General features: G+C 59.7%; 99 protein-coding genes, 2 tRNA genes and 2 rRNA genes (1 of these 103 running past the window's edge). 33 read left to right on the top strand and 70 right to left on the bottom strand.

Translation table 11 applies throughout. From position 1 onward, the window contains the following. From HQL98_12290 to HQL98_12280, 3 genes are all read right to left on the bottom strand, one after another. Window positions 1-274, bottom strand: partial view of a hypothetical protein gene (locus HQL98_12290; GenBank protein MBF0272828.1) — the start only. The gene continues 290 nt to the left of window position 1, outside the view; 274 of the gene's 564 nt are visible here — the first part of the coding sequence; its start codon is at window positions 272-274; its stop codon lies off the left edge, out of view. A 426-nt stretch (window positions 275-700) separates the two neighbouring features. Continuing rightward, window positions 701-1849, bottom strand: coding sequence for a response regulator (locus HQL98_12285; GenBank protein MBF0272827.1), 1149 nt, complete (start codon window positions 1847-1849; stop codon window positions 701-703). After that, the gene (locus HQL98_12280; GenBank protein MBF0272826.1) at window positions 1846-5070 is read right to left on the bottom strand and encodes a response regulator; all 3225 of its coding nucleotides are present in this window, start codon (window positions 5068-5070) and stop codon (window positions 1846-1848) included. The genes HQL98_12285 and HQL98_12280 overlap by 4 nt, the downstream gene beginning before the upstream one ends. Before the next feature lie 232 nt (window positions 5071-5302). Here HQL98_12280 and HQL98_12275 point away from each other — a divergent pair, with 232 nt between their 5' ends. After that, window positions 5303-6070: a uroporphyrinogen-III synthase gene (locus HQL98_12275; protein ID MBF0272825.1), complete on the top strand. Its 768-nt coding sequence runs from the start codon at window positions 5303-5305 to the stop codon at window positions 6068-6070. On the opposite strand, the gene HQL98_12270 is transcribed toward HQL98_12275, so the two are convergent. The 5 genes from HQL98_12270 to HQL98_12250 form a co-directional block, all read right to left on the bottom strand. Then, the gene (locus tag HQL98_12270; GenBank protein MBF0272824.1) at window positions 6034-7521 is read right to left on the bottom strand and encodes a DUF3369 domain-containing protein; all 1488 of its coding nucleotides are present in this window, start codon (window positions 7519-7521) and stop codon (window positions 6034-6036) included. The two genes, HQL98_12275 and HQL98_12270, sit on opposite strands and share 37 nt — an antisense overlap. Window positions 7522-7703: 182 nt before the next feature. Then, window positions 7704-10157, bottom strand: a complete 2454-nt coding sequence (locus HQL98_12265) for a GAF domain-containing protein (protein MBF0272823.1) — start codon at window positions 10155-10157, stop codon at window positions 7704-7706. A 39-nt stretch (window positions 10158-10196) separates the two neighbouring features. Continuing rightward, window positions 10197-11666, bottom strand: a complete 1470-nt coding sequence (locus HQL98_12260) for a L,D-transpeptidase family protein (protein ID MBF0272822.1) — start codon at window positions 11664-11666, stop codon at window positions 10197-10199. After that, on the bottom strand, window positions 11666-12223 hold the full coding sequence (locus tag HQL98_12255) for a CinA family protein (GenBank protein MBF0272821.1): 558 nt from the start codon (window positions 12221-12223) through the stop codon (window positions 11666-11668). The genes HQL98_12260 and HQL98_12255 overlap by 1 nt, the downstream gene beginning before the upstream one ends. A gap of 590 nt (window positions 12224-12813) precedes the next feature. Further along, on the bottom strand, window positions 12814-13269 hold the full coding sequence (locus HQL98_12250) for a phosphatidylglycerophosphatase A (protein ID MBF0272820.1): 456 nt from the start codon (window positions 13267-13269) through the stop codon (window positions 12814-12816). A gap of 252 nt (window positions 13270-13521) precedes the next feature. Here HQL98_12250 and HQL98_12245 point away from each other — a divergent pair, with 252 nt between their 5' ends. Then, complete coding sequence (locus HQL98_12245; protein MBF0272819.1) at window positions 13522-13827, top strand: BrnA antitoxin family protein; 306 nt, start codon at window positions 13522-13524, stop codon at window positions 13825-13827. Here the strand turns inward: HQL98_12245 and HQL98_12240 are convergent. The 6 genes from HQL98_12240 to HQL98_12215 all read right to left on the bottom strand — a co-directional run bounded on the left by HQL98_12240 (window position 13809) and on the right by HQL98_12215 (window position 19440). After that, window positions 13809-14507, bottom strand: a complete 699-nt coding sequence (locus HQL98_12240) for an ABC transporter ATP-binding protein (GenBank protein ID MBF0272818.1) — start codon at window positions 14505-14507, stop codon at window positions 13809-13811. The genes HQL98_12245 and HQL98_12240 overlap by 19 nt on opposite strands. Window positions 14508-14518: 11 nt before the next feature. Beyond that, complete coding sequence (locus tag HQL98_12235) at window positions 14519-15391, bottom strand: ATP-binding cassette domain-containing protein (GenBank protein ID MBF0272817.1); 873 nt, start codon at window positions 15389-15391, stop codon at window positions 14519-14521. A 1-nt stretch (window position 15392) separates the two neighbouring features. Next, window positions 15393-16631, bottom strand: a complete 1239-nt coding sequence (livM, locus tag HQL98_12230; GenBank protein MBF0272816.1) for a high-affinity branched-chain amino acid ABC transporter permease LivM — start codon at window positions 16629-16631, stop codon at window positions 15393-15395. Window positions 16632-16660: 29 nt separating this feature from the next. Beyond that, the gene (locus tag HQL98_12225; protein ID MBF0272815.1) at window positions 16661-17584 is read right to left on the bottom strand and encodes a branched-chain amino acid ABC transporter permease LivH; all 924 of its coding nucleotides are present in this window, start codon (window positions 17582-17584) and stop codon (window positions 16661-16663) included. A 12-nt stretch (window positions 17585-17596) separates the two neighbouring features. Beyond that, on the bottom strand, window positions 17597-18733 hold the full coding sequence (locus HQL98_12220; protein ID MBF0272814.1) for a branched-chain amino acid ABC transporter substrate-binding protein: 1137 nt from the start codon (window positions 18731-18733) through the stop codon (window positions 17597-17599). A gap of 194 nt (window positions 18734-18927) precedes the next feature. Next, window positions 18928-19440 (bottom strand): YbjN domain-containing protein, encoded by a 513-nt coding sequence (locus HQL98_12215; protein MBF0272813.1) that lies wholly within the window; start codon window positions 19438-19440, stop codon window positions 18928-18930. Between the two features lie 171 nt (window positions 19441-19611). Here HQL98_12215 and HQL98_12210 point away from each other — a divergent pair, with 171 nt between their 5' ends. The 11 genes from HQL98_12210 (at window position 19612) to HQL98_12160 (ending at window position 29321) form a co-directional block, all read left to right on the top strand. Then, window positions 19612-20637, top strand: a complete 1026-nt coding sequence (locus tag HQL98_12210) for a hypothetical protein (GenBank protein ID MBF0272812.1) — start codon at window positions 19612-19614, stop codon at window positions 20635-20637. Window positions 20638-20654: 17 nt separating this feature from the next. Next, the gene (locus HQL98_12205; protein MBF0272811.1) at window positions 20655-21074 is read left to right on the top strand and encodes a DUF2190 family protein; all 420 of its coding nucleotides are present in this window, start codon (window positions 20655-20657) and stop codon (window positions 21072-21074) included. 58 nt (window positions 21075-21132) lie between these two features. Next, complete coding sequence (locus HQL98_12200) at window positions 21133-22059, top strand: major capsid protein (GenBank protein ID MBF0272810.1); 927 nt, start codon at window positions 21133-21135, stop codon at window positions 22057-22059. 5 nt (window positions 22060-22064) lie between these two features. Next, window positions 22065-22313 (top strand): hypothetical protein, encoded by a 249-nt coding sequence (locus tag HQL98_12195; protein MBF0272809.1) that lies wholly within the window; start codon window positions 22065-22067, stop codon window positions 22311-22313. After that, window positions 22310-22810: a DUF1320 family protein gene (locus HQL98_12190; protein MBF0272808.1), complete on the top strand. Its 501-nt coding sequence runs from the start codon at window positions 22310-22312 to the stop codon at window positions 22808-22810. Before HQL98_12195 ends, HQL98_12190 begins: the two co-directional genes overlap by 4 nt. Window position 22811: 1 nt before the next feature. Next, window positions 22812-23243, top strand: coding sequence for a hypothetical protein (locus tag HQL98_12185; GenBank protein ID MBF0272807.1), 432 nt, complete (start codon window positions 22812-22814; stop codon window positions 23241-23243). Between the two features lie 26 nt (window positions 23244-23269). Beyond that, on the top strand, window positions 23270-23635 hold the full coding sequence (locus HQL98_12180) for a hypothetical protein (protein ID MBF0272806.1): 366 nt from the start codon (window positions 23270-23272) through the stop codon (window positions 23633-23635). Window positions 23636-23735: 100 nt separating this feature from the next. Beyond that, window positions 23736-24764, top strand: a complete 1029-nt coding sequence (locus HQL98_12175) for a hypothetical protein (GenBank protein MBF0272805.1) — start codon at window positions 23736-23738, stop codon at window positions 24762-24764. After that, window positions 24761-25861 carry a hypothetical protein gene (locus tag HQL98_12170; protein MBF0272804.1) on the top strand — a complete coding sequence of 367 codons (1101 nt, stop codon included), beginning with the start codon at window positions 24761-24763 and terminating at the stop codon, window positions 25859-25861. The genes HQL98_12175 and HQL98_12170 overlap by 4 nt, the downstream gene beginning before the upstream one ends. Before the next feature lie 37 nt (window positions 25862-25898). Further along, complete coding sequence (locus HQL98_12165) at window positions 25899-26993, top strand: hypothetical protein (GenBank protein MBF0272803.1); 1095 nt, start codon at window positions 25899-25901, stop codon at window positions 26991-26993. Window positions 26994-26999: 6 nt separating this feature from the next. Continuing rightward, a complete protein-coding gene (locus tag HQL98_12160; GenBank protein MBF0272802.1) occupies window positions 27000-29321 on the top strand; it encodes a discoidin domain-containing protein in 2322 nt (773 codons plus the stop codon). A 69-nt stretch (window positions 29322-29390) separates the two neighbouring features. Here the strand turns inward: HQL98_12160 and HQL98_12155 are convergent, their stop codons facing one another. Both HQL98_12155 and HQL98_12150 read right to left on the bottom strand, forming a co-directional pair. Next, a complete protein-coding gene (locus tag HQL98_12155; protein ID MBF0272801.1) occupies window positions 29391-29846 on the bottom strand; it encodes a hypothetical protein in 456 nt (151 codons plus the stop codon). 55 nt (window positions 29847-29901) lie between these two features. Then, window positions 29902-30390 (bottom strand): hypothetical protein, encoded by a 489-nt coding sequence (locus HQL98_12150; protein ID MBF0272800.1) that lies wholly within the window; start codon window positions 30388-30390, stop codon window positions 29902-29904. A 255-nt stretch (window positions 30391-30645) separates the two neighbouring features. Between HQL98_12150 and HQL98_12145 the strand changes: the two genes are divergently transcribed. Next, window positions 30646-31512 carry a LysR family transcriptional regulator gene (locus HQL98_12145; GenBank protein MBF0272799.1) on the top strand — a complete coding sequence of 289 codons (867 nt, stop codon included), beginning with the start codon at window positions 30646-30648 and terminating at the stop codon, window positions 31510-31512. A 4-nt stretch (window positions 31513-31516) separates the two neighbouring features. Here the strand turns inward: HQL98_12145 and HQL98_12140 are convergent, their stop codons facing one another. Continuing rightward, on the bottom strand, window positions 31517-32056 hold the full coding sequence (locus HQL98_12140) for a shikimate kinase (protein ID MBF0272798.1): 540 nt from the start codon (window positions 32054-32056) through the stop codon (window positions 31517-31519). A gap of 5 nt (window positions 32057-32061) precedes the next feature. After that, a complete protein-coding gene (locus HQL98_12135) occupies window positions 32062-32259 on the bottom strand; it encodes a hypothetical protein (GenBank protein MBF0272797.1) in 198 nt (65 codons plus the stop codon). 218 nt (window positions 32260-32477) lie between these two features. Between HQL98_12135 and HQL98_12130 the strand changes: the two genes are divergently transcribed. The 4 genes from HQL98_12130 to HQL98_12115 all read left to right on the top strand — a co-directional run bounded on the left by HQL98_12130 (window position 32478) and on the right by HQL98_12115 (window position 36111). Beyond that, window positions 32478-32551: transfer RNA gene (locus HQL98_12130), tRNA-Gly, on the top strand. Window positions 32552-32609: 58 nt separating this feature from the next. Further along, window positions 32610-33692 (top strand): radical SAM protein, encoded by a 1083-nt coding sequence (locus HQL98_12125; protein ID MBF0272796.1) that lies wholly within the window; start codon window positions 32610-32612, stop codon window positions 33690-33692. After that, complete coding sequence (locus HQL98_12120) at window positions 33689-34384, top strand: glycosyltransferase (GenBank protein MBF0272795.1); 696 nt, start codon at window positions 33689-33691, stop codon at window positions 34382-34384. The genes HQL98_12125 and HQL98_12120 overlap by 4 nt, the downstream gene beginning before the upstream one ends. Then, a complete protein-coding gene (locus HQL98_12115; protein MBF0272794.1) occupies window positions 34381-36111 on the top strand; it encodes a hypothetical protein in 1731 nt (576 codons plus the stop codon). The genes HQL98_12120 and HQL98_12115 overlap by 4 nt, the downstream gene beginning before the upstream one ends. Before the next feature lie 88 nt (window positions 36112-36199). Here the strand turns inward: HQL98_12115 and HQL98_12110 are convergent, their stop codons facing one another. Continuing rightward, complete coding sequence (locus tag HQL98_12110) at window positions 36200-38683, bottom strand: AMP-binding protein (GenBank protein ID MBF0272793.1); 2484 nt, start codon at window positions 38681-38683, stop codon at window positions 36200-36202. Between the two features lie 111 nt (window positions 38684-38794). Here HQL98_12110 and HQL98_12105 point away from each other — a divergent pair, with 111 nt between their 5' ends. Both HQL98_12105 and HQL98_12100 read left to right on the top strand, forming a co-directional pair. Further along, entirely contained in the window at window positions 38795-39256 is a 462-nt protein-coding gene (locus HQL98_12105; protein ID MBF0272792.1) for an FHA domain-containing protein, read from the top strand. Between the two features lies 1 nt (window position 39257). Next, a complete protein-coding gene (locus HQL98_12100; GenBank protein ID MBF0272791.1) occupies window positions 39258-39614 on the top strand; it encodes an FHA domain-containing protein in 357 nt (118 codons plus the stop codon). A gap of 105 nt (window positions 39615-39719) precedes the next feature. Here HQL98_12100 and aroC read toward each other — a convergent pair whose 3' ends face one another. The 19 genes from aroC to HQL98_12005 form a co-directional block, all read right to left on the bottom strand. Further along, on the bottom strand, window positions 39720-40805 hold the full coding sequence (gene aroC, locus HQL98_12095; GenBank protein ID MBF0272790.1) for a chorismate synthase: 1086 nt from the start codon (window positions 40803-40805) through the stop codon (window positions 39720-39722). 10 nt (window positions 40806-40815) lie between these two features. Then, entirely contained in the window at window positions 40816-41607 is a 792-nt protein-coding gene (locus tag HQL98_12090) for an SDR family oxidoreductase (GenBank protein ID MBF0272789.1), read from the bottom strand. A 67-nt stretch (window positions 41608-41674) separates the two neighbouring features. Continuing rightward, complete coding sequence (locus HQL98_12085) at window positions 41675-42784, bottom strand: SAM-dependent methyltransferase (protein ID MBF0272788.1); 1110 nt, start codon at window positions 42782-42784, stop codon at window positions 41675-41677. Window positions 42785-42913: 129 nt separating this feature from the next. Then, window positions 42914-44353: an NADH-quinone oxidoreductase subunit NuoN gene (nuoN, locus tag HQL98_12080; protein ID MBF0272787.1), complete on the bottom strand. Its 1440-nt coding sequence runs from the start codon at window positions 44351-44353 to the stop codon at window positions 42914-42916. 43 nt (window positions 44354-44396) lie between these two features. Beyond that, window positions 44397-45878, bottom strand: a complete 1482-nt coding sequence (locus tag HQL98_12075; protein ID MBF0272786.1) for an NADH-quinone oxidoreductase subunit M — start codon at window positions 45876-45878, stop codon at window positions 44397-44399. 19 nt (window positions 45879-45897) lie between these two features. Next, window positions 45898-47829, bottom strand: coding sequence for an NADH-quinone oxidoreductase subunit L (gene nuoL / locus HQL98_12070; protein MBF0272785.1), 1932 nt, complete (start codon window positions 47827-47829; stop codon window positions 45898-45900). Between the two features lie 39 nt (window positions 47830-47868). Then, window positions 47869-48171, bottom strand: coding sequence for an NADH-quinone oxidoreductase subunit NuoK (nuoK, locus tag HQL98_12065; GenBank protein ID MBF0272784.1), 303 nt, complete (start codon window positions 48169-48171; stop codon window positions 47869-47871). After that, window positions 48168-48764: an NADH-quinone oxidoreductase subunit J gene (locus tag HQL98_12060; GenBank protein ID MBF0272783.1), complete on the bottom strand. Its 597-nt coding sequence runs from the start codon at window positions 48762-48764 to the stop codon at window positions 48168-48170. Before HQL98_12060 ends, nuoK begins: the two co-directional genes overlap by 4 nt. 16 nt (window positions 48765-48780) lie before the next feature. Beyond that, window positions 48781-49275: an NADH-quinone oxidoreductase subunit NuoI gene (nuoI, locus tag HQL98_12055; protein ID MBF0272782.1), complete on the bottom strand. Its 495-nt coding sequence runs from the start codon at window positions 49273-49275 to the stop codon at window positions 48781-48783. A 12-nt stretch (window positions 49276-49287) separates the two neighbouring features. Continuing rightward, window positions 49288-50331 carry an NADH-quinone oxidoreductase subunit NuoH gene (gene nuoH / locus HQL98_12050; GenBank protein ID MBF0272781.1) on the bottom strand — a complete coding sequence of 348 codons (1044 nt, stop codon included), beginning with the start codon at window positions 50329-50331 and terminating at the stop codon, window positions 49288-49290. A 63-nt stretch (window positions 50332-50394) separates the two neighbouring features. Beyond that, on the bottom strand, window positions 50395-52791 hold the full coding sequence (gene nuoG, locus HQL98_12045; protein MBF0272780.1) for an NADH-quinone oxidoreductase subunit NuoG: 2397 nt from the start codon (window positions 52789-52791) through the stop codon (window positions 50395-50397). A gap of 16 nt (window positions 52792-52807) precedes the next feature. Beyond that, the gene (gene nuoF, locus HQL98_12040; protein MBF0272779.1) at window positions 52808-54070 is read right to left on the bottom strand and encodes an NADH-quinone oxidoreductase subunit NuoF; all 1263 of its coding nucleotides are present in this window, start codon (window positions 54068-54070) and stop codon (window positions 52808-52810) included. A gap of 47 nt (window positions 54071-54117) precedes the next feature. Then, the gene (gene nuoE, locus HQL98_12035; GenBank protein ID MBF0272778.1) at window positions 54118-54630 is read right to left on the bottom strand and encodes an NADH-quinone oxidoreductase subunit NuoE; all 513 of its coding nucleotides are present in this window, start codon (window positions 54628-54630) and stop codon (window positions 54118-54120) included. A 76-nt stretch (window positions 54631-54706) separates the two neighbouring features. Then, complete coding sequence (locus HQL98_12030) at window positions 54707-55891, bottom strand: NADH-quinone oxidoreductase subunit D (protein MBF0272777.1); 1185 nt, start codon at window positions 55889-55891, stop codon at window positions 54707-54709. A gap of 17 nt (window positions 55892-55908) precedes the next feature. Continuing rightward, a complete protein-coding gene (locus tag HQL98_12025) occupies window positions 55909-56460 on the bottom strand; it encodes an NADH-quinone oxidoreductase subunit C (GenBank protein ID MBF0272776.1) in 552 nt (183 codons plus the stop codon). Between the two features lie 4 nt (window positions 56461-56464). Further along, window positions 56465-57013, bottom strand: a complete 549-nt coding sequence (locus HQL98_12020; protein ID MBF0272775.1) for an NADH-quinone oxidoreductase subunit B — start codon at window positions 57011-57013, stop codon at window positions 56465-56467. Then, the gene (locus HQL98_12015) at window positions 57004-57360 is read right to left on the bottom strand and encodes an NADH-quinone oxidoreductase subunit A (GenBank protein ID MBF0272774.1); all 357 of its coding nucleotides are present in this window, start codon (window positions 57358-57360) and stop codon (window positions 57004-57006) included. Before HQL98_12015 ends, HQL98_12020 begins: the two co-directional genes overlap by 10 nt. 192 nt (window positions 57361-57552) lie before the next feature. After that, window positions 57553-58626, bottom strand: coding sequence for a polysaccharide deacetylase family protein (locus HQL98_12010; protein MBF0272773.1), 1074 nt, complete (start codon window positions 58624-58626; stop codon window positions 57553-57555). Between the two features lie 17 nt (window positions 58627-58643). Then, window positions 58644-59696: a hypothetical protein gene (locus HQL98_12005; protein MBF0272772.1), complete on the bottom strand. Its 1053-nt coding sequence runs from the start codon at window positions 59694-59696 to the stop codon at window positions 58644-58646. Window positions 59697-59857: 161 nt separating this feature from the next. On the opposite strand from HQL98_12005, the gene HQL98_12000 reads away from it, so the two are divergent. Together HQL98_12000 and HQL98_11995 are read left to right on the top strand one after the other, a co-directional pair. Then, window positions 59858-60811 (top strand): radical SAM protein, encoded by a 954-nt coding sequence (locus tag HQL98_12000; protein MBF0272771.1) that lies wholly within the window; start codon window positions 59858-59860, stop codon window positions 60809-60811. Window positions 60812-60896: 85 nt separating this feature from the next. Further along, a tRNA-Phe gene (locus HQL98_11995) sits at window positions 60897-60972 on the top strand. A gap of 114 nt (window positions 60973-61086) precedes the next feature. Here HQL98_11995 and HQL98_11990 read toward each other — a convergent pair. From HQL98_11990 to dusB, 11 genes are all read right to left on the bottom strand, one after another. Next, window positions 61087-62541, bottom strand: coding sequence for an HD domain-containing protein (locus HQL98_11990; GenBank protein MBF0272770.1), 1455 nt, complete (start codon window positions 62539-62541; stop codon window positions 61087-61089). A gap of 112 nt (window positions 62542-62653) precedes the next feature. Further along, window positions 62654-66394 carry a nitrate- and nitrite sensing domain-containing protein gene (locus HQL98_11985; GenBank protein ID MBF0272769.1) on the bottom strand — a complete coding sequence of 1247 codons (3741 nt, stop codon included), beginning with the start codon at window positions 66392-66394 and terminating at the stop codon, window positions 62654-62656. 719 nt (window positions 66395-67113) lie between these two features. Continuing rightward, a complete protein-coding gene (locus HQL98_11980) occupies window positions 67114-78579 on the bottom strand; it encodes a tandem-95 repeat protein (GenBank protein ID MBF0272768.1) in 11466 nt (3821 codons plus the stop codon). Between the two features lie 284 nt (window positions 78580-78863). Then, a complete protein-coding gene (mshL, locus tag HQL98_11975) occupies window positions 78864-81479 on the bottom strand; it encodes a pilus (MSHA type) biogenesis protein MshL (GenBank protein ID MBF0272767.1) in 2616 nt (871 codons plus the stop codon). 409 nt (window positions 81480-81888) lie between these two features. Continuing rightward, window positions 81889-82455, bottom strand: a complete 567-nt coding sequence (gene atpF, locus HQL98_11970) for a F0F1 ATP synthase subunit B (protein ID MBF0272766.1) — start codon at window positions 82453-82455, stop codon at window positions 81889-81891. Then, on the bottom strand, window positions 82455-82682 hold the full coding sequence (atpE, locus tag HQL98_11965; protein MBF0272765.1) for an ATP synthase F0 subunit C: 228 nt from the start codon (window positions 82680-82682) through the stop codon (window positions 82455-82457). Before atpE ends, atpF begins: the two co-directional genes overlap by 1 nt. 71 nt (window positions 82683-82753) lie before the next feature. After that, complete coding sequence (locus HQL98_11960; GenBank protein ID MBF0272764.1) at window positions 82754-83545, bottom strand: F0F1 ATP synthase subunit A; 792 nt, start codon at window positions 83543-83545, stop codon at window positions 82754-82756. 30 nt (window positions 83546-83575) lie between these two features. Then, entirely contained in the window at window positions 83576-83809 is a 234-nt protein-coding gene (locus HQL98_11955) for an AtpZ/AtpI family protein (GenBank protein ID MBF0272763.1), read from the bottom strand. 108 nt (window positions 83810-83917) lie between these two features. Beyond that, window positions 83918-85432: a nitrogen regulation protein NR(I) gene (gene ntrC, locus HQL98_11950; protein MBF0272762.1), complete on the bottom strand. Its 1515-nt coding sequence runs from the start codon at window positions 85430-85432 to the stop codon at window positions 83918-83920. After that, window positions 85429-86505: a PAS domain-containing protein gene (locus HQL98_11945; GenBank protein MBF0272761.1), complete on the bottom strand. Its 1077-nt coding sequence runs from the start codon at window positions 86503-86505 to the stop codon at window positions 85429-85431. The genes ntrC and HQL98_11945 overlap by 4 nt, the downstream gene beginning before the upstream one ends. After that, on the bottom strand, window positions 86502-87509 hold the full coding sequence (gene dusB / locus HQL98_11940) for a tRNA dihydrouridine synthase DusB (GenBank protein ID MBF0272760.1): 1008 nt from the start codon (window positions 87507-87509) through the stop codon (window positions 86502-86504). The genes HQL98_11945 and dusB overlap by 4 nt, the downstream gene beginning before the upstream one ends. 81 nt (window positions 87510-87590) lie before the next feature. Here dusB and HQL98_11935 point away from each other — a divergent pair, with 81 nt between their 5' ends. Next, window positions 87591-88211: a YihA family ribosome biogenesis GTP-binding protein gene (locus HQL98_11935; protein MBF0272759.1), complete on the top strand. Its 621-nt coding sequence runs from the start codon at window positions 87591-87593 to the stop codon at window positions 88209-88211. Between the two features lie 97 nt (window positions 88212-88308). Here the strand turns inward: HQL98_11935 and wecB are convergent, their stop codons facing one another. The 3 genes from wecB to HQL98_11920 form a co-directional block, all read right to left on the bottom strand. After that, window positions 88309-89421 (bottom strand): UDP-N-acetylglucosamine 2-epimerase (non-hydrolyzing), encoded by a 1113-nt coding sequence (wecB, locus tag HQL98_11930; protein ID MBF0272758.1) that lies wholly within the window; start codon window positions 89419-89421, stop codon window positions 88309-88311. 64 nt (window positions 89422-89485) lie between these two features. Continuing rightward, on the bottom strand, window positions 89486-91780 hold the full coding sequence (locus tag HQL98_11925; protein ID MBF0272757.1) for an AsmA family protein: 2295 nt from the start codon (window positions 91778-91780) through the stop codon (window positions 89486-89488). Between the two features lie 196 nt (window positions 91781-91976). After that, window positions 91977-92285, bottom strand: a complete 309-nt coding sequence (locus HQL98_11920) for a (2Fe-2S) ferredoxin domain-containing protein (protein MBF0272756.1) — start codon at window positions 92283-92285, stop codon at window positions 91977-91979. A 370-nt stretch (window positions 92286-92655) separates the two neighbouring features. Here HQL98_11920 and HQL98_11915 point away from each other — a divergent pair, with 370 nt between their 5' ends. From HQL98_11915 to hemW, 5 genes are all read left to right on the top strand, one after another. After that, window positions 92656-92991, top strand: a complete 336-nt coding sequence (locus HQL98_11915) for a TusE/DsrC/DsvC family sulfur relay protein (protein MBF0272755.1) — start codon at window positions 92656-92658, stop codon at window positions 92989-92991. A 145-nt stretch (window positions 92992-93136) separates the two neighbouring features. Further along, window positions 93137-93856 (top strand): respiratory nitrate reductase subunit gamma, encoded by a 720-nt coding sequence (locus tag HQL98_11910; protein MBF0272754.1) that lies wholly within the window; start codon window positions 93137-93139, stop codon window positions 93854-93856. Window positions 93857-93998: 142 nt separating this feature from the next. Beyond that, a complete protein-coding gene (locus tag HQL98_11905; GenBank protein MBF0272753.1) occupies window positions 93999-95432 on the top strand; it encodes a (Fe-S)-binding protein in 1434 nt (477 codons plus the stop codon). A gap of 196 nt (window positions 95433-95628) precedes the next feature. Continuing rightward, window positions 95629-96363, top strand: coding sequence for a ribonuclease PH (gene rph / locus HQL98_11900; GenBank protein MBF0272752.1), 735 nt, complete (start codon window positions 95629-95631; stop codon window positions 96361-96363). Next, window positions 96360-97520 (top strand): radical SAM family heme chaperone HemW, encoded by a 1161-nt coding sequence (hemW, locus tag HQL98_11895; GenBank protein MBF0272751.1) that lies wholly within the window; start codon window positions 96360-96362, stop codon window positions 97518-97520. Before rph ends, hemW begins: the two co-directional genes overlap by 4 nt. On the opposite strand, the gene HQL98_11890 is transcribed toward hemW, so the two are convergent. From HQL98_11890 to hslV, 4 genes are all read right to left on the bottom strand, one after another. After that, on the bottom strand, window positions 97462-97896 hold the full coding sequence (locus HQL98_11890) for a hypothetical protein (GenBank protein MBF0272750.1): 435 nt from the start codon (window positions 97894-97896) through the stop codon (window positions 97462-97464). The two genes, hemW and HQL98_11890, sit on opposite strands and share 59 nt — an antisense overlap. Before the next feature lie 231 nt (window positions 97897-98127). Beyond that, a complete protein-coding gene (gene dapF / locus HQL98_11885; protein ID MBF0272749.1) occupies window positions 98128-99108 on the bottom strand; it encodes a diaminopimelate epimerase in 981 nt (326 codons plus the stop codon). A 16-nt stretch (window positions 99109-99124) separates the two neighbouring features. After that, the gene (gene hslU / locus HQL98_11880; protein MBF0272748.1) at window positions 99125-100477 is read right to left on the bottom strand and encodes an ATP-dependent protease ATPase subunit HslU; all 1353 of its coding nucleotides are present in this window, start codon (window positions 100475-100477) and stop codon (window positions 99125-99127) included. Further along, the gene (gene hslV / locus HQL98_11875) at window positions 100478-101005 is read right to left on the bottom strand and encodes an ATP-dependent protease subunit HslV (GenBank protein ID MBF0272747.1); all 528 of its coding nucleotides are present in this window, start codon (window positions 101003-101005) and stop codon (window positions 100478-100480) included. A 69-nt stretch (window positions 101006-101074) separates the two neighbouring features. Here hslV and HQL98_11870 point away from each other — a divergent pair, with 69 nt between their 5' ends. Next, window positions 101075-101815, top strand: coding sequence for an arginyltransferase (locus HQL98_11870; GenBank protein ID MBF0272746.1), 741 nt, complete (start codon window positions 101075-101077; stop codon window positions 101813-101815). A 77-nt stretch (window positions 101816-101892) separates the two neighbouring features. Next, window positions 101893-102987: an 8-amino-7-oxononanoate synthase gene (locus HQL98_11865; protein MBF0272745.1), complete on the top strand. Its 1095-nt coding sequence runs from the start codon at window positions 101893-101895 to the stop codon at window positions 102985-102987. Here HQL98_11865 and HQL98_11860 read toward each other — a convergent pair. Further along, the gene (locus HQL98_11860; protein ID MBF0272744.1) at window positions 102984-103553 is read right to left on the bottom strand and encodes a hypothetical protein; all 570 of its coding nucleotides are present in this window, start codon (window positions 103551-103553) and stop codon (window positions 102984-102986) included. The two genes, HQL98_11865 and HQL98_11860, sit on opposite strands and share 4 nt — an antisense overlap. Before the next feature lie 175 nt (window positions 103554-103728). Between HQL98_11860 and HQL98_11855 the strand changes: the two genes are divergently transcribed. The 3 genes from HQL98_11855 (at window position 103729) to HQL98_11845 (ending at window position 106654) form a co-directional block, all read left to right on the top strand. Continuing rightward, entirely contained in the window at window positions 103729-104085 is a 357-nt protein-coding gene (locus HQL98_11855; GenBank protein ID MBF0272743.1) for a phasin family protein, read from the top strand. Between the two features lie 230 nt (window positions 104086-104315). Then, complete coding sequence (locus HQL98_11850) at window positions 104316-104753, top strand: Hsp20/alpha crystallin family protein (protein MBF0272742.1); 438 nt, start codon at window positions 104316-104318, stop codon at window positions 104751-104753. Between the two features lie 167 nt (window positions 104754-104920). Next, window positions 104921-106654 carry a hypothetical protein gene (locus HQL98_11845; GenBank protein ID MBF0272741.1) on the top strand — a complete coding sequence of 578 codons (1734 nt, stop codon included), beginning with the start codon at window positions 104921-104923 and terminating at the stop codon, window positions 106652-106654. Between the two features lie 130 nt (window positions 106655-106784). Here HQL98_11845 and HQL98_11840 read toward each other — a convergent pair whose 3' ends face one another. The 13 genes from HQL98_11840 to HQL98_11780 form a co-directional block, all read right to left on the bottom strand. Then, window positions 106785-107153: a hypothetical protein gene (locus tag HQL98_11840; protein MBF0272740.1), complete on the bottom strand. Its 369-nt coding sequence runs from the start codon at window positions 107151-107153 to the stop codon at window positions 106785-106787. Next, window positions 107153-107629, bottom strand: a complete 477-nt coding sequence (locus HQL98_11835; GenBank protein ID MBF0272739.1) for a hypothetical protein — start codon at window positions 107627-107629, stop codon at window positions 107153-107155. Before HQL98_11835 ends, HQL98_11840 begins: the two co-directional genes overlap by 1 nt. Beyond that, window positions 107626-108030: a hypothetical protein gene (locus HQL98_11830; GenBank protein ID MBF0272738.1), complete on the bottom strand. Its 405-nt coding sequence runs from the start codon at window positions 108028-108030 to the stop codon at window positions 107626-107628. The genes HQL98_11835 and HQL98_11830 overlap by 4 nt, the downstream gene beginning before the upstream one ends. Window positions 108031-108034: 4 nt before the next feature. Then, window positions 108035-110197 (bottom strand): bifunctional (p)ppGpp synthetase/guanosine-3',5'-bis(diphosphate) 3'-pyrophosphohydrolase, encoded by a 2163-nt coding sequence (locus tag HQL98_11825; GenBank protein MBF0272737.1) that lies wholly within the window; start codon window positions 110195-110197, stop codon window positions 108035-108037. Window positions 110198-110262: 65 nt separating this feature from the next. Beyond that, window positions 110263-110790, bottom strand: coding sequence for a DNA-directed RNA polymerase subunit omega (gene rpoZ, locus HQL98_11820; GenBank protein ID MBF0272736.1), 528 nt, complete (start codon window positions 110788-110790; stop codon window positions 110263-110265). A 36-nt stretch (window positions 110791-110826) separates the two neighbouring features. Then, window positions 110827-111462 carry a guanylate kinase gene (gene gmk / locus HQL98_11815; GenBank protein ID MBF0272735.1) on the bottom strand — a complete coding sequence of 212 codons (636 nt, stop codon included), beginning with the start codon at window positions 111460-111462 and terminating at the stop codon, window positions 110827-110829. Continuing rightward, window positions 111462-112352: a YicC family protein gene (locus tag HQL98_11810; protein MBF0272734.1), complete on the bottom strand. Its 891-nt coding sequence runs from the start codon at window positions 112350-112352 to the stop codon at window positions 111462-111464. Before HQL98_11810 ends, gmk begins: the two co-directional genes overlap by 1 nt. Before the next feature lie 149 nt (window positions 112353-112501). Then, window positions 112502-112762 (bottom strand): YfhL family 4Fe-4S dicluster ferredoxin, encoded by a 261-nt coding sequence (locus HQL98_11805; GenBank protein MBF0272733.1) that lies wholly within the window; start codon window positions 112760-112762, stop codon window positions 112502-112504. A gap of 124 nt (window positions 112763-112886) precedes the next feature. Next, window positions 112887-113933 (bottom strand): N-acetyl-gamma-glutamyl-phosphate reductase, encoded by a 1047-nt coding sequence (locus HQL98_11800; protein ID MBF0272732.1) that lies wholly within the window; start codon window positions 113931-113933, stop codon window positions 112887-112889. Between the two features lie 102 nt (window positions 113934-114035). Continuing rightward, on the bottom strand, window positions 114036-114431 hold the full coding sequence (gene rpsI, locus HQL98_11795; protein MBF0272731.1) for a 30S ribosomal protein S9: 396 nt from the start codon (window positions 114429-114431) through the stop codon (window positions 114036-114038). A gap of 40 nt (window positions 114432-114471) precedes the next feature. After that, window positions 114472-114906, bottom strand: a complete 435-nt coding sequence (rplM, locus tag HQL98_11790) for a 50S ribosomal protein L13 (GenBank protein MBF0272730.1) — start codon at window positions 114904-114906, stop codon at window positions 114472-114474. Between the two features lie 98 nt (window positions 114907-115004). Then, window positions 115005-115119 (bottom strand): 5S ribosomal RNA (gene rrf / locus HQL98_11785). Window positions 115120-115212: 93 nt separating this feature from the next. Further along, a 23S ribosomal RNA gene (locus HQL98_11780) occupies window positions 115213-115343 on the bottom strand; the annotation flags it as partial.

Genomic DNA, 115343 nt, shown 5'->3' with positions numbered 1-115343 from the left:
ACTTTCTTGAATCCACAGGGAAAAAATGTGAAAAAAAATGTACCCGCACACAATCACGACCACGATCCGGAATTTTCTTGGAAAAATGGCTATAATAGGTACTCCGGTAATCCTTGTCGGAGTACGGTCTCTCCACAATCACCCCCCGCACATGCTTCGACAGTCCAATCCTCAACTTCTCCTTGGCATTTTTGCTCAAAAAAGCAGGCCCCACCCCGTTCTCCAACTCATCCAGCCAACCAGCACCAGACACATCAATACTAAAAATAATCATCAACAAATCCTTTCATTAATCCCCAAACACTCACACTCTCAAATCGTCAATTCCCGGATCTCGTACAACAATCATGATAGAGGGACACCCCCTGAAACCATTCCATGCAATATACACCACCAGACAATAGTTCTTCAAGAAGTTATTTGAAATGACACAACAAAATACAAAAAAGTAATTTAAAATCAAAAAATTACATCAGAAACACACCAAAAAACAACAACCAATTTGTTATAAAATAAAAAGAATACAAAACCCAAAGAGATAAAAATAAAAAGAATCAAGATACAGTATGTTACAAGAAACAAACAACTATAAATTATAATAGTTGTCACATCCCCCCCAAAAAAAAACACAACCCAAAGAAACAAGAAGCCTTGCGATGGGGTACACCTGAAAATTTCCAAAGAATCCGCCCGGTTCGGGCTATCCCGCGACGGCGGAAGCGGCGGCTTCCTGGGAGCCTTCGGGCAAGGTGACGATCACCGAGGTTTCCCCGGATTGGCTGGCATCCAGTGCTATGCCTCCCCCCTGGGTCTTGGCGGCCAGCCAAGCGGAATAGGTGCCCAGGCCGCTCCCGTGAAGCTTGCCGGTGACGTATTTGTCGAAGAACTGGGGTCTGATCGCAACCGGCACCTCACCGGGATTGGTGATGCGGATCCGACCAAAACCGTCGGCAAACGACAACCGAATCCGGATCTCCCCGTGATAATTGGCCGCTTCGATGGCGTTCAAAAAAAGGTTATAGAAGACCGAATAACACAGCATCTTCTCGCCCAGCACAAAAAACGATTCCGGAGGACCGGCCTGCCCCGGCATCTCGAAACGGATCTTGATCCGCTTGGACTGGATGTGTTTCTCCAAACCGCCCACGATATGTTTCAAGGTTTCCAGCAGATCGAAATGTTCCGCCTGCAACTTGTAGGTATTGTTCTCCATCTTGTACATATCAAGGGACTTGTTGATCATGTCCAACATGATATAGCCGCTTCTTTCGATCAGTTTGAGCAAGTTGCGTTGCGCTTCGGTGTAGTTGTTGTCCAGAAGCATGATTTCCGGCAGGCCGAGAATACCCGACAAAGGCCCTTTCATGTCATGACGGGAGATGCGCTCCATGTCCTCGCGGACCTTCAAGGCCTGCTCCAACTCCTCATTCTTGCGGCGCAAATCCTCTTTGGCCCGTTGATGGGCGATGGTGTTGCGGCACCGGACCAGCACCACCGACGCGCTGCTGGGTTTGCGGATGAAATCCACCGCCCCCAGTTGCAATCCCACGGTCTCGTCATCCTGGGTATCTTTGCAGGTCAAAAAAATCACCGGAATTCCGGCCGTATCCGGATTGGCCTTCAACCGACGGCAGACCTCGTAACCATCCATCTCCGGCATCAACACATCCAGCAGAATCAGATCCACCCCACCGGCCGCCGCAATCTGACAAGCCACATCCCCCCGAATGGCCACCTTGACCGCAAACAGTTGATCCAGGGCCGACTTGATCACCTTGATCTGGTCCGGCTGATCATCCACCAGCAAGATGGTCCCTTCCTTGGTATTGGGGGCCTGCGACACGCTCATGGTCTCTCCTCCGTCTCCAAATCCACAGCCAAACCCACGGTTTCGGCCCATGCCAGCAGGGTCCGCAAAGCGGCCTGATAGTCATAGCCATCCAAAAGATCTTTCAGGGTCTGCAAGGCTTCGCGATCCGCGCCACTTTTCACCAGGGGCCGCATCTGTCCGATGACCGCTTCCGCATCCGAATCAAAAGCCCGCAACAACCCTTCGGCCCGCCTGAACAAAGGCAACAATGCCCCCGTGTCGGTGATGCCCTCCTCCCCCGTGACCTCCGCCTCCACCGGTTTTTCACCGATGGCCCCCCCGATGGTGGCCAGCACCCCATCCAGCCTGCGGGCGACCGCGGCCAGCAAAGCAGGCATGGACTCCCCGTTGTTTTCCTCGTATGCGACGTGCTCCACAGCCTGAGCCGCCACGCTCAACTCCATCGCGCCGATGGTGGCGGCAATCCCCTTGAGGGTATGGGCCGTACGCTCCAGCTTCGCCCGATCCCCCTGCTCCCAAAGCGATGCCATCAGGCGGCACGCGTCCTTTTGATTGTGGACAAAACGGGCCAGAATGTCCAAGTACAATGCCGTATTGCCCCCCATAATCTTCAAAGCGGCCTCGGTATCCAGACCCGGCAACTCCGGTAAATCCGATGGGTCCGCGCCAACAGACACAATCAACGCGGCATCGACCGCTCCTGCGGCCCGCCGGGCCGGATCGGGATGGATCCAGCGGGCCACCTGGGCATACAGGATTCTGGGCTCCACCGGTTTGGCGATATAGTCGTTCATGCCCGCCGCCAGACAGGCATCCCGATCCTGCACCATGGCATTGGCGGTCATGGCGATGATGGGAATTTCCTCCCCCCACCCCCCCTGACGACGAATCGCCCGGGTGGCGTCCAGACCATCCATCACCGGCATGTGCAAATCCATCAGAATGCCGTCGAAATGGGCCTGGGCCACCCGTTCCACCGCCTGTTGACCATTCTCCACCACGGTCAGAGTCACCCCCACCTGGGCCAACAGTTCCCGGGCCACCTGCTGGTTGATCTCGTTGTCCTCGGCCAACAGCAGATGCGCGCCGACCACCTGTTGCATCACCTGATGATCCGCCTGATTCAACAGATCCCGCCCCGAATCCGGAGCATGGCCAAACGCACGCAAAATGGAATCGATCAACGCAGACCGGTTGACCGGCTTGACCAAAAAACCATCCAGGGTCACATTCTCCTCGGTGCGCAGAAAATGTTGCTCACACCCGTGGGAGGTGACCAGGATCACCCGTGGCACCACCTGAATTTGATCCTCCTGCCGAATCCGTCGGGCCACCTCCATGCCATCCGGCTCCGGCAGGGTCATATCCATCATGACCAGCCCGAAAGGCTCTCCGGCCTGCTCCGCCCGGATCAGGATTTCCAAGGCCAAAGCGCCACTGTCCACCCCGGTGACCCGGAACGCCAAGGATTCCAGACAGGCGCACATGATCTCAAGAGCGCCCGCGTTGTCATCCACCACCAGCACCCGCAATCCCGCCAACTCTCCGATCAATGGCAAGACCGGTTCCGCGACCCGTTCCGACTTGCCGAACGGTACCGTACACACAAACCGACTGCCCACGCCCAGGGTGCTTTCCACCCGGATTTCACCCTGCATCATCTCCACCAGACGCCGGGAAATGGCCAATCCCAACCCGGTGCCCCCATGCTTGCGGGTGGTGGAGGTATCCGCCTGACTGAACTCCTTGAACAGCTTTTCCATCTGTTCCGGAGTCATGCCGATGCCCGTATCCCGTACCGAAAACGCGATGGTCACCTCGGTTGCGGTCTCTGCGACCACCCGGGTGGCAATGGCCACCTCCCCGGTTTCGGTGAACTTGACCGCATTGTTGGCCAGATTGGTCAGAATCTGCCCCAGCCGTAACGGATCCCCCATCACATGGGAGGGAGCCTTCAGATCCCCATCCAGCAACAATTCCAGATCACTTTCCATGGTTTTCACCGTGATCATGGCCACCACCCCGTTGAGCACATCCTCCAGGGCGAACTCCACCCGCTCCATCTCCAGCTTGCCCGCCTCGATCTTGGAAAAATCGAGAATGTCATTGATCAAGCGCAACAGGGAGTTGGCGGCATTGTGAACCTTGAACAGATAATCTTGTTGCTTGCCGGTCAATTCGGTCTGAAGACACAAATGGCTCAAACCGATGATGGCATTCATGGGGGTACGGATTTCATGGCTCATGTTGGCCAGAAAGGCGCTTTTGGCCTGGGTGGCCAGTTCGGCGTTCTTTTTGGCCTGGGCCAGTTCCTCTTCCTGCTGACAGCGGATGATCAGTCCCGCCAGAGTGTTGACGATGGGTTGCAACAGCAGCTTGTCATCGTCGGTAAAATGATATCCGGCGTCCACCCGCAGATTGAGCACGCCGATCAGCCGCTCCCCCCCCAGAATCGGCAAACAATAATCCCCATGATCGGTAATGCCATAATAGGTGATCTCGTGTCCCGCATCCAGATGGGGAGAGTAGACCGGCATGCGGGTCTGGGCCGCCTTGCCGCACAGACAATACCCCAAAGGAACCCGGGCACAACGCTCCAGAAGCGGTTCCGGCTGACCGCGTTGAGCCGCCAGATACAGCTCCTGCCGCCCTTCATCCCACAAAAAAATCGCCCCCCGGATCTGACATCCCAGCCAGGGAATGGAGGTGATGAGAAAAATGGCCTCGTCGAGATGTTCCTTCAGCGACAAGGAGTCCAGGGAATCCATCAACAACCGGTTGATGATGGCGCGAATCTTCCCCTGCTGCTCCAGATAGGCGTTGTGCTGGGAGAGCTGTTTGGTCTGATCCAGCAATTGTTTGAGCAGGGAGTACTGTTTCCGGTTGTTGGCCTTGACCACATCCTTTTCCGCAACCACGGTCTCGTAACGCTCCTGCGTGGCCTTTTGGGCTTTGTCGCGCCGCCCCTTGAACAGGTACAGCACACCGACACCCACCATCCAGACCAGAAGATGCACCACTCCGGTCTTGAATTCCCACGCCGCCACCGCCGCAACCCCGCCCCCCCCAGAAGACGCGGAACCGTTCGGACTCCCCAGAGGGTAAGAGACCATGCCGTTGATGGTGTGAAGATTCCATACCCAAAGACCAAAAAGCAGCAGCGTCCACAAAAAGAAAGGCAGTATTCCATGGGTCTGGATTGCCAACCAGTATCTCTTCAAAGGGCGTTTTCCACTCATGCCAATGACATTCAAGTTGAGCCGAAACCGGAAAAAATCCCGGGATGCCACTCCCCAATCCCCGCCATGCAAAAGATACGGCGGCACCCATCACCATGAAACGCCGCACGCCCTAGGTCAAGTGTAAAACGCCGCAACATCAACGAACAAACGCTCATCATCTTGAAAAAATCACCCCAATCCGCCAAGATGCAATTCTCCCTCATCCACCCGACTCTCCAAGGCTTCCGCCATGAATCTGGCCAATCGCGTCATCCTCGTCACCCGTCCGGAACCGGGGGCCAGCGAAAGCGCCCATTTGATCCTCCGTCACGGTGGCGTGCCACTGCTGGCGCCGGTGATGACCATCCAACCGACAGAAGATCCCGTCCCTTTTCAGCAGGCCATGGCCGCGTTGAACCGATTCGACGCCGTGCTGCTCACCAGCGCCAACGGAGCCAGGACCTTTGCCGCCGCGGTGCCGGAAGGCGTCAGGCCACCGCCCCTGTTTGCCGTGGGCAACAAAACCGCGCGCCTGCTGGAAGATCAGGGGTGGACAGTGCAGGTGCCGGATCGGCCCATGGGGGGGGAGACGCTGGGAAAAACCGTGCTGGAACGGTTTCCCGACGCCCGGTCATTTTTGTTTCCCCGGGCCGAGGATGGACGGGAAGAACTCATCCGGGTGCTGATACAAGCCGGCAGACAGGTCGAGACCATCACAGTCTACCGCAGCGTGCCGGTAACGCGACTCCCGGAAGGAATCCTTCAGCGTCTGCCGGAGGTGGATGCCCTGCCTTTTTTCAGTCCCCGCACGGTGGATCTGTTTCTGGATCTGCTGCCGGAAGGTCCAGCGAGTCTGCCGGAAAAGGCGCTGATCGCCGCCTTGAGTCCCCTCACCGCCCAGGCGTTGTCGAGCCGGGGGGTACGGGTGGATCTGACCGCCACCGGCAACGATGGAGAGGGTATGATTCGGGCCTTGACCGACTATTGGGCCAAATGGTCAAACATCCCGGCTTCGTAAAGCCGACCAAAGGCTTCCACCACCGTCGGATCAAAGCTGGTGCCCGACAAACGACGGATCTCCGCCACCGCATCCGCCACACTCCAGGAACGCTTGTAGGGGCGACAATGGACCAAAGCATCGAACACATCCACCACCGAGACAATCCGGGCCGCCAGGGGAATCGCCTCGCCACGCAACCCTTCGGGATAGCCGTTGCCATCCCATTTCTCGTGGTGATACATGGCGATCTGACGGGCCAGACGAAAATTCTTTTCATCCTTGATGATCATGCCGCCGATGGTGGGATGGGCGGCGATCTCGGTGAACTCGACTTTGTCCAGGGGACCGGGTTTGTTGAGAATCCGGTCCGGAATGCCGATCTTGCCGATGTCGTGCAGTTGACTGGCCTCGGCGTATAACTCCGCGATTTCGGATGACAGCCCCATGGCCAAGGAGAGCTGGCGGGTCAGAGTGACGATGCGTTGGATGTGTTCCCCGGTATGGATATCCTTGGCTTCCGCCGCCTCGGAGAGCATCTGGATGGCCGAGGCGTGGGCCGCACGCAACTCCAGTTGCACCCGCAACGACTGCAACGCCACACACACCTGACCGGTAAAAATCCGCAACAGATGCACCGCCAAAGGATCCAGAGCCTGACCATGTTCCAGATAGAGCATGCCGATATCCTCATCCCGAATCCGCAACGGGATGAGCGTCTCTTCGGCGGAGATGTTTTCTTGCACCGGGGGGGTGGTTTTTTCCAGACGGGCGTGGCCCACCGCGGCCTTGATGGTGAGTTCGTTTTTGTTGAACATGGCCAAAAAGCCGTTGGCAATGCGCACCGAACTGTGGGCCCCCAGATGACACAGGCCCAGAATCTGGGTAAACACCCCGGAATAAAACGCCTCGAAGGAGTCCAACGGATGAAGATACATCTGCGGAGCGGCCCCCAGAATGGTCTCCAATCCATGACGGGCCAGATCGATGGTGGTCAAATCCCGATAGGACTTCAGGGCGGAGCGCACGGTGGTATAAAGCTTCTGGGCAGATAGTTCGCTTTTTTCTTTATAATCATCGATATCAAAGTGATCGATCACGTAGCGTTCCGGCGCCAGTCCCGGCTGACCGGTCCGGATCACCAAACGGATCCGCTGGTCTCCCAGGGTTTCGCGGATGAAACGCACCAGTTGCAAGCCCGCGTCATCTTGCTCCATCACCACATCGATCAGTCCCAGGGCAAATCCCGGGGTGGTCTGGAGAATCTCCTGGGCCTGGATGGCGGAAGAGGCGGAGATCAGAGAAAGAGGACGACCACCAAAAGAAAAATTTCGCAAATTCAATCGGGTGATCGCGATCACATCCGGATCGTCATCCACCACCAGCACCAGCCAGGGGGGCGGACCCGACCCCTCCGTGGGGACGGTTGTGGTCTTGCCCTTGAGTTGCAGGATTCGCTTTTCGGCGTTCATGGCGTCACCGATGGACAGAGAAAAAGTCACATTCTGTAACGGAAAGCCTAACAAATAGCGCCAATGCCGTCAATTTCAATTTTCAATCGACAATAGAATAAAATGCATGCCGCATGACGCCGACATAAAAATTGACTCATATCAAGATCAAACACCCCATACCCTTCCGCCGATGCCTCTTCTCATCCCCGGATCTCGATGGGCCAGCGACACTCGAAACGCACCCCCTCCCCCGACTCGCTCACCAACCCAATGGTGCCCCGGAGCTTGGTGGTGATCAGATTATAACAAATATACAAACCCAGACCGCTCCCCCCCGCTCCCCGATTGGTGGTGAAAAACGGCTCGAACGCCCGACTCCTGGCCTCTTCCGACATGCCCACACCGGTATCGGTATAGGTGAATTCCAACGTGCGCCCCTGCACCACAAAACGCAGATCGATCCGCCCGGCACGTTCTCCCGCCTCGAAACCGTGGGTCAGGCTGTTGAGCAGCAGATTGGTCAGGATCTGGTTGAGATAACCGGGAATGCCCATCACCCGCAACGTTTCCGGGCACTCCAGACCGATATCGATCTGGGTCTTCTTGAAGGCGTTGCGCAGACTGATCAACACATCCCGGGCCACATCGCCCACCCGGTACTCCCGCACCGCCTCCGAGGATTGATCGATGGAAGCGCGCTTGAAGCTCTGGATCAACTCGGCGGCCCGCTGAAGATTGCGGGATACCAACACCGACGCCTCCTCCACGATGCCGATGCCGGTCATCAAGGCATCCACATCCACCGCGTCTTGCGCCATCATCGCCGCGATGGAACGGGACTCCTCCAGCAACTGGGTGGCGGCGGAATAGGCCACACCGATGGGAGTATTCACCTCGTGGGCGATTCCCGCCACCAGACGCCCCAACGAGGCCAGTTTCTCCTGGGCGATCAACTCATGGCGGGTATTTTCCAACTCCCGGATCTTTTCGTTGAGCCGTTGGGTGCGTTCCAGCACCTTGGCATCCAGCGTGGCCAACAGACGGGTGAGTTCCTGTTCCGCCCGCCGCCGGGAAATCAGACCCGCCAGGGTGTTGGCGATGTTGCGCAAAAAGACGATCTCGTCATCGTCATAAACGTGTCCGGTGGCCAGATAGACATTCAACACCCCCAACAGATGCTGATCCGACAGAATCGGCACGCAGTAGTGACCATGGGACGTCATGCCCTCGAAACGGATGTCATGCCTGCCATCCAGGTTGTGACTCATCACCACCTCCCGCTCCGCCCCGGCCCGACCGCACAGACAGTATCCCAAGGGAATCGAACGACACAAATCCAACAACTCTGAAGAAAGGGCACGGTGTACCGTCAGGTCCAATCGTCCGGTGACATCGTTGAACAGAAAAATCGCCCCCCGTTTCTCCACACCCAGCCAGGGGATCTCCAAAACCACCTGCAACGCCTTGTCCAGAATCTCCTCCAGGGTCAGCGACAACAACGACTGTTGCAAAATGGTGGAAATGGCGGAACGCCGATCCAAGGCCCGGGCATTTTCCTGTTCACTTTCCTTGAGTTCCTTGACCGTCTCTTCCAGGTCGCGATGACGGGAGGTCAAACTCTCCTGCATGATCTGGAGGGAACGGGCCAACTCCCCCACCTCGTCCCGACGCCACACATCAATCCGATAATCCCCCCCCTCGGCCACCCGACGGGCCGTGGCGCTCAAGGCGTTGACCGCGTGCAACAGGTCATACTGAAACCAGACCAGCAACAGACCGATGCCCAACAGAATCAAGAAAAATGTGATCTGCGAACGCAAAAACTGGTCAAACAGCAAAGCGCTTTGCGCCACATCGTGCATTTTATAGACCTGCTCCAGCGCGGCCAACAGATCCTGCATCCCCCGTTCGGTCTCTTGCACCTGAAGCCGGTATTGCTCGATCCACTGACTGACCACCAGGGATTCGCTGGCAATGGTGTAAAATCCATGCTTATAGGGAAGAAACGACTCTTGAATCTCCTTGCGCTCCGCCGGTTGCAGCCGGCAGCGGTACAGCAGTTCCCCGAACCGCGCCACCTCAGCATTGAACCTTTCCAGATAGACAATCTGCTTGCGTTCCATGAAATCCTTTTCATGACGCCGCAGTTGCAACATGGAAGCAAGCAGCTCAAAAGCATTTTCGTCTTGCAAAAGCTCTTCGATCCGATGGATCCGGGCGCGGATGCGACCGTGTTCCCCGGACTCCTCATTCAAACCGATTTCAAGCAGCTTGGCCTGAATGCGCCGAAACAGTTCCAACTGCACCCGAATCCGTTCCTGCACAGACTCCGAACTGTGATCGTCCGGCATGACGCGCAACCCATCCAGCTCCTGCAAGCGGGGAAACATCTCCTGCAACAAGGTCACCACCCGTTCCCCGGACTTGGGATCCTTGGTGCGCAGAAAATATTCCACCTCCCGATGGACATAATCGGCGTTCTGTGTGATTTCGTGGATCAGGATACTGGTTTGACGGGTCAGATGATCCCGTTTCCAAGAGGAGGTGTTGGTCTGGTAGTGCAAAACGGCCTGGACGGCATTCACCACGAATGCCGCCAGGATCAGCAGAAAAAAGAAAGTGATCTTGCTCTTAAAACGCAGATGCCTGACCATCCGGCCTCCCTGGGCAGCCGGGATGGAGCCAACGCTCCATCAGAGCGTGCCATCGCCCGGCAGGCGCGGCTCCACCCCCGGAGGCAATTCCGGCGGCAGTTCCGGGGGCCACGACGTGGGCGGCGGCTCCGGCATGGGGGCGGGTTCCGGTTCGCTCATCGGCAACGGATCCGGTTCGTTGTCCATGGTCGGTTCCGGAGACAACGGCGGCATCGGCTCGCCACCACCGGCACCAGCGCCACCGCCCCCGACTTCCGGATCCGGCTCCGGCGGAAACGGCGGAGAGGAACCGGGAGCCGCGGGAGCGGGTATCGGAGCACCGAATGAAGGCTTGGCCGGAGACAACGTTTTCGGTTCTGCGGACTGGGGAACCGGGGACCGATACGGCACCGCTGGCACGGGCTGATCGATGCGAATGGCGGCGGGATTGCCATCTTCCCGGTCCAGTTGCTCCAGATTGGGCAGACGCAATCCCCCTGGCGGAATGGTCTGCTCCTCGGGAATTTCGGGAACCGTCATATAGGCCTCCCGCGCCTCGGCGCTGACAGGGGCATTGGTCGCCACCCCCACCCGGCGGGACTGACCATCCGCGTTGTCGGCCATACGTTCGGCCAGACGCCAATCCACCGTTACCTGCAAATCGGGCCGCCGGGCCAAAGCCTGTTTGATGGCCTTGGTGACCCACTCCCGTTCGTTGCCTTCGTGCTTGAGGTCCGCGAGAATCGGATAGACCTCCAGATACAACTCCCCGTCACGCCAGCCCGCCTTGGCGGGTTCGTTGACGATGGCCACGGTGTCACCCGTGTTGACATTGGGGAAAAAGGCCACAATATCTTCCGGATACAAACGAATGCACCCGTGACTCACCCGGCGACCGACCCCCAGGGGACGGTTGGTGCCATGCATCAGGTAGGCGGGCAAACTCAAATAGATGGCATGGGTGCCCAGGGGATTGCGGGGGCCGGGATAGATGGCCTCGGGCAGATTGGGATCCTCCTTGCGGATCGACGCCGGGGGACGCCAGATGGGATCGGCCATCTTGCCCGTGACCGCCGTGCGCACCCGCGGGGTCATCATCCCCTCCTGTCCCACACCGATGGGATAGGTTTCGACCCGGTCGCCACGAAAATGATACACCCGCATCTCCGGCAGATTGACCACGATCCGGGCCGGATTGTTGAGTCCAGGCAATACCTTGCGAAAATCCAGACGAATCTTGCTGCCCACCCGTGGACTCCAGGGATCCTGATCCGGATTGGCCAGCATGATCTCGTTGAAACCCAGATGGTTGTCTCTGGCCAAGATGATCATGGTATCGTTGGGGGTGACCCGATGGCGATAATAGTTGCCACCGATCACCTCTTCCTTGCGGTTTTTGAGCACATAGCGCCGCCGATCCACGTCATCCGGATGAAAGGCCCAGACGGTTTCCACCCCGGACACCCAGACTGCCAGCGACACGATCGCCCCACCCAGCCATGCCCGGGCCACACGCTTCCGATGATCCATCACGGTTTCTCCTGTCCTTGAGCCGTCACCATCCGCCGCAGCAGGTGCAAGGCGGTTTGACTCGCCTGCCAACGCACCCGATCCCGGTTGCCGACGTAAAATCCACGGTGTTCCAACGTTTGCCCCTGACGATCACGCACCGCCAGATGAACCGTGCCCACGGGTTTGCCGGGGGTTCCTCCATCCGGTCCGGCGATGCCGGTCACCGCCACAGACAAGTCCGCGCCACTGGCCTGAATGGCCCCCACCGCCATGGCCATGGCCACTTCGCGACTGACCACTCCGTGGGTTTCCAGCAGCGCCGTATCCACGCCCAGCCACTGCTGTTTGACGGCATTGGCATAACTGACCAGTCCCATATCCAGATAAGACGACGCCCCCGGAATCGCCGACAACCGGGCAGCGATCAAGCCGCCGGTACATGATTCCGCCGTGGTCACCTTCAGGCCGGACTTGATCAACCGCTCTCCCAGCAACTCTTCCACAGGACGGGGGGTGTACGACTGAATGCGATTGCCCAGTCCGGCCCGGACCCGGGCCTTGAACTCCTCCCCCATGATGGCGGGAATCAACAATCCGGCATCACCATTGGGCAGATTGCGCACCTTGCACAAAGAAAAGGCATCCCCCACCAGATACGCCCCCAGATCCAGGGGTTCACCCGCGCCTTCCACCATCCAGCAAACCGTTTCCCGATTGCGCCGGGCCAGGGAACCTTCCCCGCCGAGAAAACCCCGCAGCGCCTTGACCAGCGCGTTGCGGGCCGTCCAGATGGAATGGCTGAAATACGCCACCATGCGTCCCCGACGTTGCAGGGCGAAACCGGCGGCCTGACCCTGTTTATCGTTCAAGGTGTGGGCGCCAAAGACCTTCAGACGATCCGACTCCTCCCCTTCCAGCCCCAGGGAAAGCCCCAGATTCGACAACAACGAACGCCGCAACCGGTTGCCCCGGCCATGGTCTTGCACCAAAATGAGAGGATATTCTTCCGGCACCTCCGCCGGATCGAAAGGTTCATCCTCATCCAGTTCCATCACCGATACCGCGCCGACTCCCAAACACTCCAGCAACAGGTCCAGATAGGGCCGTCCCGAAGGCGGAAGCAGAGAGCCTTGTTCGCTCCAGCGTGGCATGACCAGCAAACACTTCATGGCAACCCAATCCTGGCGATCCAAAAGAGGCACAATCCGGCATACGCCCCGGCGGCCAGATCATCCGCCATGATGCCCCAGCCTCCCGGCAGACGTTCGAGGGCATCCACAGGCCACGGTTTGAAGATGTCGAAAAGACGAAAAAACACAAATCCCCCCAACATCCAACCCCAACCCAGGGGCGCGACGATCATGGCAAGCAAAAAACCGGCCACTTCATCGATCACCACCTCGGGCGGATCCTCCCGCTGCACCACCCGACTGGCCACCCCGGCGCTCCACACCCCCAGCACACACACGCTCCCCAGGATGATCCAGGACCAGGTGGTTCCCAGGGACTGGGAAACCATGGCCAGCGGCACGGCGGCCACCGTACCCCAGGTTCCGGGAGCCTTGGGCAGATAGCCGGAACCAAAAAAGGTGGCCAACCAGAGTGCCAATCGCCGGGTCATCGTACTCTCCTTGCGATCCAATAGGATGAAAGCTTGACTCTCACCATTTAATGTGGATACAATAAAACCAAGCCAAACCACGCCATTCATCCACCGGCGCCATGCACATCACCGATGATCCAGCCAAAAACGCACGCAACATGGCCGAGCGCGGACTCTCCTTTCGAACGAACACGGGAAATGGCCTGGGATTCAGCTTTGATCGTGGAATCATCAGCCTGCGCAAAGCCAACCGCCGGGAGGTGCGACGCCATGCACAACACACCCGATCCTGAAAAAATCGATGCCGAAAACCCCGAATGGTCCGATGCACCCTTTCACCAAGCCCGGCCCGCTCAAGAGGTACTCACCACACTGTTCCCCCAAAGCGTGATCGATGACCTGCTGCCTCCCAAACGGGGCAGACCGTGCAAAGACCATCCCAAGCAATCCCTCAACATCCGTCTCTCCCCGGATGTGATCACCTCATTCCGCGACACCGGCAAAGGTTGGCAAACCCGCATCGACAACGCCTTGCGGGAGTGGCTCGCCACCCATGGTCAATGCCCCCCCAAATAGGCCCGCCGCACCTCGGGATCCGCCAGCAACGCCATACCGCTCCCCTCCAACACAATCCGCCCGTTGACCAGCACATACCCCCGGTCCGCCAGCCGCAACGCCTGGTTGGCGTTCTGCTCCACCAGAAACAAGGTGGTTCCCTCCGCCACGATCTCCCGCAACGCCTGAAAGATCCGCCGGATCATCAATGGCGCCAAACCCAGACTGGGTTCATCCAGCAACAGAATGCGCGGACGGCTCATCAACGCCCGTCCGATGGCCAGCATCTGTTGTTCGCCCCCGGAAAGGGTTCCGGCCCGCTGGCCACCGCGCTCCCGCAAAATGGGAAACAAGGCGTAAATCCGCGCCAGGGCCGCCTCGTCCTTTTCCCCGACCATGGACCCCATGACCAGATTCTCCAGCACGGTCATGCCCGGAAAGATCCGTCGGCCCTCCGGCACCTGGGCCAGGCCCAACCGGGCGATGCGATGGGTGGGCAGTCGGGTGATCTCCTGACCATCGAACAACACCTCCCCCCGGGATGCGGATGGAAGACCGAAAATCGCCATCAGCAACGTCGATTTCCCCGCGCCGTTGGCCCCGATCAGGGTCACGATCTCCCCTCTTCCCACGGTCAACGACACCCCGTGCAACACCGCACTGCGTCCATGGGCCACATCCACGCCACGCAACTCCAAAATCGCCGGACGGTTCACGACCCCTCCTCCTCGGGCACCCCCAGGTAGGCCTCCAGCACCACCGGGTTGTCCCGCACCTTTTCCGGCCGACCCGAGGCGATCACCTGACCATGATCCAACACCACCACCTGATCGGAAATCTCCATCACCAACCCCATGTCGTGTTCGATCAGACAGACCGTCACCCCATGACCGCGCCGCAAGGAAAGAATCCATTCGGACAACTCCCGGGTTTCGTTGGGATTGAGTCCGGCTGCCGGTTCATCCAGACACAACAAACGCGGTCCCACGCACATGGCCCGGGCAATCTCCAAACGCCGCTGCCGCCCATAGGCCAACTCCCCGGCCAAACGATTGCCCTCATCGGCCAGACGAAAAAAGTCCAACCAATACCAAGCCCGTTCCACCGCCTCGGCCTCCGCGTCCCGATAGGCGCGGGTGGAAAGCAGTCCGGCGACCAGATTGTTGTTCACCCGGGCGCGCTGGGCCACCAGAAGATTTTCAAAAGCGGTCATCTCCTTGAAGAGACGAATGTTCTGAAAGGTCCGCACCACCCCGGCCCGCGCCGCCAGCGCCGCGCCGCCAAACATCTTGTAATACAGTCGCCGCCCGAAAGCCCTTGGAGAGACCAAATCCTGGCGCCGGAACGGTCCCCCCAGAATTTCGATCAAATCCACCGCCACCCCATCCGCGTCCGTCAAACGGATCGCACCGGAGCTGGGACGATAAAATCCGGTCAGGCAATTGAACACCGTGGTCTTGCCCGCCCCATTGGGTCCGATGAGCGCGGTGACGCTGCCACGCCGCACATCGAAGCCGACACCGTTCAAGGCCAGCACCCCCCCAAACCGCATGGTCAGATCGTGGACCGTCAGCAAGGAGGCCATGTCAGGCCACCCCGGAACGATCAAACCGGGCGCGCCGGGCGCCCATCAAACCGCGGGGACGCCAGACCATCATCAAGACCATGGCGCAGCCGAACAACAACCCCCTATATTCGGCGAAATCCCGCAACGCCTCGGGCAGGACCGTCAGGATCACCGCCGCGACAATCACCCCGGCGGTGGAACCCATGCCCCCGAGAATGACGATGGCCAGAATGTGGGCCGACTCCATGAAGGTGAAGGAGGTGGGATTGACAAACCCCTGGGAGGCGGCGAAGAACACCCCGCCCACCCCACCGGTCATGGCTCCCAGGCCGAAGGCCGACAGTTTGACCATCACCGGTTGCAAGCCCAGAGAGCGACAGGCGATTTCATCCTCCCGCAACGCCTCCCAGTTGCGCCCCAGGGGCATGCGCCGCAGACGCCGGATGACGAACACCAACCCCCCCACCACGATCATCAACAGCAGATACAAAAAGATGTCCCGGTATTCGTTGGAAAAAGGCACATTGAAGTATTCATGCACCGTGACATGTCCCGGCTGGGCCTTGCGGCCAAACTCGATGCCGAAAAATGACGGAAACGGCACCCGTACCCCATTGGGACCACCGGTGAACTCCATCCAGTTGTTGAGCACCAGCCGGATGATCTCCCCGAACCCCAAGGTGACGATGGCCAGATAATCCCCGTGCATGCGCAACACCGGAAAGCCCAACATCACCCCGAAACAAGCCGCCAGCAGCGCGCCAAAGGGCAACGCGGTCCAGAAGCTCAAATCCAGATACTTGAAACCCAAGGCATAACCATAGGCTCCCACCGCGTAAAAGGCCACAAACCCCAGATCCAGCAAGCCCGCCAGCCCCACCACGATATTCAGCCCCAAAGCCAGCAATACATAGATCCAGGCGAGGATGGCCACGTTGAGCCAATATTTGCCGATGAACCAGGGCAGGATCAGGGCCACGACGAACATCGCCAGCAGCAAAAAAGTCCGATGGGCCTCGATCCAGGAGGCCAGAAGGGAAGGCCTCCTGTGCGGTCTGGCGTGAGCCACCACGTGGCGCCTGCGGGAAAGCAACCACCCCAGCGCAAACCGACCCAGAACCACCCAGCCCGCCAGCCACAAGGGGCGCTGCCAGTGGCCTTCCAGGGTATATCCGGAGAGGGAAACCCCGGTCAGAGGCGCGAACAGCAGCAAGGCGATCAATCCGGTGAGCAACGCCTCCCGGAGTACAGACCCCATGCTCTGTCCACCACCGGAGATGCGTTCCATCACACCTTCTCCACTTCAGGATGGCCCAACAAACCGCTGGGTCGAAAGATCAACACCAAGACCAGCAGCGAAAAGGCGAACACATCCTTGTAGTCGGTATTGACGAAACCCGAAAAGATCGACTCGGCCAATCCCAGCACCAGTCCCCCGAGCATGGCGCCGGGCAGGGAGCCGATTCCCCCCAGAACCGCCGCGGTGAAGGCCTTGATGCCGATGACGAACCCGATGAAAAAATCAAAGGAGCCATAATTGAAGGTGACCAACGTGCCCGCCACGGCGGCCATGGAAGCCCCCAGCACAAAGACCACGGAGATGACCCGATCCGTATCCACGCCCAGCAAGGCCGCCATGATCCGATCCTGTTGCACCGCCCGACAGGCCCGTCCCATGGCGGTGGCCTGGATCCAATACCACAGCAGAGCCATGCCGATCACGGCGGTGACCACGATCAGGATCTGGGCATAGGTGATCTGGACGAATTGATCGGGACCGTTTTCAAACAGACGCAGGCTGCCATGGATCAGCGTGGGGGTACCCTGACTGCGCGCCCCCTGGGATAACCGGACATAATTTTGTAGAATCAATGACATGCCGATGGCGGAAATCAGCGGGGCCAGACGGGTGGAGTGGCGCAGGGGCTTGTAGGCGATGCGTTCCACGCTCCAGCCATACAGCGCGGTGCAAGCGATGGTCAGCAACAAGACCAGCAGGATGATCAACGGCGGCGACTGAATCCCCAGCAGGGTCAGCGCCGCCAGAAAGATGGCGGTCAGGTAGGCGGCGATCATGTAGACATCGCCATGGGCGAAATTGATCATGCCGATGATGCCGTAGACCATGGTATAGCCCACGGCGATCAGGCCATAGACCGATCCCAAGACCAGCCCGTTGACCGCCTGCTGGACGAGAATGTGAAAACTCACGAACGGCCCCGTTTATTGAACCTCTTCGTACTTGCCCGCCGGGGTCCAGCGGTACATGACGTAGTCCGAAATCTTCAAATCCCCCTTGGCGTTCCAGGACTTGGTGCCCATGACGGTCTCCACGGGATTGGCTTTCAGCCAGGCGGCCAGTTTGACCCCTTCCCGGGACTGGGTGGCGCGCATGGCCTGGGCGATGGCCTGCATGGTGGCGTAGGAGTAGAGGGTATAGCCTTCCGGCTCGTAGCCTCCTTTGCGGAACTGTTCCACCAGGGTCTTGCCGGAGGGAATCTTGCGGGGATCGGCGCCGAAGGTCATGAAGACCCCCTCGACGAACTTGGGTCCACCCGCGGAGGTGACGAAAGTTTCCGACATGATGCCGTCACCGGAAATCAGGGGCACGTTGAGTCCTTGTTCCCGCATCTGACGCACCAGCGGTCCGGCCTCGCTGTGGAGACCGCCGAAGTAGACCGCGTCGGCCTTGACCGAGCGCAGTTTGGTGACCAGGGCGTTGAAATCCTTCTCGCCCCGGGTCAGGCCTTCGTACAGCACCTCTTTGAGTCCCAGGGTGGCCAGATGGGCCTTCATGGAGTCGGCCAGACCCTGGCCATAGGTATCCTTGTCGTGGAGCACCGCCACCCGCTGGGCCTTGAGCTGTTTGACCACGAACTCCGCCCCCACCACCCCCTGCTGGTCATCCCGGCCACAGGTGCGAAACACCGTGGACAATCCCCGTTCCGTGACCATGGGATTGGTGGAGGCCGGGGTCATGGAGAGAATGCCCGCCTCGGCGTAGACCTCGAAGGCCGGAATGGTGGAAGAGGAACAAAAATGTCCCACCACCGCCGTCACGTGATCGAAGTCCACCAAACGGTTGGCCACGGCCACGGCCTGTTTGGGTTCGCAGGCGTCATCCCCCTTGACCAGTTCGATGGTATCGCCGTTGATGCCCCCCTGGGCGTTGATATCCTTGGCGGCCTGTTCGGCGCCGCGCCAGAACTGTTCACCGAAGGCGGCCTGGGCGCCCGACAGGGGACCGGCCACACCGATCTTGACCGTTCCCGCCTGCGCCGAAGCGACACAACCGAACACCAAGGCGAAAACCAAGCGGGCCAAGCCCTTTCCGCGCGCGTATTTTTCCAATCGTTTCATGCCGACACTCCCCCCAAGAGATTGAATGGTACGTTGCAGCCAGTCTGCGGATTCCCCACCTGAGCGGGATGACCCATCCAAACCGGACGAAAAAGGACCGCTTGCGACCCGGGCGAAACAACCGACCCGCACCGGGCAGAATGACAACCTTCCGCCCCGGTCAGGAGGTCAACCCTGGACCGGAATGAAGCGTTTCAGGCTTCGCCTTCGGTATCCACCATGGCGGCGGCGATGGCCTCTTCCGGGCTTTTGCCGCCCCAGACCACCCATTGCAAGGCCGGATGAAACCGTTCGGTCTCTTCTTCGATGGCGGCAATGATGTCTTCGAGTTGTTCGGGACGCAGTTCCGCACCCCGCAACGGCAGAACCACGCGAAACACGGGAGTCCGTTCCTCGTTCCAGATTTCAAAGTGGCCCAGCCACACCCGTTCGTTCATGAGGGTGATGGTCTGGGCGGCCACGGCCATGAAACGCTGGGGGATTTTCAAGTTCATGTAGGCATTGAATTGCAGATAACCGGTCTCTTCGTGGAAAGCGACCCAAAGGCGTTGATGCCCCCATTGTCCGGGCATTTCCGCCCACAGTTCGTATTCGTTGGTCCGTTCGGCGTTCCAATCCTGGCTGATGGTGAACTCTTCCACTGCACCCATCGGGTTGTCCAATTCGATTTCCTGCTCCGAGAGAACCTGATCGTGAGATTGACCCATAAAGCCCTCGCACATTTTTTGGAGAATGATCCCTGGCGGCCTCCCTTCCCCCCGAAAGAGTCGCGCCACCGGAACAATTCTATCACACAGGCACGGAAAAACGATTGGAAAAAAAAATGCCGAACCGCTGCGCATGATCTTTTCCCCGGGGTCCGCCCATACTGCCGGTCCATGAACGCACCTCATATCATTGCCATTTTCAAGTCTGGTCGTCACGCCGACATGAGCGGAACGACCCTGATCATCACCGATGCCGACCTGGAACGCACGGTCGCAGCCTATGACCCGGCCTTGTGGAAAGCGCCGCTGGTCATCGGACACCCGCGTCACGACACCCCGGCCTGGGGATGGGTGACTGCCCTGTCGCTGGAGGCAGGCACCCTCATGGCCACCCTGACCGATCTGGATCCCGCGGTGATCACCCTGGTGAACGAAGGGCGATATCGCAATGTGTCGGTCAGTTTCTACACCCCGGACGGACCCGGCAATCCCTTACCCGGCGTTTACTATCCGCGCCATGTGGGACTGCTCGGCGCCCAGCCTCCGGCGATCAAGGGATTGCCCCCGGTTTCGTTCCACGAGCCCAACGGCCCGACGGCTGTGGCCGTGGGCGAAGGATTGGCCCCTCCCACGGCGTGGATCACTTCCGCCACGCCTCAACCTCTCATGGAGTCTGGCATGCACAACACCCCCGAAGAACAACAAAACTGGCAACACCGCCAGGAACAACTGACCCGTCAGGAACAGGAACTGGCGGCCCGGGAAGCCCGTTTCGCCGAACAGACCGATCTGCTCGCCCTGCGCGAAGAAACGCTGCGCAAGGCCGAACAGGAACAAAAACAAAACAACGCCGCCACGTTCGTGGACGCCCTGATCGCCGAAGGACGCATTCTGCCCCGTTATCGCGACGGTCTGATCGCCTTTTTGGTGTTCTTGTCGGACTCCGGCGTGGTCGCCTTCGCCGAAGACCAGGGACACCGCGGCTTTCTCGAAGGATTTCTCAAGGAACTGCCCCCCCAGGTGCTCTTCGCCGAACACGCCCCGGCCACCCGTCCCGGCGCAACCGAGGTTCGTTTTCAGGTTCCGGACGGCTACGCCGCCGACTCCGACGGGCTGAAACACCATGCCCGGATTCTCGCCTATGCCCATTCCCATCAAACCGACTACCTCACCGCCGCCCTGGCCGTGAGCGCGTAACCCAAGGAGCCTTCGACATGAGCCAACAAAGCATTTCCGTTCTCACCCTGACCGTCATGGCCAGCAGTGCCGTTTCCGCCTGTCGCGCCGTAGGTTTCAACGGGGCGGTGATCGCCGTCCAGGGCGGCAAACCCATGGGGGTCGCCATGACCGCCGCCACCCAGAACAGCGCCCTGGCCGTGGTCACCCATGGCACCGCCGTGGCCGAATCCGGCGCGCCCATCACCCTGGGCGCCCCCCTGATCGCCGATACCCAGGGACGGGTCATCCCCGCCACCAGCACCCTGCGTCTGGCGGCGGGGGCTACGGCGGTCACCAGTTCGGCGGCCAACGGCCCCATCCTGGAAGGCGGCGATCCCCCGGAATTCGTCCTCGGCGACGCCCTGCAACCGGCCTCCGGAGCCGGGGAGTTCATCGAAATCCTGTTGCGCCGCTAAATCCGGCCACCATTTCCCATACTTTAACTTTTATCCTTCACTCAGGAGTGCTGTTTCCATGCTTATGTCCCCCAATCAGGTACGGGTCATCGACCCGGTCTTGACCGAAATCGCCCAGGGCTATCGCCACGCCGAACATGTGGGTCAGGTACTTTTTCCCAAGGTGCCCGTTCAGGTCTCCGGCGGTCAGGTGCTGGAGTTCGGTCGGGAGAGTTTCAAGCTGTATCAGGTGCGACGCGCTCCGGGCGCCGCCACCCGACGCATCCAGTTCGGCTTTCTGGGCAAGAGTTTCGCGTTGGTGCAAGACTCCCTGGAGGCCCAGGTGCCCCGGGAATACCAGCGGGACGCCAGCCGCGCTCCCGGTGTCGATCTGGCGCAACGCTCCATCGCCGGCGCCCTGCGGGCCCTCTCCCTGACCCTGGAATACGACCAGGCCAACCTGGCCACCAATCCGGACCACTACGACAACAACCACAAGGTGACCCTCTCCGGCACGGACCAGTGGAGCGATGGCGCCTCCAATCCCTCCGGCGATATCGACAACGCCCGGGAGGCGGTGCGCTCCTCGGTGGGGATCTATCCCAATACCCTGCTGTTGTCGGCCCAGGCCTTTTCGGCCCTCAAGAGCCATCCCCAGGTGGTGGACCGTTTCAAATACACCAGCCGGGACTCCGTGACCCCGGACATGCTCGCCGCGTTGTGGGATCTGCAAACCGTGGTGGTGGGCAAGGCGGTGGCCTTCAACGACACCGGCGAGGATATCGACATCTGGGGCAATCACGCCATTCTGGCCTACACCCCGGCCAAATCCTCGGGCATGGAGGATCCCTCCTTCGGCTACACCTACACCATGCAGGGTCACCCCCTGGTGGAACGGCCCTACTACGAAAACAACGCCAAAAGCTGGATCTATCCCGTGACCTACGAGCGGGTGCCGGTACTCACCGGCATTCTCTCCGGCTTTCTGATCCGTAATCCGGCGTGACCCCCATGGCCAGCTTCCGGGTATTGACCCCCTTGCATCACGACGGCGTGAGCTACGCCCCTGGCGCCATCGTACCCATGGCCGCGGCTGCCGCCGACAGGGCCGTGGCCATCCAGGCCGTCTCCCCGCTGGAACCGATTCCTGGTGAACCGGAACGGCGCGAACCGGCACCAGGACAGGGACAGACCGCCTCCTCCCTGCCCACCGGCAAGAGCAGGGCCTCCTCCAGAAACACCGGGAGGAAAACCCCATGAACCACGCCACAGCCATGGAGTTGCTGCTTTGGTTCGGGGCCCGGGAGCTGGCTCAGGTGGCGGTGCCGGAGGATCATCCTCCGGTCACGCCGGAACTGATGCGCCGAACCATTGCCCAGGAAAACCGCGACGACTGCACTCCGGAAGAGATCGCCGCCGCCGATGCGGGAATGACGGCGATCCAACGGGCCTTGTCCGACGCCACCCGGCTGGTGGAGTCCCATCTGGCCTTGCGCCACGCCCTGCCGCTATCCGCCGGGCAGGTCGCCCAAAGCCCCCTGCCCCGGATCTGCGGGGCCATCGCCCGCCGACTGTTGCATCACGACCGGGCTCCAGACGCGGTGAACGCCGGATACACCCAGGCCATGACCTGGCTTCAGGATCTGGCCCAAGGCCGAACGGGCATCGTGGGAGGTGCGGTGATCGGAGCCGGAGCACCGGCTTGCGACGCGGCCTTGCGGGTTTTCGACCATCAGACGCTGCGGGGGTTTGCCTGACATGGAGGATCTGTTCGCAGCCGAACACCCCATTCTGGAACGGTTGCGCGTCTGCATTCCGACCTTTCGGCAGGTGTGCGGAGCGCGCAACCTGGAGGAAATCCCGGTAGTAACCGGCACCACCCCGGCGCTTTATGTGCTGTTCGACGGTCATGAACCCCTGGTCAACGCAGGACCGGAACAGGCCCTGGAACAACGTTGGCTGGTGGTGGTGGCGGTGCGCAATAGCCGGGAGGCGGACCGGGGCGCAGGGGAACGGCGGGAAGCCGGACCTTTGTTGTGGCAGGTCTGTCACGCTCTGGTGGGATGGCGACCCGGACCGGATCACGGCCCGTTTCGGGTCACCACCACCCCCGGGACACTCGTGACCGGGGGGGTGGCCCTGTTTCCCTTGCGTTTTGCCACACGGGTGGTCGTGGCAAGCGGCCCCTGACGCCTCGCATTCAAGGAGAATGAAATATGAAACAGCTCGGGGAGGTGGTGTTGCCCGACGGTCTGGTGTGGAGCGACCGCCACGATGCCGCGCCCGTCGAACAGACGGTGGTCCGCACTCTGGGCGGAAAACCGGTGATCTGGGCCAGAAACCTGACCGGTGGCATTCCCGTCACCCTGGTGGCCCAGAGCGACGCGGCCTGGCTGGATCGTCCCACCGTGGAGGCCCTGGCCCTGCTGGCAGCCCAGGCCGGGGCCTCCTTCATCCTGACCTGGGAGGAGTGGAGTGGTCACGTGATGTTCCGCCACGACACCCCTCCCGCCCTGGCGGTGACCCCTTTGTGGCCGGGGCACGACCGTTTCACCGCCACCATCCGGCTGCTGCGGGTGTGAATCCGATCCGCAACCCATCCACATTCATCCAAAAGACAAGGGGGGGTCCATTTCCATTCCCCCCTTGTCTTTCCATCGTTCAGGAACGGGAGCAAGGCCCATGGCCATCCAGACCAATGAAATCAAGTGGTACAAATCGCAAACCGTCAACGACGGCAACAGCAACGGCGGTCCCATGTCGGCCAACGAGATCCCGGACGGGGTCAAAAACAACGTCTGGCCCGACGTGCCCCAGGCGGAACGCACCGCCGGCTCGGTCAAATACCGCAAAACCTTCATCAAGATCGCCAACGACGACGATCTGGCCCTGCTGTCACCCCGGGTCTTCATCGAAACCCACACCCCCGGTGACGACAACGTGGTACTCATGGCCGGAACCCAGACCGATACCCAGGCCCAGGCGAGCGGCTACACCCGTTGCTACGGGGCCGGGGATCTGGACGCCAATGCCCTGAGCGGCGACACGACCATCACGGTGGCCGTGGAAGCGGGCAACCAGGGAAGCGGACAGGCCATTTTCCAAAACGGCGACCTGATCCGCATTGCCGACAAAACCAGCGTGGACGCGGTGAGCGGCAACGCGGAGCTGTTGCGTCTGGCCACGGTCAACGGGGTCAGTTGGAACGGCACCCTCGCCACCTTGACCCTGGCCGCAGGAACCACCTTGGGATTCAATTATGCCGCCTCGGCCACCCGGGTCGCCTCGGTGCTGGAGGGCGCCGACATCGCCGCCGCGGTCAGCGGCTGGCAGAAGTCCACCAGCGCCGGTACCTACAACGACGGTCAATACCCGGTCCGGTGCGACCACATCGGCACCGTGGAAGAGACCTGGACCCTCACCTTCTCCAACGCCACTCAGTTCTCCTGCGCGGGCAGCAGCCTGGGGACCGTGGGCAGCGGCTCCATCGGCAGCGCCTTCGCCCCCAACAATCCGAATTTCAACCGTCCCTACTTCACCCTGACCGGCGGATCTCCCCCCTGGGGCGGCACCTGGGCCAGCGGAGATTCCATCACCTGGACCACCCATCCGGCGGCCATCGCCATCTGGGAAAAACGCACGGTTCCGGCGGGTGCCAACAGCCGCTCCGGCAACAAGGTGATCGTGGCCATCAGCGGAGAGAGCGCATGACCACCCTGAACGCCGAATTGCGTCTGGATTTTTCGCCCCACGCCCAAAGCGGCCATGAACCCTTCGAGCTGCGTCTGAGCGCAGACCTGGGATCGGTGCCGGTACAGGTCCGACCCGCCACGGTCCCCTCCTGGACCCGCACCCACGCCCTCGAAGAGTATGCCGACTGGCTCGACGAGGCCTTGATCCAGGAGAGTCCCGGACTCAAACGGATACGGCTCTACTGCTCCGACGCCGCAGCCGCCCGGACCCGGCTCATGGTCCACGGCGGCACCCCCACCCCTCTGGGACGCCGCCATGATCCTCTGGTGGAAACCCTGGTCTGGGTGCAAAGCCACTCCCGTCGGCTGCGCTATTTTCACGACCGTCCCCAGGCCCGGATCCTCGACCACACCCACTTTTACGACCCGCAGGGACAGGAGTGCCCCCTGCCGGATTTCGATCCGGAGTCCGGCACATTCCACCATCCCCAGGCGGTGACCGGAGCCTTGGTGGTGGAGTACGCGCCGGGTTTTTCCCTGTATGAGATCGCCTACGACACCGGAGCCTCCCAACTGCCCCCCGAATGGTTCCGGGAAATGAAGCTCGCCTGGCTGGCGGGCAATATCCACGACGCCGTCACTCCCATGGTCCGGGTGATCGCCATGGGACCCGACGCCGCCGATCAGTTGTCGTTCAATCGGGATTTCTGGCCCGCCCAGGCCGGATCCCAATCCGGTTTCCGCACCCGTTCCATCGAGCCGTTCACCCCGGAAGGCAGCGGCTATCGCTATGTGCCCATGCCGGGAAAAACCTGTTGGGACCGGTGCAAAAATCTCATCCAGCCCCACAACGCGCTGCTCACCCAACAGGAGATGATCGCGGTACGCAACTGCGTCGAAACCCAAAACGCCCCCAAATTCCACTACGTGGAGGAGTCCCGGGTGGTGCGCACGGAGCGCATCTTCGCCCCGGACAATCCCGAACTCTTCATCGACGTGGCCAGACCCGTGGAACTGGTCATGAAACTCAAACGGGCCGATGGCGGCATCTGCGACAACAACACCCCCAGCGGTTGCTGTCCGGAATTGACCCTGCGCTTTTCCAGTTCCCCCTAGCCGACCCCCTCAAACACCACAGGAACCACCCATCCCCATGTCCGACGCCGCCCTGCCCCTCATCGACCCCGGCCCGTTCGAACGAATCATCGCCTTTTCGTTTCCGGCCACCACCTTTCATCTGCGCGTCCTGCGGGACGATGGCCTGGAATTCACCCCTGATTCCGAAGAGGGCATGGGGATGATCCTCTACGACGAAAACTGGGAATTCCTGTTCCACGGCAACTCCTGGGCCGACCCGAAACTGGGCTTCACCGAAGCCGCCACCGGTCTGATCACCCGCTTCAGCCATGCCGCACCCTATTATACCATCACCTTCAACCTGCCGGTGTTGCAAAAATTTCTGGACCGGCCCATCCACAACTTCAAAGTGTATCTGGTCACCGAGGGCGAACGCTCCTTGGAAACCATCCATCCCCGTCGCTACGCCGACAGCCCGGATCCCCTGTTGATGCCTCCGGGACACCATCTGATCCGGATTCCCTTCTGGGAGACCCTCACCACTGTGATTCATCCGGACCTCTACACCACCATCCATCATACCACGGTCCACTCCAGCGTGCCTTATACCGCAAGCTACGCCATCGGCAACGGCAATGCCCTGGCACGGTTTCGTTTTCCCCTCCTGGCGGTCACCTGGTCTCCCAACCACGCCTTGACCGGCTGGACCTATGCCCTTGAATTCAATATCCAATGCCCCGACATCGAGTTCTACATGCCCCGGCAAACCATCGCAAACATGACCCCACCCCTCCACCCTCCCGGCTCTCCCAACGATCGGATCCAAACCGTCTATGCCAATCTGGTCCTGATCCTGGGAATGGGCGCCTGCTCCAACCTCTGGTACGCCACCCGGATACAGGTCACCACCAGCTTTGGCTATGGGGCCACCATACCGTTTTCCACCTCTCCCGGCAGTTTTTTCAGCGACGCGATCACCCTGGCGGGCATCCGGCCCGGGAATCTGTTCGGGGATCCGTATATCCGCACCCATCGGCTGCTCTGGAACAGCGACCGGTTCACCTACAACACCGGACACTGGCCCGACATCCACGTCAACCAGATCGCCACCCTGGAACAAAGTCCCGCCACCGGTTTCGACGTTCTCCATTTCCAGCCCCAACCGGAGTGATCCCCCATGGCTCACCGCTACTGGCGTGTTTACATCACCCAATCCACCTCGGGCAGCAACATGCTCATCTCCTTGTACGAGGTGGAAATGCGCGTTGCCGGGGGAAGCGTGGATCTGTGTTCCGGCGGCACGGCCTCCGCCAGCCACGCGGATCAGGATGCCATCAAACTGTTCGACAACAACACCAGCAACTACTGGAACAATGGCAGTCCCGGCGTGGCTTCCTGGTTCCGCTATGATTTCGGGGCCGGCAATCCGGTATCGGTGGGGGAATTGTGGATGCTGCCCCGCTATTCGACTCAGGCCCCCCAGGCATTCCAGTGTCAATGGTCGGACGATGGCACCACCTGGCACGAACAAGGTTCCTGGAGCAACATCACCTCCTGGAACGGTGGAATCTGGAAAAGCTTCACCCTGCCCCCTCCGGCCCAGCCTACGGTGATCCGCCAGCACCCCCACGCCTATGGCCTGATCCTGATGGCCCACCGCCTCTCCTGCCACGATCTGGGTCTATTCACCCATGGTCGGGGGACACACGGCTTTGGCATCGGCATCGAAACCGAACAGGGCCATCCCTTTGTCCATCTGCTCTCCCACGCCCATGCCCAATGCCACGGCTTCGTGCTGGAAGGCTCCTTGACGCAGCCCCACAGCCTGAACGTGGCAACCCATGGCATCCAAACCTGGATGATCCAGTTGGAATCCCGCCTGCAACACCCCCGATACGATACCCTCGACGCTGAACATGCCGCCTGTTGGTCCCTGCGTCACCGGCTCGACCAGGGCCACATCCAGCCCCGGGCCGACACCACCAGCGCCCCTCCGGCGCAACGGATCCGGCTGTTCGACCTGCTGGCACACAATCCCGTCTGCGCCCGCCTCACCACCTGCCGGGATCTGCTCTCCTCCATCCCGCGGTTGACCCCAGCCTTGCCCGCCGTGGCCTGGAACGACATCACGCTGGCGCTGGTCCGAGGCACCCTCTCCTGGTCTCCGGATCGGGTAGCCTGGGTGGCCCATCTGGTGGTGGCCGACGATGCCGTGTTCGGCGCGGCGCAAGCGGATCAACCCCTGGATCTGACCTGGGGGGAGACCCGCTTTCGCCTGTTCGTGGCCCACAAGGGCTTGATCCGCACCGGTCCCGGCCACACGGAACGGATCATTACCGCCCTGGGTCTGCCGGCCCGTCACGAATCGCCCCACGCCCTGCCCCTCACCCGCAGTTGGGATCAACCGGTGTGGGCGCGAGACGCGGTGGAGCAGGCCTTGAACGCCGCCGTGATCTGGAAGCTGCCCTCCTGGCGTCTGCCGGCGGGTCGCCTGCAAGTACGCGAGAGCCCTCCCATGGAGGTGGCCCGCCGCGTCGCCCAGGCGGTGGGAGGGGTGGTGCGCTCCCGACCGGACGGCACGGTGGTGCTGGAACCCCTCTATCCCCGTCCGGTGCCGGAGTGGGAACAGGATCCCCCGGACCACATCCTGACCGATGCCACGGACCTGTTGGAAAGTCGCCACGAGGGGAGCTTCGGCACCGGCATCAACCGCATCACCGTGCGGGAGCAGACCCCGGAACTTCAGTCTCCGGGCCTGTGGCTGGAGATCGATCCGGCAATCGACACCCGCAACCGTTTCGCGCCGGACCAGACCGTGCGACTGGTGACCCTGGCCTCACCGGGGGTGGCCTTGCGGGAGGTGACGGGTTCGACGGGCCGTTGGATGCCCGACGAACCCATCTGGCGCACCCGCAGCGAGACGTTGCATTTTTCGGGATCCAATCGGGCAGTGTTGCCCCGTCCGGTGACACGGATCGATCAGGTGGAGTGGCTGGGCAACGATCTGGGGGAGCTGACGCTGGAACGGGACGCACGCACGGTCACCGCCACCCGCGCCGGTGTGGCCCTGGCCCGACTGCGGGTCACCCTGGCTCTCACGGGTTGCCATCCTTTCAAGGCGCCCGAGACGCTGGCGGGAACGGAATCGTTTCCGGCTCTGTTCTCGGCCCGTGGAGAGGTGGTGCAATCCCAGGGACTGGAGCGGAGGATGGAACGGGGTGACGGTCCCCCCTGGCACGCCGGAGAGGTGGCATCACCGCTGCTGTCGGCGATGGTGGCGTTGCAGGCCCGGGGCGCCGCGGAACTGGACGCCGGAGAAAGGCTGCAAAAGGTGGGGCTGACCCTGCTCCATCGGCCAGAAATTCTACCCGGAGCAGGGATCGAAGCCCATGACGGCTGGTTCGGCACCGCCTATCGGGGGGTGGTGATGCGCGTCACCCATGAGTTGTCAGCCGCCCAGGCGATCACACGCCTGGAGGTGGTCAGACGCCTCGGATGAGCGCCCACGGTCCGACCCGATCCCGACCGAAAGCGCTCTGCAAACAACCCAAAAACTCCCGTCACACCCTCAACGGGCCGGTGGTGTCGCCGCAGCCGGAGCGGCCGGGGCGGAAGCCTTGTTGGCCGGGGCTGCCGAAGCCGGGGCCTTGGCCGGAGCCGTCGCCGCGCCAGCCGGGGCCGCAGCCGGGGTCGACGCCGCACCAGCAGCGGGAGCCGCTGCGGGGGTCGGAGCCGTACCAGTCGGGGCCGCGGGAGATTTGGTCAGATCCTTGGGATCGATGGGGGGTGAAAAGATCGGATTGTCCGTCCCGCCAATGGGCAGATACTGTTCCTTGAGGTCCAGAACGCACTGGGTCACATAGGCGTCCACCTCCTTGGCCGGCACCTGATCCTCGACGGCGAACTGCTTGCACTGCGCGACCAACTCCTCATCGGAGGGGATCGCCTCAGCCGCGCCGACCGCAGAGGCACCCAACAGGAAACAACCGGCCAACAGCGCGGACAGTTTGAATTTCTCGCTCATGATGAACCATTCCTTTTGACACTGATGTCGCGATATGAAAAACAACTCGAAAAAATCAAGGCCACTTCGGTTGAGCCGGCACCGCGGACTGGGCCGGGGCGGAGGACTGGGCCGAAGCGGCGGGTTTGGCCGATGACTTGGCCGGAGCGGCGGACTGGGCCGAGGGCGGAGCCTTGACCGGGGCCGGAGCCGTGGTTTTGGCGCCGGCTGACCCCTTGGCCGAGGTGGCGGACTGACCCGCCGCTTTGGCCGGCGCAGCAGGTTTGCCCGCAGCCGGCTTGATGGTTGGATCCAACAGTTCATCGATGGATTCCTGGCTTGAATCCTCTTCTTCATAGGCCCGATCCATGGCCAGATCACGCAGACACTGGGTCAGATAGGCCTCCTTGCGATTCGGCAGCACCCCGTCCTCTTGGGCATAACGTTCACAAGTCTGCCTGGGATCAGGAGCGGCTCCGGTGGCATTGGCCGCCAGCAACGAACCCGGCGCCATCCACATCAAACCCAGCGCGCCGGTGATGCCAAGGAGTCTGAAGATGCACATTCCCGATGCTCCGCGATCGATGAAAGAACCACAATGATCGGCCACGCCCTGGCGTGGTCAAACAGCAAAAAATAGAAACGAACCTTAAGAATGTAAAAGAAAAAATTGACCCGGAGGCCATAATTTTCGTCAATCAGGTTCCACAGATCGTCACGATCTGAATTTTCCATTCACAGAAGCCGGATGCATGATATCATGCTCCAGGATCTTCGACCATCCCTCTTCAACGCACCCTCGCCCAAGAACCCGATACCCATGGACATCGACCAGTTGCGCACCTTTTTGGAAGTGCATCGTACCCGTCATTTCGGTCGCGCCTCCCGCAGTCTGTTCATCACCCAATCGGCGATCAGCACCCGGATCAAGCAGTTGGAAGAGACCCTGGGGGTCACGCTGTTCATCCGCAAACGCAACGACATCCAGTTGACCCCGGCGGGGCAACGTTTTCTGCCTTCTGCCGAGGCGATGCTCGCCTTGTGGGAAGAGGCCCGCAGCATGGCTCAGGGGGAGAAACGTCCGGATCCGCACCTGATCATCGGAGCCGGGGCCACCCTGTGGGATCACCCGCTGCCCGAGTGGTTGACCGGTTGGCGTCGGGCCGGCAACCCGGTGACGATACAGGGGGAACATCTGGACGAAGAGGCTCTGGCGCGGGGGGTCTCCAACGGCACCGTGGATCTGGGCATTCTCCTGGATCCTCCCAAAAGCCGGGATTTCCGCATTCAGGAGCTGGCCCCTCTGGAGCTGCAACTGGTGGCCTCACGGCCCGGACTGAACACCCATGCCGCCTTGACCGGTGGCCATATCCAGCTCAACTGGGGCCGAAGGTTCCAACAAGAGACCCACCGGGCCGAAACCGGTGGCATCCGCCCGGTTCTGACCACCAGCCACACCCGCATCGCCTACGAATGGCTGCTGACCTTTGGGGGTTCGGCCCATCTGCCACGCCAACGGGTGGAGGCGGATTTGCAGGCGGGCCGACTGTTTGCGGTGGAAGGGGCACCGGCAAGCCGACATCGGATCTACGCCATTCATGCAAGCCAGGGAGAAAAACAGCACCTCATCGCATCGTTTCTGGCCCACCGGGGCATCCCCGACACGCCGGATCACACCACGACCTGACACCTCACGCCGGCTGGACCGAGGCCGGCAGATGATTGAGGATATATTGGGCCAATTCCAGACGACGGGCATGGGTGGTATCGATGGTCACATCGGCCCCCCGGCGATACAACGGTTCACGTCGCCGCATGATCGCCTCTTCGGAATGCACGACGCTCAAGGGGGGCCGGTTGGAATCCCAGGCCGTGCGGGCGGCCAGACGGGCCGGATCGCCGGTCAGATGGACCACATAACCGTGATGCTTCAAGGCGTTCATTTTGCGTTCGCTGTAGATTTCGTCTCCCGCCGCGTCCAGATCCACCACCACACCGCCACCGGCGTCGATGATCACCTCGTCCAAAAAGGAGACCTTCTCCACCACGGCAAACTCCAGATCGCGAAAATACCGCCAGTCCCCCTGGTTGGCCCGCAGGATCTCCGGAATGGAACGGCCCTGATTTTCGTAGGAGATGAGCAGATCGGTGGACAGCACCGGACGTTGAGACAATCGGGACAGGGCGCGGCATACGCTTGACTTGCCCACACCCCGCGGTCCGATCAGCACGATGTTCATTCCTGATGGCGGCCCTGAAACTGACGGTAAGCCTTGAGCGCCACCAAAACCACAGGGGTGGCGTGCAGAAATAGATCAAAAATATCGATGGGACGGGACAGCGTACCGGAAAACAGCATCCGGATCTTTTCGATCAGATGGGGTTCCGGAACCACCGGCGCCACGGCCAGCCACGCCGCCAACAGCAGCAGCATGGGCCAGGAGAGCCGGTCGAGCCAATTGGCGGAGTGCGGAGGGGTGATTTTCGTATCCATGCGTCATTTTTACCCGGATCCGACACGAATGAAAACCCCTTTTGGCCACCGGCGACACTTTTTTCCCGGACCGGACCCCCACGAATTTGCCGGTTGACCCGCTGCGGAAAATCGCCTAGAATCACTTCGTTCGTCCAGACTCCATAGTGTTGACCCAAGCGGGTGTCGTCTAATGGTAGGGCCTAAGCTTCCCAAGCTTAAGGCGGGAGTTCGATTCTCCTCACCCGCTCCAAATTTTTCTTGATCCATGCGCTCCCCATCCCTTGTCCTCACCGGGTCCGGATCCTGACTTGAGCCTTTTGCGATCCCTGCATCTTGCCCACGCCATCGCCCGCTCCAACCTGGACCGACCCCGCACCCCCTACAAACTGACCTTCGTGGTCACCCGACGCTGCAACTCCCGCTGTCTGCATTGCGACATCTGGAACCAGTCCGAGCCCCCGGATCCCCTCGGTCTGGCGGAAATCGAAACCTTCTTCAAAAAATATCCCGGTTTTCACTGGATCGATCTGACCGGCGGCGAACCGTTCCTGCGGCCCGACCTGCCCGCCCTGACGGCCATGGCGTTGCGGCACTCTCCCCGGCTTTATCACCTGCATCTGCCCACCAACGCCGTCTCCCCCGCGTTGACCATCCAGCGCATCCAAGACATCCTGGCCCTGGATCCGCCACTGCTGACCATCACCTTGAGCCTCGACGGCCCCCCGGAACAGCACGACACCCTGCGGGGCGTACCGGGCAACTGGCGTCACTGCCTGGAGGTGTATCACCATTTCCAGCGCCATCCGCATCCTAAGCTGCAACTGTTTTTCGGTTTCACCCTCTCCGACGACACGGTGGGTACCCTGACCCGCACCATGCAAGCGGTCCGGGAACGATTTCCGGAGGCGGATCCCAAAATCTGGCATCTCAACCTCGCCCACCACTCGGCCCACTACTACGGCAACCTGCACCGACCGGTGCTGTCGGAGACAAACCGGCAGGCGTTCCGGGACGAAATCAACGGATTTCTCACCCTGAAACGTCGCCTGTGGCCGGATCCCGTCGCTTTTCTGGAGAGCCGCTATCTGACATCCGCCCTGGATTTCATCCAGGGAATACGCCATCCCATGCCCTGTCGCGCCCTGACCTCTTCGGTGTTCGTCGCGCCGGACGGCACCTGTTTTCCATGCAGCATCTGGGATCGACCCATCGGCCACCTGCGGGATCACGCCTGCGACTTGAACGCCCTGCTGGCCAGCGCTCCGGCCCGCCACACCCTGGAGACCATCGCCCAGAACGGCTGTCCAGGCTGCTGGACCCCCTGCGACGCCCTGCCCACCATTCTGGGCAATCTTGTGCACCCTTTGTTCCGTGGACGCCCCCCGCCATGAATGCGCCAATTCCCTTCACCATCGTCATCCCTACCCGCGACGAGGCGGAAACCATCGCGGAAATGGTCCACTGCTGCCGCAAACTCACGCCTCACGTGCTGGTAGCCGACTCCCTGTCCAACGACGGCACCCCCACCCTGGCCGCCCAGGCCGGAGCGCGGGTCATCTCCATTCCCAAAGCGGGCAAAGGCTACGCCATCCGCGCCATCATCCCGTTCATCGCAACCGAACTGGTGGTCTTCATCGACGCCGACGGCTCCCACGACGTGGCGGACATTCCCAAACTCCTGCGACCCCTGCTCGAAAACCAAGCCGACCATGTGCAGGCCTCCCGGCTCACCGGAGGATCCAGCGAATTGCACGGGTCGTTCCAGGAGTTTTTCCGGCTGGCGGGCAGCGCCTTCATCACCGCATGCATCAACTGGCGCTTCGGGGTGAGCCTCAGCGACAGCCAGAACGGCTTTCGCGCCCTGCGCCTCCCGGTGTTGCGGTCACTCGATCTGCACGAGGACATCACCACCATCGAACAGGAAATGGTGATGAAAACCTTGCAAAAAAACTATCGCCTCGCCGAAGTGCCCAGCCACGAGCACGCCCGCATCTTCGGAACCTCCAAAATCCGGCTCTCCCGGGTCTGGATCCGCTATGGTTACGTGCTGATCCGGGATCTTTTTTTCAGCGGACGCCCATGAACGACTCCGGAAAAAACATTCTCGGCATCTGGGATGGACACGATTCCGGAGCCGCCTTGATGCAAGATGGCCGTCTGGTCTGCGCGGTCAACGAGGAACGGCTGACCCGGCGCAAACTGGAAATCGCCTTTCCCCGCCAATCCATCCTCGCCTGCCTGCGACAAGGCCAGATCGAACCGGATCAGGTCCACCGGGTGGTGGGCTGCACCACGGATCCGGCCAAAACCATCGCCCGGCTGTGGCCCGCCAGCAAAGAGCGTTACTACCGACTGCGCCGCCGTCTGGCCGCCCCCTCCCCCCTGGATCCGTTGACCCGCTGGGCCAAATACCACCTCACGGAATGGCCCGGCAACCCGGCAACCCGCTGGCTTTCCACCCTCGCCTTGAAAAGGGATTTGAAACCTCTGGGACTGGCCCACCGCCCCCTGACGCTGTTCGACCACCACCGCTGTCACGCCGCCGCCGCCGCCCACGGACTGGGGCTGGATGAAACCCTGGTCATCACCCTGGACGGTGTGGGCGATGGCCGTTCCGGCAGTATGCATCGGTTTCATCAGGGGCAACTCACCCCCATCGCCTCCATCGCGGCCCGGAATTCGGCGGGAATCTTTTTCGAGCAGGTCACCAATCTGCTCCACCTGCGGGAACTCGAAGACGAAGGCAAAGTCATGGCCCTGGCGGACTACGCCCCCCTGATCCAACCGGAAAACAACCCCCTGCGGGATTGGATCCAGGTCTCGGGAGTCGATTTCCAGGCCCGTCACCACGCCAGCGGACAGCTGCGGCAACTGCGTCGGCTGTTCTGGCATCAAGCCTGCGAACCCTTCGCGGCCATGGCCCAACAGGCCCTGGAACACTGGGTGGTCACCCTGGTCACCAACGCCCTGCAGGCAACCGGAGCCAAACGACTGGCCCTCGCCGGAGGGGTATTCGCCAATGTGCGGCTGAATGGACGCATCCGCGCTCTGCCCGGGGTGGAGGTGTGTCATGTCTTTCCCCACATGGGAGACGGGGGACTGGCGGTGGGGGCGGTGTGTCTGGCAGGCTCTCCCCGAACGGATTGGCTGACGGATCTGCACCTGGGACCGGAACAGACTCCGGAGACCATCGCCCGTGCGGTGAAAAACAGCGGCCTGCCCCATCGCCATCTGACCGATCCCGTGGCCGAAGCCGCCCGCCTGCTCACCGCGGGTCGCATCGTGGGATGGTTCCAGGGCCGCATGGAGTATGGCCCCCGCGCCCTGGGAGGACGCAGCGTGCTGGCCCGTCCCGACCTGCCGGGCATTCGGGATACCCTCAACCTGCGTCTCAAGAAACGGGCCTGGTATCAACCCTTCTGCCCTGCCATGCGCGACAGCGAGGCGGCGCGACTGCTGGCGGATCACCACGGTCCGCCAAACCGCTGCATGACCAGTCTCTACCACGTCCGCCCCGAATTCCAAAACGCGCTGGCGGGCGTGATCGGACCCAACGGCACCTGCCGCCCCCAGATGGTCGCCGACGACGCCCCCGGTCCCTTTGCCGCCCTGCTGGCGGCCATGCAGGAGAGCACCGGATTCGGCGTGCTGCTCAACACCAGCTTCAACCCCCACGGCGCCCCCCTGGTCAACACCCCCCAAGAGGCCTTGTCCGCCTTTCAGACCATGGGTCTGGATCACCTCGTGATGGGGGAGTGGGTCGTGGATGGCGCCGTGATATGGCAAAATTCCACAATTCTTCTGGGATGAAAAGGGGCAACGATGGTTTCAACCATCCCCAGAATCGTGGCCGATGAAATGCCACCATCTCCCGATAAAAAATCGCCATCGTGTTCACTCATGGCCCAAACCGCTCCCAGATCCTGTCTATGGATTCAAAATCCTCGCGCCGCAAAGTGGCCGGATCGAGTTGAAAACGAAACGTCCGATTCAACATGGCGATCAACGCCACCAGACTCAATGAGTCCAACACCCCGCCGGAGATCAACTTCGACCAGTCCGACTCTTCGATCATGGGGTAAAAGGACCGCACTTTCAGACGCATCAACGCGACATAGTGATCATAACTGCCGTCCCAAAGGCGATCTTCCGGGGCCGGATCGTTGGCCGAAAGATCCAGATGTCCAAAACGCTCCTGTATGGCCTTGAGAATCACCCCCTCGTGGACCGGATCCAGATGGGCCTTGTCACACAACAGGGATGGATCCATGCGCCCGTCGGCACCCAGCAGCGGAGTGCAGACATCGATGAAATGGATGACCAGTTCGGTGCAAAGCGCCCGCATGCGCCGATAGAATAAAGCCTGCCAATGATAACGCACCTCGGGAGTACCCCGGATGGGCCATTGGGCATCGCCGTTGTCGATGTTCAACGGATGGGTGGGAATCCCGGTCATGAAGGCCATCCGCCCCGACCAAAGGCGACGCAACACCGTCAGACACTCCCGGTACGCCCCCACCGACCGCAGAATGCGCGCTTCCGGATCCGGATCCTGCGGAAAGATCGAGCGGCACTCCGGCTCGCCACAGGCCAAAATCAACACATCCGTCGGCCCCATGCGCCCCACCAGATTGGAAAAAAATGGCAAGGTCTGCTGCCAGTTTTCCGACCAGATCAATCCCAGCCAATGGGCATGAATGCGCCGATACCGGTTGTGATGGCTGGTGGGACCACTCCAGAAAATCCGCACATGGCTGTCTCCGATCAACTGGATTTCGGTATTCAGCGCGCTTTCGTAACGGCGCAGATTCTCCAGACGGGCCAGCTTGCCGCTGGAGGTCTTTTTCAGCCAATGGCGCGGCACGCAATCCACCTCGGAACGGATGTCGAACCAGGAATCGAGAGCCTGCTGCAAACGGATCCGCAACTGCCGTTGCGCCTCCGGGGTCAAATCCTGCGCCGGCTCGCACAACACCACAATCCGCTCGGAATCCACCTCCGCGTCCATGCGCCCCAAAGCCACCACCCGCCCCGGTTGCACCTCCGGAAAACGTCCCAAAGCCTCTTCCAGATCCGCCGGATGGATATTCTTGCCATTCTGGATGATCAGATCCTTGATCCGTCCGGTGACATACAGCTCCCCGTCTCGCACAAACCCCAGATCCCCGGTGGGAAACCAGCCATCCTCCCGCAACGGGGGCTGACCGTGATAGCCCCCCACCGCCCCCCCACCGGCCAACAAAATCTCCCCTACCTGCTCCTCTTCCGAACGGCAGACGATGCGAATCGACACCCCCGGCAAGGACGCCCCGCAGCCAAATACCACCGTGTGCGTTTCCGGTTGATCGTTGGCGACACCACCACCCGCCACTCCCCGGCCCCGCACCTGCACCTGTCGCCGCGCCAAAGCGGCCCGGTCCAACACCAGCACACCGGGAGGAGCGCCCAACGGGGTCAACGTGGCCGCGAAGACATTTTCCGCCAAAGCGTAACAGACCGCCAACTGCTCCCCTTTCACCCCGAACGCCGCGACAAAACGGTCAAACGCCCCCGACGAAACCGGCTCCGAACAGTTGATGAAGGCGCGCATCGCACCCAGATCGAAGCACCCACCCACCCGCGCCAGCCACGAAAAGGCAAAATTGGGCAACCAGCACAAGGTACCCCGTTGCCGTTCGATCACCGCCAACAGCCAGGCCGGATTGGCCGACCATTCAAAGGTATCCAGCAGATGCAAGGGAGTGCCGGTGAGCAGCGCGGGCAGAAACACCCCGGCCAGTCCCATGTCGTGATACAAAGGCAGCCAACTGACCATCCGGTCGTGCCGCGGATCGAGTTTCAAGGCCTGGGCATGGGCTTGCACCTGGGCGGTCAACATGGCCGAAGTGATGGCCACCGCCTTTTGCAGCCCCGTAGTCCCGGAACTGCACTGCAAAAAAAGCGGTCGATCCGGCGTCCATGACGGCCAAGGCACGACTTCAGGCACCGGATCCAACCGCAGATCCGCATCCGAGAGCAATTCCGGACAGACCCCCCGATCCACCGCCTCCCCCACCATCACGCATCCGCCGAACCGTTCCCGATAGTTGGCCAGTTTGCGGGCGTACTCTTCCGGGGTGATCTTGCGGCTCGGATGGGACAAAAAAACCGGCAAGCGCCCCGCCAGAATCGCCCCGAACCAGGCCGCCGTCATCGAAAAAGTCATGCGCCCCAAAATGCCCACCACCGGCTCGGGGGATTGACGCAATCGCCAAGCCCAACGACGCGCCTCGTGCAGAAAACGGCTCGAATCCACCGCCTCCACCGGCCCATCCACCGTGCCATGCAGCCAGAACAAAGGCCGCTTTGGCCCTTCCAGACTCTTGAAAAAGGCCTCGATCATCGGGCATCACCGGGTTCGATGGGAAAAATGTCGCACATCTTGCCAATGGTACATCTTTTGCTAGTTACGCCAAACAAAGGAGCACTCTCCATCACACAGGAAACCATGACCATGAATCGGTTATCAGGCCGCTCGCGCCATTCGGGGACAGCCACCGTCCCGCAGATTCTGTTCCACATTCAGGAGCCGGATTGCAGCGGGTATGACTTCCACTATCACCTCCAGGAGCGGCCCGAATATGTCATCGGACGCGCCGGATTGGATCATCCCCTGCCCCCCAACTGCGTACGCATCGCGTTGCAGGACAATCGGGTCTCCCGCAACCATTGCCGGATCTTTCTGCATCCCAAGGGATTCTGGATGATCGAAGATCTGGGCAGCACCAACGGCACCCATCTCCATGCCCCGGAAGCGGATCACACCCCATGGCTCAAGGTGGTGATGGCCATGCCCCTGCCGGATCGAAGCCTCATCCGGGTGGGTCAAACCCTGCTGGCCGTGCGCCCCCTGACCACCGATCCCCTGGTCCGGCCCCGCTGGACCTGGAAACGGCTTTTAAGGCAGGCGGCCTGATATGTCAAACGACGGACATCCCAGGATCGTCCTGCTGGAAAATGGTGTGCTGGTCCGGGATTATCACCTGGACAAGGAGATTGTCACCATCGGTCGCGCCTCGGTCAACGACATTTCCTTGCACTACATTCCCGTCTCCCGCACTCATGCCCAGATCCTGCGGGTCGCCGAAGACCGCTATCTTTTGAAGGATCTGGGCAGCAAAAACGGCATTTCGGTGAATGGCACCAAAATCCAGGAACATGGACTCAAGCATGGCGATCGGATCGGTCTCGGGAAATACACACTGGTTTTCTGGTATGCCCAAGAGATGCAACCGGATGAAACGAAGCCAGAAAATGAAAACAAGGAGGGATGAAATTGTGTCTTGCGGTTTGGATTGTTTTTGAAAAAGATTTTTTTTAAGATGAACGGTCAAAGTCCTGGGGGAGGAATCCCCCAGACCCCTTCTTTTTTTCAATAGTTACAAACGCCACCCTTCCCGGCTGCGCCAACGCAACCAGTGATCCGCCAGGGTCAAGGCCACCATCGCCTCCACCACCGGTACCGCCCGGATCCCCACACACGGATCGTGCCGCCCCTCGGTGATCACTTCCCGCGCCTGCCCGCTCACATCCACAGTCCGCCGCGGAATGCGGATCGAAGAGGTGGGCTTGAGGGCCACACGGGCCACGATTTCCTGTCCGGTACTCATGCCCCCCAGAATGCCACCCGCATGATTGCTCCCGAAGGTCACCCCCCCCTGCCCATCCGGAAACATCTCGTCGGCCAATTGCGAGCCTCGACCCGCCCCCATTTCCATGCCACTGCCGATTTCCACCCCCTTGACCGCGTTGACACCCATCAGCGCCTTGGCCAAGTCCGCGTCCAAACGGTCGAACACCGGTTCCCCCCAACCCACACCCACACCGCTGGCCACCACCTCCAACACTGCCCCCACCGAATCCCCCGCGTTGCGCACCCCGTCCAGCAAGACGGCGAAACGCTCCACAGCCCCGGCATCCGGCGAAAAAAACGGATTGCGCCCCACCTCATCCCAATCCCAAGCGGAACGGTCGATCTGTTCCTCCCCCATGGCGATCAAGGCGCCGCGTATCCGCACCCCCACCGTCGCCAACAGCTTGCGGGCCACCGCTCCCCCCGCCACCCGCATCGCCGTCTCCCGGGCCGAGGCCCGTCCCCCCCCCCGATAATCCCGCACCCCGTGCTTGCGCCAATAGACGTAATCCGCATGCCCGGGACGAAACAGATCCTGAATGGCCGAATAATCCCGGGAACGCTGATCGGTATTTTCGATCATCAGACCGATGGGGGTACCGGTGGTCACCCCCTCGAACACCCCGGACAAAATCCGCACCTGATCCGGCTCCCGCCGCCCGGTGGTAAATCGATTCTGCCCCGGACGCCGACGGTCCAGATCCCCCTGCAAATCCGCCTCGCACAAAGGCAGGCCCGCCGGACACCCCTCCACCACTCCACCCAAGGCCGGCCCATGGCTTTCGCCAAAGGTGGTCAGCCGAAACAGCATCCCGATCCCATTGCCCGACATCAGACCATCCTCATGGCGCGTCGTGATCCACGGCTTTCATGCCCACCACGTGATATCCCGCATCCACATGCAACACCTCGCCGGTCACACCGCTGCTCATGTCGGACAGCAGATACAATCCCGACTCCCCCACCTCCTCGATGGTGACATTACGCCGCATCGGCGCGTTTTCCCGGTTCCAGTTGAGGATGTGCTTGAAATCCCCGATGCCTGCCGCAGCCAGGGTGCGGATCGGTCCTGCGGAAATGGCGTTCACCCGGATGTTCTTGGGTCCGAAATCCACCGCCAGATAACGCACGCTCGCCTCCAGCGCCGCCTTGGCCACCCCCATGACGTTGTAATGGGGCATGACCCGCTCGGCTCCCAGATAGGTCAAGGTAATGATCGATCCCCCGTTTTGCATCAGCGGCGCGGCCCGGCCACACAACGCGGTCAAGGAGTAAACCGAGGTCTCCATGGCAATGCGGAATCCCTCGCGGGAGGTGTCGTAATAGTAGCCGTCCAGCTCCTCCTTCTTGGCGAAGGCCACGGAGTGAACCAGGAAATCCACCCCACCCCAACGGGATTCGACCTCCTTGAAGACCGTATCGATCTCCTCGTCGTTATTGAGATTGCAGGGCATCACAAAATCGGATCCCAACTCCTGCGCCAAAGGACGCACCCGCTTTTCCAGCGCATCTCCCAAATAGTTGAAACCCAACACCGCCCCCTCCCGATGGCAGGCGCGCGCAATTCCCCAGGCGATGCTGCGCTCGTTGGCCAGACCAAAAATCAAACCACGCTTTCCCTTCAGGATACCCATGACTTGTCCCTTATCACCCTCTTGACCAGACTCCGATTCGATGACACCCCATTCTCAACGAAACATTCTATAATCGTTGCCGCTGATCATTCAACCGAAATCCCGACAAAACCCCGGCATCACACCCCCGACCCATGGCCAGCACCTTGAAACGCTCCCCCATCTCGTCCGGCAGCAACAAGCGCATGGCCACCTTGCGCAAGGCATCGACCGCTTCTGGTGTCATTGTTCTGGAGGCCATCTCCAACCGCTCCAGAATGCCCAACCCCATCAAAAACCACCCCTGGGTGGTAAAACCCAACCCTTCCAAACCGCCCCTGGCCCCGGCGCGGGCCATGGCGGAAAAATCCACATGGGCGGTCAGATCCATCTCCCCCACATGCCGCAACGGATCATCCACCCGTTCCCCATCCCGATGCCCCACCAGGGTGCCTTCCGGACGCCTGCCGGAAAAGTGATCCCGCCCCGCCTCGCCGTAATCGATCATCAACACCACGCCGCGCCGCAACACCCGCCCCACCCGTTCCATCCATGCCTCGGCCTGCAACCCCACCTCCGCCTTGAAGCCCACCGGCAGATCGATGCCCAAACGCTCGAAACAATCCGCCTCCAGCGGAGCGATCGGGGTCATCAGACGGGTTTGCCACGCCCCATCCCCATCGACACCCACCCCGATCTCCCGCAAACCGTCCGGCGTCCTCTCCACCCAGTGGACCGGCAAGGCGTCGAGAAACTCGTTGCCCAGAATCACCCCCTGTTCCACCACCTCCGGCAGGTCAATCAGCCATATCACCCGTTCCGGCCCGAAGCCGGCTTCTTGCAACAAATGTTGCTGCCGGGCGGTGAAATCCGGACTGGTTTCCACCATGCACAGGGTCAAAGCGGCAAAAAAGGCGGGAAACCGACGGGCGGTATTCAACAGATCCAAAGCCAGTCGCCCGCTGCCTCCCCCCATCTCCACCACCTGAAAACGTGACGGAGACCCCAGGTATTGCCAAATCTCGATGCATTGCAGGGTCAGCAATTCGCCGAACACAGAGGTCAACTCCGGGGCCGTGACAAAATCCCCTCCCCGACCAACACGGGTGCGCCCCGACATGTAATAGCCATGCTCGGGATGATAAAGCGCGAGCGCCATGAAACGATGAAACGGGATCACCCCACCGTTTGCCATCATCTCCTGCCGTATGAGGGACGCCAGAATGGAGTGTGCAGCCATACCCGAAATCACGACACCGGAAAATGAAAAAGAGGTCTGGAAAGTGCTTCTCCAGACCTCTTCAGATCGTGGACGCCCTGTCCTGGCTTACAAGAACACCTTGATGCTCGCCGCGCTCCAGGCCAGCAACGCACCCGGAAAGAGTCCCCAGAAGAGCATGATCACACCCGTCACGGTCAGAATTGCCCGTGCGGGAAAATCGAGAGTCATGACAAAGGCGCCATCCGCCGGTTGATCGAAATACATGAACTTGACGATGCGCAGATAATAAAAGGCACCAATGGCCGAAAACAGCACGCCGGCGATGGCCAAAGCCATCATGTCGGACTGAATCGCCGCCATGAACACATACAGCTTGCCCATGAAACCGGCCAGGGGCGGAATGCCCGCCATGGAGAACATGAACAGCGCCATCAGGAAGGCCACCATGGGCCGTTTGTGGGCCAGTCCCTTGTAATCCTCGATGCCATCTCCCACCCCGGCCCGATTGAGCAGCAGGATCACGGCAAAGGCACCCACATTGGTGAAGATGTAGATGGCCAGATAGGCCACCACACTCTGATAGCCCAATCCGCTATGGGCGGTCAGCCCCAGCAGGATGAAGCCCACATGGCCGATGGAAGAGTAAGCCAGCATGCGCTTGATATTGGTCTGGGCGATGGCGGCAATGGCGCCCACCGCCAAAGAGAGCAGGGCCACCAACTGCAACAGGGGATTCCAATGGCTGTGAAGCGACGGGAAGGCGATCAGCAGCACCCGGAAGATGGCGGCAAAGGCGGCCACTTTCGGCAGCACAGCCATGAAGGCGGTGACCGAAGTGGGGGCGCCTTCGTAGACATCCGGAGCCCACATGTGGAACGGGGCGGCAGCCACCTTGAAGCTCATGCCGGCCAGCACCAGCACCACACCCAGCACCGTGGCCGAGGTGATATGGCCGTGACCCAGGGCCGTGGCCACACCGGTGAACAAGGTGGTGCCGGTGGTGCCGTAGATCAGGGTGATGCCATACAGCAAAAATCCGGAGGCCATGGAGCCCAGGACAAAATATTTCAGACCCGCCTCGTTGGAACGCACATCATCCCGATTCCAAGCCGCCAGCACATAGATGGAAAGGGACATCAACTCCAGGCCGAGATACAAAACGATGAAATCCCCGGCAGAGGCCATGATCATGCCACCAAGCAGGGCCATGAGGGTGAGCACCTGATACTCCCCGCCATCGTACTTGTGACGCTTCATGAACTCCATGGACATGAACAACACCAATCCCGTGGCCAGAAACATCAAAAGCTTCATGGCGCGGGCAAAGGGATCATTGATGAAAAAGCCACCAAAAGAGGAGCCATTGCCCGATCCCAAGGTGATAGCGGCAGCGGCGGCCACTCCGGCGATGGCCATCATGACCAGTTTGCCACCCCGATTTTCATCCCCCCAGGCACTTTTAAGCAACACCACCAGACCCAGGATCCCGATCAGGATCTCCGGCAGCATCGTAACCAGGTTGATATCCGGCATTTGGACTGGCATTTTCTTGCATGCTCCCCGTATGGATGAAACCGTGCAGATCGATTTAGAATGAAGCCACCGCCACCGCACCGGTCTTGACCACGGCGGCTTGCGTCAGCAGATGTTCCACCGAGGCGTGGAACAGGTTCAGGAAGGGTCCGGGATAAAATCCGATCCAGAAGACCAGGACCAGCAAGGGCAGAAAGAGCGCCACCTCCCGGGCCGAAAGATCCTTCATGGCACGCACCTCGTCGTTGCCCACCGGGCCAAAGACCACCCGTTTGAACATCCACAGCATATAGGCCGCGCCGAAGACCAGACCGGTAGCCGCCACCATGGCCACCGCCTTGTTGGCCATGAACGCTCCCAGCAGGATGAGAATTTCGCCCACGAAGCTGTTGGTGCCCGGCAGACCCGCCGACGCCATGGTGAAGATCATGAAAATGACCGCATACACCGGCATCACGTGGGCCACACCACCGAAGTGGGCGATTTCACGGGTATGCATCCGGTCATAGATCACCCCAACGGCCAAAAAGAGGGCGCCGGAGACGATACCGTGGTTGACCATCTGGAGGATGCTCCCCTCCAGGCCCTGTTGATTCAGAGCGAAGATGCCGATGGTGACAAAGCCCATGTGCGAAACCGAAGAGTAGGCCACCAATTTCTTCAGATCCTTTTGCATCAGGGCCACCAGCGCGGTATAGACCACCGCCACCAGGGACAGACCGAAGATCAACGGAATGAAGAAGCGGGAAGCATCCGGCAAAATGGGCAGGGAGAAGCGCAGGAAACCGTAAGCACCCATTTTCAGGAGGATACCGGCCAGGATCACCGATCCGGCGGTGGGAGCTTCCACATGGGCGTCGGGCAACCAAGTGTGGACCGGCCACATGGGCACCTTCACCGCGAAGGAGGCGAACAGCCCCAGGAACAGCCAGACCTGGAAGCCAAACGACAAGGGCAATTCCATGAGAGCGGGAACGGAGAAGGTGTGACCCGCATACCCCAAGGAGAGGATGGCGACCAGCATCAGCACCGAACCGGCCAGGGTGTACAGGAAAAACTTGAGGGCCGCGTAAACCCGGTTGGGTCCACCCCAGACGCCGATGATCAGGAACATCGGGATCAGCATGGCTTCCCACAGCACATAGAACAGGATGAAGTCCAGGGCGCAAAAAACGCCCACCACAAAGCTTTCCAGAGCCAGGAAGGCCATGAGGTACTCCCGCACCCGTTTCTGCACCGACTCCCAGGATGCCAACAGGCAGATGGGGGTCAGGAAGGTGGTGAGCAGCACAAAGGGCAGGCTGATGCCATCCACACCCATGCGATAGGCAATGCCATACTCGGGCAGCCAGCTCACCTCTTCGAGGAACTGGAACTTGGCCGAACTGGTATCGAAGCCTTTCAAAAGTCCCAGGCTGATCACAAAGGTGAGCAGCGAGACCCCGAGAGCGGTCTTGCGGGCCGCGCCGTCATCACGGATCGCGAGCAGGATGACCAGGGCTCCGACAAGCGGAAGGAATGTTACAAGACTCAGCATCGCCAAATTCTCCCGCCGTTCAAGCATACACCGTGATCAGGACCAACAGCCCGATCACCATGGCAAAGGCATAATGATAGACATAGCCGGTCTGAAGCCGCTTGAGCCCCTGTGCCAAGCGTCCAACCGTGGCGGCCACGCCGTTGACACCGAAGCCATCGATGATGGTCACATCACCCGTCTGCCACAGACCTTGTCCGATCTGACGTGCGGGACGCACGAACAGACGATCGTAGAGCCGGTCGAAATACCAGGCATTGAGCAGGAACTGATAGATGTTGCGCCAATGTCCAGCCATGATGGCAGGCAGGGTGGGGGTTTTGACATACAGCAACCACGCCAAGGCCAGACCGATGATGAACATGCCGAAAGGAGACCATTTGACCCAGGCGGCCACATGATGGGCGTGGGCCAGGGCATCGTGTCCTTTGGCGATGAAGATCGCCTCCTTGAACCACCCTTCATGGACCATGGTCTGTCCCAGCACACCGCAGATCAAGGAGCCGATGGCCAACACCAGCAACGGAAAGCGCATGGACCAGGGGGCCTCGTGGGCGTGGTCATAGGCATGCTTGGCGTGATGATCCTTCGGGGGGGCGCCGTGGAAGGTCATGAAGACCAGCCGGAACGAATAAAAGGTGGTCAGAATGGCGGCGAGCATGCCCATGATCCAGGCCAGTGTGCCCACCGTGGTATGGGCGGCATAGGCGGATTCCAAAATGGCGTCCTTGGAGTAAAAACCCGCCAGATACGGAAAGCCGGTCAAGGCCAAAGTGCCGATCATCATGACCGCATAGGTGATGGGGATCTTCTTGAACAGTCCCCCCATATGGCGCATATCCTGCTCGTGGTGCATGGCATGAATCACCGCGCCAGCCCCCAGGAACAGCAGCGCCTTGAAGAAGGCATGGGTGAACAGATGAAACATGGCGGCGGGATAAGCGGAAACACCGGCGGCAAAAAACATGTAACCCAACTGGGAACAGGTGGAATAGGCGATCACCCGCTTGATGTCGTTTTGCACCAGACCCACGGTGGCGGCGAACAGGGCGGTGGAAGCCCCCACCACCGTCACCACGTTGAGAGCGGTCTGGGAGAGTTCAAACAGCGGCGAGGCGCGGCAGACCATGAAGACACCGGCGGTGACCATGGTGGCGGCATGGATCAAGGCGGAAACCGGGGTCGGACCTTCCATGGCGTCCGGCAACCAGGTGTGCAGGCCCAACTGGGCGGATTTGCCCATGGCACCAATGAACAGCAGCAGACAGATCAAGGTGATGGTGGGCACGGCTCCCCACAGGGGGAAATCCATGGTAGGCTGGAATTGCCCGCTTCCGGCCATGCGGAACACCTCGGCATAGTCCAGAGTGCCGAACACCATATAGATGGTGAAGATGCCCAAGGCAAAACCGAAATCGCCGACACGGTTGACCAAAAAGGCCTTGATGGCCGCATTGCAGGCGGATTCCTTGGTGAACCAGAAGCCGATGAGCAGATAAGAAGCCAGCCCCACCCCTTCCCAACCGAAGAAGAGTTGGAGGAAATTGTCACCCGTCACCAGCATGAGCATGGAAAAGGTGAAAAAGGAGAGATACGAAAAAAAGCGGGCGTGGTCCGGATCCTCTTCCATGTAGCCCACAGAGTAGATGTGGACCAGGGTGGAGACCCCATTGACCACCACCAGCATGATCACGGTCAGCCGGTCGAGAAGAATGGCGAAGGAGACCTTGAACTTCCCGGAGACGATCCAGGAGAAGATCTGCTCATGGACCGTGGGGGCATCCCCCACCGCAATGGCCAGGAAGGCCTGGATCGACAAGGCCAGGGCACCCACCATGCAGGCGATGGTGACCAGACGGCTCATCGCATTGCCCAGGTAACGCCGTCCGAAAAGCCCGGCGATCATGGAGCCGACGAGAGGCAGTAGGATAATCAGGAGGTTCTTGCTCATAGTCGTCTTAAATCCCGCTTCAGGTGGGTATCTTAACTTCTAGCCCTTCAGGGAGTCGATCTCTTCCACGTCAATGGTGGATCGGTTACGGAAAAAGGCGACCAGAATGGCCAGACCAATGGCGGCTTCGGCGGCGGCCACGGTCATGACGAAGAAGGTGAAGATCTGACCCGACACATCCCCGAGATAGTGGGAGAAGGCCACAAAGTTGATATTCACCGCCAACAGGATCAGCTCGATGCTCATCAAAATGATGATCATGTTGCGCCGGTTCAGAAAGATCCCGACGATGCCGATGGTGAACAGAATGGCACTCAGGATCAGAAAATGATGCAGACTCATGGCTTGGCTCCCTCACCCGAGGCGACCTGGACCAGTTTGACAGCCTCTTCCCGTGTACGGGCGACCTGATTGGAGATATCCTGACGCTTGACCCCCTTGCGCTTCCGCAAGGTCAGCACCACCGCGCCAATCAAGGCCACCAGCAGAATCAACGAGGCGATCTCGAAGGGCAACAGAAAGCGGGTATACAGCAGTTGACCAATGGCCACGGTATTCGTGACCGGGACTCCAGCGGCCTGGGCCGGTCCGTCCACATGGACCCCATTGAGAATGAAGGCAAACTCAACTGCGAGCACCGCACCCACAGCGATTCCCATGGGTAGATGCTGCAAGGCGCCCCGACGCAACTCCTCGAAATCCACGTCGAGCATCATCACCACAAACAAGAACAACACGGCCACAGCGCCCATGTAGACGATGACCAACAGAGCGGCCAGAAACTCCGCCTGGAGCAGGACAAAAAGTCCGGCGGTGTTGAAAAAGGCCAGAATCAGAAACAGGACCGAATGGACCTGATTCCGACTGATAATCACCCCCAGGGCTGCCCCCACGGTGATGGCCGAAAAAAAATAAAACACGAGATCCGCTGCCATGATCTATGCACTCCACCTAACGGTACTTGGCATCTGCGGCCAGGTTGGCGTCGATTTCCTTTTTCCAACGCTCGCCGTTGGCCAGGAGTTTGGCCTTGTCATAAAAGAGATCCTCGCGCTTGTATCCATGAAACTCGAAATTCGGCCCCAGCACGATGGCATCCACCGGACAGGCCTCCTGACAAAAACCACAGAAGATGCACTTGGTTTCGTCGATGCTGTAAACCTTGGTCAACCGCTGTTCGGCCACACTGGTGGGGTCGATCTCGATATAGATCGCCTGGGCCGGACAGACGGCCTCGCACAGTTTGCAGGCCACACAGCGCTCCTTGCCCGCCTCGTCCCGTCGCAGGGCGTGTTCGCCCCGGAACCGGGGAGAAAGCGGCGTGCGCTCCTCGGGGTATTGAATGGTGATGTGGGGCTTGAACATGTGCCGCAAGGTGACGGCCATGCCCGCAGCCAACTCCCTTAAGGCGAACGTATCCGCCAACGCCTTGAAATTCAAACCCATCTTAGCGTCTCCTTACGCCTTGCCGAAAAGAAGCACACCCAGTCCGGTGACAAAGATCCACAACAGCGAGATGGGGAGGAACACTTTCCAGCCCAGACGCATGAGTTGATCATAACGGTAGCGGGGAAAGGTAGCCCGGATCCACAAAAAGACGAACAGCAACAATCCCGCCTTGATGCCCAGCCAGATGATCCCCGGAATGAAGGAGAGGAACTGGGCCGGGGGCAGCCAACCGCCCAGAAAGAGAATCGATCCCATGAACGACACCAGGATCATGTTGGCGTATTCACCCATGAAGAACAGTCCGGAACTCATGGCGGAATATTCGGTGATGAACCCGGCCACCAGTTCGGCTTCGGCCTCGGGCAGATCGAAGGGGGCACGGTTGGTCTCGGCCACCACGGAGATGAAATAGATCACGAACATGGGCAACAACGGCACCACGAACCAGACACTCTTTTGGGCATTGACCACGTCGGTGAGGTTGAGACTTCCCGAAAGCAGCACCACCGGAATGAGCGTGAAGCCCATGGAGACTTCATAAGAGACCATCTGGGCCGCCGAACGCAATCCGCCCAGAAAGCTGAAGCGGTTGTTGGAGCCCCATCCTGCCATGATGATGCCGTACACCCCCAACGAGGAGATGGCCAGGATGTAGAGAATGCCGATGTTGATATCCGCCAGCACCAGACCCGGCGCAAAGGGAATCACCGCCCAGGCGATCAAGGCCGGAACCAGGGTCAGGGCCGGGGCCAGCAGAAAGATGACCTTGTCCGCCTTTTCCGGCAGCAGCAACTCTTTGAACAGCAGTTTCGCCGCATCCGCCAGGGGTTGCAGAATCCCCCAGAAGCCCACCCGGTTGGGTCCATAACGCACCTGCATGAACCCGATGATCTTGCGTTCCGCCAGGGTGATGTAGGTGACCATGAACAGTACCGGAGCCAGAAGGATCACGATCTTGATCACGGTCCAAACCACCGTCCACAAGGTGGCTCCCAGGAGTCCTACCCCGTAGCCATGGATGGTTCCCAAGATTGGATTCAGAAATTCAGGCATTTTGTCCCCGGTCCACGCTTGAAACGCCACAATACCGCATCCTGTCCGACCCCCACGGCCCGATCATCCGGGCAAGGCGACCAGGCTCACTTTCGGGAAACCGCTGGTGTAATCGCACAACCCGCGCAAGGAGCTTTCACCCGGTCCAAAGTCGCCAAAAACCACCCCATGGGGTACATTCTTGTCCAACTCGGCCCGAATTTCGACCCGCTTTTCCCCGTGCAGCACCCGAACCAAACCATTCTGAACAATCGCCATGCCAGCGGCGTCGTCCGGATGAATCCGCAACCGTCCATCCCGGGCCAGCTTGGCCATGACCTTGGAGCGCCACGCCACCGGATCATCCCGGTAGAAGGAGGAGTCCAGCACCAGTCGAATGCCGCCGACCCCATCTGCGCCGTTCACGGTCACGGGCAAACCTTTGGTCACCGGGCTGTGATCACAGGCCCGGGGCGACTCGCCCGGCCCCAGTTTGGAAAGATCATACCGATGATCGCTGGCTGCCATCTTTTTGCGCAGGGCTTCCAGATCGTTGTAACCCAGGGGAGCGGAAAAACGATCGCTTAAGCCCCGCAGAATACGCCAATCCTCTTTGGCCTCCAAAGGACCATTCCCCGCACGGGCACTGCGTTGCACACGGCCTTCGCCGTTGGTCAAGGTCATGGGCTTTTCTCCCGGCGCCAATCCGGGCAGCACCACCTCGGCCATTTGCGCCGCCGTGCCGTCGAACGCCCCCAGATGGATCACCCGGGCCTTCTCCATGGCCCGCCTGGCCAGATCCTGATCCAACGCCTCTGCGATGGGATCCACACCCAACAAGAACAGCACCTTCACCCGGCCAGCTGCAGCCGCTTCCAGGATGCCCGCGGCATTCAGGCCGACCCCATCCAGACGGGTGTATCCAGGCCCACGATGGGGCACCACACCCAGATCCTGGGCCGCCGCGCTGTTGCCCCGGCCAGATACCCGATTGAATCCATTCCAGTGGGCACCGATTGCACCCACCTTGTCGAGCAGCGCCACACTCAGACGGCGCAAAGCCTCGGCTTCCGGATGGTGAATGGCATGCTCCCCCAGGATCATCACCGGCTTTTTGGCCGACTTCAGCAAAACCGCCACCGGATCCTGCTCATCGTTGGCTTCCAGGGCCAGCAGCGCCTGATTGAGACGCGCCACCTCTCCCCCCGGCGCCACGACAAGCTGGGTCAGATTCAGCAGATTGCTGTTCAAACGCTTGGGATGAATCGCGATCACACGGGCTCCACCCTGAGTGGCGCGACGCAGACGCAGATTCAAGATCGGCGTTTCAAAACGGGGATCGCACCCCACCAGCACAATGGCATCCGCGCCGTTGAGATCGGACAGAGGGGTATTCATCAACAGATCGGCCCGGGTCAAGGCCAACTCATCTCCGCTGAAATCCCGCTGACGCAACCGGTGATCCAGATGGGGGGTACCCACCACCTGACGCATGAACTCCTGGAAGGCATACAACTCCTCTCCACCCTGGATGGCGTCGGAAGCCAACCCCGCCACCTCCTCGGGTTTGACCGACTTCAAGATGGCGGCCGCCTGATCCAGCGCCTCGGGCCAACTGACCTTCTTCGGCTGGCTTGCCTTGTCCGCACGGATCGTCGGGGCCAACAGACGCTCGACGCCCAGACCATCGCTGGCGAAACGGCCCTTGTCGCACAGCCAAGTTTCGTTGCCTTCGTTCCAGGTGCGGGACATGACCCGCAGAATGCGACCATCCAGATGATCCACCCGGGTATGACAGCCCACGGAACAGTGGGGACACACCCCATCGGCATGCTTGAGTTCCCAGCCTCTGGCCTGAAAATGGAACGGCTTGAGATTCAAGGCGCCCACCGGACAGATTTCGGCCAGATTGCCGGTCAATTCCGAATCCAGGATGGCGTCCACAAACGGTCCGACCCGCATGTGATCGCCCCGATAGACCGCCCCCATCTGCTCGACGCCGGAGACATCCTCGGAAAAACGGATGCAGCGGGTGCAATGGATGCAGCGGTTCATCTCGGTTTCGATGATGGGGCCCAGATCGTAATTGGGCACCTCACGTTTGTGATCGTGGAAGCGGGAGCGGTCCGGACCATATTTCATGGCCAGATCCTGGAGGGTACACTCCCCGCCCTGATCGCACACCGGACAATCCAGCGGATGGTTGATCAGCAAAAATTCCAGAACGCCCTGGCGCGCCTTGCGCACCATGTCGGATTCGGTCTTCACCACCATGCCTTCGCTCACCGGCATGGCGCAAGAGATCACCGGCTTGGGCATTTTCTCCACTTCCACCAGGCACATGCGACAGTTGCCCGCGATGGGAAGTTTGGGATGATAGCAAAAATGGGGAATAAAGATGCCCAGGAGCTTGGCGGCCTCCATGATGGAGGTCCCAGGCTTGACATCAATTTCCTTCCCGTCGATGATCAGAGTAGGCATTTTGCAAGCTTGCTCCTCATCCCGCCATGCAGCGGCCGTGCTCCACGTGGTAGATGAACTCTTCCTTGAACGCCCGGATTGCACCCATCACCGGTCCTGCCGCCGCGTCCCCCAGGGCGCAGATGGTCTTGCCCCCGATGTTGGCGCAGATGTCTTGCAACAGGTCGATGTCTTCGAGGGTGCCTTGACCCGCTTCCATGCGGGTCATGATTTGCGCCAGCCAGCCGGTCCCTTCGCGGCACGGTGTGCATTGGCCACAGGACTCATGCCGGTAAAAACGCGACAGCCGGGCAACCGCCCGCACGATGCAGACCGACTTGTCGAGCACAATGACCGCCCCGGAGCCGAGCATGGTGCCCGCCTTGCCCAGGGAGTCGTAATCCATGGTAATGGTGGCGCACACTTCCGCAGGCAGAATCGGAGAGGAGGAACCGCCGGGAATCACCCCCTTGAGATTGCTCCAACCGCCACGCACGCCGCCGGCATGGTCTTCCAGCAAGGTTTTCAGGGGAATGCCCAGTTCGACTTCGTAGTTTCCGGGCTTGTTGACATGCCCGGAAACCGAAAAAATCTTGGTGCCACTGGACTTGGCCACACCCAACCCGCCGTACCACGTCCCGCCCCGCTCAATGATGGTGGGAATGGAGGCCAGGGTTTCGACGTTGTTGATCACCGTAGGACAGCCATACAGACCGATATTGGCTGGAAACGGAGGCTTGAGGCGGGGTTGACCCTTTTTGCCCTCGATGGACTCGATCAGTCCCGTCTCCTCGCCGCACACATACGCCCCGCCACCCCGATGGATTGCCAGATGGAAACGCACCCCCTTGCCACAGACATTCTCACCCAAAATGCCTTTGGCATAGGCTTCGTCGATGGCGGCCTGAAGCCGTTCCGTCTCCCGGTAGAACTCACCGCGAATGTAGATGTATCCCTGCTGGATTCCGACCGCGAAGCCACAGATGATCATCCCTTCGATCAGACGATGGGGATCGTAGCGGATGATGTCCCGGTCCTTGCAGGTGCCCGGTTCGCCTTCGTCGGCGTTGCAGGTGAGGTACTTGGGACGAGGATCGTTCTTGGGGATGAAGGACCATTTGAGGCCCGCCGGAAATCCCGCGCCACCCCGACCCCGGATGCCGGAGCGTTTGACCTCTTCGATAACCTCGTCGCTGCCCAGTTCGATGGCCTTGAGCAACGCCTTGTAGCCCCCGTTGGCTTCGTAAACGGCCATCGTGTGACTGTTGGCGAGGTGAATATTCTGATAGACGATCTTCATGGGATGTTATCCGTTGTGGAGTCCGCCGTGTTTTGCATGGCCGCAGGTCAAGGGAGACGGTCGATGATTTCGACCACCTTGTCGGCAGTCAAATTTTCATAGTAATCGTCATTGATCTGCATCATCGGCGCGTTGACACACGCCCCCAGGCACTCCACCTCGGCCAGGGTGAACCGTTTGTCTTCGCTGGTCTGACCTGCCGCCAGCTTGAGTTTGCGTTTCAGGGCATCCATGACCTGATCCGAACCGCACAGCCAGCAGGAGATGTTGGTACAGGCCTGAATGTGATAACGTCCCACGGGCTTCAGGTTGTACATGGTGTAGAACGTGGCCACCTCGTACACCCGGATCGGGGGCATGCCCACCAGTTCCGCCACATAATCCAAGCTTTCCCGGGAGAGCCAACCGCCGAACTCCCGCTGGGCCAGATGGAGAATCGGCATGACCGCTGATTGCCGCCGATCGGCCGGATAGCGCTGGAAGATCACTTCGATCTGTCGCAGCGACTCCTCGGAAAACCGGGGCGTGACTCCCGTGGATAGTGTACTCCGCTCGTTCATCAAACGCGACGCCTCGTGCAAAGGTCGATAACACCCGACCAGACCTTGAAACTTCCACAGGTCCGGTTATGGCCGATCACCGGTCGATTTCACCAAACACGATGTCGATGGTCCCCACGATGGTGGTGACATCGGCCAACATGTGTCCTTTCAGAATGGTCTTCAAGGATTGCAAATGGTTGAAACCGGCAGCGCGGATCTTCACCCGATAGGGTTTGTTGCCACCGTGGGAAATGATGTAGACCCCGAATTCTCCCTTGGGGGATTCGGTGGCCACATAGACCTCACCAACCGGAGCCTCGAACCCTTCGCTGAACTGCTTGAAGTGCAGAATCAGGGACTCCATGCCCTGTTGCATCTCTTTGCGGTACGGCACCGAACTCTTGAAATTCTCGGTTTTGACCGGACCGGTTGGCATCTGCTTCAGGCACTGCTGGATGATACGGTTGCTCTGACGAATCTCTTCGACCCGCACCAGATACCGGTCATAGCTGTCGCCATTCTTGCCCACCGGGATATCGAAGGCCACCCGATCATAAGCGTCATAAGGCTCGGCCTTGCGCAGATCCCAGGCGATGCCCGATCCCCGCAGCATCGGTCCGACATAACCCATATCCAACGCTTCGGCGGCTGTCACCACCCCGATATCCACCAGCCGCTGCTTCCAGATGCGGTTGTTGGTCAACAGGGTTTCGTATTCATCGATCTTGGACGGAAAATCATCGGTGAACGACTGAATCTTTTCCGCCAGTCCATCCGGCAAATCCTTGGAGACGCCACCGGGACGGAAGTAGGCCGCGTGCATGCGCGCCCCGCACACCGCCTCGTACATGTCCATGATCCGCTCCCGTTCCCGGAAACAGTAAATGAACATGGTCATGGCACCCACATCCAGGCCATGGGCGCCCAGAAAGAGCAGATGATTGAGAATGCGGGTCAACTCCGCGAAGATCACCCGGATGTACTGGGCGCGCTCGGGAACCTGAAGTCCCATGAGCTTTTCCACCGCCAGCACCCAGGTATGCTCCTCGGACATCATCGACATGTAGTCGAGACGGTCGAAGTAGGGCACGCCCTGAAGATAGGTCTTGTGTTCCAGGAGTTTTTCCGTTCCCCGGTGCAAAAATCCGATGTGGGGATCGGCCCGTTCCACCACTTCGCCGTCCAGTTCCAGAAGCAGACGCAGCACACCATGAGCCGCCGGATGCTGGGGACCGAAGTTGACCGTATAATTGAGAAATTCTGTCGATTGGGTTTCCATCGCCAACGTCTCGGCTCCTAGAGAGTGTGGCGGTAGGGTTCGCGGTTGACCCGTTCGAGGGCAACCGGTTCCCGGACAATGCGGCCTAAGGTCTCGTCATAGCGCACCTCAACCCGGCCTGTGACCGGAAAATCCTTGCGCAACGGATGGCCATCGAAATCATAGTCGTTCAGGATGCGTCTCAGATCCGGATGGCCGGAAAAGAGAATGCCCAGCAAATCATACGCCTCCCGCTCGTACCAGTCCGCGCAACTCCAGACCGGAATCACCGAAGGCACCGCCACGCCTTCGCTGGTGGCGACCTTGACCCGCAAGCGATGATTCTTGTAGACCGACAACAGTTGATACACCACTTCCAACGGTTGTTCCCGCTCCGGATAATGGACACCAGCCAGATCGATCATCAGCTTGAAATCCAGTTCCGGATCATCCCGCAACCGGGTCATGGTGTCCACCAGCCGATCCGGTTCCACACGCACGATCAAGGCATCGGACCGCTTTTCCCGGGGCAGTTCGGGAAAACGTTCCGCCATGGTTGCTTCGAGTTTGTCGAGGGTCTCGGGACTCATCGGATCACCCTGCTTGCGTGTTGGCGCGACGGACTCCGTTCGCACCCCATCCCGAAGAGACGGTATGGGTGCGATGGATCTTTTTATGCAACTGCAACACCCCGTAGAAAAAAGCCTCGGCGGTGGGGGGACAGCCGGGAATGTAGACATCCACCGGCAAGACCCGATCACAGCCCCGCACCGTGGAATAGCCATAATGATAATAGCCGCCACCATTGGCGCAGGATCCCATGGAGATCACCCAGCGGGGTTCCGGCATTTGATCATAGAGCTTGCGCAGCGCCGGGGCCATTTTGTTGGTGAGGGTGCCGGCCACCACGATCACGTCGGATTGACGGGGAGAGCCGCGAAAGACGATGCCGAAGCGATCCAGATCATAGCGGCTGGCGCCGGCGTGCATCATTTCCACCGCGCAGCAGGCCAATCCAAAGGTCATGGGCCACATGGACGAGGTACGGGCCCAGTTGGCCAAGGTATCCACCGAGGTGAGCAGAAATCCCCGCTCTCCCACTTCCTGGGCCACGCCCTGGACAAACTGTTCGTTCAATCCCATTCCAGCGCCCCTTTTTTCCAGACGTAGGCATATCCCACCAGGAGAACCAGCAGGAAGAGTATCATCTCCACAAAGCCGATCCAGCCGAGCTGCTTGAAAGCCACGGCCCATGGAAACAGAAACGCGGCTTCGATGTCGAACACCACGAAAAGTATGGCCAGCAGATAGAAACGCACATCGAATGGGATGCGAACGGCGGTCAACGGAGCAAAACCGCATTCGTATTGGGCTCGTTTCTTGGCGTCGGGCTTGCGCGGCCCCAGCACAAAGGAGAGTCCTTGCATGACGACGGCCAAGCCACCAGCAATGGCCAGGAAGACCAGAATCGGAAAGTAGTTCTCAAGCATTGCGGTAATTCTCCAAGCGGGTTTCCGATCTCGCTTTTGACGACACAGGCCTTTCGACCACCTTCTTTAGCGTTGCGTCGAGCGGATTTCTACCACCCTGGCGCGATCCGGTCAAGCGCTGATCAATGGGCAGATCAAAAAAAATGTATATTCAACCATTGTCACGTAAACGAATGGTATCGCAACGCATTATTATCCACCATTCATGTGTATAAAAGCCGCTTTTGTGCGGGCCACTTCGACCCGCAAAGACTCCAGAACCTGCTCCCGGCTTTCGGCCATACCCAACGAAAACCGCAACCATTCGGCACGACTCTTGTAAAGATTCACGCCACCTCCAGCATAAATGCCGTGCAGATTGGGCATGGTACGCATGAATTGTTGCACCATCGGACTCACATCATCGGCCCGGCCCACGGGGTAGGCCAGAAACGGGATCAAAGGGATCTGGGCGCGCTGCCAGAAATCCGCATTGTCCTGGACAACCCGTGCCACACTCTCCAGGCTCATGGCGGACAGAATGCGGTGGGCCAGGGTATGATTGGCGATCTCCCATCCTTCACGATGCAACTGCCGCACCTCTTCCACATCCATGTGGGCCTTGAGGTCCACCGCCGGCCCCACATGGGTGGTGAACACCTGCTCCACCGCCTGTTCCGTGAGATCGATCCGGTAGTGCCGCTTGGTCTGACTGAACAACGTTTCCGGATCCTGGCTCCAAGAGACATCGGGAATGATCGCACGCAAAGCCTGGGCCAGAGCTTCGGCCAATCCGGTATGCACCAGAATCGACGCCAGAATCCGATAAAACACCTCCCCGCTGGCATAGGCGCCACACACAAACACCGTAGGACAGATACCCCGTTCCCGCACCAGTCCGTGGACCAGACGCAAATTGTTGCTCAACCCGTCGTCGAAGGTAACCACGAAATAGGGACGATCCGGCCCTCCCTGATCCCAAAGACCGGGGACCGCGCTCAACGGCAGAGGGGTCATCATTTCGCTCAGGATATCGAGTTGCCTGACAAAACGTTGGATCGTCACCTCGCCTTTGCGATAATGATGCTCCCACCCCTGTCGATTCTCCGGATCCACGACGCTGTGATAAACCAGAATGTAAACTCCAGGCGGAGGCACCAGAAAACGATCCACAGGCAAGCGTTGCTGCTGGCCAAAACGCAACCACCAGGGTGCCCGCAAGGTCACCGGCTTGACCGATTCAATGGCCTCTTGCACCCCCAACCAGCGCCATGGATCAGCCGGCATGCTGCTCCTGTCACGCATCATGGCGCGTCAACCCGCCGATGACGATTCAACAGGGTCTGAATCACCCAACTCCAGGAAGAACCGAAACGACGTTTGGCAAGCACCGTCTGCCGCTCCGCCACCAGCGTTTCAAACAACCGTAAATAATCCCCACACATCCGCTCCGCCGTCAGGGGAAACCCTGCCATGCGGGCGGCCCACTGATCCCGTTCCCCGATCATGCGGGTCAGGACATTTTCCAGGGTTTCCGGGGTATAAGGCAGACCGAATCCGGCACAATATTCACGCATGGAACCGCTCTCCAGATAGAGCAAAGGCAATCCGCACAATGCTCCTTCCAACACATGATTGGGTCCAGCCTCCCAAAGAGAGGCCGTGAGATAAAGATCATGACTCCGCAATTCGTCCACCAGAGGCTGTCCGGTGATGGGAGCCACATGACGCCCGTGTTGCAGCGTCACCCCCTTGGGCAAAGGACCAATATAAGTGAATTGCAACCGTTCCGACCAGGAAGAACCCCCCAGCAGCGCATCCAGTTGCCGATAGACCTGCCAGCCTTTATTGGGGTTCATACTCCAATGATGGGTGACAATCCGCAAGGGTACGCGCTCCCCGGCATGACTTTCCGGGGCGGGACGCCACAACCGCTGGTCCGCCCCATTGAGAATCACCGTATGGGGACGCTCTCCAAATCCGGCGTCCCGATAACACTCCCGCACCCATTGGCTGACGAACACGGTATGATCCGCCACCCGGTTGGCGTGCAGGCGATACCGGTTGAAGCGTTTCTGCGGATCATCACGGGCCTCGCTGCTGTTGTTGATCCGATGCACCACCAGCGCACGACGATTGACAAACAACAAATAACGTAAAATATCCGCATGATCATAAGCCGAGATGCGCAACTTGCGATCCGGTTCGGCCAGCAGGATCACATCCAGATCGTCCGCCGCCAGGTCATGGCTCACCTCATGGCCGTGACGGCGCAGATAATCGGTCAAGACCGCGCCAAAGCGGTTGCCGCCTCCCCAGGGACCGGGCTGAAGCTTCATCCCGATACTGATCTTCATACGTCACTCCACACCCTTTCTCATCCCTTCGGATACGGAAATCCACTCTTTGCCGGCTCCAGCCTGCCTGCCGGATCGCGGGAGCCTTGCCAAAGTGGACCAACCACTCCATGATGCCGAGGCATTGTTTTTTTTCCATGACCGACACAACAGGTTTGAACATGTTACGTGAATTCGACCAAACCGTCCACACCGGATTGATACACATGGACGATGTGGATCAAGTGGAAATTCAGATCGCCTCCTGGTGCAATCGCTCCTGTTCCTTTTGCCCTTCAGGAACCTTTGAAACCCCGAAACAAGGGATGGAGATGGCCACGGTGGAACGCATCGTCGCGCAACTGGAAGCCATCGGATTTTCCAAGACGATCGGGCTGCATCTGATGTGCGAGCCTCTGATGCACAAGAAAATCCTGGAAATTATCGCCTTGTTCCGTCAACGCCTCCCCGGTGTTTTCATTCGCATGGAAAGCAACGGAGACGCCTTGAAAAAAATCGAACGGCTAGGTCAACTGTTCGACCACGGCCTCAACGAAATCCTGATCAACTGTTACGACTCCCCCGCCCAGTTAGCCGAACTCAATCAAAAACTGCTGCACACCCCTTTTGATGGCGGTCCCGTCTGGTACTGGAACCAGTGGCGTCACCCTCCCACCGGTCCCAAATCCCAATGGCGCATGGTGCGGGTGCGGGCCTTTCACGGCGGCGGATTCACCCTGAAAAACTGGGCCGGTCACGTCACCTCCCAGCGACCGGATCCGGTGGCGCTGCCCCTGGCCCTGGGGTGTGAACGTCCGACCCGACGGGTGCATATCAACTATCTGGGGCAGATCCTGTTGTGCAACATGGATTGGCGCTTCGAGGTAGTGGTCGCGGACCTGCGCACCCAAAGCCTGCCCGAGGTGATCAACGCCCCGGCTCTGGTGGAATACCGGCAACGCCTGGCAAACCGGGATCGCAACATGACCCTGTGTCGCGGATGCGATCAGGGGGCACCTTCCGGTGTGCAACCGGGCTATCCCCCGGCTGACATCTGGGTCGCCTGGAGGAGTCTGTGGTTGCGCTGGAGCCGTTCCCGCTACCGGCGCGCCATTCGCAACCGTTTTGGCCTGTAAACGACAAAAAGCACCATTGACACGCCATACCGCAATCGTGTATACGAATGGGCACGGCGCGATACACGCATTTTTCGAACCGTTTGCCCGGGTAGCTCAGTTGGTAGAGCAGAGGACTGAAAATCCTCGTGTCGGCAGTTCAATTCTGTCCCCGGGCACCACTCATCCTCACCCCCCATCCGATTCAATCCACGTCCAATCCGCTTCTCCAAAATTCTGACTCCTGCTCTGTTGCATCCCAGCCCAGGATGCGTGCGCACATCCCCTGTCGATTTTCAGCCCGGCCCGACCTGTCGGGTTGGACAAAGCGCATGGGAGCCGGCACCCGGAATTCCACCCTGTGCGACCAGACGCAAAAAGGCCTCCACCACCTGGGGATCAAAATTCACCCCGGATAACCGCCGGATCTCCTCCACCGCCGCATCCACACCCCAAGGATCCTTGTAGGGTCTGCGATTCACCAACGCATCGAACACATCCACAACCGACACAATACGGGCGGGCAACGGAATCGACTCCCCCTGCAATCCGTGCGGATAGCCGGTGCCATCCCATTTTTCGTGATGGTACAAGGCGATCTCCCGGGCGATGCGGAAATTCTTTTCATCTTTAATGATCACGCCCCCCACACGGGCATGGGTACGAATGACGGCAAACTCATCCGGATCCAACGGACCCGATTTGTTGAGAATCCTGTCGGGTATGCCAATTTTGCCCACGTCATGCAACTGGCTGGCGGTGGCAAACGCCTCGGCCCGTTCTTCACCCAGGCCCATGGCCAGGGTCAATTGCCGGGTCAAGGCCATCACCCGACACACATGCTCGCCGGTTTCGGAATCCTTGACCTCGGCGGCTTCCGCCAACATTTGCAGCGCGGCGACATTTGCCTCCCGCAGGTCCAACTGGGCCCGCAACACCTGCAAGGCCGCCTCAACCTGACGGATGAAAATATGCAACAAATGCGTGACCAATGGATCCAACGGATGCGCGTGCTCCAGATACACCAAACCGATGAGCCGATCGTGCATCTGGAGGGGCAACAGGGTTTCGGTTGCCCCGGTTTGCTCCTGGGCACGCCGCAACAAGGCGTCATCGCATTCGGCGCCAATTCCGGCCTTGGCAACCCATCCGCCCTGCTCCGGCACGGCCAGACACCCTTTGACCACTCTCGCCTTTCCCCCGCTTTCCAGGGCGCACACACTCAAAATCCGGGCAAAGATGGTCGAACAAAATCCCTCAAACGAATCCAAAGAATGCAGATAAATGGCCGGAGTGGCCTGCAAAACCGTTTCCAACCCCCTGCGGGCCGCATCGATCGTCATCAAATCCCGATAGGATTTCAGACAGGAACGGACCGTGGTATACAATTTCTGGGCGGAAAGATCCCCTTTCTCCTTGTAATCATCGATATCGAAATTGTCGATGATGTATCGCTCCGGCGCGTAACCAGGCTGACCGGTGCGAATGACCAGTCGCATCTTGTCGTCACCCAGATCTTCCCGAATGAATTGCACCAACTGCAAACCCGCATCGTCCGTCTCCATGACGATATCGATGATGGCCAAGGCAAAACCGGGTGTCGTGGCGAGCAGACTCCTGGCTTCGGCCTCCGAGGCTGCGGTGATCAACTCCAGACCACGCCCCCCGAAGGTAAAATTTCTGAGATTCAGTCGGGTTATGGCCAGGATATCCGAATCGTCGTCCACCACCAGAACCGGCCAGGGAACCATGGAATCCCCAGAGGTCTCCTCCCGATTGAGGGATCTGTTTTTGAATCTGATATTTTTTTGCAACATGAACCCGCTCCGCACTCAAAAGGACCGCTTCACTCCCACTCCCGCATCATCTTTCCAGTCTGATGGGCCACCGACAATCGAACCGCACCCCCTGCCCCGGCACGCTCGATATGGCAATCGTTCCCTGCAATTTGGTCGTGACCAGATTATAACACACATACAATCCCAATCCGCTCCCGCCACTTCCTCTGGCGGTGGTGAAAAAAGGTTCAAAGGCCTGGCTCCGCGCCGCTTCGGACATGCCGATACCGGTATCCTCATAACTGAAATCGATCCATTCCTGACGACCGGAACAGCGGATGGTGATGTTGCCGGGCAGCGTGCCCTTTGCAAATCCATGCGTCAGACTGTTCATCAGCAGATTGGTCAGAATCTGGTACAAATATCCAGGGACACCCACCACTTTCAGCTCATCCGGACACTCCACCCGAATGGCAATCGTCGTCCTTTTGAAATGGTTGCTCAGACTCATCAGCACATCGTGAATCACCTCGGATACCGAATAGGTGCGTACCGCGTCGGAGGCCTGATCGATGGAGGCCCGTTTGAAGCTGTGAATCAACTCGGAGGCCCGTATCAAATTGCGCACCACCAGTGACGACGCCTCATCGACAATTTTGACGGAATTCAAAAACGCCTCTTCATCCACCTCCTCCTGTTCCAGCATGGCGACCAGGGTGTGGGTCTCTTCCATCAATTGGGTGGAAGCGCCGTAGGCGACGCCAATCGGCGTGTTGACCTCGTGGGCGATCCCCGCCACCAGTCGTCCCATGGAAGCCATCTTTTCGTTTTCAATCAACTCGTGACGGGTTCTTTCCAGTTCCTTGACTTTCTGATTCAGTTCCCGGGTGCGCTCCTCTACCTTGGAATCCAGACTGATCAGCAATTGATTCCGCATCTCTTCCGACAATTTCTTATCGGTCACATCCTCACTGACAAAGATGTAATGGGTGATCTGGTTTTCCATATCCATCACCGGCGAGAAGGAAATGGACTCCCAGAACCGTTCGCCGTTTTTCTTGCGACTGTGCAATTCACCCGACCAGTCCAGGCCATGCATCATGACTTTGTCAAAGATCTGATGAGCATAGACATCATCGGCAAATTTCAATTCCAGTATGTTTCGGGCGGACACATCTTCATAGGAATAACCGGTCAAATCTGTGAAACTCTTGTTCGCATACTCGATACTCCCCTGATTGCTTGTAATGACAATCGAAACCGGACTCTGTTCAAGCGCCCGGGACAGTTGAATGATTTTCTGTTCGGCTTTGCGTCGGGAAATCAGACTGGCCAGGGTATAGGCGATATTGATCAGGAAAACGACTTCTTCATCATCAAACACATGTCCTTGCACCAGATAGACATTCAACACACCAAAGTTGGTACGATTCGACTGAATCGGCACGCAATAGTGACCATGAGGCGTCATGCCATCAAATCTGATCTCGTGACGCTCATCCAGACCATGACTCATCACCACCTCACCGGAAGCCATGGCCCTGCCGCACAAACAATGTCCAAGGGGCACGGTCGCGCACAAGGAAATCAGCTCCGGGGACAAGGATTTCTGCACCACCATCTCCAGTTGCGCCGTGGATTCACGATACAGAAAAATGGCGCCCTTTTGTGCCACTCCCAGCCAGGGCACATCCAGAATGATGTCCAACGCCCGACTCAGCAACTCCTGCAAGGTCAGGGGTTGCAACGATTGTTGCAAAATTTCGGAAGTGGCAGAACGCAGATCCAAGGCACGTTCTATTTTTCTGCGATTGGCGATGTGCTCGCTGATATCGTTCAGGATCAAGGTGAAATATTGTGTGTGATTCATGGTCCAGATGGCCAGAGAGCACTTGGCGGGAAACAACGCGCCATTGGACCGTAAACAGTTGAAATCGCCCTTTTCGCCGATGACACGGGATTCCCCATCCTGCAAAACCGCCTGAAGCGTTTGCTGCAACATCTTTCTGCTGGAGCCGGTCACCAGGTTTACGAAAGGTTTGCCAACAATCTCGAAATCCTTGCGCTTGAACCCATCGTATCCGAACAAGGCTCTTCCGGCGATGTTGATATCTTCGACAATACCGTGTTCATTCAAGGCAATAATGGCATCGGCAGCAGTTTCCAAAACCGAACGCACCCGTATTTCACTGAGTTGCAGCGCATCCATGCTTTGCTGCTTGAGTTGGATGTTTTTTTCCAGGCTGTCCAGAATGTCATTCATGGACTGGGCGATCAAATCCAGTTCATCCATGAATTGATCGGTCTCCACTGGAATGCGTGATGACAACTGCCCGGAAACGACCTCACGGCTTACGTGAAAGATTTTTTCGGTCTTGTTCTTGAGACTGCGGACGATCAACAATCCAAATCCCAAGGAAACGGCGATCACAAACAGACAAAAAAGCACATAACCGGTCAAGGCCTGTCTGGCGGTATGCTTCAGATCCTCTGTTTCCTGGATCATATCCGTTTCCAGATGATCTTCCACCCTTTTCAATTGATTGATCTTGATGGTCATGGCGTTAAACCAGTCGTACAGATCAATGCCAAACTGTCCACCCAGACTGAATTGCACCAGACGCCCCATGGCCTCTTCCGCGGGACGATCATCAATCTTGATGCCGGAGCGCACATCCTGATCAATCTCCCGCAACGTTTTGCCCTGTTTCTGCAACGCAATGATCCCATCGATGCTCTTGCGGTACGCCTGGATGTTTTGCCAGATGATCTCGACATCCTCACGCTCCACGCGATCGATTTCCGTGGCGGGCAAAGATTGGATGGTGTGGACGACTTTGCCTATTTTTTGATAATGGGTCTCGAACTGCTTTCTGTAGTGATCCTGCCACGCCTCGGGATGGTAGGAAGCATCCGGAGCGCCGTACAACGATCCCCGGATCATCAAATTCTTGATGGAGTGATAAATGCCGCTCAGGCCCATGCTTTGATTCAACTGCCCCAACAAGGCATACAACGAGCTGTCATATCCCTTACTTGATATGACATCGCGCATCTCCTGGACTTTCTTCACGAACGGATCGGCCATGATCTCATCGAACAACTGCTGATCCTGATTGTTCGCCATGCCCCGAAAGAGCCGGAACAAGATTTCCTGCTCTGAAACCACCTCCTTGAAGCGCCGATACATCTTTGGCTCGAACTGTTTGCTCGACAAGGTGCTGGCGACAATCGCTCTTTCTATGCCGGAGAGTTCCTTTCCCTGCAAGAACGTATTGTAATTGTACGTCATGGCCGCGATCCTGGCCGTGGGCGAAATATCCGACAATGCGCGGATGATTCTCAAGAAATCCGCATTCATTCTTGTATAAAAAAGGATGGCTTCGTAACTGGTCAGTTCAAAATGATCCACCTGTTCACGGATGACTTCCAGGTGCGCATAGTCTCCCAATGCCGAAACCAGATACTCATGGGTCTCAGGACCAATTTTTCTCAGAATGACCTCGTTGGACAATTGTTCAAAAATCTTGATTTGTTTGTTGACTTCGATTCTCTGGGCGAACAGGTCACCCTTGAAATTCTTCCCATGACTCCCGAGAAATCCGGCGCTCATGCCGCGTTCCTTCTGGATTTCATGCACACAACCGCTGATCGTGATGGCCAGATTGACAATCTGTTCCATGCGTTTCATGCTGTTGAATTGATGGGTCTTCTCGGCGATCCCGGCAGCAATGAACACAAAAACGGCCACCATCGGAAACAGCAAGATCAAAATCAACTTGGTCCGGAACGGCACTTCGGTCAACTTCTCAATGAGCCTGTCCAACAACGAAAGCTCCTTCTTTGGTTGCGCATCAGGATCAGACCTGACACTCCGCAGATTGCCCCGATCCAACCCAACAGCGACTTAGGTTGGCGCCAGCCACCTCATCCCTCGCTCCTTGTTGTACAAAGATGGTCTCAAAAACACTGTCAGCAATATTTCTTTCTTTCAGGATGTTTTTGGCAATACAGATAACGACTTGACGTATTGATTCAACAAAGTACAGATCACAACCCGATCTTATTCCATAACCCAAAAATATATAGCTATTTTCACACCCTGTAAACCGATTCATTTTGTCGTTAAAAAGCCTACAAATCGTCCATTTCTGCTTTCTCTCAACCGATTACGCCAAAAATCCAATCAAACCATTTTGAAAAAATCAATTCATGCCAGCCTCATTACTGATCATTTGCCTATTTTCACGTCTGCATGACGCAATCCCCCAATATTCCAGACACAAACACTTCCAAAAAGAATGAACGTGAACACCCCAAAACCATGCGTCGGCATGAGATCCAGACATCCCCGCCACAAAAAAACTCAGACCATTCTCAAAACACGGACCAAACGGCGCACCCGCCCCGCTGCTTGAGGGCATTCATTCCCGTCTTCGGGGGTTCACGGTGCGATGGGGCAGGATTTTTTGGGCAGGAGATCCAGACCAAGAGTCTTCCATGATCGGCTCATGGAAGACTCTTGCAGGCTCAAGCGGACTGAAATCAGCGGCTCAAGGTGATGCCGCCGGTACTCAAGGAGATGGAGGTGATCAGACCCGGCAGGTAATAATCAAACCGTTGACTGGTGGGAATCTGTTGACTGTTCCCGTCTTCGACATATTGAGCCGTGATGCCATTGGCAACCGCTGTGGTCTTGAGGGTGCTGTGCAAGGTGACCCCCTCAGACCCCGTGGTGCCCAGGGCCGAAGAGAGCACATGGGCCGAAGGACCATGCCCCCCTCCCCCGGTGAAGAAGGTCAAGGTGCCGTCGCTCTTCAGGTTGGTCAACGCGGTGTTGTAGGCGCTCAACAGCGTGGTGAAACTCATGCTGATGTTGGGCAGCATCTGGAGATGCAGCACTTCCACGGTGGAGTTGGCGGTATCCACAGCAATGGTCTTGGCGGTGTTGCTCACGATCGGCACCAAGCGGATGCGCACATCGGTGGTGTAATCCGTGGCATAGGGGGCGAAGGTGTCGAACAGACCATCGAACACACTCTGCACCGAAGAGGGCAGACGGGAATACATGCTGTTGATCACCCCGACCCGCACCAGAATGCGGATGACGGTGGGATCGTCCGCCGGCATGACCTCAACGGTCATCCGCTTGATCACATCGCTGATCCCATACGTGAACGACCCGCCTGTGGTGAATTGCTGACCCAGCTTGCCCAGAATCAAGGTGCGCAGGTTGGCATTGGTCAAGGTCATGGAAGAAGACGCGGTGTTCATGGTGGCAATCACGCTCTTGAACAACGTCTCCGCGTTGGATTTCACCGTGGCCGCGCTGTCCACATCCGCCGCCGAATCCAGATCGAACGGCACCGCCGTCACGGTGATGGTGAAGCTCTTGCTGAAGGTGCGGGCCGCGGCGTCCGCCACTTGCAACGTGACGGAGTGGCTGCCCACGGTGGGGGTGGCTCCGCTGCGCACGATCAAATAACTACTGGTTCCGGAAGTCCGAATGTCAAACAGGGAGTCGGGATCCGCCGTCACGGTGAACGTGAAGGTATCCCCGGTCTCCGAATCCACCGCCCCCAATAGGCCGACATGGGAGCCGGGATCGGCGTTTTCATACAGGCTGGTGTTGCTCAGGGTGATATCCGTGGGCGTGCCCACAGCGGTGATGGTAAAGGTCACCGTGGTGGTGGCGGTCAGGGTGCCACCCGAGCCGGTATTCCCCTGGTCGGAGATGGTCAATGTCACGGTTTCGGATCCAAGGTAACCGGAATCGCTCAAATAGGTCATCGTGGCGATGGCGGCGTTCACCTGGGTCAAGGTGCCGGTGAAAACCATGCTGGCCGAAGCGTCCGCTCCGGAGGTGATGGTCACACCCGAGCCGGTGGCCAGGGTGATGGTCCCGTGGGACATCGATAAAGTGGCCTGAAGCGTGGCGGTACCCACATCCACGTCGGTCACGGACAGACCGGTGATGGAACCCGCCACATCCACGTTGATGCTGGGGGTGGGAGAACCGGAGATCACCGGGGCGTCGTTGACCGCCGCGACGGTGATGCTCATGGTGGCGGTGGCGCTCTTGGTGCCATCCGGACCGGTGTTGCCCTGATCGGAGATGGTGAGAGTCAGAGTGTCCGTGCCGTTGTAGTTGAGGGTGCCCTGATAGGTCATGCCACTCAAAGCGGCGTTCAACTGGGTCAAGGTACCGGTGATGACCAGACTGGCGGAAGCGTCCGCACCGGAGGTCAGGGTCACCCCGGAGCCGGAAGCCAAGGTCAAGGTACCGTTGGTCACGCCCAGAGTGGCCTGCAGGGTGCCGGTGCCCGCATCCGGATCACTCACCGACAGACCGGTGATCACCAGCGCGGTATCCTCGTTGACGCTCAAGGTGGGCTGTGTGATGACCGGCGTGTCGTTGACCGCCGTGATGGTGAAAGACAAAGTGGCCGTGGCGGTCAGGGCGCCACCGGTGCCGGTATTGCCCTGATCGGAGACCGTCACGGTAATGGTCTCGGCACCGTTGTAGTCGGTATTGCCCTGATAGGTCAGGGTACTCAAGGCGGTATTGAGCTGGGTCAGGGTGCCGGTGATCACCATGCTGGAGGAACTGTCCGCCCCCGACGCGACGGTCACCCCGGATCCGGTGGTCAAGGTCAAGGTGCCGTTGGTCGCCGTCAGGGTGGCTTGCATGGTAGCGGTATCCACGTCCACATCGGTGATGACAAAACCGGTGATGGCGGCGGCCACATCCTCGGTGACCGTGGCCGACGTGGGGGCGGCCAGCACCGGCGCGTCATTGACCGCGGCGACGGTAAAGCCTATCGAGGCCGTGGCGCTCTGGGCCCCATCCGGACCGGTGTTGCCCTGATCGGAGACGGTCAGGGTCAAAGTTTCCGTGCCGTTGTAGTTGAGGGTGCCCTGATAGGTCATGCCACTCAAGGCGGCATTCAACTGGGTCAAGGTACCGGTGATGACCATACTGGCCGAAGCGTCCGCACCGGAAGTCAGCGTCACCCCGGAGCCGGAAGCCAAAGTCAAGGTACCGTTGGTCACCCCCAAAGTCGCCTGCAAGGTGCCGGTGCCCGCATCCACGTCGCTTACCGAAAGACCACTGATCACCAGGGCGGTATCTTCCGTCGCACTCAAGGTGGGTTGGGTGATGACCGGGGCGTCGTTGACCGCGGTAATCGTGAAGGTGAAACTGGCCGTGGCAGTCTGGGCATTCCCGGAGCCGGTGTTGCCCAGATCGGAAACGGTGAGGGTGAGGGTTTCGGAACCGTTGTAGTTGGCCGTGCCCTGATAGGTCAGGGTACCCAGGGCGGTATTGAGCTGGGTCAAGGTGCCGGTGATCACCATGCTGGCGGAACTGTCCGCCCCCGAGGTGACGCTCACCCCGGAGCCGGAGGTCAAAGTCAAGGTACCGTTGGTCGCCGACAGAGTGGCTTGCATGGTACCGGTGCCCACGTCCACATCGGTGATGGCAAACCCGCTGATGGTGGCGGCCACATCTTCGGTCACCGTGGCGGAGGCCGGAGCGGTGATCACCGGGGCGTCATTGACCGCGGCGACAGTGAAGGTGACCGTGGCGGTGGCACTCATCGCCCCGCCGGCGCCGGTATTGCCCAGGTCGTCCACAACCAGGGTCAGGATCTCCTGACCGGAAAAATCGGTAGTCCCTTGATAGACCAGATTCGACACCGCGGTATTGATCTGGGAAACCGTGCCGGAAAGGGTCATGCCCGCCGAAGCGTCACTTCCCGAAACGATGCTCACCCCGGAACCGGCATTGAGGGTCAGGGTACCGTTGGCAACCGCGAGGGTGGCCTGGATGGTATTGGTACCGGAATCCACATCCGCCACGGCAAAGGAGATGGAGACCGGCGTATCCTCTGTGGCCGATACACTGGCAGGTGAGGTGATCGTGGGCGCATCGTTGGCATTGGTGACGGTGACGCTGAGGGCAAGGGTACCAGCGAGGGTGCCGGAACCACTGTCCGTGGCCACCAGGGTGACATCATAAAGATTGTCCGCCCCGGAATCGGTGGGATTTTCATAATCCGGAGCGATGAGGAAGCTCAAGGCACCGGTGGTGGCGTCGATGGAGAAGCGATCCGCATCCGTGCCGGAGACCGACCAGGTGACGGAGTCGCCTTCCGGATCCGTGGCCGTGGCGGTGTAGAACGTGCCGACGGTGTTTTCCGCCACGCTGACGGAGGTGGCCGAGGTGATGGTCGGGGCGTCGTTGGCCCCCTGAATGGTGATGGTCAACAGGGCCGTATCGGTCAAGGCACCATCGGAGACGGTATAGTTGAACGCATCGGTCAGGCTTTGTCCGGATTGCAACGCCTGGACCACGGAGGAGGCATCATTGACCACATAGGTATAAGCCCCCGAGGCATTCAGAACCAGGGCACCATAGGTACCGGACAAGGAACTGCCCACCGTACCGGCGGTACCACCGCCTTCCACATTGCCGGTACGCACGGCGGTGACCGTCAAGGTATCGGATTCCACATCGATATCATTGCTCAACACATTGCCGGTGGCATTGACGCCCGCGGTGCCATTGGCCGTGCCGCCCGCCTCGGTGGCGGTGCCGGTATCGTCCGTGGCGGACGGGGCATCGTTGGCTCCCTGGATGGTGATGGTCAACACCGCGTCGCTGGTCAAGGAGCCATCGGAGACGGTGTAGTTGAAACTCTCCGTCAGGCTCTGACCCGCCTGCAAGGCCTGAACCGTGGCATTGGCGTCATCCACCACATAGGTGTAGGCACCGGTGCCGGTCACGGTCAAAGCGCCATAAGAACCGCTCAAAGAGCCACCCACTGTCCCGGCGCTGCCGCTGCCGGCGACACTTCCGGTCCGCACCGCAGTCACGGTCAAAGTGGCACCGGTATCCACATCGGTATCGTTGGTGAGCAGATTCCCGGTGGCGTTGGATCCTGCCGTGGCATTGGCCACCCCACCGGCTTCCACAGCCGTACCGCTGTCGGCCACAGCCACCGGGGCATCGTTGACCCCCTGGATAGTGATGGTCAGCAGGGCCGTATCGGTCAACTGACCATCGGAAACCGTATAATTGAAGGATTCGGTCACACTCTGCCCCACGGTCAAAGCCTCGACCGTGGCGTTGGACGAATCCACCACATAGGTATAACTCCCGCTGCCGGTGACGGTCAGGGTACCATAGGTGCCCACCAGCGCCGTACCGGCGGCAACCTCGCTGCCACTCCCCTCCACCGCGCCGAGCCGAACCGCCGTAACGCTCAAAGCGTCGGACTCCGGATCCGTATCGTTGCTCAGCAGATTGCCCGTGGCGTTGCTGCCAGCCGTGGCGTTGGCCGCGCCTCCTGCGTCGGTGGCCGTGCCGGTGTCGTCCGCCGCCACCGGGGCGTCGTTGGCCCCCTGAATGGTGATGGTCAACACCGCCGTATCGGTCATCGATCCGTCGGAAACGGTATAATTGAAGCTTTCCGTCAGGCTCTGACCGGATTGCAACGCCTGCACCGCCGCCAGGGTGTCGTTGACCACATAGGTAAACACACCACTCCCGCTCACCGTGAGGGTGCCATAGGTTCCGGACAGCGCCGAACCCACCGCTCCCGCCGTGCCACTGCCTTCCACCGCGCCCAGACGGATGGCGGTGACGGACAGGGTATTGGATTCGGCGTCGGTATCGTTGGCGAGCAGATCGCCGCTGGCGTTGCTGCCGGCGGTGGCATTGCCGGTTCCACCGGCCTCGATGGCGGTGGCGCTGTCGTCCACCGCCACCGGGGCGCTGTTGTTCCCCAGGATGGTGATGGTCAGCACCGCCGTATCCGTCCAGCCGGAATCGGTGACGGTATAGTTGAAGGAGTCGGTCAGGGTCTGCCCCAGACTCAAGGCCAGCACCGCCGTGGCGGACTCGTTGATCGTGTAGAGATAACTGCCATCGGCGGCCATGGTCAACGTGCCATAAGAACCGCTCAAGGCGCTGCCGAGGGTACCACTCGTGCCGCTGCCTTCGACCGCCCCGGTGCGAAGGGCGCTCACGGTCAGGGTGTCACCCTCCACATCGCTGTCATTGGACAAGACATTCCCGGAAGCCGTACCGGGACTCACCCCAGCACCGTTGCCGGCCCTGGTGGCGCTGGCGGTGTCGTCAACGGCCACCGGGGCGTCGTTGGCCCCCTGGATGGTGACGGTCAGAACCGCCGTCGCGCTCAAGGCCCCATCGGAAAGCGTATAATTGAAGCTTTCCGACAAGGTCTGGCCAGATTGCAGCACCTGCACCGCCGCCAAGGTGTTGTTGACCACATACTGATAATCCCCGCTGGCACTCACCGTCAGGGTGCCATACGTGCCGGTCAAAGCGGATCCCACCACGCCGGCACTCCCACTGCCCGCCACCCCACCCAAGCGGATGGCCGTGACCGTCAGGGTGGTATTGGCATCGGCGTCCTGGTCGTTGGTGAGCACATTGCCACTGGCATCGCTGCCCGCCGAGGTGTTGTTCACTCCACCGGCCTCGATGGCGGTTCCGGTGTCATTCTGACCCACCGGAGCTTCGTTGACATCGGTGACGCTGATGGTCAAGGCCATGGAACTGGCGGCATTGCCCACCCCGTCATCCGTGGCGGTGATCACCACTTCATACGCCCGGTCCAGATTGGCATCCGTGGGCCCTTCATAATCCGGAGTCGCGAGGAAACGAATCACACCCGTGGTGGCATCCATGGAAAACCGGGCCGCGTCCGTACCGGAAAGCGACCAAGTGATCCCATGGTTTTCCGGATCCGTCGCCGTCGCGGTGTAAACAGGACCGGTGCCGTTTTCGGCAAAGTTGACGGTGGCCGCCGATGTGATGGTGGGGGCGTCGTTGCTCCCCTGGATGGTGATGGTCAACACGCCGATATCGGTCAACGCGCCATCGGAGACGGTATAATTGAACGAATCGGTCACACTCTGACCGGATTGCAACGCCTGAATGGTGGCATCGCTTTCGTTGACCGCATAGGTATAGTCACCGGAACCGTTCAACACGAGGGAACCATAGGTGCCAGCCAAGGCACTGCCCAAGGTGCCGGCACTCCCGCTGCCTTCGACGCTGCCCACCCGCACGGCGGTCACAAAGAGGGTATCGTTTTCCGGGTCGGTGTCGTTGGTCAACACATGGCCCGCGGCCTGACTGCCGGTACTGCCATTGGCCACACCACCGGCTTCGATGGCCACTCCGGAATCGTTCTGGGCCACCGGGGCGTCGTTGACCCCTTGAATGGTGATGGTCAGCACCCCCTGATCGGACAACGCGCCATCGGAAACCGAATAATTGAAGGCATCCACCAGACTCTGGCCCGACTTGAGGGCCTGAACCGCGGCATGGCTTTCGTTGACCACATAGGTATACGCCCCGCTGGCCGCAAGGGTCAGCACCCCGTAGTTGCCGGACAAGGCACTTCCGGGCACTCCGGCGGCCCCACTGCCTTCCACCGCCCCCAGACGCACCGCCGTGACCTGCAACGTAGCGCCGGCATCCACATCGGTATCGTTGGTCAACACATTGCCGGTGGCGGGACTGCCTGGAGTGCCATTGGCCGTACCACCCGCCTCGGTGGCGGAACCGGCATCGTCCACGGCCACCGGGGCATCGTTGGCCCCCTGGATGGTGATGGTCAACACCCCGGTATCGGTCAACGCCCCGTCGGACACCGTATAATTGAACAGATCGGTGAGACTCTGCCCCGCCGCCAACGCCTGCACCGCCGTATCGTTCTCATTCACCGTATAGACAAAAGTGCCATCAGCCGCCTGGGTCAGGGAGCCATGGGCGCCGGTCAAAGCGACACCGACCGTCCCCGCCACGCCACTCCCTTCCACGCCGCCTGTGCGGATGGCGGTGACGGTCAGGGTGGTACCCGCATCCACATCGGTATCGTTGCCCAGCACCGTGCCGCTGGCCGGGGTGCCAGGAGTACCGTTGAGGATGCCACCGGCTTCCGTGGCCGTGGCGGTGTCGTCGAAGGCGATGGGGGCTTCGTTGACATTGGTCACAGTGATGGCCACCGCCTTGGTGCCGGACAATCCCCCCGCATCCGTGACCGTCACGTTCAGGTCATACACGTTGTCCCCCCCCGCATCCTTGGGGGCTTCATAGTCCGGGGATTGCTTGAAGGTGACCACTCCAGTGGCGCTGTCGATGGCAAACAAAGAAGCGTCCACCCCGGAAAGGGTCCAGCTCCGGGTATCCCCGACATCCGGATCCGTGGCGGTGGCCTGATAGACCGTACCGGTGGCCTTTTCGGCAAAGCTCACCGTGGCGCCCGACGTGACGGTCGGCGCTTCGTTCACATCGGTCACGGTGATGGCCACGGCGCGGGCACTGGTCAAGCCTCCCTGATCGGTCACCGTCACGACCACATCATAGATGTTGTTGGCCCCCGCATCCTGGGGGAGTTCAAAGTTCGGGCTTTGCTTGAAGGTCACCATCCCGCTGGATGCATCCACGACAAACAAGGCCGCGTCGGTCCCGGATAGGCTCCAGTTCAACCGGTCTCCGGCATCCGGATCCGTGGCAATGCCCTGGTAGACCGTGCCCGTGCCGTTTTCGGGGAAAGTCGCTGTGGTCCCGGAAAGGACCGATGGGGCTTCGTTGACATGGGTCACGGTGATGGCCACCGCCTTGGTGCTGGACAATCCCCCCGCATCCGTAACCGTCACGCTCAGGTCATACACGTTGTTGCCCCCCGCATCCTTGGGGGATTCAAAGTCCGGGGATTGCTTGAAGGTCACCGCCCCAGTGGCGCTGTCGATGGCAAACAAAGAAGCGTCCACTCCGGAAAGGGTCCAGCTCCGGGTATCCCCGACATCCGGATCCGTGGCGGTGGCCTGGTAGGCGATTCCGGTGCCATTCTCCACAAAACTCACCGCGGACCCGGATGTGATCGTCGGGGCGTCGTTGCCCGCGGTCACGGTGAGCGCGACAGCACGGGTGGCCGACAGATTGCCCCCATCGGTCACGGTCACGCTGAAATCGTAAACGTTGTCCGCCCCGGCATCCTTGGGAGATTCGTAGTCCGGAGCCTGTTTGAAGCTCACGGCACCGGTGGCGGCCTGGATGGAAAACAGGGCCGCATCCGTGCCCGACAAGGTCCAAGCGAACGTGTCGTTGGCATCCGGATCCGATACCGTGGCCTGATAGGCGATTCCGGTACCGTTTTCGACAAAGCTGGCGGTGGCCGGCGAAGAAACCGTGGGGGCTTCATTAACATTGGTCACCGTGATGGCCACGGCCTTGGATCCCGCCGCGCCTGCGGCGTCGGTGGCAACTACCGTGATATCATAGGTGTTGTCCGCGCCGGAGTCCTTGGGAGTCTCATAATCCGGAGCGGCGTTGAAAGTCACAGCCCCGGTGGCGCTGTTGATGGCAAACAGGGAGGCATCGCTGCCGGACAGACTCCAGACCTTGGTATCCCCGCTATCCGGATCGGTGGCGGTGGCCTGATAGACCGTACCCGTGGCGTTTTCGGCAAAGCTGGCGGCAGCCGTGGAGGTGATGGTGGGCGCCTCGTTGACATTGGTGAGTTTGATCAACACCGTGGCGGAGGTCGTGGCATTCCGGGCATCCTTCACCGCAGCGGTCAAGGTGAAGGTGGGTGTGGTCTCGAAGTCCAGCAGCGAAGAGTCGACGACCGTGATCTGACCGCTTTTGGATCCCACGGCAAAGGCACTGGACCCCCCCAGGGTGAAGGTCAAGCGGTTTTGATCCACCGTATCCGCATCCGAAGCGATCAACGTGCCCACGACGGTACCCGCCGGAGCGTTTTCCTGGATGGTAAAGCTTTGGGTCTCCATGACAGGAGACTGATTGGCTTGAATCGAGGTGGTGGTGGTGGTGTTCGACGCCCCCGAAGAGCCCGCATTGCCGCCGGCGGAAGGATCCAGCGCCGAGGGTGACAAACCACCGGGAACGGTCGTGGTGGCGGTCCCGGAATCGGGGGCCGGTACGGCGGCTTTGCTGGCCGCATCCGCTTCGGATTTTTTGGTGTCGGTGGTGGGCTTGCCTTCGGTCTTGCTTTCCGATTCCGGGGTTTTGCCTTCGGTTTTGGCTTCGGTGGCGGGCTTGGCCCCGGTAACGGGCTTGGCCTCGGTGGCGGGTGTGACCTCGGGAGAAGGCGTGGACGGTTCGATGGCCTGCCGGGCCTCCTGTTCGAGCTTCCGGGCCGAGTCCAGATCCGTCACCCCCAGACGACTGGCCTCCTGCCGATCCCGAGCCTGCACCGCATCGTGCAAACGCTGCAATGCCTGCTCCAACCCGGTGCCGGACTTGACCGCGCTCACGATTCCGTCGGCGAACGCACTCATATCCGTCCCGAGGCTCTTCAGAATACCGGCTTGCACGCTCTCCGAAACCCGACTCAGCCCCAGGGGGGAGAGATCCACCGTCGGCTCGGACTGAATCCGCTCCTTCTGCTGCTGAAGGGCCTTGACGTTTTCTTTGCTGTCGGCGGGCACCACCGCATCGATCTGTTTGGCAAATTCGGCGTCGATCTGGCTTTGACGCGACTCATTTTGCTTGTCTGCCTGTTTGATCTGGTCGGCCTTGTCCGAGCCGAGGAGGTTCTTCAAGGTCTGATCGGTCTCTTTGTCCAAGGCGGCCAGTTTCTTGTCCAATTCCGCCTTGAGGGCCGCCTGTTTTTTGGTATCTTTTTCCGCTTCGGCCTTGGCGATCTCTTCGGTCATCTTGTCGATCAAAGCGTCCTTGCGCGCTTCCTTGTCGGCTTCGAGTTGCTTGACCTCTTCGACCTTGGCATCATTCCCCAAAAGATTTTTGAGTTTCTGATCCCGCTCCTGCTGCAACGCTTCCGACTGGGATTCCCGCTGCTCTTCGGCCTTTTTGTACTGGGCGAAAGCCTCCTCCCCCATGGACTCTTTCAGCTTGCTGTCCAGTTTTTCGAGCTTTTCGATCTGATCGAGTTTTTTGTCGATCGCCTTGTCCAGCTCTTTTTCCAGCTTGGCTTCGGCCTTGTCCACCAGATCCCGGATGGCGTCGGGAGATTTAGCCAACAGTTTTTCGGCGGTGGCCAGATCCGGCGCCCCGCCCTGCTCCACCAAAGCCTTGGCCGCCTGATTGCGCAGGGCCTGCACGGCGGAGGGGCTCAACTTGCGGATTGCGGTGGACGCGTGGGCGGCTTTCAACTCATCCCGAGTGGCCTTGCGGATCTCCGGCGCCTTGTTGGGACTGCCGGAAAGACGTTCGTTCTGATTGACCGACAAAGGCTGTTTGCCCGTATCCGCGGCCTGGGCCTCGGACACCAGGGACCAACCCCAGGAACGATAAATCTCACCCAGGGAAGACGAGGTGACCGGTCCGGGTCGCGCCGCCTCTTCCATCCACACCAGGATCTGCTTGTGCAAGGTGAGAACCTCGATCTCTCGATCCTTGCCCTTGCCGTCACCCAGACGGACAAAACCTTCGGTGCCCCGCACCCCCAAAGTCGCCACCGGGGTGACCACCTTGAAGGGCTGATTTTTCATCTGCGCCAGCTTGCCGGAAGTAAACCGAATCATTCCTTGAGTCATATGCACCACACCATTGCCCGCCTGCTCCTTGGGGGCGAACTGGTATTCCTGGATCAAGAATTCGCTGTCCGGCCCCAGGGCCACGACCGCATCATCGCGCATTTTCAGAATGATGCGTCCCTCGCGACCGGTGATGATCTGATCCCCCTGGAACAAAGGGGCGCCATCGGACAAGGTGCGCTTGACATTCTCAAAATTGGCGAACGCCAACCCCTTGAACTGGCTCACCGTGCCGACCACTTCCCGTTTGGGTGCGGTTTGATCCGCTCCTTGGGCTTTGGATGCGGAATCCTGGGATTTTTTCTCGGGTTGAGCCAGTTTGGCCCGTTCCACGACGATCGGCTTCTTTTTCTCCGTGGTGTCCGGCGCGAACAACAGATATCCGCCCACGCCTACCAGGACCACAAGGGCCACTATCGCCACCAACCGTTTATTCCGAAGAAGATTGCCCATGGATCGTGAAAATCCCTTGCAAGGAAATGGACGCAATCATGGTTCCGCATGCGCAAGCGAAACACACCAAGTTTACAGTATACCGAATTTTGCAAGAAATCCTATTAATATCCGGTAAAAAATCGTAACCATCCCTAACCGGGATCCCCGCATGGGCCGATATCAATCCGGACACGCATCGCGCCATTCACGACCATTGACCTGCCTCCAAAAAAAAGCCGTCCACAAGGGACGGCTTGAAACACGGTGTCACGTCCCACGCCTGGTGGTCCGCGATCAAGCGGTTACATTCTGGATTCCTGGGACAGGCCTGAAGCCGTGGGTTGCTCCGCAGGCGAACGCTGGGGTGCCTCGGGCTGGGGGGCACCGGTGACAGGAAACCCCTGATGCTGGGGCACGCCGCCGGAAAAGGCCGGATAGGCGGCAGTCCCCGACATGTTGGCCTGTCCTTCCGGAGAGGTGAAGTCCAGATAAGAGCCTACCGCCATGGCGTTGGCCGCATTGCCTCTGGACTGGGGGGCCGAGGTCTGGGCCGGAGGCGCTGCCGGGGCAGGAGTCGGCGGAGCCGAGGCCGGAGTCTGGATGGGCGGGGCCGAGGCCGGAGCCGGAGTGGCGTTCCCCCCTGCCGCCGGGGCCGAGGCCGGGACCGGGGCTGACCCCTGGGCGGCGGCGGCGGTAGAGGCCGGCGGCTGGGCAGGAGTCGCGGCGGCGCTGGTCGGAGCGGAAGCCGGAGCCGGCGTTTCCACCGGAGGTGTGGTACGGGCTTCATTCCCCTTGGCAGGACGCTCTCCGGCGGGTTTAGCCTTCTCACCGCTGGTGTTGACCGGTTTACCGGCGCCACTTTTTTCAGGGGCGGTGGCAGGCTTGGCCGCAGCGGCAGGCTGGGCCGGTTGGGCCGCAGCGGCGGACTGGGCGGGCTGGGCCTGGATCTGGGCCGGTTGAGCCGCAGCGGGCTGGGACTCCCTGGGCAGATCCCGGGGCCGTTCGACCACCTGCTCTTTGGGTCTGCCATGGGTCATGACAACCGGTCGCAAGAAGATCACCAATTCGCTTTTGCTCACCCCCTGGTCCTGATGGCTGAACAAGGCACCCAGGCCACCCGGCAGTCTGGAAAGCATCGGCACACCCGCCGAGCCGTTGCTGATGGAATCCTGCATCAAGCCACCCATGACCGCCACCTGACCGCTGTGTACCCGCATCATGGTTTCCATCTCCTTGACCTCGATCTCGGGAATGGCGTTGTTGATGGAGTCGGTCAGACCGGTCTGAAGGTTGCCGGCCACCAGGGCCGGGTTGGGATCGGAGACCCAACGGCTGATGCGGGAGATGGTGGGCCGCACGTTGAGACTGACAATCCCCTCCTTGGAGATTTGCGGCGTGACGGTCATCACCAGTCCCACCGGAACCGTGTGGATTTCGGTATCGAACACCGGTTGCGAGGCCACGGTGCCCGTGGTGGTAGTATTGCCCGTGTTGTTGTTGCCGGTACTGGATTTCAGAGTGAAGAAGACGCTGTTCTTGACCACCTTCAGGATGGCAGGCTGATTGTTGAGCGCCATGATCTTGGGACTCGACAAAATTTTGGCGTTACCAAAGGTCTCCAGAAGCTTGATGGTGGCGTTCACGGGTCCCTTGTCGGTTCTCCCATTGCCATCCGGACCGCCGGTGTGACCCAGCGTGAAATAGTTCAAGGTGCCCTGAGCGGTACGGCTGGCAGCGTTCAAGGCGCCGGCGCTTTCGGAAAAAGCACTTTTCAGGATCACACCCGCAGAGCGGTTGAAGATCAGATCCCAGTCCACACCCTCCTGGAAACGATCCGACAGCTCCACCTCCACCACCGTGGACTCGATGAGCACCTGACGATGAACATTTTCCAACACGCTGTCCAGATACTCTTGAATCCGGGTGTGCTGCTGGGCTGTGGCCACGATGCTCATGACGCCGGCTTCGGTGTTGACCGAAACCAGACCCGGCTTGGAGGATCCACCCTTGTTCTCCGCGCCCCTGCCGGGAACCGCTCCGACCCCAACGGGACCGACCCCGCCTTGAGGCGGCATAATGCCGTTGAGGCCGCCCAGACCACCACCCGAGGGCAATCCGGCCGCGGCAGCCCCCAGCCCCCCCGCCCCGATGCCAGCAGCACCCGGGGCGCCGGTGGGCAATCCCGGTTCCTGCGCAGACTGGAACTCGATGCCCACATCCGCGCCCAGAATCGCCTGGATGTTCTGGGTGATGGTTTTCCAGAACTTGCTGCTGGAAGCCGTGGTCAAGGTGCTGTTGGACTGGTTGTTATCCGCCCCGGTCAGGGGGTTGGACAGGGTATTGCCTTTGGAGGTGGACAGATGGGTGGACAACTTGTTGGTGCTGACCAACTCCCGCTCGATCCCCAGATAATCCACCTGATAGATCTTCAAGAAGGGCAAATCCGGCGTCACGACGATGGTTTTGTCCTGGATTTCGTAGCGGATGGCCACCTGCTTGGCCACACGATCGAGAATCTTGCTCAAAGGCTGATCGATGGCGCTCAACGTGACCCGACCCTGGATGCCAGGGTAAACGTCAATATTTTTGTTGGCATCCCGGGCCAAAGCAAACAGCAGATCACGCACCGGCATTTCCGTGACGGTGATGGTATAGACCTCTTCGGGACTGGAAGAATCCGTCAGACTGGCCAGTGGCGCTCCGTCCTTTTTGGGAGACGGGCCAGAGGAGATATCCACCTCGGGATTGGTCGGTTGCAGAAAATGGTCCCTGGACTGCCTGATGTGTGATGCAGGCTCACAGGCCGCAAGCAGGAGACAACCGAGAAGGATCAAGCCGGTTCGTCGGGCGTGGCTTGCCATCGTCGGGCTTCTGAAGGCCGTTAAATCCTTGGAATCGATGGGTTCGTGACGGTCCATGGGATGCCTTTTTCCTCTGGAGAAGACAAAACATTGACCCCCGCGAACGGTGGTCGCAGGAGTTCTTCTCCGAATGAAGCAATTTACAAGCCAATCCATTGGCACACGATACCCGGAAAAGGCCAGGAACGGACCGACAAACAAATGTTCATAAATAGATTTTTTACAACCGGTTCATCCAGAATCCTTAGTCTTTAAAGTGGATACCCGGAAACCTGAAGAACTGCGAGACAGGGGCGAGAAACCCCAAAGAAGACAACGCGGAACCAGCCCAAAGAAACCGTACCAGACGGTAGCGGTCAACCTGCCAAAAACCACACCCAACCTTGCAAACCAAAATCTTTCCCCATTCGGGAGACGACTGACCGCCCAAAGGACGGGCAGATCGTAACCTCCCGATGGGAAAAGCTCAATGCAACCTGGTCTCCCCCCCCTCACCAAGCTGCTTCACAGCCTCTTGCACCATGCGATTGGCATCCTCGACCTTGATCGACTTGACGATCAACTTCTCGGCCACCAGCATGGACAACTCCACAGCAGCATTGCGCACTTCTTCCATGGCCTTGTGTTTGGCCTGTTCGATCTCCACCAGGGCGGCATTTTTCTTTTTGCCCAGTTCCTTGTTGAGATCTTCCAAAGCCTGCTCACGGTGACGAATGGCTTCCTGACGCGCCTCTTCCAGAGTCTGGGCAGCCATTTGACGGGCGGCGACCAACTGTCCTTGATAGTTGGTCAGCAACCGCTCTCCTTCCTTGCGGGCCTGTTCGGCTTTTTGCAGATCATCCGAGATGCGACTGGCACGACTGTCCAGAATATTGATGATCGCTGGCAGAACATACTTCTTGAGCAACAGCATCAACAGAAAAAACGAGACCACGGTCCAGAAAATCTGGGACCCGAAAACACTGGGCTCGAATTGCGGCAAGCCCGACGACGCAGCGGCGCCCCCCGCCGAGGCATGCGCGGAGGCAATCATCAGCCTTTACCCATGATGATGAAGGCCAGAACCAGACCATACAAGGCGATGGCTTCCACGAACGCGGCCCCAATCCACACATATTTGGCCAACTGACCTTCGGCACTCGGCTGCCGGGCGAAAGCCTCGATGGCCTTGCCAAACATGTACCCCAACCCAATGCCAGCGCCACCCAACCCCGTGGCGGCCAAACCCATTCCGATGAAAGAGGCGGGAAGGCTTTCCATAATTTTTTGTCTCTCCTCATGCAAACGAAATAAAACCAAGTCCCAGGGACAAAAAAACATCACATTCGCGATCAGTGCATATGCAGCGAATCGTTGATGTAAACACACGTCAGAATGGTAAAGATGTAGGCCTGGATGAAACCGATGAAAATTTCCATGCCCGTGAACACCACCGTGAAGCCGAACGGCAACCAGGCGCCGAACCAAGCCATGGTGGCGGTGAAGAAGAACAACACCCCCAGCACCGTGTGACCGGCGGTCATGTTGGCGAACAGACGCACCGACAGGGAAATCGGACGGGCCAGAAAGGAGATGATCTCAATGGGCACCATCAACGGCAGCAGGGCCGGCGGCAGGCCATGGGGAACAAAAAAGCCCAGGAATTTCCAGCCATGATGATACGCCCCGAGCACAATGCTAAACCCGAAAATCCCCAAGGCCAGCGTCCCGGTGACGATCAACTGGGAGGTGACGGTGAAGGATCCGGGGATCAGACCGGTCCAGTTGCAAAACAGGACAAAGAAAAACAGGGTGAAAATGATCGGAAAGAACTTTTTGCCTTCGTGACCGATGATTTCGTTGATCATGGTCTCCACGAACAGGTATCCGGCCTCGGCCACGCTTTGCAGCCGTCCCGGCACCAGGGTGGGATGACGCATCGCCAGACGGAACAGCCCGTAGACCACCGCGACGACGATCCACATCCACAACACTGAATTGGAAATGGAAATGTCAAAACCGAAGGGCGCGATCTTGATGTAATTCACCACCTGGAAGTGGTGCAATGGATCCATTTTCGGAGCCGCAGTCGCCACGTTGTGTGCGGTCTCGGCATGCGCGGCGGCGATGAAGGAAACATCCATGAGCAATTCCGGTCTCCGGCCTCTTTGACTTCAGCGTGGTTCCTTGGGACGACGGAGCGGCGAACCGTCTCCTTCACCCCCCTTCCGACCTGGGGTACTCTGCATTGCAAAACGGTACATGTCACGAAACCCGGCAGCCAACCCGAAGAAAAAAAACACCAGGGTCAACCACGGATTGGTTCCGAGCCAGTAATCCAACAGATAACCGATCCCCCCGCCCACAAAAACCGCAGAGACCAGTTCGGTACTCATGCGCATGGCCATTCCCAACCCGTGGGGTGCAACGGGTGGTGGGGATGGAGGGGTTTCGGAGTCGGAGTCGGACTCCGACGGGGTTGGATTCATTCCTGTCTGCCTTGTGTGCAGTGCATCCTAAAAAGCCTCGGCCTCTGTGTCAAGGATTCGATCGTCGATATCCTGGTTTCCCAGCCGGGCTTCTTGAATTTTTTTGCGCAGGGTATTGCGATTGATCCCGAGCATGCGGGCCGCTTTGACCTGATTGCCCCGGGTTTCGCGCAAAACCCGTTCCAAAAGAAGACGTTCCACCTGACCCATGATGGCGTCGTACAAATCATCCGGCTCCCGGCCAGCCAGTGAAACCAAATAACGACTGATGGCCCGATCCACCGCATCTTCCAGGGAAACCGCCCCTCCGGACCCCGATTCCGCTCCGGATGGCGCGGACATGGACGCTCCGGTCCCCACCACGCCCTTGCTCCCCGCAACCGGCAGTTGCAGATATTCCGGATGGATCAGCACCCCCGGGGTCAGGGCCATGAGCCGATAGATCAGGTTTTCCAGTTCCCGCACATTGCCCGGCCAGTCGTAGGCCATGAGCTGTTCCAGGCTTTCCGGGGTGAAGCGTTTGGGGGGGGCGTTCATCTGACGGGCGGCGCGGGCCAGAAAAAATTCCGCCAGCACCGGAATATCCTCCACCCGGGAGCGCAACGAAGGCACATGCAACGGCGTGACGTTCAACCGGTGGAACAGATCCTCGCGAAACCGTCCGGCAATAATGGCCGCCGGCAGATTCTGATGGGTGGCGGCAATGATGCGCACATCGGCCCGCAGGGTCTCCGCGCCTCCCACCCGGGTGAAGGCGCCGTTCTGCAACACCCGCAACAGCCGGGTTTGGGCCTCCAGGGGCATGTCGCCGATCTCGTCAAGCAGCAACGCCCCATCCCGGGCCCGCTCGAAGTGGCCCACATGACGGGCGATGGCGCCGGTGAAAGCTCCCTTCTCATGCCCGAACAATTCGCTTTCGATCAGATTGGCGGGAATGGCCGCCATGTTCACCGCGATGAACGGGCCGTTACGCCGGGGACTGTTGGCATGCACCGCCCGGGCGATCAACTCCTTGCCCGTGCCCGACTCGCCATGAATCAACACCGTCATGTCCGAGTTGGCCAGCCGTCCGATGGTGCGGAACAACTCCTGCATGGCCCGCGAAGCCCCGATCACTCCACCAAAGCGGTCCATCTCGTGGGCCGGATCCCGATCCCGTGGCGTGACCCGCTGAGTCTGTTCCAAGGCCCGCTGGACCAGCTCCACCACCTGATGGATATCGAACGGTTTGGCCAGATACTCGAACGCTCCCCCCTCGAAGGCCTGCACCGCATGTCGCAGGGTGCTTTGCGCCGTGATCACGATCACCGGCAGCCAGGGGCGACTGGATTTGAGGGTCTTCATGATGTCCAGACCCGAGCCACCGGGCATCATGATATCGGTGATCACCAGATCCCCGGCCCCGCCGGACGCGTAATCCAGCAACGCCCGGCCGGAATCGAAACAGCGCACCAGAAATCCGGCCCGCACCAAAGCCTGTTCCAACACAAAACGGATGGCCCGGTCGTCATCGGCCACCAGGATGGTCCGGGTTGCACTCATGGGGATCCCACCGGTAAAAGTACCCGGAAAATGGTGTTGCCGGGCATGCTTTCCATTTCGAGTTGGCCGCCATGGGCCTGGACGATCTTCTGGCAGATCGACAATCCCAACCCGGTGCCGCTCGCCTTGGTGGAGACCAGGGGCAAAAAGATCCGTTGACGCATCTCTTCCGGCACTCCGGATCCGTTATCCCGCACCTCGACTTCGATGTGACGGCGACGGCGGCCCTGTTCCATGCGGGTTCTCTGGGAAAAACGGGTCACCAGCCGCACCCGTCCCTCGGCTCCGGCGGCCTGCATGGCATTTTTCACCAGATTCAAGAACAGTTGGATCAACTGATCCCGATCCCCCCGCACCGGCGGCAACGAGGGGTCGTAATCCGATTGCGGGGCGGGCCGCTCTCCGGAACTGACGCACACCCGGGCCACATGATCGAGAATTTCGTGAATGTTCAGATCCCGTTCCCGCAACAACTGTTTTTCCGCCAGTCCCAGCAGGTCATCCAGGAGTCGGCTGACCCGATCCACCTCGGTACGGATCAACTCCACGCAATCGGCGTCCGGCCCTGTGGCCCGGCCTTCCAAGAGTTGCGCGGCGCCACGAATGCCCGCCAGGGGATTTTTCACCTCGTGGGCCACGGTCATGGCCAGATCTCCCAACGAGTCCAAGGCATCGTGGATGCGTTTGCCCTCTTCGATGCGCACGGTGCTGCCCAGTTCCTCCATTTGCAGCATGGCCCCCATCCAGGCCCCATCCGGGGAGAGCAGGGGCACGGCGGTCAGGGCCACCGCCACCATCCGTTCCGGGGAGGGGGTGAGGCGGGCGTCGCGGATGCGACAGGGCATGAGCAACGCCCGTGCACGGGTCAATAGATCCATGGCCACCGGATGACCGGGCAACAAGCTCTCCAACTCCTGACCGATCAAGCGGCCACGGGGTTTTCCGAATAGCTTTTCGGCGGCGTCGTTGACCACACGCACCACGCCGGAAGCGTCCACGCCCACCACCCCCAGGGTCAGATGATCCCAAAGGGTGGCCGGGGAAAAAAACAGATCGCGCGTCAAAGTGGTCATGCCGCCCGTGATGCCAATGTGGTATCGAGGAATGCGTCCAACATTTCCAGTGCCGCCTCTGAATGGGGAGCGTGATTGATCCGATCCCGAAACGCCGCTCCACCCGGAAAGCCCCGCGTGAACCAGCCCAGATGCTTGCGGGCCAACAGATGTCCGGTCCTGGGACCGTGATGGGCGATCATCGCATGAAAATGGTCAACAATCACGGCTCCACGTTCCGACAACGGCAAAGGCTCCAGGGTCTGTCCCGTGGCCAGAAAATGGCCGATCTCCCGGAAGATCCAGGGACGCCCCAGCGCGGCCCGCCCGATCATGAGTCCATCGACTCCGCTTTTATGCCAAAGTTCCCGCGCCTGTTCCGGGGAGGTGATGTCTCCATTGCCGATGACCGGGATCCGGATATGACTCTTGATCTCCCCAATGGCCTCCCAGTCCGCCACACCGGAGTACATCTGCGCCCGGGTGCGGCCATGGATCGCGATGGCGCGCATACCCGCGGATTCGGCGATGCGGGCCATGGTCACGCCATTGCGGGTGTGGTGATCCCAGCCAAGGCGGATCTTGACCGTCACCGGCACCGACACGGCCCGGGCGACGGATTCCATGATCCGGCCCGCCAGGGACTCATCCCGCAGCAAGGCGGCTCCCGCTCCGGTGCCGACGATCTTGCGCACCGGGCAGCCCATGTTGATATCGATCATCTCCGCTCCCAGATCCACCTGCATGCGGGCGGCCTGGGCCATGGCCGCGGGATCGGCTCCGGCGATCTGCACCGCCAGAGTGGTTTCCGGATCGCCGCTCGCCGACTGTTTGAGGCAGCGGGCGATGCCTCGGATCATGGCCTGGGAGGCGATCATTTCCGATACGGTCAAATCCGCTCCGAACCGGCTGGCCAAAGCGCGAAACGGGGCATCGGTCACACCGGCCATGGGGGCCAGAATCAGGGGAGGCCGACCGGTTTCCCGGATGGCGAAAAGGGTGGTCAGTGGATCGCGGGTTTGCATTCCTTGACGTTCTCTTGCATAAAGGGTGGTGAAATTCCTCTTGATGATAGTCCAACGGCCCTGTGAGGAGCCAGTCACGCCATGCAAACATCCACTCCGATTCACGCCGGTCTGTCGTCGCAATTCATTGCCGGTGCGGTGTCGCGTCAGCAATTTCCGCCGGACGATCTGCCCGAAGTGGCTTTCGCCGGTCGTTCCAATGTGGGCAAGTCCTCGATTTTGAACCGGTTGCTCAATCGGCGCAATCTGGCCCGCGTCAGTCGCACCCCGGGAAGAACCCGGGAGATCAATTTTTTTCTGGTTGGCACTCAGGGTCGTTTTGTCGATCTGCCCGGATACGGTTTCGCCGAGGTGGGGCGCAATCAACGTTTGGTGTGGGATCGGGTGGCCGAGGCCTATTTCAACGAGCGGCGTTCGTTGCGTGGAGTCATTCTGCTTTTGGATCCCCGTCGTGGATTATTGGATTCCGATCTGGAGTTGATCGCCTATTTGGAGGAACGGGGCATTGGTTTTTTGCCGGTGGCCACCAAAATCGACAAGCTCAAGGCCAATCCCCGGCGTCAGGCGTTGATGACGCTTGCCGGGCAGATCCGTGAGTCCACCCGTTTGGCCATGGCGCCTCCGGTGGCGGTTTCGTCCCTCAATGGGGATGGGGTGGCCGAATTGTGGCAGCATCTGGAAAAAATTCTCGGCGACGGCTGATCACGCTCCAACCATTGAACGATATAAAAACCATATAAAATAAAGAGCGGGTCTTAGAAATTCATCTCCCAGACCCGCTCTTTATTTTCAAGAGTGATCAATCGCCGCCCCTACCATACAACCCCTCCAAAATCCCCACAATCCGCTCCCCGGTCCCACCATCCCACAACTCCGGAATGCCCCCCTGCTGCCACGCCCCGGCAAACAACACATCCATCGCCGGCTTGATCCGGTCCGGATCGGTCCCCAACAACCGATTGGTCCCCACCGTCACCGTTTCAGGCCGCTCCGTGGTATCCCTCAAAGTCATGCACGGCACCCCCATCACCGTGGTCTCCTCGGTAATCCCCCCCGAATCGGTAATCACAGCCCGGGCATGACGGGCCAGATAATTGAACTCCAAATACGGCTGAGGATCCACAAAACGCACATTCTCCGGCAAACCACTCAACCCCGCCAAATTCCTGGCCGTGCGGGGATGCACCGGAAAAATCACCATCATGCCACGTACCGCCTCCCCGACAGCCCGCAGCAAACGCCCCAATTGTACCTCACCATCCACATTGGCCGGACGATGCAACGTCAACAGAAAATATCCCCCGGATGCCAACCCCCACTCCTCCCAAAATACCGGAGGCCGCAACCGGGACAGATTGGCCAGCAACGTATCAATCATGGTGTTGCCCACAAAAAAAATCCGCGACTCCTCCACCCCCAAACGCCGCAAATTGTCGTTGGCCACCCGACTGGTGGTAAAAAAATGATTGGTGATGGCATCCGTGACCATGCGATTGATCTCCTCCGGCATGGTCCAATCCCCGGAACGAATCCCCCCCTCCACATGCGCCACCGGAATGCCCAACTTCTGCGCCACAATCGCACAGGCCATGGTGGAGGTGACATCCCCCACCACCACACACAACACCGACGGACGCTCCGACAACACCCGTTCATACCGGATCATGATGGCCGCCGTCTGCTCGGCTTGAGTGCCGGACCCCACCTCCAGATTGACCTCCGGTGCGGGAATGTTCAACTGGGTAAAAAATTCCCCGGACATGCGCGCATCATAATGCTGCCCGGTATGAATCAAACGAAACCCCAAACGCCGCTCCGACTCCGCCCTGGCCAACAAGGCATGAATGATCGGCGCGATCTTCATGAAATTGGGTCGCGCTCCGGCAATAATGTCGATCAATGGCAACGTCATGGCACCACCCGTCCACCCATCACACCCATCCCCCATTCCATGCGTTCCTCACAGTCAACACGCATCATGAACCTTGCTTGTCATCCTCACGCAACAAGACCGTCCCCCCACGGGGAAACTCCGGCACACCCGCCTCGAAACGCTTCACCCCGTCCCAAGGAACCCGCAACGACAACGGCAACGTCACCCCCTGATACCGCTCGACATCCGATGCCACCCCCTGCAAGGCAGGCACCACATCGGCTTGCAACTGATAATCGATCCCCCGCTTGACGAAATCCACCTGTCCGGCGCCAAACACCCGCAAGGCCGACCCCATGGCCTCCAGATCCGCGTTGACCAACACACCGTCACGCATCTCCGCCGTGGCGGTCACCGTGGAAAAAACCGTCTCCTCCGCCCCTGCAGTCGGCAATGGAGAACGGCTGAACAAGGCATGGGCATGACGAATCCTGCCCACCACATTCATGCCGGATACCACCCCATCGTTCACCCGCAACTGCGCCTGACCACGGGCCGAACGGGTCAAGGCCTCCCGGGTACTCCCCTGGGCCTCCAGATGCACCATCCACGCCCCCACCCCGTCCAAACCGCTCCACCCGCCCCACTCCTGGAACAAAGGTCCCAGATTCACCCCCTCCAGGGCATGATCCACCACCACCTGCGGCTCGTCACCCCGGTTGTCCACCACAGCCCGGGCCGCCATGCGCCCCCCGTAAGCAGACCAGGAGAGAGGATCCAGACGCATCACCCCATCCCTGGCCTCCAGCACCATGGAAAGATCCGCAAACCGCCCCCCGGCCAAAGTCACCTCTCCCGCATGCAACCGCCCATCGATCACCAGGTCACGACTCAACCACGACCAGGGCCAACGCCCCGCAACCGCCTCCGTCCGCTCCTCGCCCCGCACCGCCTTGCCGCTGGTCATCACCACCCCGGCAACACCACGATCCGGCAACAAAGACCGCAACCGCTCCAAAGCCAAGGTATCCAGTTCCCAATCGAAACGCACCGCCGGCCCCGCCAGGGCCACCGCCATGGATCCGGTCACACGGCTCCCATCCAGTCCCAGCGCCAACCGGGAGACGGTCAACTCCCGATCCTTCCAGACGAAATCCACCTCGCCTTCGGCCCCGGAACAAAACTTCATTTCGGTATTCGTCGGCACGGTCCGCCCCAAAGCGATCAGCAAGGCCCGGAAATCAAATCGCTCGGCCATCAGACTGCCTTCCACCACGGACAACCGCTCCCGCAAACGCAGCGCCCCCTTGACCTTTGCTCCCGCAGGCCCCTCGAAGGCCAAATCATCCAACGCCAGGGACAGATCCCGAGGATCCGCCACCCAATCCGACACCAGACGGGCCTGCACACCCGCCGGAGGCCAATCGTTGGCCTTCAGGGCCACGGTCAATTGACTCTTCGCCGCCACCATCCGCCCACTGGTCAGATCCATGTCCATGCGCCCCTGAAAGCCCAGATTCATCTCCCGGGCCCAGGCCGCATCCGACCACAGATTGACCGCCAGATCCATCCGGTTCCACGTAGCCCGCAATCCCCGCCAATCCAAAGCCACATCGGCGGCGAAACGACTCTTGACCTCCCGGATGCCCAGACCCGGCACCCCGGCGTTGACCGAGAGTTCCAACCCGTCGATCCACATCCGCCCACCGGGAGCGACCCGCAGTTGATATTTCATCTCGGCGCGACCGTTGAGCCGGCTGGCCGCCTCGACAAAACGAAACGCCGAAGTCACCGCCACAGGACGACCCGGATGGATCGGACCGGTCTTCAACTCGACGCCCTCCAGACGCCCATCCACATGGTTCAAACGGTCCTGCCACAGCAAAGTCGCGCCGGTCAGTTCGACCCCCACCGCCGACACAGACAACAAACGATCCACCGCCGACTCCGGCAGGCCCGCCGCACGGGTGTTGTCCACCGACTGCCCCGCCTGTGGAACTAGGCTCTGCTCCCAGTTGAACCGCCCCTGACCATCCCGCACCAGCCGCAAGGTCAGCCCCTTGACTTCAGCCCGATCCACTTCGACACGACCGGTCAACAAGGGCAACAACCGCACCCCGACCTCCAGAGCCTGGGCCTGCGCCATGGGATCCGCACCGAACGCCGGGTCATCCGCCAGGGCAAGATCCCGCAGAATCAACTCCGGATTGGGAAACAGGGCAAACCGCACGTCGCCTTGAATCGTCAACTGGCGACCGGTGAGTCCTTTCACAAAAGAGATGATCGGTGCCCGGTATTGATTGGGATGCATCCATACAGGAACGGTCAACAGTGTGATCAACAACACCAGACACACGCCAACCGTCCACTGGAGCCACCGCTTGAGCGTTCGATTCATGAAGCGATCCTCGACAAATGGAACACTGGGTCTGTCCTGAAGGGATCCGGGTCACACGCGCTGTACCTGATTTCACCAAGGGCGCGATCCGGCGTGGAACAAACCATCCGACGTTCCGGTGCCCCGGCGACCCGCCTGTTTGCGTGACAGTCGCACCACCGGGGCACCCTTTTGTTTTCCCCACCCGGGAAAAAAACTACATGAAACGCAACCGTTTCACCGGTTCACCCTTGATCAGATGTTCGTCAAAAATCTCCGCCACATCCTTGGGCTTGACGCCCCCATACCAGACCCCGTCCGGATAGACCACCACCGTCGGTCCCTTGTCGCAAGGCCCCATGCAAAAGGTTCCCGTCACCATGACCTGGGCAAACAGGCCACGTTTTTCGATCTCCGCCCCCAGCGCCTCGAACACCGATCCGGCCCCGGAACCGCCGCAGGAACCACGCGGATGACCGGCAGGCCGTTGATTCATGCAAACAAACAAGTGATGCTTGAGTTCCATCGTCCAGCTTCCCTCCCACGGAAATTTTGGGTTGAGTGAATATTTGGGGTTGATTTTGGTTGCCAAATCCCTGAAAGTCAATCAAAAGAGATTTTTTTCCCGGAGGATCGCACCCAGAATCGTCCTTGATCGGCTCCCTCGAAAATCGACCCGAACGGGAATGTGCCTTGCTGTCTTGGAAAATTATGATATGCTAATGTTCCAAGTGACACACGAGGGAGTTGAGCCATGGAACAAAGCTTGGCTGCACGATGTCCGACTCACGGGGCGCATGGGCGCACCAGCGGGCCAAACGGTTGGCCAATGGTCATGAATCAAACGTCTGCGAAATATTTCGCACCCTTTCATCGCAACACGAGGAGAAGCAATCATGCCGAGTTTTGAACTGAACGGCCGCACCTATGAAACCGACGAGGACGGCTATTTGGCCAATCTGAATGACTGGAGCCAGGATGTTGCCGGCTACCTCGCCAAAACTGAAGGCGTGGACATGTCCGAATCCCATTGGGAAGTGGTCAATTTTCTGCGCGAATACTATGATGAATACAAAATCGCCCCGATGATCCGTATCCTCACCAAGGCCATCGGCAAAAAACTGGGCAAAGAAAAAGGCAACACCAAATATCTTTACGATCTTTATCCCGGCGGACCCGCCAAGCAGGCCTGCAAAATCGCGGGACTCCCCAAGCCGACCGGGTGCGTGTAATCCCCCATTTTCGCGGGCTTGTTGCTTCCGTGACATCCATCCGCCCGGAAGTTCGCTTTCGGGCGGGGTCGAAATGGTTGCCGATCCCACGGATCGGCAACCATTTTTCGCGCGTCATCCCTTTTTATGACATGGGAAAAGCCGGATGTTGACCTTCCTCGCCTATTTCGTTGCGACCATTTTTCTGATCGGATTTCTGAGCCGGATCTTCGTCTACGCACGCTCTCCGGCCCCTCTGAAAATCCCCACCACCCCTGCCCCGACCACCCGTTTGGGTGTGATCTGGCGGCTTGTCACCGAGGTTGTGTTCTTCAACAGCCTCTTCAAAAGCGACAAGCTGGCCTGGGCCGGTGGACTGGCCTTTCACGCCACTCTGGCCGTGGTACTGATCCGTCACGCCCGCTACTTCGTCGATCCCATGCCCGCCTTCGTGGGTCCGCTGCAAATCATCGGCATCGTGGCCGGTGTGGTCATGGCCGCGGCGTTGGCGTTCTTGTTGCTGCGGCGTCTGGTGTTCGAGCGGGTGCGCTACATCTCCTCCCGCGCCGACTATGGCATCCTGTTCTTGTTGTTGGGCATCGCCTTCTCCGGATTGTTGATGGATTTTGTGCTGCGTCCCAACATCGTGGCCATCAAGACTCAGCTCATGACCATGTGGAGTTCCGTGACCGGTCTGCCTCCCGTGAATTCCGCCGGAGATGTGATGTTTCTGCTTCATTTGCTGCTGGTCGGGGCGTTGCTGGTGATCTTCCCCTTCAGCAAGCTGATGCATGCCGGTGGACTGTTCTTCAGCCCGACCCGCAATCAGGTGGACAACCCCAGGGAAAAAAGACACGTCGCTCCATGGGCCAAAGCCCTGGATTGACCCGCCGGGCCACCTTTCCGACCCAGCAGCAATGATCCCATCGAGATGATCACAACCCTTAATCAGGAGTCCTCGCGTGGCTGAATATCACGTTCCTCCGGTCGCGGATGACATCAAGACACCGGACTTGAAAGCCGGAACCATGGCCCACCTCGCCCCCTATCCCGGCATGCCCAAGCACATGGAGCCCATGGGATTCCCCGGGGAACGGGTGGAAAACTGGCAGCAAAAGGGCGTGGAAAAGCTCGGGGAGTTGTTGAAAAAATACCGCTCCTTGCAGGTCTATCTCGACATCTGCGTCAAGTGCGGCGCCTGTACCGACAAGTGCCACTACTATCTCGGTACCCAGGACGCCAACAACATGCCGGTGCAGCGGGCCGAACTGATGCGCAGCGTCTATCGGCGTTATTTCACCCCCGCGGGCAAAATGTTTCCCGGTTTGGTGAACGCCGTCGATTTCGACGAAGAGACGCTGCAAAAATGGTTTACCTACTTCCATCAGTGTTCCCAGTGCCGTCGCTGCTCGGTCTTTTGCCCCTTCGGCATCGACACGGCGGAAATCACCATGGCGGCCCGGGAAATCATGAACGCCATCGGTGTGGGTCACAAATATTCGGTGGAGATCATCGGCAAGGTTCACCAGATCGGCAACAATCTGGGCATTCCCAAGCCCGCCCTGAAAGGCACCCTGGAATTCCTGGAAGAAGAAATCCTCGACAGCACCGGTCACGATGTGCGTCTGCCCCTGGATCAACCCGGAGCGGATGTATTGCTGGTCGCCCCCTCCGCCGACTTTTTCAGCGAACCCCACATCCAGTCCTTGATGGGGTACGCCAAGGTGTTTCATCAGGCGGGCATTTCCTTCACCATCAGTTCCTACGCCTCCGAGGCGGCCAACTTCGGCATGTTCATCGGTTCGTATGAACATCAGAAAAAAATCGCCAAACGGGTGGTGGAACAGGCCCGGGATCTGAAGGTCAAACGTCTGGTGGTGGGAGAGTGCGGCCATGCCTGGCGTGTGGCTTATTCCTTCTGGAACACCCTCAACGGACCCTTGGATTTTCTCGATCCCCGTTATCCCGCCCCGCAACACATCTGCGAGTTCACCCATGACCTGTTGCAACGGGGAGCCTTGTCCCTGGACAAGGAGGCCAACGACAACTACCGGGTCACCTTCCACGACTCCTGCAACGTGGCCCGCGCCACCCGCATGGGTCCCAAAGCCGGTGGACAGTTCGAGATTCCGCGGGATCTGATCCGGGCCAGTTGCAACCATTTCGTGGACATGGACGAAGACACCATCCACGAAAAAACCTTCTGCTGCGGCGGCGGTGGCGGCCTGCTGACCGACGAGTTGATGGATCTGCGCATTCGCGGCGCTCTGCCCCGTGTCACCGCCTTGAAACGGGTGATGGAATCCGACAAGGTCAATTTCATGGCGTTGATCTGCGCCATCTGCAAAGCCCAGTTCTCCAAAGTGCTGCCGATGTACGGCATCTCCATGGACGTGGTGGGCGGTGTGCATCAACTGGTGAGCAACGCCATCCAACTGGGCGCCAAAAAAGGCGTGGTCTGATCCAAACCTGACCGCGTGTCAGCCATTCACTGAAAACACCTGGGGGAACGACTCCTCCAGGTGTTTTTGTTTGGGATGCAAGGATTGTGATGGCCTCCTGGGCGTGTTACAATGATCGATTCTGGCTGAAACCAAATACTCCCAGATACTCTTTTCTTTTCTCATCATCAACTTACCCCCTGGAAAGCACCTCCTCATGAGCCGACACGACGGACGCCAGCCCGATGAAATGCGGGCTGTCACAATCTCTCGCCCTTTCAACCATCGGGCCGAGGGATCCTGCCTGATCAGTTTTGGGCAAACACGGGTGATCTGCACCGCTTCGGTGGAAGAGCAGCAACCCCGCTGGATGAAAGGCCAGAATCGCGGCTGGGTCACCGCTGAATATGGCATGATTCCCCGGGCCACCCATGATCGCACCACCCGCGAGGCCAGTCAGGGTCGCCAGGGTGGACGCACCCTGGAGATTCAACGTCTGATCGGTCGGTCGTTGCGGGCCGTGACCGACCTGACCAAACTGGGCAAACGCACCGTCTGGGTGGATTGCGACGTGGTGCAGGCCGATGGCGGCACCCGCACCGCCTCCATCACCGGAGGCTTCATCGCCTTCATGGATGCCTGTCGCTGGCTGGAAAAACAGGGCATGATCAAATCCTTGCCCATCACCGACTTTGTGGCGGCGATCAGTTGCGGCATGGTGAAGGGTGAGCCACTGCTGGATCTCAACTACAAAGAAGATTTCGAGTGCGAAACCGACATGAATTTCGTGATGACCGGCAGCGGGAAATTCATCGAAATCCAGGGCACCGCCGAAACAGCCCCCTTCACCCTGAATGATTTCAATGCCATGGCCTCACTGGCGGGCAAGGGAATCAGCGATCTGATCGCCATGCAAAGAAAGACTTTTCTGGGTGAGATGACCGCATCGTGACAGGATTGCAGACCGATTGTGGACTGTCTTGTTACATCCACATTCCCTTTTGTGTGCGCAAGTGTCCGTATTGTGACTTTTATTCGGTGCCCGGCCTGCCGGTCTCCGAAACCGGCTATACAGCCCGCCTAGGGGAGGAACTGCACCACAGGCGCGGCTGGCTGGCCCACGACTCCAGGCCGTTGCGATCGATCTTTCTGGGTGGCGGCACCCCGTCGATGTTGCAGACGGGTTCGATTCAAGCCATTCTGGATGCCGTGCGCCAGTGCTGGCCCCTGGAACCCGATTGCGAAATCACCCTGGAAGCCAATCCCGAATCCTGCCTGTCCGACAAGCTCACCGGTTGGCGCGCAGCCGGCGTCAACCGGATCAGTCTGGGGGTGCAGGCCCTGTCGGACGAACGCCTCAAGCTCCTGGGACGCCCCCACGACCGGGCCATGGCCCTGACCGCTTTGGAGGGGCTGCACCAGGCCGGATTCCCCCGCATCAACGTGGACCTGATTCACGGCACTCCCGGGCACACCCTGTCGCAGTGGCAACAAGAGTTGGAGGAGGCGTGCCGGTGGGGAATCGGTCATCTTTCCTGTTATGCCCTGACGGTGGAACCCGACACCCCGTTTCACCGTTTGGCCCAACAGGGACAACTCCACCTGCCGGACGATGAACACGCCCTGGCCCTGTTCCAGTTCACCCGCCGGTTCCTGTCGGATCACGGCTATCTGCCCTATGAGATCAGCAATTTTGCCTTTCCAGGCCAGGAGTGTCGCCACAATCTGAATTACTGGGAGTTCGGGGATTATCTGGGGTTGGGCGCGGGGGCCCACGGCAAGTGGACCGACGCAACAGGACAAACCTGGCGCACGGAAAATCCGGCTGACGTGACGGGATATCACACCGGATCCTTTGCGCCGCCCTTTCCGGTAGACTCCGCTGAAGCCGGCCTGGAGTGTCTGATGATGGGCATGCGCCTGCAAAAGGGCATGAGCCGCGCTCGCTATCGACAGATCACCGGCAGCGATCCCGTGGCTCATTACGGCGACAAGATGGACACACTGCTGAAACACGATCTGGTGCAAGTCGATGCGGAATACCTCCGTCTCACCCCGGCGGGCACCCCTCTGCTGGATGCCATGCTGCTGCACTGGGCGGATTACTGAAACACCTCGGACCGCTCCTGCGCCAAAAAAAAATCCGACCAATCCAGAGGTCCAACGCCTCCACCGTGGCCCCGTTCACCCACTCCTGCACCCATTCCGGCAGCACGCCAAACCGGGCCTGCAACAACTGCGTCAGGGTTTCGGCCTTTCCGGCCTGTCTGCCTTCCTGTTTGCCCGCCTCTTTGCCCATTTGGATCCCTTCCAGCTTGCCGATGCCGTAAGTGGACTCCACCATGCTGGCCTGATCATGAAGATCATCCTGGTAGGATTCATAGGCCAAACGTTCCGATTCCGGCAGTTGCAACAGGTCCAGATGCAACTTGGCATCCCGCAAACCACGGGCCGTGAACTCGTCCCGAACCTCCGCGTTCTTCAAAAAACAGATCCACTCGTCCAGGGTATCCCGGGCGATGTTGTCAAAACGGTTGACCTTGATCAGATAATATTCCGGAAAAAGATCCGCGATGGAATCCCGGACCGAGAGGAGTGGAAGAAAGAAGCAAAAGAAAAGCGAAAAGATGGTTTTTGAAGAAAAGGATTGGTGGTGAAGTTATTTTTTTAAAAAAAAGGTCCTGGGGGATGAATCCCCCAGACCCCCTCTTTTTTTTCAATGGTTTTCCGTCGCGCAGGCCGCCTTGAACCGCTCATAGGCCCGGATCTCCTCATCCCGGTCCCGCACACGCCGCACATGCCGCAACGGATTGGCCGCATCGCTCATATCGAACCGGACCAGACCATCCCACTCGAACGTGGCATTGCCCGCCAGCAACCCGGAATGGCCTCCCGCCTCGCCACCCCACAACGCGGTGCAGATCACCTGCCCCCCGGCGTTGAACACCCGCACCGGACGCCCAAAGGCGAAGGTTCCATCCAGGCAGGCGGCGAAAGTCGAAGCGGTCATGGCCGTGCCACAGGAATGAGTCCACCCCACCCCCCGCTCATAGGTGGCCACAAACAGGGCATCCTCCCCCATCACCCGGCGCAGGCTCACATTGACCCCATCGGGAAACAACGGATGATCCCCATTGGCCAGACGCCCGACCCATATCAGATCCTCCCGGTCCACCTCCTCCACCACCGCGCTGATGTGGGGATTGGGCGCCGAAAGAGCCGTGAACCGCCAAGTAGACGACAACGCGGGCAAAATCTCTCCCACCACCTGTCTGCCGGGCCAGACCATGGGCAAGGTACCGGGATCCAGGGAAATCGGCCCGATTTCGGTTTCACAGGCCTCCACGCCGGGGAAAAAATCCTCCACCCGCCGCACCCGCAACACCCCCTGCATCACCGCGATCCCCACCTCGGAACGACCGGTCTTTTCCAGGGTGTAACGTCCCAGACAGCGAATGCCATTGCCACACATCCGGGCCTCGGAGCCGTCCGCGTTGAAAATCCGCATGCGGGCATCGGCTCCCGGCGCCGCCTGATGAAACAACACCCCGTCCGCCCCGATCCCGGAATCCCGACGACACATGGCCACCACCAATCCACTCCGCCCCGCATCATCCAGGGTCAAGGGGGTTTCCATCTCGTCGATCAGCAAAAAATCGTTGCCCGATCCGTGACATTTGATGAATGGCAATTCCATGATCACCCTCCGGATTTCACAAGATATAGCGGGAAAGATCCTCGTTTTCGGACAGATCCTTCAATTGCTTCTGCACAAACGCCGCATCGATCACCAGCCGCTCCCCATGACGATCCGGGGCGGTGAAGGAAATTTCGTCCAGCAGCTTCTCCATGACCGTGTGCAACCGACGGGCACCGATATTTTCGGTGGTCTCGTTGACCTTGGCGGCAATCTCCGCCAAAGCCCGCACCCCGTCTTCGGCGAACACCAACTCCACCTCCTCGGTGGCCAGCAAGGCGGCGTATTGACGGGTCAAGGCGTTCTCCGGTTCGGTGAGGATGCGCAAAAACTCCTCCACCCCCAGACTCTTCAACTCCACCCGGATGGGCAGACGCCCCTGCAACTCCGGCAGCAGATCCGAAGGCTTGGCCAACTGAAACGCCCCGGAGGCGATGAAGAGAATATGATCGGTCTTCACCATGCCATGTTTGGTGCTCACCGTGGTGCCTTCCACCAGGGGCAACAGATCACGCTGCACCCCTTCGCGGGAGACATCCGCCCCGCCCCGCATCTCTCCGTTGCGGGCGCACACCTTGTCCAACTCGTCCAGAAAGACGATCCCGGACTGCTCGACCCGCTCCAAGGCGCTGCGCTTGGCCTTGTCCTTGTCCACCAGCTTGCCCGCCTCCTCGTCCACCAACAGCTTGAAGGCTTCCTTGACCGTCAGCTTGCGCCGGGTGGAACGCATCCCCCCCAGCACGGATCCCAGCATCTCCTGAATGTTGATCCCCTCCATGCCCTGGGGGGTGAACACCTCCAGCGTGGGACCGTTGCGGGCTTCCCGCAGATCGATTTCGATCTCCCGTTCGTCCAGTTTGCCTTCGCGCAACATTTTGCGAAATTTCTGACGGGTGCCGGAGTCCCCGGGTCCGGGGGGAAGCAGATCCGTGGAGGCGTAAGCGGAGGGAGAAGGAGTGGGCAGCAAGACATCCAACACCCGATCCTCCGCCGCATCCTCGGCCTGCCGCCGCACCTCCTGCTTGGCCCGTTCCAGGGACATCTTGACCGCCATGTCGGTCAGATCCCGGATGATCGACTCCACATCCCGCCCCACATACCCCACCTCGGTGAACTTGGTGGCCTCCACCTTGAGGAAAGGGGCGTCGGAGAGTTTGGCCAGTCGCCGGGCGATTTCGGTCTTGCCCACCCCGGTGGGACCGATCATCAAAATATTCTTGGGATAGACCTCCTCCCGCATGGCCGGATCCAACCGCTGCCGTCGCCAGCGGTTGCGCAAGGCGATGGCCACAGCCCGTTTGGCGTCATCCTGACCGATGATGAAACGGTCCAGTTCGGATACAGTCTCCCGCGGCGTGAATTCGGACATTTACAACTCTTCAATTATCAGGTTTGAATTGGTATAAACACAGATCTCGGACGCGATCGCCATGGAACGCTCGGCAATCTCCCGGGCCGACAGATCGGTGTGACGCAACAACGCACGTGCGGCTGAAAGCGCATAAGGAGAGCCTGACCCGATGGCAAGAATTCCCTCTTCCGGCTCCAACACATCGCCGGTCCCGGAGATCAGCAGGCTGGCCGACGCATCGGCCACGGCCAGCATGGCCTCCAGACGACGCAACATGCGATCGGTGCGCCAATCCTTGGCCAACTCCACGGCTGCCCGGGTCAGGATGCCTCCGTGTTTGGCGAGCTTGGCCTCGAAACGCTCGAACAAGGTAAAAGCGTCCGCGGTGGAACCGGCGAATCCCGCCAGGGCATGCCCTTCTTTCAAAAAGCGGACCTTGCGGGCATTGGCCTTGATCACCATGGCCCCCAGGGTCACCTGTCCGTCTCCGGCCATGACCACGGAAGAGCCGCGTCGCACCGACAGTATGGTGGTTCCTTTGAACATGATTCTCCTTCCTCTGAAAAAAAGAAAACATGGTGCGATCTTTCCGGACGGATTGCAAGGTGGCGAGGCATGACCGGAGCCTCTCCCATGGCCGATGATCGCCAGACCCTGGAACTGCTGTTGAGTCCGCCCCATCCTTGCGGTTATCTGCCGGATCCCGTGGCCCATACCCTACATGTCAGTCCGGGCTTTCCCATGGACATCGGACGGTTCGAGTATCTGCTGTCCACCGGATTCCGACGCAGCGGCAATCTGGTCTACCGCCCCTGGTGCGCGGGATGCGCCGCCTGCGTGCCGGTACGGGTACGGGTGGCCCCATTCCAGACCAGTCGCGCCATGCGCCGGGTGATCCGCCGCAACCGGGATCTGACCATCCAGTCCGGCGGCCCCACCTTTTCGGCGGAACACTTCGATTTGTACCGACGTTATCTGAACAGCCGTCACGGAGACGGTCCCATGGCCGAACCCCAGTTCGAGGAGTTCATGGATTTTTTCCACTCCGACTGGTGCGCGGTACGGTTCGTCGATTTTCGACTCAAAGGACGACTGCTGCAAACCGCGGTGGTGGATCTGCTCAACAACAGTCTGTCGGCGGTCTACACCTTTTACGATCCGGACGAAGGAGCCCGCAGTCTCGGGACCATGGCCATCTTGTGGGAAATCGAACTGGCCCGACAGATGGAACTGGAATGGGTCTATCTGGGTTACTGGATCGCCGACTGCCCCAAAATGCGCTACAAATCCCGTTTCCAGCCCCTGGAAGCCTACATCAACCGCCGCTGGATCCCCTTGCCCGAGGAGCCGGAGTGACCATCACGCCCCACGACGCCTATCGGGCCTTCACCCGGCACGCGGCACTCGCCGGCCAGACCCGTACCCTGATTCCCATGCTGCCGGTCCCGGAGGGCCGCATTCTCAAGCAGGGACGCGCCCTGATCAATTTTTCGTCCAACAACTATCTGGGGTTGGCCAATCATCCGGCCCTGATCGCCCGCTCCCGGGAGTGGACCGCCCAATGGGGATGCGGTGCCACCGCCTCGCGACTGGTATGCGGCAATCTGGAGCCTTTTGAACGGGTCGAAGCCAAACTGGCCGCCGGCAAAGGCAGCGGGGCCGCCCTGGTATTCAACGCCGGCTTTCAGGCCAACGCCACCGTGCTGCCGGCGCTGCTGGATGCCCGGGTGCTGGGTGGCGCGCCGGAGGTCTATTGCGACCGACTCAATCATGCCAGTCTGCATCACGGTTGCCACGCCGCCGGGGTACATCAGATCCGCTACCGCCACAACGACTTGAACCATCTGGAATCTCTGCTCAAGTCCCGCGCCCATCGTCCCGGCATTCGATTCATCGTCACCGAAAGCCTCTTCAGCATGGATGGAGACCCGGCGGACCTGGACGGACTGATCCAGTTGAAAGAACGCTTCGGAGCCTTTTTGTATCTGGACGAAGCCCACGCCACCGGGGTCTTCGGTCCCGACGGATTCGGACTGGCCGCCACCCGTCCCGGAGCCGTGGATCTGATCCTGGGCACCTTCAGCAAGGGATTGGGGGGATTCGGCGCCTACGTGGCCTGCGCGGCGGAGATCCGGGACTTTTTGATTCACCACTGCGCCGGATTGATCTACTCCACCGCCTTGCCCCCGGGTGTACTCGGGGCCATGGACGCCGCATTGGAACTGCTGCCCACGCTCCAAGCCTCCCGTCAACGTCTGCTGGACAACGCCCACACCCTGCGCCAGCGGCTCAACGATCTGGGGCTGAACACCGGCGCGTCGCGCAGCCAGATCATTCCGGTGATTCTGGGTGACAGCGCCACCGCCCTTCAGACCAGCCGACGACTGGAAGACGAACACGCCATCCTGGCCATGGCCATCCGGCCCCCCACGGTTCCGGCGGGAACCGCCCGGCTGCGTCTGTCGTTGAGCGCCGCGCACCGACTGGAGGATCTGGAACGGCTGATCCAGGCCCTGGAACCGCTTTAGCGCCGGACGCCCATCTTGTGACGGGCACGCAAATGAGATTGAATCGCCGTGAGGGTCTCCTCCGGCGAGTGATCCAGGGTGCCGCACTCCAAAAACAGCACGTGTTTGCCCCGCAAGCGACAGGTCAGGTGCAACAGTCCGGACCAGATGGTTTCCACGCCGGCGGGTTCATAGTCGGCATGCAGCTTCAGCACCACCCCGGGCAACAGATAACGCAGGATCCCCGGAGGACGCTGGGCATCCACGATAAATGACCAACGGATTGGCGCATTGACCAACCGCATATCGGTGATGCCACCAAAATTGATCCGTAACAATGGTTTGCATCCCGGCGTCAACAGCCTCCGCACCGCCGCCAGCACCAGAACCGTCCCGATGGCCAGCAACAGGGGACGCAACAGCACCGCACCAAACCCATCCTCGGAAAAAAATGTTCCCCAGCCCATCAGGTCGCCGACCGCCACGCCCAGCATGATTCCGCCCACCATCAGCACCATGCCGACCCGGTTGTCATTGGAGAGCAACTCCAGATTCACCGGTATTTCTTCATGCCCACCACCCTTCATGCGCCAGCTCCACGGGTCGTTCCACCAGAGGACAAAATTTTTGATGACTCACGAAAAATACTTGACGCCAGGAGCCATTCCATTTAATCTTTCATCCATGTTGCATCGCAACATAAACGAAAAATCCAACATGCACTGCCACCGTACCCAACTCCATCCAAACGAGGCCACGGACATGAATAGCGATAAAATCACCAAAAAAATGACCGACATGACCCGGTTGATGCTCGATTCGATCACCGAGTTGCAAAAAATCAACGACAACACGGTGCGTGAATTGGCCAAGCATCAACTGGATGCCATCGAAGAATTCAACACCTCCGGAGCCCGTCAACTCGACCAACTGGCCGGTGCCAAATCCCCCAAAGATCTGCTGGCCGCCCAGACCGAAATCGCCTCCGAAATGGCCAAGGATATGCGCACCAACACCATGCGCGCCATGGAAATTCTCACCCACGGCCAGAAAGAGCTGAAATCCTTTCTTGAGAAGAACGTACAGCAATTCATCGAGAAAACCAAGACCAAACCCTGATGGTGCCCCCGCTTTATTTTTGCGTTTCGTTCTGACCCGCCACATGGCCCGACCTCGCGCTCGGGCTGTGTGGAATCATTTCCCGTCCAAGCCATCCGCCTGCTTTTAAAAAAATTCACGTCTCCTCCTTGCATCCGTTCTGTCTGCCACTTACCTGATGATCACAATGGCACCACTGGTCATCCGATCAGAACAGAAACCATCAATGCAACCCTCATGGAGGACAAAAAATGGCCGCTTTAATCCACTACGATCCCTTCCGTCCTTTCCGTTCGCTCCAAAGCGACATCAATCGTCTGTTCGAGCGGGATCTGGATGAATCCAGCGGCATGATGACCCAATGGCCGCTGCGGGTGGACATCCGGGAAGACGAACAGCACATTCTGATCAAGGCGGACGTGCCCGGCATGGAACAAAAAGACATCAGCGTCAACGTGGACAATGGCCGTCTGACCATCTCGGGAGAACGGAAATTTGAAGATGAAAAGCATCAAGACAACTACCATCGGGTCGAACGGGCCTATGGTCGCTTCAGCCGGTCGTTCCAGTTGCCCAACACCACGGATGTCAATGGCATCCAGGCCGCCTACAAAAACGGCGTGCTGGAAGTGATGCTGCCCAAGCGGGAAGAAGCCAAGCCCCGGGCGATTCAGGTCAAGGTCTCGTGATCGGCTGCCATTGTCGCCGCAACACCCACAGGGTCCGGGAAAAACAATCCCGAACCCTGTGGATTTCCCTCGATTCGTGGCGCGTCGGAAATGGACACCGGCCTTGAAAGTCTCTATAATCATGGCAAAGATGCTTTTCTCTTCAGCCATGATCCAACCAAGATCCAGTGAACCCAACCCAAAAAACGCCCAAGACCCGCATCAATCCCTGGACGCTGCCTGCTTCCATCCGGGAACCGGCGGTGATGCCCACCCGCTCCGGGGACATGGTCAGCCAACCCACGCGCCTCCGGCGGATGGAGGCCGAATCCCTGCCCTATCCCTGGAACAACTGGAATCAGGAGCCGAGCCGATCCCAACCCGATCCGGTTGATCCTCCACCTCCTCCCCAACAACAACCTGCGGTCAAAGCCTCCCGTCCCGCAGTGGCGGCACCGCTGCTCACGGCGAAAACGACCGCTCCCGCTTCGACAAGCCAGCCCCCCTCCTGGCCGGTTGATCCTGTGCCGGTTTTCGAGATTCTGACGCCACCGGTGGCCTCTCCCGCATTCGTTCCCGCGCCCTTGCCCCCGGAACCGGAAAACCTGCCTCTCGAAATGGATCTCCCCGCCCTGCTCGCCCTGCCGGTGACTGGTCCGGAATCCCTGCCACCGCCACCGTTTCCCGTGATCATGCCGGACATTCTGCTGCCCGCTCCCGAGCCGGAGACAGCAACCGGGCCGGTACCCACACCCGATCTGACTCCCACACCCGAGCCGACTCCCACACCCGTACCCGCACCACTGCCCGAGCCGACTCCCGAATCCAAACCCGCGCCACTGCCCGAGCCGACTCCCGAATCCAAACCCGCGCCACCCCCCGAGCCGACTCCCGAATCCAAACCCGCGCCAGCACCGATCCCCAAGCCGGAGATCAGCCCCTTTCCCGTGTCCAGGCTGGAGTTGCCAACACAAACGGAACCAAAGGAGCGCGTCTCCACAACCCGGAAGTCCCGGGAACTTTCAGGCTGGTGGAAAGGTGGCGTGGCCCTGCTGCTTTTTTCTGGTATGGCCCAGGCCATGTGGGGCGATGGACTGAAAACGTGGTTTCAGATGTCCCGTCCCGCCGCACCACAGCACAAGCCAACCCTGGTCGCCAACCAGGAGATGCCGTCCACGGTTGCCCCCTCAGCCATCATTGAGCCGACCACCTCGTCTGTAGCGACCACCACATCTTCCATCGAGCCGACCACTTCGTCTGTGGCGACCACAACCTCTTCCATCGAACCAACGCCCCCTGCGGTGGTGGAGCCTCCCCAGGCGGTTGCTCCGCAGCCGGTTGAACCCCAAACGGCCCGAGTGACCACCCAATCCCCGCTTCCGGAGCCCCTCTCCCCGGCTCCGCCGGCCATCCAACCGGACCAGGCTGACCACCGGACAGAAAAAACAGTCCAACCGCAAGAAAAACCGGCACGGTTGGAAGAACCGAAAGCGACCCCATTCAAAAGATCCAGCGAGAAAAAAACGGTTGTCCGCAGCGAAAAAAAATCCCCGCCAAGCCGCCAAGCCACGGTGAAAATCCACCCCAAAAAGGTGCTCTCCCAACAACCGGTTGCAGCCAGTGTGATCACAAACAAACCGGCTCTGGTTCCAGCCTCAACCGTGGCGCAGCAGGAAGAGCCGGTCCATTTTGTAGTGGCGTATGGGTGTTTTTCCAGCCTGAAGGAGGTGGAAGGACGACAGGAGCGGATCAAGGCCAGAGGTTGGCCGGCCACGTTGAGTCATTACGCAATCGGGCAGACGGTGATGAATTGTCTGTACGGGGGACCGTTCCGTTCGGCCCGTGAGGCGGATCGGGCAACGGAGTTGTTCGAGGAAAAAGGCTGCCTGCAACTGCCCAAAATCCCTCTGAAAACCCCGTAACCAGACCACTCATTGAAAAAAGATTAGATTTGAAGGATTCATTCTTCAGGATTTTGATTCTAAATTAATAGTTTTATTTTTTTAAAGTCAAAGTCCTGGGAGATGAATCTCCCAGACCCTCTCTTTGTTTTCAATAGTTTCTACGCACCGGACGTTCGCCGACGCAGCGGTCCAGATGGCCCATGATCAATGCCATGTTTTTCTGTGATCCCTCCACCACGGACCCATCCCCCCCCGCCTGCACCCGAATCGACTCCACCGCTCCGACCAACTCCGCCTTGCCGGCACATCCGAACAACAACAAATCCACCTGACGCCCATCGGCCACCAATCTCCGGAACAGACACTCCGAGATCAGCTTGTAATCCCGACCAGGAACCACCACCTGTTGCGGCACCGGTCCCGCTTCCCCCGCAGAAGAGATGCCCTCCACTCCCGAAGCCGCACACCCGGCCAGCAGCAACGCCACCAAACATCCCAACAATCGGATTCTGCCCATCACTTCTCGATCCCTGGTTGATATCCCGGACTCGACAGATAACCGCCGGAGGAGGATGACCCTTCCACCGGCCTGGATCCGGAGGCCCCCACGCCGCCCGAACCACGGGGGGCGCCGGCAGGCACCTCGGGACTCTCCTCCACGCTCCCTTGATTGGGATGAGCCACACACACCGTGCGGGTTACGGCTGCCTGCTGCTCACAGGAGACCCGATCCGGATAAATACAGTGGGTGCGCCAACTTTCCACCAGACAAAACGGAGCGCCACCAATCGGTTTGACCATCTCCGCCACATTCAGCTCGCATCCCCCCTGCCGACCCGCCGCACGCCGACAGGACTCCACATCCGGGTAGGAACAACGCCGACCCGCAAAATCCGTCACACAAAACAGTCCGGCCCACCCCTCACCGACCCACAACAGACACCCCAACACCCCGACCCACCCGATCACCCCCAACCGGGCACCGGGATTCATGAGCCCCCACCCTCCGGCCGATAGACCACAGCCTCCATTTCCACCCGCGCCCCCCGAGGCAACGCCGCCACTCCCACCGTGGCCCGTGCCGGAAACGGCACCTGGAAATAACGGGCATACACCCCATTCACTGCCGCGAAATCATTCAAGTCCACCAGATAAAGGGTGGTTTTGACCACATCCCCAAAGCCCGCTCCCGCCGCGGCCAGGATGGCCCCCACACTTTCCATCACCCGTTCCATCTGACACACCACATCCCCCGCCACCATTTGCCCGGTAGCCGGATCCAACGGAATCTGTCCGGAAAGATACAACCACTCCCCCACGCGCACCGCCTGACTGTAAGGCCCGATCGCTTCCGGCGCCCCACCACACGCCACCACCTGACGCACACTGCCCATGGCATTATCCTCCACGGATCCGATCCACGTTGAAAACCTCTTTCAAGGCCCGCAAATGGTTCATGGCCTGATCCAACTCCTCCACGCCAGAAACCTCCACCAGCATGATCAGCACACACGGATCCCGATCCCGGTCCCACACATGCACACTGGCCACTCCACCCTTGGCGGCGGTCACCGCCTGAGTGACCAGGGTAATGATTTCACGCCGGTTGCGGGCCATGACCCGCAACCGGGTGCGATACCGCGCATCCTTTTCGGCGGGCCAGACCAGATCATCCATCCAACGCTCCGGCTGGGCCACCAAAGGGGCCAGATTGGGACACCCCACCCCGTGAATCACGATCCCGCGACCCGTGGTGATGATCCCGACAATGGGATCCCCAGGCACCGGACCACAACACCGAGCGGCCCGCACTTCAGTACGGGCGGGCAACGCCTTGAGGCGTACCTCCTCGGGAGGACGCTCCACGGACGGAACCGCGCCATCCTTCTCCCGCTCCAAAGCCGCCGGCGGAAACAACGCCAACGCCACCTGCATCGACGACAACCGGGAACGGGCGATCCGGGCCATCAATTCGGATTCGTCCGTCAGTTGAAACACCTCCATGGCCTTGCGGATCAATTTTTCGCTCAGACCCGCGCCACGCCCCACCTTGCGCACTTCCCGCTCCAGCATCGCCCGACCCAGCGCCACATCCCGTTCCCGCTCCTGCACCTTGAGCCAACGGTTGATGCGATATTTAGCCCGGGAGGTCACCACAAACCGCAACCACGCCCCATTGGGCCGCTGGGTCTTGGCGGTGAGAATCACCACCTGATCGCCGGTGTGCAACATGGTATGCAAGGGCACCATGCGACCATTCACCTTGGCCCCCTGACAGTGATCCCCCACCTCCGAATGCACCGCATAGGCGAAATCCACCGGCGTCGCCCCAACCGGCAACGTGATCACATCCCCGGCAGGAGTGAACAGATAAATCTCGTTGGGAAACAGATCGATCTTGACGTTTTCGACAAACTTGCCAACGTCGTCTTCCTTCTTGTGGTTTTCCAGCATGCGCTGCAACCACTCGTAACCCGTGGTGCCGGCGTGCTTGCGCTCCACCAACCCACCCCGCTCCTTGTAGGTCCAGTGGGCGGCGACACCGCTTTCGGCCACCTGATGCATCTTTTCGTTGCGAATCTGCACCTCGATCCGCTCCCCGAAGGGACCGATCACCACCGTATGCAACGATTGATAACCGTTGCTCTTCGGCAAGGCGATGTAATCCTTGAACCGTCCGGGAACCGGCGGGAATTCGCCGTGAATCATGCCCAACACCCGGTAACAATCGGGCTTCTTCTTGACGATGATCCGATAGCCGATGATGTCGTACATCTCGTCCAGGGTGATGTTCTTTTGCAAAAGCTTGTGGTGGATCGACCACAGATGCTTTTCCCGCCCCAACACTTGACCGGTGATGCCATGCTTGCGCAAATGTTTTTTCAGCAGTCCCACCACCTGTTGCACCAGGTCGGCCCCGCCCTTGCGACGTTTCAGTACCTCTTTTTTCAACGACTCGTAGGCATCGAAATCCAGCAGACGAAAGGCCAGATCCTCCAGTTCGTTCTTGATCCAGTAGATGCCCAACCGATGAGCGATGGGGGCCTGGATTTCAACGATGTCTTGTATGGCCTGACGGGGAACCGGCAAAGGGGCGGGAGCGCGTGCGGCCAGATGCCGCATGCGCCACACACAAATGGCCAAACGCACCAGGATGACCCGGATGTCCTTGGCCATGGACAAGATCATCTTGCGGAACTCTTCGGCCTGGGAGGTATTCTTGGGCCGGGAGGGCAACAAGGAGATGCGGGAGACCCGCTCCACCAGAAACGCCACATCCTCGCCGAAATCATCGCGGACCTGTTGCAGCCCCATCCACCCGGCGGACACGGCGTCCACCAACAACCCGGCGGCAATCGAAGCCACATCCAAACGCAAATCCACCAGAATTCCGGCCACGGCCAGCGGCTCGAAGGGGGTATCCAGTTCTCCGACCCGGCAGGCGTACTGCTCTTTATCCGATACGCTCTCCAAAAATAGCCGCAAACGCTCCAGCAGCGCCTGATCAGCGCCCGGATGATACCCCAAAATCCGGTCCACCAACACCGCCCACTGTTCCACGTTCACCTTTTCCCCCACTTTCTCGCCAACACACGCAAGGGGTCAAGCGGCAGGATTCGATCCGATCAGCCGTCATCCTCGTCGATCATCAGACCATCCACCGATCCCAACCCGGAATACCGCTCCTCATCCACACCGGGAATGCGCATATCCTCGGCCATCAAGGCCCGCGCATCCGAATCCGGATCCAGATCATCCTCATCGTCTCCCAACACATCCATGGCCGTGGCCAACAGATCCAGATCCTCGTCGCCGTCTTCTCCCAGATCTTCCTCTTCCTCGTCGCCGTCGCCGGAATCGTCGTCATCCCCAACCAGGGAACGGGCCATGGCCAACGTCTCTTCCGGAACCAACAGCAACTCCTCCTCCGGCTCCTGAACCAGCAATTTTTCCTCTTCGGCCATCAATTTTTCCAGGTCGAGGACTCCCGCCGCGATCTCACGCAACGCCAGAACCGTGTTCTTGTCATTCTCCCTGGGAAGCACCGACTCCCCACCGGCCGTCAATTGACGCGCACGCTTCGCCGCCATGATCACCAGATCAAACCGGTTGCCAACGTGATTCAGACAATCCTCCACCGTTACCCGAGCCATGCTCTCAACCCTCCACCCACTCGATTGAACATCCGATCACAAACCAAATGTTTCCAAAATGCCACGCAGAGGCCGTCCCACCCGCGAACGCCGCAACCGCTCCGCCTTCACGATGGCCGCCAACTCCTCTCCGGCGCGCTCCAGATCATCGTTGTTGACGATGTAATCATACTCATCCCAATGAGACATCTCGGCGGCAGCCGCAGCCATACGCCGTTCGATCACCTCCTGGGCATCCTGTCCCCGCGACTGCAAACGGCTGCGCAGATGATCCCGGGATGGCGGCATGATGAAGACACTCACCACGTCATCCCCCCCCATGTTGTCCCGCACCTGCCGGGCGCCCTGCCAGTCGATGTCCAACATCACCACCAGACCGCGATGCAACGCATCCTCGACAAATCCCCGGGAGGTGCCGTAGTGGTTGCCGAAAACATGCGCCCACTCCAGAAATTCACCGGCTGCGATCCGTTCCTTGAAGGTGGCCTCATCCACGAAGAAATAGGCCTTGCCCTCTTGTTCTCCCGGACGGGGGCTCCGGGTGGTGGTGGAAACCGAAGTCAGCATTCCCTGACCACGTTCCATCAGCACCCGCGCCAAGGTGCTTTTGCCCGCGCCCGAAGGGGCGGAAAGAATCAAAACGAATCCCTTGCCCGCATCCATGTGTTCCATCATTCCAGATTCCGCGCCTGTTCCCGTAATTGTTCCACAATCACCTTGAGTTCCACCCCCAGCCGGGACAACTCCCGATCCTGGGCCTTGGAGCACAAGGTATTCGCTTCGCGGTTCAACTCCTGACACAAGAAATCCAAACGCAATCCCACCGGCTCGACGCCCTCCAGCAGCGCTCCCATCTCACGGATATGCACCCCCAGACGGTCCGCCTCTTCGGCGATGTCGATCCGGTTGAACAAATAAGCCAGCTCCCGTGCCAATCCTTCGTCCATCCCGGACCCGGCACCCATGAACCCGACCACCCGCTCCCGCAACCGCGTCTCCAAGGCATGACGCACACGGGGAATGGCGGATACCACCTCAGCCACCCGCGCCGCCAAATCCTCCAAGAGATGTTGCATCACCACCACCAGGGCTTGTCCCTCTTCGGCGCGTGCCCGGTCCAAGGTGTCACAGGTCTGCTCCAGCAAGGCCAACACCGCCTCGTGACCCGCCTCGGTTTCCAGAATCTCCCCGCCCCGGCGCTCCCGCACCATGCCCGGCCAGCCCAACAGACGATCCATGCCCATCGGCGCCCGTCCGGCCCCATCGGGATGAACGCGCACCCGCTGCTCCAGATCCATCACCGCCGCCAACAGGGCCTCGTCCACTTCCAGCTTCCGGGAAACAGGACCATCCGTATGCGTGGCAAGCACGCACTCCAGATGCCCCCGGACAAACCGTTCCTTGATCCGCCGGGCCGCCAGCAATTCCAGCGCGTCGCACCCTTCCGGCAGACGCATGGCCACATCCAAAAAACGATGATTCACCGACTTGATGCGCCAGACCAAACGCATCTCACCCAGCCAAGCCTCGCCACTGGCGAATCCGGTCATGCTGCGGGGCATGTCACCCCTCCCGACGGCTGTATGGTTGACCCATTCCATCGTTCCTCATGAAAAAAGGGGCGCACTTGAGTCCAGATACGCCCCTTCTCCCTCCCGCGACACTTGCCATCACCGCTCTTGGCGGCTTGGCAAACATCAACAACGCCCCATCAACTGTTGTGAATGGCGTCGTATTTGGCTTGCAGGGCATCCTTGGACTCTTCGTGATCCGGATCCGGCTCGATGCACTCCACCGGACAAACTTCGACGCACTGGGGTTCGTCAAAAGCGCCCACACACTCGGTGCACAGATCGGGATGGATGAAATAGATGTCGCGATCCACATCCGACCCATCGGAAATCGCTTCGTTGGGACACTCGGGCAAACACACGTCGCAGTTCGTGCAATCCTCACTGATGATCAATGCCATTTGAAAACTCCTTCTGAATGGTTCCTATACCCAGACTACACCGGAAATCCACCGGAAAGTAAAGCTTGTTAGCAGACTTTTTCCCGCATGGCAAGCAAAACCGCTCCGGTACCCCCATCGGCGGTCACGGAAAGAGCGGCAATTGCTCCAGACCCGCCGATTCGTCCACCCCCATCAGGAGGTTCATATTCTGCACAGCCTGGCCAGAGGCTCCCTTGACCAGATTGTCAATCACCGACATCACCATCAACCAGCCGGTACGCTCATCCAAGGCCACGGCCAGGACCGCATGGTTGGAACCCCGCACCTGAAGGGTGGAGGGAAACTGCCCCACCGGCAGCACCCGAACAAACGGTTCTTCTTCATAGTGGGAGGCCAACAGATCCCGCCACTCTTTTTCCATCAAGGGAAGCCGGGGCCGCACGTAACAGGTGGACAGAATGCCTCTGCTTTGGGGGATCAGATGGGGCGCGAAACGCACCTGCACCGGCACCCCCGCCAGACGGCTCAACTCCTGTTCGATCTCCGGGGTATGACGATGGCCGACGCTCTTGTAGGCGCGGAACCCCTCCGCCACTTCGGCATACAGAGACCCCTGAACCGCAGACCGCCCGGCGCCGCTGACGCCGGATTTGCTGTCGATCACCAGCGAGGAGAGCTCCACCGCGTTTTCTTTCAACAAGGGCGCCAGCGCCAACAGGATCGAGGTGGGGTAACAGCCGGGATTGGCGATGAGCTGGGCCTGACGGATCGCATCGCGCATGCCCAGTTCGGGCAGGCCATAGACCGCCTCGTCCAACAGATCCGCGGCCCGATGTTCTTCGCCGTACCACTGCCGGAACTGATCCGCATCGTGCAGTCGGAAATCGGCGGAGAGATCCACCACCCGCATGCCCCGATCCAACAGCTCCGGGACCGCATCCATGGAGGTCAGATGCGGCAAGGCACAAAAAGCCACATCACACTCCGCCGATGCGGTGAAGTCGGTCAGCGGACGGCAGATCAACTCCGGCAAGGCGCCCAAATGGGGGAAGACCTCGGACAGGGGGCGTCCGGCATGACGCTCCGAGGTGACAAAAGCGATGCGCGCCTCAGGATGACGCGCCAACAGTCGGACCAGCTCCCCTCCGGTATAACCACTGGCCCCGAAGATGCCCACATCAAACGTCATGGCCGACTCCAGGCAACTTTCCAATAAAAAATCGCCCAATAAAAAAGGGAGGCGTCGAATACGCCTCCCCACCCTATTTCCATATTCCAGACCGGCAAGCGATCAACGTTTCGAGTATTGTGTGCTCTTGCGCGCCTTATGGTGTCCATATTTTTTGCGCTCCACGGAACGGGAGTCGCGAGTCAGGAAACCACCCTTTTTCAAGACGGCACGAAAGGCCGGATCGTAGGCGACCAGGGCACGGGCGACGCCGTGTTTGATGGCGCCCGCCTGACCGGAAACACCGCCTCCGCAGATGTTGACCGTGACATCGAAACGGTCATCGGTCTGGGTCACCACAAAAGGCTGACGGGCCATGATACGCAGCCCGGCGCGATCAAAATACTGATTGATTTCGCTTTTGTTGATGATGAATTTGCCGGCACCCGGCTGAATCCAAACCCGTGCGATGGCTTCCTTGCGTCTTCCCGTGGCATACGTGGCATTGGTCAATGACATGTTTGTGATCCATTTTCCCGTTAAACAGTCAAGCGAGCCATCAACCCATCGTGACTTCAAGGGGCTTTTGACCCGCGTGCGGATGATTGGCTCCGGAATAGATTTTAAGTTTGCGTCCGAGCTGGCGTCCCAGGGCATTCTTGGGCAGCATGCCGACGATGGCGGCTTGCAGCACACGCTGCGGATATTTGCCACCCAGAACCGTGGCGGCAGTGGTGGTTTTCAGTCCACCAGGATAACCGCTGTGACGGTAGTAACGTTTGTCTTCCATCTTGGAGCCGGTCAAACGGACCTTTTCGGCATTGATGATCACGACAACATCACCAACATCCATGTGGGGAGCGAAGATCGGTTTGTGCTTGCCCCGCAGACGATGGGCCGCCAGACTGGCCACACGACCCAGGACCATGTCCTTGGCGTCGATGAGGATCCAATCATTGATGATGTCTTTGGATGAGGGGGTAAAGGTTTTCATGAGCGTCGGATTCCCTCGGTGTGAACCGGTTTCCGGTCGTGGCATCACAGCGGTATTGACCGCGTGACGCCTACGACCGTGAACCATCATAAAAAACTTCCTGGCAGTGTCCTACTTTCCCGCGTCTTGAGACGAAGTATCATCGGCGCAAAGGAGCTTAACTGCCGAGTTCGGAATGGGATCGGGTGTTTCCTCCTCGCCATCGCCACCAGGAAGATTCGTGAATGTGAATCTATGGATGGAACGAGCGAACCATGACAACTGAAGGGAACGGGCATGTAGGTTCGTGGAGCATGTCGATGTGAAGGAATAAAGCCAATGGACCGATTAGTACTGGTAAGCTACGCGCGTTACCGCGCTTGCACACCCAGCCTATCAACGTGGTGGTCTTCCACGGGTCTCGTAGGGAGAACTTATCTTGAGGCGGGTTTCCCGCT

The organism is Magnetococcales bacterium (genome assembly GCA_015231755.1).
In the GTDB taxonomy this organism is placed as follows: Bacteria; Pseudomonadota; Magnetococcia; order Magnetococcales; family Magnetaquicoccaceae; genus Magnetaquiglobus.
The sequence above is the reverse complement of the archived record's forward strand: the minus strand, read 5'-3'. Positions and strand labels throughout refer to the sequence as shown.

Bases quoted from the DNA above. Each gene is read 5' to 3' on its own strand.
- HQL98_12285 (MBF0272827.1), bottom strand. From the start codon at position 1,849: ATGAGCGTGTCGCAGGCCCCCAATACCAAGGAAGGGACCATCTTGCTG.
- HQL98_12280 (MBF0272826.1), bottom strand. From the start codon at position 5,070: ATGAGTGGAAAACGCCCTTTGAAGAGATACTGGTTGGCAATCCAGACC.
- HQL98_12275 (MBF0272825.1), top strand. From the start codon at position 5,303: ATGAATCTGGCCAATCGCGTCATCCTCGTCACCCGTCCGGAACCGGGG.
- HQL98_12270 (MBF0272824.1), bottom strand. From the start codon at position 7,521: ATGAACGCCGAAAAGCGAATCCTGCAACTCAAGGGCAAGACCACAACC.
- HQL98_12265 (MBF0272823.1), bottom strand. From the start codon at position 10,157: ATGGTCAGGCATCTGCGTTTTAAGAGCAAGATCACTTTCTTTTTTCTG.
- HQL98_12260 (MBF0272822.1), bottom strand. From the start codon at position 11,666: ATGGATCATCGGAAGCGTGTGGCCCGGGCATGGCTGGGTGGGGCGATC.
- HQL98_12255 (MBF0272821.1), bottom strand. From the start codon at position 12,223: ATGGGGGAGGAGTTCAAGGCCCGGGTCCGGGCCGGACTGGGCAATCGC.
- HQL98_12250 (MBF0272820.1), bottom strand. From the start codon at position 13,269: ATGACCCGGCGATTGGCACTCTGGTTGGCCACCTTTTTTGGTTCCGGC.
- HQL98_12245 (MBF0272819.1), top strand. From the start codon at position 13,522: ATGCACAACACACCCGATCCTGAAAAAATCGATGCCGAAAACCCCGAA.
- HQL98_12235 (MBF0272817.1), bottom strand. From the start codon at position 15,391: ATGGCCTCCTTGCTGACGGTCCACGATCTGACCATGCGGTTTGGGGGG.
- livM (MBF0272816.1), bottom strand. From the start codon at position 16,631: ATGGGGTCTGTACTCCGGGAGGCGTTGCTCACCGGATTGATCGCCTTG.
- HQL98_12220 (MBF0272814.1), bottom strand. From the start codon at position 18,733: ATGAAACGATTGGAAAAATACGCGCGCGGAAAGGGCTTGGCCCGCTTG.
- HQL98_12215 (MBF0272813.1), bottom strand. From the start codon at position 19,440: ATGGGTCAATCTCACGATCAGGTTCTCTCGGAGCAGGAAATCGAATTG.
- HQL98_12210 (MBF0272812.1), top strand. From the start codon at position 19,612: ATGAACGCACCTCATATCATTGCCATTTTCAAGTCTGGTCGTCACGCC.
- HQL98_12205 (MBF0272811.1), top strand. From the start codon at position 20,655: ATGAGCCAACAAAGCATTTCCGTTCTCACCCTGACCGTCATGGCCAGC.
- HQL98_12200 (MBF0272810.1), top strand. From the start codon at position 21,133: ATGCTTATGTCCCCCAATCAGGTACGGGTCATCGACCCGGTCTTGACC.
- HQL98_12195 (MBF0272809.1), top strand. From the start codon at position 22,065: ATGGCCAGCTTCCGGGTATTGACCCCCTTGCATCACGACGGCGTGAGC.
- HQL98_12190 (MBF0272808.1), top strand. From the start codon at position 22,310: ATGAACCACGCCACAGCCATGGAGTTGCTGCTTTGGTTCGGGGCCCGG.
- HQL98_12185 (MBF0272807.1), top strand. From the start codon at position 22,812: ATGGAGGATCTGTTCGCAGCCGAACACCCCATTCTGGAACGGTTGCGC.
- HQL98_12180 (MBF0272806.1), top strand. From the start codon at position 23,270: ATGAAACAGCTCGGGGAGGTGGTGTTGCCCGACGGTCTGGTGTGGAGC.
- HQL98_12175 (MBF0272805.1), top strand. From the start codon at position 23,736: ATGGCCATCCAGACCAATGAAATCAAGTGGTACAAATCGCAAACCGTC.
- HQL98_12170 (MBF0272804.1), top strand. From the start codon at position 24,761: ATGACCACCCTGAACGCCGAATTGCGTCTGGATTTTTCGCCCCACGCC.
- HQL98_12165 (MBF0272803.1), top strand. From the start codon at position 25,899: ATGTCCGACGCCGCCCTGCCCCTCATCGACCCCGGCCCGTTCGAACGA.
- HQL98_12160 (MBF0272802.1), top strand. From the start codon at position 27,000: ATGGCTCACCGCTACTGGCGTGTTTACATCACCCAATCCACCTCGGGC.
- HQL98_12155 (MBF0272801.1), bottom strand. From the start codon at position 29,846: ATGAGCGAGAAATTCAAACTGTCCGCGCTGTTGGCCGGTTGTTTCCTG.
- HQL98_12150 (MBF0272800.1), bottom strand. From the start codon at position 30,390: ATGTGCATCTTCAGACTCCTTGGCATCACCGGCGCGCTGGGTTTGATG.
- HQL98_12145 (MBF0272799.1), top strand. From the start codon at position 30,646: ATGGACATCGACCAGTTGCGCACCTTTTTGGAAGTGCATCGTACCCGT.
- HQL98_12135 (MBF0272797.1), bottom strand. From the start codon at position 32,259: ATGCTGCTGCTGTTGGCGGCGTGGCTGGCCGTGGCGCCGGTGGTTCCG.
- HQL98_12120 (MBF0272795.1), top strand. From the start codon at position 33,689: ATGAATGCGCCAATTCCCTTCACCATCGTCATCCCTACCCGCGACGAG.
- HQL98_12115 (MBF0272794.1), top strand. From the start codon at position 34,381: ATGAACGACTCCGGAAAAAACATTCTCGGCATCTGGGATGGACACGAT.
- HQL98_12110 (MBF0272793.1), bottom strand. From the start codon at position 38,683: ATGATCGAGGCCTTTTTCAAGAGTCTGGAAGGGCCAAAGCGGCCTTTG.
- HQL98_12105 (MBF0272792.1), top strand. From the start codon at position 38,795: ATGAATCGGTTATCAGGCCGCTCGCGCCATTCGGGGACAGCCACCGTC.
- HQL98_12100 (MBF0272791.1), top strand. From the start codon at position 39,258: ATGTCAAACGACGGACATCCCAGGATCGTCCTGCTGGAAAATGGTGTG.
- aroC (MBF0272790.1), bottom strand. From the start codon at position 40,805: ATGTCGGGCAATGGGATCGGGATGCTGTTTCGGCTGACCACCTTTGGC.
- HQL98_12090 (MBF0272789.1), bottom strand. From the start codon at position 41,607: ATGGGTATCCTGAAGGGAAAGCGTGGTTTGATTTTTGGTCTGGCCAAC.
- HQL98_12085 (MBF0272788.1), bottom strand. From the start codon at position 42,784: ATGATGGCAAACGGTGGGGTGATCCCGTTTCATCGTTTCATGGCGCTC.
- nuoN (MBF0272787.1), bottom strand. From the start codon at position 44,353: ATGCCAGTCCAAATGCCGGATATCAACCTGGTTACGATGCTGCCGGAG.
- HQL98_12075 (MBF0272786.1), bottom strand. From the start codon at position 45,878: ATGCTGAGTCTTGTAACATTCCTTCCGCTTGTCGGAGCCCTGGTCATC.
- nuoL (MBF0272785.1), bottom strand. From the start codon at position 47,829: ATGAGCAAGAACCTCCTGATTATCCTACTGCCTCTCGTCGGCTCCATG.
- nuoK (MBF0272784.1), bottom strand. From the start codon at position 48,171: ATGAGTCTGCATCATTTTCTGATCCTGAGTGCCATTCTGTTCACCATC.
- HQL98_12060 (MBF0272783.1), bottom strand. From the start codon at position 48,764: ATGGCAGCGGATCTCGTGTTTTATTTTTTTTCGGCCATCACCGTGGGG.
- nuoI (MBF0272782.1), bottom strand. From the start codon at position 49,275: ATGGGTTTGAATTTCAAGGCGTTGGCGGATACGTTCGCCTTAAGGGAG.
- nuoH (MBF0272781.1), bottom strand. From the start codon at position 50,331: ATGCCTGAATTTCTGAATCCAATCTTGGGAACCATCCATGGCTACGGG.
- nuoG (MBF0272780.1), bottom strand. From the start codon at position 52,791: ATGCCTACTCTGATCATCGACGGGAAGGAAATTGATGTCAAGCCTGGG.
- nuoF (MBF0272779.1), bottom strand. From the start codon at position 54,070: ATGAAGATCGTCTATCAGAATATTCACCTCGCCAACAGTCACACGATG.
- nuoE (MBF0272778.1), bottom strand. From the start codon at position 54,630: ATGAACGAGCGGAGTACACTATCCACGGGAGTCACGCCCCGGTTTTCC.
- HQL98_12030 (MBF0272777.1), bottom strand. From the start codon at position 55,891: ATGGAAACCCAATCGACAGAATTTCTCAATTATACGGTCAACTTCGGT.
- HQL98_12025 (MBF0272776.1), bottom strand. From the start codon at position 56,460: ATGAGTCCCGAGACCCTCGACAAACTCGAAGCAACCATGGCGGAACGT.
- HQL98_12020 (MBF0272775.1), bottom strand. From the start codon at position 57,013: ATGGGATTGAACGAACAGTTTGTCCAGGGCGTGGCCCAGGAAGTGGGA.
- HQL98_12015 (MBF0272774.1), bottom strand. From the start codon at position 57,360: ATGCTTGAGAACTACTTTCCGATTCTGGTCTTCCTGGCCATTGCTGGT.
- HQL98_12010 (MBF0272773.1), bottom strand. From the start codon at position 58,626: ATGCCGGCTGATCCATGGCGCTGGTTGGGGGTGCAAGAGGCCATTGAA.
- HQL98_12005 (MBF0272772.1), bottom strand. From the start codon at position 59,696: ATGAAGATCAGTATCGGGATGAAGCTTCAGCCCGGTCCCTGGGGAGGC.
- HQL98_12000 (MBF0272771.1), top strand. From the start codon at position 59,858: ATGTTACGTGAATTCGACCAAACCGTCCACACCGGATTGATACACATG.
- HQL98_11990 (MBF0272770.1), bottom strand. From the start codon at position 62,541: ATGGTTCCCTGGCCGGTTCTGGTGGTGGACGACGATTCGGATATCCTG.
- HQL98_11980 (MBF0272768.1), bottom strand. From the start codon at position 78,579: ATGGGCAATCTTCTTCGGAATAAACGGTTGGTGGCGATAGTGGCCCTT.
- mshL (MBF0272767.1), bottom strand. From the start codon at position 81,479: ATGGACCGTCACGAACCCATCGATTCCAAGGATTTAACGGCCTTCAGA.
- atpF (MBF0272766.1), bottom strand. From the start codon at position 82,455: ATGATTGCCTCCGCGCATGCCTCGGCGGGGGGCGCCGCTGCGTCGTCG.
- atpE (MBF0272765.1), bottom strand. From the start codon at position 82,682: ATGGAAAGCCTTCCCGCCTCTTTCATCGGAATGGGTTTGGCCGCCACG.
- HQL98_11960 (MBF0272764.1), bottom strand. From the start codon at position 83,545: ATGGATGTTTCCTTCATCGCCGCCGCGCATGCCGAGACCGCACACAAC.
- HQL98_11955 (MBF0272763.1), bottom strand. From the start codon at position 83,809: ATGGCCATGCGCATGAGTACCGAACTGGTCTCTGCGGTTTTTGTGGGC.
- ntrC (MBF0272762.1), bottom strand. From the start codon at position 85,432: ATGAGTGCAACCCGGACCATCCTGGTGGCCGATGACGACCGGGCCATC.
- HQL98_11945 (MBF0272761.1), bottom strand. From the start codon at position 86,505: ATGACCACTTTGACGCGCGATCTGTTTTTTTCCCCGGCCACCCTTTGG.
- dusB (MBF0272760.1), bottom strand. From the start codon at position 87,509: ATGCAAACCCGCGATCCACTGACCACCCTTTTCGCCATCCGGGAAACC.
- HQL98_11935 (MBF0272759.1), top strand. From the start codon at position 87,591: ATGCAAACATCCACTCCGATTCACGCCGGTCTGTCGTCGCAATTCATT.
- wecB (MBF0272758.1), bottom strand. From the start codon at position 89,421: ATGACGTTGCCATTGATCGACATTATTGCCGGAGCGCGACCCAATTTC.
- HQL98_11925 (MBF0272757.1), bottom strand. From the start codon at position 91,780: ATGAATCGAACGCTCAAGCGGTGGCTCCAGTGGACGGTTGGCGTGTGT.
- HQL98_11920 (MBF0272756.1), bottom strand. From the start codon at position 92,285: ATGGAACTCAAGCATCACTTGTTTGTTTGCATGAATCAACGGCCTGCC.
- HQL98_11915 (MBF0272755.1), top strand. From the start codon at position 92,656: ATGCCGAGTTTTGAACTGAACGGCCGCACCTATGAAACCGACGAGGAC.
- HQL98_11910 (MBF0272754.1), top strand. From the start codon at position 93,137: ATGTTGACCTTCCTCGCCTATTTCGTTGCGACCATTTTTCTGATCGGA.
- HQL98_11905 (MBF0272753.1), top strand. From the start codon at position 93,999: ATGGCCCACCTCGCCCCCTATCCCGGCATGCCCAAGCACATGGAGCCC.
- rph (MBF0272752.1), top strand. From the start codon at position 95,629: ATGAGCCGACACGACGGACGCCAGCCCGATGAAATGCGGGCTGTCACA.
- dapF (MBF0272749.1), bottom strand. From the start codon at position 99,108: ATGGAATTGCCATTCATCAAATGTCACGGATCGGGCAACGATTTTTTG.
- hslU (MBF0272748.1), bottom strand. From the start codon at position 100,477: ATGTCCGAATTCACGCCGCGGGAGACTGTATCCGAACTGGACCGTTTC.
- hslV (MBF0272747.1), bottom strand. From the start codon at position 101,005: ATGTTCAAAGGAACCACCATACTGTCGGTGCGACGCGGCTCTTCCGTG.
- HQL98_11870 (MBF0272746.1), top strand. From the start codon at position 101,075: ATGACCGGAGCCTCTCCCATGGCCGATGATCGCCAGACCCTGGAACTG.
- HQL98_11865 (MBF0272745.1), top strand. From the start codon at position 101,893: ATGCTGCCGGTCCCGGAGGGCCGCATTCTCAAGCAGGGACGCGCCCTG.
- HQL98_11860 (MBF0272744.1), bottom strand. From the start codon at position 103,553: ATGAAGGGTGGTGGGCATGAAGAAATACCGGTGAATCTGGAGTTGCTC.
- HQL98_11855 (MBF0272743.1), top strand. From the start codon at position 103,729: ATGAATAGCGATAAAATCACCAAAAAAATGACCGACATGACCCGGTTG.
- HQL98_11850 (MBF0272742.1), top strand. From the start codon at position 104,316: ATGGCCGCTTTAATCCACTACGATCCCTTCCGTCCTTTCCGTTCGCTC.
- HQL98_11840 (MBF0272740.1), bottom strand. From the start codon at position 107,153: ATGGGCAGAATCCGATTGTTGGGATGTTTGGTGGCGTTGCTGCTGGCC.
- HQL98_11835 (MBF0272739.1), bottom strand. From the start codon at position 107,629: ATGAATCCCGGTGCCCGGTTGGGGGTGATCGGGTGGGTCGGGGTGTTG.
- HQL98_11830 (MBF0272738.1), bottom strand. From the start codon at position 108,030: ATGGGCAGTGTGCGTCAGGTGGTGGCGTGTGGTGGGGCGCCGGAAGCG.
- rpoZ (MBF0272736.1), bottom strand. From the start codon at position 110,790: ATGGCTCGGGTAACGGTGGAGGATTGTCTGAATCACGTTGGCAACCGG.
- gmk (MBF0272735.1), bottom strand. From the start codon at position 111,462: ATGGAACACATGGATGCGGGCAAGGGATTCGTTTTGATTCTTTCCGCC.
- HQL98_11810 (MBF0272734.1), bottom strand. From the start codon at position 112,352: ATGCCCCGCAGCATGACCGGATTCGCCAGTGGCGAGGCTTGGCTGGGT.
- HQL98_11805 (MBF0272733.1), bottom strand. From the start codon at position 112,762: ATGGCATTGATCATCAGTGAGGATTGCACGAACTGCGACGTGTGTTTG.
- HQL98_11800 (MBF0272732.1), bottom strand. From the start codon at position 113,933: ATGACGTTTGATGTGGGCATCTTCGGGGCCAGTGGTTATACCGGAGGG.
- rpsI (MBF0272731.1), bottom strand. From the start codon at position 114,431: ATGTCATTGACCAATGCCACGTATGCCACGGGAAGACGCAAGGAAGCC.
- rplM (MBF0272730.1), bottom strand. From the start codon at position 114,906: ATGAAAACCTTTACCCCCTCATCCAAAGACATCATCAATGATTGGATC.